This window comes from Deltaproteobacteria bacterium (genome assembly GCA_021737785.1).
Lineage (GTDB): Bacteria > Desulfobacterota > DSM-4660 > Desulfatiglandales > Desulfatiglandaceae > AUK324.
In genome coordinates this window covers 1-100,520 of sequence record JAIPDI010000014.1, presented here as the reverse complement: position 1 = coordinate 100,520, position 100,520 = coordinate 1, and the positions used below count along the sequence as shown (strand labels likewise).

Sequence of the window (100,520 nt, the reverse complement as noted above, 5' to 3'; positions counted from 1 at the left end):
TCTCCAAAAATCTCTTCCGCGAAAAGGATCTCCTCGCCGCAATCAACCAAATCTTCGACAACTATGATGTCTATCGCGAGAAAGCTAAAGCCCTTGCCGCGCGATTGAACGCTCAACCGAAAGCCGACGGGGCACTCACCGCGGCCCGGCGCATCGCGGAACTGCTGTCGGCGTAAAGGTAAACAGTTAAATTGGGGGGCAGGCGTAACAGTTTAGCCCTTTTATATAGGAGGGGTGGTCTCTGAGGTCAAGATGAATTGTGGTATAAGGCGGCCAAAGAGGTTTTGGTATCTGATGTGAGAAGGATTTGAAGAAATTTCCTTGGGTTGATGTTCTGCCTTCTGGCTGTTTGAACCAAGCTGGGTAAAACGCTATATGGGAGCGGAACGCTGGAAAGAAAGTAAGTTACGTGGCATAGGGACATCCTTAAGATATTAAGATTTACAGGGTAATCAGAAAATGATAGATGGGAAATTATGCCAAGATTAGCGCGATTAGACGCGCCCGGAGTATTACATGGTGTCAGGACGGGGACATCCTCTTGAAAACTTTAATTAAAATTGGGTATATTTCATACGGTGCTTGCCAAAAAGCTGGAGATGAGATTAGCCGGCTCGAAAAGAGGTAAATGCTGAAGTGCTTTTATAAGGATATCTCTTCGGCGTTTCGCAGAACGATATAGTCATCTATATTCAGTTAAATGCGGGTGAAGTAATGTTCGAAATATTCTCTCAAACAGATAAGAAGACAATTTATGCGTCTCCGGACAGCACAATACTAGAGGCCATGCTCAAAGCCAAAATCAATCATATTTATGTATGTGGTGGCAATGCCCGGTGTACAACCTGCCGAGTCCATATCATGGACGGATTGGGGAATTGCCGGCCCAGAAATGAAAAAGAAGAGGAGTTGGCCGCGAAAATAGGATTTCCCCAGAATATTCGATTAGCTTGCCAAACCAAAATAAGTGGAAACATTACTATTATGCGCCCGGTTGTTGATGACTTGGATATCGAAATCATCTTAAAGCAATTTGGTAATGCGCCTGGCACCAGACTTGGAATCGCTAAGGATCTGGCGATCCTATTTACCGATATCGTAAACTATACCCAATTTGCTGAGACCTTTCCTGCGTATGACGTCGTCCATGTTCTGAATCGCTACTATCAAACGATGAACGAGATTATTGTGCAACATAAAGGTGTTATCAGCGATGTGGCGGGAGACGGAATCTTGGCGTTGTTTGGGGTAATAGAAGATAGCGAAAACCCTGTATTGGATGCCATCAATGCAGTTCGTGCTATGAACGCGGCTTTGACAGCGTTTAACGGGTATCTCGATCAAATGTATAGTTGGTCTTTTGGGATCAGGGCAGGAATAAACTTTGGAAAAGTCATTATAGGCAATTTTGATACGGGCATGATGCATAAAATTTCGGCTATCGGAGACGCAGTTAATTTGGCAAGTCGGATAGAAACTGCGAATAAGGATTTCGGTACACAACTGCTGATCTCGCAACGGGCCAATGAGGAAATAAAAGGGGTGGTGGATACACATAGAAAGTATCGCGCCACATTAAAAGGCAAGTCCGGTGAATATGTCCTCTATGAGGTTGAAATCTAAATTAGGGAAAATCAAAAAGAGGGGGAAAGAATGGGGGACGATTATGATTTTAAGGGGGAAGGAATGGAAATGACTATGATTTTATGCCTTTAATTAGTAAAGGAGCAAGTCTAAGGCTGACTCATATTTTGTTGGAAAGAAGGATTATGTTCAGACCGCTGAGAATAGGATGTCCGGTAGCCTGGTAGCATGTAATGAACAGGGGCAGACGGGGGGAGTCTGTTTTCCGAAAGAATGAGGATTATCTCCGCTTTATCTGTCCCTGCGGGAAGGATAAATTTGAGGAGATTGGAAGGGAATTCAATATTCCCCGAGGCAGTTCGGTCAACAGTGTTGTAGTTAAAATCTTTGTTTGCAACTTCTACGCAATTTGCGGAAAATGTTTGGTGAACCGCCAAGGCGCCCCGGTTGAACACCCCTGAGGGGCCCCCGGTTCAACGGGGCAGGCGAAAGGACACCAAGAAGTCTTGATAAGTTCGTTCTGATCCTGGAAGAAAGACCCCAGTGAAATCCGCTTCGCTGTCATTTGCATGAATTTCACGACGCAGGTTCAGGATCAGAACAGACCAAGCCCTGCCGGGCGGTAGTCCGTTATTCGGTAATAGCTTTTAGACAAAAAAAAGCTTTGTATCTTGGTGACTCTATGTGAAATTTGTTTGGTTGCGGCAATCAGGCCGCCTTAGGATGAGGGGGAAGAGATCCGGGGATGGACAATTGAGAGACTGTGTCGAGGAGATCAAAACCGTCTTGCAGATGCGTCAAGAGCAGCCTTGACCCTTTTAGCTGACCACTGCTGAGCTCGGCGGTGGGTTTACCCATGGAGAAATCATAAAATGTTATCTGCTAAAATATTGACAGAAATTATTCATGAAAATGTAAAACTAAATCTGGTCGAACCGAATATTTATTCTGTCTATTCATCAGGCCACATGCTTGGCTCCTATGACAAATTTGGCGCAGCCATGATCTATAACGTTGTGGCATGCAATCGGTTTTATAACTGGCTAATGTGGGGGTACTCCACAAGAGATTATGTCACCCTATGTAAAGAATCCCTTGCTTTGTCGTCTGAGGGTTGGGTTCTGGACCTGGCATGCGGTTCCTTGGCATTTACTGCTGAAATTTATGCAAATTGCTCGAATCGTCCTTTAGTGTTTCTGGATCAATCACTAAAGTTGTTGCGAAAAGGTAAATCTCGAATTGAAAGACTAAATGGAAATATACCTGAAAACATGTTTTTTTTGCACGGGGATGCACTTCAATTGCCTTTCAAAGCAAATGTTTTCAATACCATTATATCACTAAATCTTCTGCATTGTGTTGATGACGTAAGAGCTGTGCTAAGAGAATTGAAACGTACATTAGCAGATGGCGGAAATTCAGCAATAACCACGCTGGTACAGAGCAGCCGTTGGAGCACCCGCTATTTAAATGCGCTTTCCGGATCAGGAGCGCTCATTTCCCGAAGCGCAGATGAACTATTGGCCGTATTTGATGAAATGGAAATTCAAACAACCCATAAGATTAAGGGGAACTTGGCCTTTATCAAGTATGGATGATCAGTTTAGTTACGAACAAAACCCGACCAGACGCTTGCAGCCGGCGCAAAAAGCCGCGCGGCTGAAGGCCGCGATGTTGGAAGGAATGAAGCGTTGAAAATATTAGGTCTTAATGGAAGCGCGCGGCAGGGCGGAACAGTGGCTTCACTTCTCAGATTGGTGACGGAACCGCTATCTGTAGAGCATGAAATCGAGTGGATTGATGTATGTAAATTAAATATGAAATTTTGTACAGCATGCATGGCCTGCAGAGATAAAGGGAGATGCGTATTGCCTGAAGACGATGCGCATATCATGGCAAACAAAATTAAAGATGCCGATGCTCTAGTCGTCGGTACACCAACGCACTGGGGAAACATGTGCGCTCCGCTAAAACTGCTTTTCGATCGGAACGTCCCGGTGTTCATGGGTGAAAGCCCGAAAGGTATGCCTGTTCCGAGGCAGAAAGGAAAGCGTGCTTTGGTGGTTACTGCATGCACGACACCTTGGCCTTTCAACTTTATTCTTCCTGAGAGCAGAGGAGCCATTCGAGCGGTCAGAGAGGTTCTGCATTACGGGGGCTACAAGATTGTGGGAACAATAACGAAACCAGGGACCAAGAAGTCAAAGGAGGTTTCATCCTTTTTAGAGACAAAAGCGCGCCGTTTAGCGAAGAAGCTTGTAAAGAGATGACCAACAACCGCATCAACCGGACTCCGCTTCGCTCCGCCGGGTAAGCGAGAAGGGGTCAACTTTATGGAGATGTGACACCTTGACCACTTGACCGCACAGGCGACGCGGTACCTGGCCGCCTGACGCCTGCTGTTGACTCTCAGAAGCAACTTGTGAGGAACAGAATCATGGATTACGATAAAGACAAGGTTGATGAATACACGTTGGCCCTATTGCTACTTGTTTCCCATGATCGGGAGGAAGGGTATGGTGCCCGGGCTTGGAAAGGATTTGATTGGGAGACCATGAATCGTTTGCATGAAAAGGGCTATATTTCAAACCCGGTGAGCAAGCGAAATCAGTTATAATGACAGAGGAAGGGTATAAAAAGGCTACGGAGCTTTTCGAGACGTTTTTCGGTACCAAAATGAATCGCGTCTGAGGATGGGGAAGCAGGTTCTTAGGCTAATGAAAAAGGGGTCAAATTTACCCTTGGCTCATTACATCGCCGGAAAACCAGTCGATCAACTGCCTGGCAATGCTTATTCTGGGAGGGATGGAAGGCAGAAGATCCGCTGAAAACCAGCCCGCGTCGGCAATCTCGGAACCGTCGATCCGCATTTCTCCCCCGGCGTATTCGGCTGTGAAGGCAATCATGAGAGAATCAGGGAAAGGCCACGGTTGGCTGCCGAAATAGCGAACATTTTTGACCTCGATTCCCACCTCTTCCCGGACTTCTCGCTTTACGCACTCCTCCAGGGTTTCACCGGGTTCCACAAATCCCGCAAGGACGCTATAGAATTTTCCTGGAAATCGCTTTGAGTGGGCAAGGAGAATCAGATCTCCCTTTCGCACGGCCACGATCATGGCCGGGGAAAGCCTCGGGTAGTTGATCAGACCGCATCGGGGGCAGATCCTGGCCCGTTCGTCGGCCTTCTTTTCGGTGGTGTTCCCGCATCTGCCGCAGTAACGATGGTTCCGGCTCCAGTGTACCAGTTGGTTCGCAACGCCCGCGGCCCGGATCATATCCTCTTCAAAAGAGGAGAAGAGTTCCCTAAGCCCTATGAATCCGAAGGTATCGGAACGTAAGGTTGCATCCTCCACTTCTCCGAGATAACATTGTCGGTCGTCCAATGAGCCAAAAAACTGTTCCTTCAACAGGGGCAGGTTCAATTCTTCCAGGTCCGGTGACCGGAGAATGGCATAACTGTCTTTATTACATCTTACCAGAAGGCGCTGATGATGAAACAAAAACCACAGCGCCGTCTTGGTCTCTTTGGATGGCGGTTCGATGTTTAATACAAACGGCATGTCATATCCTTGCTTTCGGCGAATTCAGCGCCCATCGCGATGAAAATCATTTTCCGGGCGTTTCCACTGCCTCCCATGGGTCTTCCTGGCCCGGCAGTGTACCCGAAGCCGAACAGGCTATCAACCCAAAAAAGTCCGTGGGCTGCGGGACATCCATAAGAAACTAAATAACTTAACAGATATGGAATAAAGGGGTCTACGCTTGGCCCATTTTCTGCGCTGGTGTAAAGAAGGATTATGACCAGACCGCTGAGAATGGAATATCCGGGTGCTTGGTACCGTGTAGCGAACAGGCGGCAGACGGGGGGAGTCTGTTTTCCGAAAGAATGAGGATTATCTATAGGTTATTGTCACTGCTGGGAGACAATTTGGAGAAGATCGGCAGGAAATTCAATATTCGCCGATTCAGTTCGGTCAGCAGTGTTCTTAGAGAGGATGAGAGGCAAGATACCCGGGGATCGCCAATTGGGAAACTGTGTCGAGGATATCAAAACCGTCTTGCAGATGAGGCAAGCGTGCCGCTGACCTCTTTAGCTGGCTGCTGCTGAGCCCGGCGTTTGGTTTGCCCATCATGATCTGCTTGACTGATTTCCTGCTTTTCTATAAACGAAGCCCCTCTTCACCAGGAATTGTTCAAAAAAAAGGGGTAGATAGACTCACGCATATGGAGAATGGGACGCTGTGTGGCTTTTAAGTCGGTTCTAAGAAAGTTGATGTTAATACCAAACAGCGTACCTGAAATCGACTAGGCTCCTCTGCTCCCGATATTTGTAGAAGTTTTCGGGGCGAAGGTCAAGCCTTCGGCTTAATAACCACGGCCTCGCCATCCAAAACTAGACTTCCATCTCGCTTCCTACAAGTGGTCTTCAGACGCAGTCTTCCCTTCTCGAGTATCTCGATAATCTCAGCTCGAGCAGTAATTACATCGCCTACCCTTACTGGAGACAAAAAATGCAAAGTTTGAGACAGATAAATTGTTCCTGGTCCTGGGAGCTTCATCGCCATTAGCCCTGATACAAAACATGCTGAAATCATTCCATGTGCTATAGGTCCTTTGAACCTACTCCTCTTGGCATACACTGGATCAAAGTGGATTGGGTTGAAATCACCACTCACTGCGCAATACAGAGAGAGATCAGAGTGAGTGATCTCTTTAGAACTCTCCTCAGCCATTCCCACTCGGTATTTCCCCATATTCGATCTCACCGAATTAGTCATTGGCAACCACGGCTCCTTTGGCATCATTTCGGATCAGGAAGAACACTTGCCATATCCCCGGTCAAAATCCTCAATTATAATTTAATGATCTCCTACATGTCTAACATGCCATTTCTTTCCCACTTTTGAACAATAATTGAAGAGTTTTTGACTCGATCTCGAAAATCACTTCAGCATTTTATCTGTATTGTACCTGTGTAGTAGTGTCTGTACCTAGCCCTCAGAGATATTTAGTCATTATTGATGATATGCGTCTAAGACGGAATCCAGCAGTTTTGATCCTTCTCCGAAATAATCTCTATAACTTGTTCTCCACAGGCTATGTCAGATTTTGGAGGTGTATTTATTCGATAGTGTCCACTTCCAACTGTTAATCCAGCATAATGGCCCTTGAAGGGCAGCTCCTTGACGCCGTCTGCAAAAGTGAATTTGCCATCCTGCTCGCCCCAGGCTGAGTTAAGCTGAGTGCGAACCATTTCTGAACACAGATCCCGTGGCCTCCTTGTTGTTGTAATACCGGTTCAGTATCCGCAACGATCACATACCTTTCTGTTGACAAGCAAGGCTCTTCCCTTATTGCCGTAGGTAAAACATCTTTATATAAGCAATTAATTCCAAATTATCCTGAGGTTGATAGGTAAGTCGGCGAAGGCACTAAGTATTGCAGCCTCTATCTCTTGTCTATTTGTTACTTTCTTACCCAGATTAATGACGACGTTGGCATCGGTCTTTCCAGTTTGGAGAGTGTTCGTAGTGACTTCCGTAACAGTCCGCATATCTATGTATTCGGAAAGAAGCTGACGAATCTTTTCCTGTACCGCCAATTCGCGGAGGCGGGGTTTGAATATTTTGCCGACAGTTGTCGTTGGCAGCTCCGTCACTTCAAAGATCTTTTTAGGTTTGGCGGGCGGTTCGGTGATATGTTCGGCCATATATTTTTCGAACTTCACAATATCAAGGTCTTTCCCGGGCGCTCTAACAACAAAAAGAATTGGCACCTCCCCAGCATACTGATCAGGCATACCCACAGCAGCACTCATAGTTACCGATGGATGGGCATTAGCAATTTCTTCAATAGCGGCCGGATCAATATTGTGACCACTACGAATAATAAGATCTTTCTCCCGACCAGTTAAAAACAGCCTATTCTCAGCATTCATGTATCCTAAATCGCCGGTTACCAACCAGCCATCTTCTAACAAAGCCCCGGCATTTTGCTGCGGGTCTTTGTATCCCGGAAATACTTGTGGCCCGCGAACCAACACGGCTCCTATCTCTCCGACATCGCACTTCGCCACAATTTCTTTTTCAATTGCCTTCTGTCTGGCAATCATGAGATCAGAAAAAGGAATCCTTAAGCCGGCCGATCCAAGAATCCTTTTCCCCATGAAAGGGTTACTTGAGATCATTGCCCCCGTCTCCGTCATCCCGTATTGTTCATAAAGAGTCCCGTTTATCTTCTTTTCAAACCGTTCACCGACAGGTACCGGGCATAGGGCGCCACCCGTAAACCCCATTCGCACTGAAGAAATATCAGCATCTCCAACCGGAACATCGGAAATGGCAACAATTGCCGTTGGTACGCCACCGACGATTGTCGCTTTATACCGGGCAGCAATCCGCCAATAGTTGCCAACTATATCCAGGTTTCTTAAGCCATAGGGTGACAAAATTACTTCGTGTGCACCAGCGGCCATTCCGGACAAACCCAGTGATATCGTCCCTCCGACATGAAACATCGGTAAACAATTCAAGATCACATCCGTTTCATCGATACCCCACATTTGCGCAAACGCCCAGGCACCATGTATCTGGTTCCTATGGGTCAATTGCACAAGTTTTGGAGTCCCTGTCGTACCACCGGTGTGAAATAACGCGGCAACCGTATTTCTGCCAATTTCCCTGGAAAAAGTTAAGCGGTCAGTGGGATATTTCTTGACTGTTTCATCAAAGTCATACATCCTGCCATCTTTTACCGGGACACCGCCGAGAACGAATATTTTCTCGATCATATCCGCTTGGGCTATAACTGCCTGGGCCTTTCTCCAAATGTTTGCATCTGTATTTGGACCGGGAACGACGAGGATTTCCGCATTTTCCGCGCGCAACAAGTCGACAATTACATCGGGGCTAAGAAGATAGTTGATGCTGCTCACAATACCTGCCGTCTGAGAACCCCAAATCGTGGACGGGATTTGGTCATAAGTCGGCGAAATAATGGCGACAACACCGTCATTCCGCGTGATCATATCGTACATCATGTTAGCCACACGTGTAATTTCGTGTAATAGTCCTAAATTGCTGCGGCTGTGGGCGGCATAATCTAAATTTCCTGAAGGTAGAACCGTTAAACCTGGTCTGTCAGGAAATAGTGTGGCAGTGGCAGTGAAAAGATCATAGACACTCTTCGCTGTGACCAATTCGTCATAGCGTTGCTTTTCAAGGGATTCGATATCCTTAAGGTCTCTTATTGGTATAGTGTACTTCGTTGTTCTCATCCTAACCCCTCGAACTCAACTATTTTATATTGACATAACCGAAAAGCCCATTTTTAATGCACTGCTGCATACATTATCATTGTCTCAGTTGCGTCAGCAGCGTTGAATTCCTCAACGATACGCCCTTGACGGGCAACAAGAATTCGGTCCGATAAATGCAGAATTTCAGGCAAATACGAGGAAATGACTACAATCGGAAGGCCATCATCTGCAAGTTTGTTAATAATTTGGTGAATTTCAGTTATCGCTCCCACATCTACGCCACGAGTAGGTTCATCGAAAAAGATCAGCTTCGGACGTTGAGCTAGCGCCTTCGCAATCACCACTTTCTGCTGATTTCCGCCAGACAATTCTATAACTCGAGCATTACTATCCGTTGCCTTGATGTTGAGTGTTTTAGTCCAATGTTCTGCCAATTTACGCATTTCACTCATATTGACGACGAACTTCTTTGTCAGGCCGGCTGTCATTGCAGCTATATAGATGTTTCTTGCAATGGACATTGTCTCAAAAAAACCCTCGCTCTTTCTATCTTCGGTTACATATATAATCCCGTCCTTAACGGCTGGTTTCGGAACTTTGTACCGGACGGATCTACCTTCTAATTTTACTTCTCCACCGTGAACGAGGTCTCTCTTTACAACGCCGGAAATAATTTTTGCAGTCTCGGTTCTGCCGGAACCTACCAGACCGAAAATTCCGGTAATTTGGCCAGCGAAGACTGAAAATGAGGTGTTCCGAACAATATTCTGCATCGACAAATTTTGAACGCTTAACACCTTGCGACCAGCTTTTCTTCTTTTCCTACCTTTTGCGCTGACATCATAAAGTTCGCCACCAAGCGGCCGACCTACCATGGCTTGAACTATTCTATCTCTACTAAAATTAGAAGCGGCATCGGTTACTACTATTTCACCATCACGAAGCACTGTAATACGATCTGCTGATTGCAATGCTTCCTCAAGCACGTGTGTTATGAATATTGTTGCAACACCTGCTTCTCGTAAGCGATTCAGTAAGGAAAAAAAATGATGTTTTTCTTCTGGCGTCAATGGAGCAGTTGGTTCATCAAAAATGATTATGCGGGCATTATAATACACAGCCCTAGCGATCTCGACCATCTGCTTTTGCGCTGCGCCAAGCCTCGCTACGGCTACCGAAGGATCAACTGAAAAATTGAGAGATTGAAGAAATTGCTGCGCAGCTATGTAAATCGTCCGAAGCCGATTAAAAGCTTTTTCCTTTCCCAGAAAGAGATTTTGGGCAACGGTTAGCGACGGCACAAGACTTGTCTCCTGAAACACCATTGCGATGCCGTGCGCTACACCGTCTCTCGGATGATTGATCTTAATGGATTTTCCATCGAGGACAATTTTTCCCTTTGTCGGAGTAACGGCTCCTGCCAGTATTTTAGTTAATGTTGACTTACCAGCGCCGTTTTCGCCAACCAAGGCATGGATTTCCTTTTCTTTTAAGTCAAAATCCACATTCTTGAGGACCTGAACTCCCTTGTATTCCTTGGCAATATTCCGCATTTGGAGAATTACCGCCATAATACTTATTCCTTCTCGATTCGGGCGAGTGGAAATGATGCCACCATACCGTCGCCTTTAACAGCCATCAACAACCGGCCGTTATGTTCTATGCAACTTGTGATACCATGCCTTGACCCGTCTGCTCTGCTGTGTAGACTGCCGACCGGCTGGAAATCACTGTCTAACCGGATAATCATACCGTAAGATCTGGCAGGGGACCATGGTTTCATTATTCCCAATTGCTTAACGCCGCCAGATTGCAGCGGTTCAAGAAACGATTTATTACTACGCAAAGTCGGAGCCACCCAGAATTGAGGAGCAATTTGGCGCATCATTAATTTACGGTATCTATTTTCGCGGAGAATAAACTCAATCAATTGACAGCGCGGAGCAAATACAGTCAGCCAAATGCCGTCCCTTTTAGCTGGAGCTATCCGAGAGACATAGCCGGGCAAGTGCCCCAGCACCTCCTCCGGCGGCTTGCTCCCATCTAAAAAGATTCTGAGGAGCCGGCTCCGCCAACTTTCGGAAACAATAAACAGTTTGCCATTACAGTAAATGCCATATGGAAATGCCAGGCCGCCATAGATCTTTGTCTGCTTACCAGTGGATATTTCGACACGCCATACCGATCCTGATGAATTCTTCTCCATAAGATCTTTCTTCCATTCATTGTAATTGTTTATAGAAGATCCATGGGTGACGAATAAGTTGCTACCGGAATCGGCATACATCGCTGTGGGACATGTGGCCCCTTCACTTGGTTCAATGATCTTGCCATTGTTTGGACCATTGACTACGGCAATCCGGCCATCAATTAATCCAACAGCCAGTCCTCCATTTGGTAATCCCGTCATACAGGATATCTCGGCATCGAACCGGGCGACCTCTTTATTGCCGTTATCGACTTCCAAGACTTTAAAATGGGTGCTGACAACCGGCACACCGTTCATCAGCGCAAGAGAATCCGGAGCATCGACGATCAATAATTTGGCAGTTTCCTCCAGTAACTCATTGGGCCTTAACGCCCCATCCAATGGAGGAACGGTAATCGAAAACTCTCCTCGACCTAAATACTTATTTATCATCCTAATCATGAACGGTTTCCCCAATATGATTTCATTCCCGTCCAAGAGGTATCCGCTCCCGGAATACGGATCCGACCAATGCGATTGTTATGAAGCCCGCCGAGATATAAGTACCCCCGATGCTCGCGCATTGACGTGACCATCGGATGATTCTCTCCGCGATCCCAAAATGATTCGAGCACTTTACCGCGATTGTTGAACTTTATCACACAACCTGTGTTAATGTTCGGGAACAACCATTCATCACCGGCTACTCTTCGCGACATTCGCTTACGGAAACCGGGCAGTTCCATCGCCAGATCAAGTGACGGTGTTCTCATACCGACAAGCGCCAGCCAGTAGTTACCGTCGGAGGCTCGATTGATATTATCAGGATAGCCGGGTATATTTGGCAAAATACTTTCAACCTTTCCGGCCTTCGGGCCGTTTAGCCAAAAGCGGCTGACACGGCATCCCCATGTTTCCGCAAAGAAAAATGAATTATTATCATGAGCCATACATATACCATTCGGAAACACAAGGTTCCTAATAAGCGTTTTCGTTCTCTTTGTGGAAGGATCATAGCAAAGAATGCGGCCGTTTCCCCTGCTCTCCAGACAATCCACTGGCCAATCGTTCATTTCATAACGCTTTGTTGCTTCGCTGAAGAATACCCTTCCATCAGGCGCCACATCCAAATCATCGGCAAGACTCAAACGGGAATCGTCGATTATCGACCAAGGGGTCCGGTTGGTTTCATCCGTCAATTTGGCTATTTGTCTGTCTTTACCGATGCTGTACAGTCCCATCCCGCCGATGCAAACCAAAATATTGCCATTTCTATCAAATGCCAGCCCCAAGGGCCTGCCGCCGCAATGAGCAAATATCTCGTGTTGTTTATAATCGGGGGCCTTGAAACGAATAATATCCCCTATTCTGTTACCTGTAAAAAGGTCGTCATTCTCGTCGAGGATAATGTCTTCCGGTCCATCGATTTCGCCAAGTCCTATCAACTCGACATCCTGGAGACGATTATTCGCTGCATAGGGGGATGCCGATCCTACCTCCACGCTTGGAGCCTCAGGAAGAGGGAAAAAGGTTGGAGAAACATAGACTTTAGTTAATATCTTATAACGGTTTTTAACAAACCTAATGTCAACAATTACTGCAAATAGAAGCATTATCCCCAGAAATACTTGAGTGCCACCACTCTGCAGTCCAAGGCGAATCAAGCCGTTAGTTAGAAGAAGGACTGTAACGGCGCCCATAACTGCCTTTGCCGCCGAACCTCTGCCTCCGCCTAAACTGTTCCCGCCGACCACGGCAGCAGTAAGCACCATGAGTTCAAGTCCCACGCCTGTGTCGGAACCTACGCTACATAGCCTCGTTGCATACATGAAGCCTGCCAGAGCGACCAAAATGCCTGATGCAACGTAAGTCAGACAAATGTCACGTTTGACCGAAATTCCAACGTTATAGGCTGAGCGACGTGCGCCGCCTATCGCCATAATACGCCAGCCGGGCTTCATACGGCTAATAACTAAATGTACGCCGACACCGACAATCACAAGCGCCCAAAAACTAGCAGGAATTTCCAGGAAAGTCCCTGCTCCGAGGGCATCCCATACGGGCGAGTCCGGAAATTTAACCGCGATGTCGGTAGCATAACGCAAATACAATAAGTCTACTATTGACCTGAGGATGACGAGAGTGACAAGCGTTGTAAGGAAAGCGCGAAGCCGCATATAGCCAATCAATAAACCATTGACCAGGCCGACGAGCGCCCCGATCAAGAGAGACATTAAAAACACGAGGCCTATCGGCAAACCCGCAAGAGATGTTAGTCCTAGTGCGGATATATTTACTAACGCGAATGTGGAAGCAACGCTAAGATCAATGCCGCCAGAAACCATGACAACCATCATGGCAATTACTATTATGCCAAACTCACCTAATTGCCGAGCGGTGTCGACAAGACTGCCTGTCGTAAAAAAGTCGGGGATGATTGTACCTAATGTTGTAACAACAGCAATTAAGACCAGAAAAGGAATGAAATTATCAACCCAACGCTTCGTCAGGACCTCACCTATAAGATGCACCGGGAGGAAATCATAGCGAAACCTCATCAATCTATCGTAAAAAACCATTGTGAAACCCTCTAAAGAATTAAGATCTCTTAAGCCGGGCCATTAAGGCCCGGCTCCAGGTTAACAACTTATTCCTTTTTTAATTCAGCAGGATCCCAGCAAGAATCAGCTTTAATGGTTTGTTTATTAATCAGGTGCAATGGTGAAAGTATAGAAACTTTGTATTGTCCTGGCTTTACTTTAGACTGTAGCAAGTATGAAATCAAAGCAAAAATATCACGGCCTTGGCCAGGAACATCATAGGAGATAACTTCGTCAAAGGTCCCATTCATGACGTTGGCACAGGAAAACTCGGCGCCGCCACCTGATGTATTCAAATATACCGGCTTATCCCGCTTTGCCCGTTTATTAAATTCCTGGACTGCTGCAGCCGTACCTGTGTCCATTACGTCCCACATTCCAATAATCCCACAAATATCAGGATTTGCTTGGAGAATTGTTGCTGTGATGTTTCGGGCTTTTGTCGCATCCCAGTCCGCAGCTTGGTCCGCAACGATTTTTATTTCTGGATGTTTAGACAAAACATTCTCGATACCTTTCCTAGCAAAGCCACTGGCTCCCGAAGTGATAACACCCTGCACTATGGCTACCTTACCGCTTGTGCCCGAGCCTTCCCCGCAGAACTTGACAATTCGCTCTGCCTGCATTTCACCGATCCGTGTGTAGTCAGCACCTACGAATCCGGAACTTCCCATTCGCGATCGCATGTTAACCGAGATTACATAAATACCAGCCTGTTCAGCTCTCTGGATTAGCTTGGCGTAAGAATTCACATCAGGATTATGAACAACGATTACATCAGGTTTCTCCGTGATCAAGGAGGTAATAGCCTGAGCCCCGGCATCGATATTCCAATTTGGATCTCGTATCGAAAAAACCATTCCCACGTCGGTTGCAAGGCTCTTCAGTGTAGCGGCCCAACCTTCCGTCAGGTCAAAGCCCATGGCACAGGGAACAAATACAATCTTTTTTCCCTTGAGTGCTTGATAATAATCGAGACGCGCAGGATCATCAACCCCCGCTGCCAAAGCGTTGTTAACCATCGCTGCCCCAATAACGACTGAAATTAGTGAGTATACAAGTACCCTTCTCATTCTCATTTGCCTACCTCCTTTTGTTGTTTTGGTTGCTATTCTGTTAACTGAATTGGTCTCCCCTACGAGCAAACGCCTACTCTATTATCCCGAAGTACCGATCGGTTTTACTGCTCTCCCTTTCCAACAAAAGGTGATTTTAGGCACTTTCCTATATTAGTTATAAAAATAAGGAACCCTGTCATAAATGAGCTAGATATCTCCCTGCTGCTCGGTTTGCTCATCGCGGGGATTCATTAAGCTGTCTATGATGATGGCAATCAGCAGAATGCAGCTTTTAATAACATTTTGCAGGGTGTATTGAATATCCATGATGGTCATGCCATTCCAGAGAATTCCGATCAGGAGCGTTCCGACAACAACATTGCGAATGCCACCTCGCCCTCCCGAAAGACTTATACCACCAATCACAACAACCAGAAGCACGTCATATATTAATGTGCCGGTAACCTGGCGTGTATTGACGGAAGCCACGGTCACGGCGGAAATAATTCCCGAAATGTAAGAAATAAGAGCAGACAACGTGTACTGTAAAACAATTATTGGGCGAACCGGTATTCCGAGTATACGAGATGCCTCAAGGTTATCACCGATCGAGTAGATTTGTTGACCTGGCCTCGTGAATTTCAGGAAAAGAGCCGTTAACGCCAGGACCACCATAAAAAATATCACCGGCATGGGTATAATGCCGAAAACATATTTAGTTCCCATCCAGGCAATTGTTGAACCATTCGCCGGCATATAAACAACTTCGAAATCAATTAATTTGAGCCGTACGATCCCAAAAACAAAGATTCCCATTGCCAGCGTGCAGAAGATCGCCGGGATTTCGGCGTAAGCAATTATCAAGCCATTTACCAAGCCGACCAAAAGCGCAAAACCCAGCCCAATAATCAGAGCGACCTCGATAGGAAAACCGTTACCGGCAAGATAAAAGGCCCAGGCAGTAGACATCGCCATAGTGGAAACGATCGAAAGATCAATCCCGCGACCAACAACGACAACGGCCATTGCTGTGGCGAGAATTCCCAGTGCGGAGACATTTCGGACAAGTGTAAACAAATTGTCGGCTACAAAAAAGCGCTCAAGGGTAACGGAGAATACGATAAAAAGCGCCGCCGCAATCCCAATCACAATTTTGTCCTGGGTGAGATGATGAAGAAAGGATACTTTCATTCTACGTCCCTGTCAAACCTGAATGATAGAACTTTGGTGGATGATATTTCCAGTCCCTTTGGGGAGTAAATTTCCCCCCTTTGGCTAGACAAGAGAACGGGCTACTTAAGCTCCAAAAGTCTTAGCTGGCTGTGCTGAGAGGAGCCCTTGCGAAGCTCAGGCAAGGCCAGAGCCTCTATGTACCCTTGAAATCAGGTTTACGTTTCTGAAGAAATGCTAACATCCCTTCCTTTTGGTCTTGAGTCGCGAAAAGCATACAAAAAAGATCCTGCTCCATCTGCAATCCATCCTTAAGGGATGAGTTCAATCCTTTCCGCATCGCTGTCTTTGCGGCGCGCAGAGCTAGAGGTGGCAGCTCAAGCAACTTAAAGGCAAATTGTCGTGCTTCATCCTGTAAATGATCAGTGGGCACAACCTTGTCGACAAGTCCCAGATTGGCGGCTTCTTGTGAACCAATTCTTTCTCCCAAAAATATGAGTCGATAAGCAGGGCCGAGACCGATGAGCCGAGGCAACCGCTGTGTGCCGCCACCTCCCGGTATTATCCCTAAGGTAATCTCAGGAAGACCGAGTGTAGCAGTATCTTCCGCTATTCGAAAATCACAGCAGAGGGACATTTCAAATCCTCCGCCCAGAGCGTAGCCGGAGATCGCTGCAATTGTCGGTTTTGGTAGATCAGCGAGGCGCTCTTGAACTCGCATTGTAAGGTCAGTCAGGCCGTAGGCGAGCGCCATATCTCCCTTTGCCATATACTCAATATCGGCCCCTGCCACAAACGCCTTCTTGTCGCCTATAAGTACAACCACACCAACGGAGCGATCTTCCTCGCACCATGCTACGGCAGACTCAAGATCCCTGAGAAGATCTGGATTGAGGGCGTTCAGCTTTTCTGGCCTGTTAAATCTGACCCACGCAATCCTGCCTTCCTGCTTACACACAACATACTTGAGATTGGAAACCATGTGTCTCTCGCGACTTTTGGTCTACACTTTTATAATACACGCATCTGACTGCGCTAAACCGCCGCAAATCGCTCCCAATGCGTAACCTCCTCCTCGGCGCCTTAGTTCGTACATCAGATTCATAATAATTCTAGCGCCACTTGCCGTGTTAGGATGGCCGATGGCTATAGCGCTTCCATTTATATTGGTCTTTCCACGAATCGCTCCTGCCTTTCTCTTATCTCCCCCGGCAAGAATAAGGGTACTAACCAAAGGAACAGCTGCAAATGCCTCGTTGATCTCTATTATGTTAATGTTGTCAAGGGCGATGTTAGCTCGTTCGAGTGCTCTAAGAGAAGAAAGAGCTGGTGCTTCCGGCATTCGATGTGGGCTTATTGCTATCGATGACATTGAAACAATTTCAGCTAGGGGCGGCAAACCCAGCTCATTTGCTTTTGATTTCGTCATAAACAGGATTGCAGAAGCTCCATCATTCAACCCGGGGGCATTCCCTGCTGTAACCCCTTGGCAACCATAGATGGCTGGAAGCTTTGCAAGCTTTTCAAGAGCGGCGTCTGGTCTATATTGCTCATCAATGTTCAAAACAAGTGATTCTCCATCCTTTTGATGGATGTTTAATTCCATGATTTCATCACTGAACTTTCCAGCCTTCCAGGCCAGGCCATAGTTCTGATGACTCCTCAATGCCCATTCATCCTGTTCTTCTCGTGAAATGCCATATTCCATGGCCACATTATCCGTATCGACCGACACCGGATTAAAATCCTTGTAACCCAATGCGAAAAGGGGATCCTCCATGGTCACATCACCTAGACGGAAGCCTTTCCATCGCAAACCTCTAACGATAAGAGGTTCCTGACTGAACGAAGTCGCCCCACCACCTATTGCAGAGTTAATCTCCCCCGCGACCATGGCGCGGCAGCCATAATGCACTGCTGACATAGCTGATACACATGCCTTGTCAATAGCAACAGATGGGGTCTCAGGTGGAATTCCTGCTTTAATTAGCGTCTGTCGGGCGGCAACCGGAGTGTAAACATCCTTACAGACCGAAGTATCTCCAACACCCCAGTAGACTTCATCTACAGCGGTTCCTGATAAATCCACACGGTCCAAAATGTCTCTCATGGGAAGGGCCCCGAGTTCAAAGAAATCGTATTCTCTCAGCGAACCGCAATATCTGCCAAAAGGAGTACGAGCGGCACTAACGATAACGATGTCCTTATACATCGTGGCTCCTTCCTCTGCCTTATTCGGCGCAGGGCGTCTTGTTTTCATTGAGCTTGGCCCTGTCCTTCTTTTGTGACTCTGAGATCTTCTCCTCAGACCTCAACATTCGGGTAATGTAATACATGAGAAGATCAATCGACCTCTCCTTGCTGTACTCGCGCAGGCTCCAGCGGCGCAGTGAAAGGAAAGAGATGAGGTAGACGATGAGATTTGCAAGAAACCGGGTGTCTTGGATCTTGTACAACCCTTCTTCATTGGCTTCATCAAGCAGACGCTTGAACATGTCGATATAGCGAGTTTCCAAGGCGAGGATCGACCGCATCATCTCCTTACTGAGCGAACCCGACTCCCTGTACAGCAGGATAATCTCATCCTGAAACTCGAAAGTCTTTTCTACGGCATTCCGGATGATGGTGTTCAGTTCTCCAGACTTGATCTCAAATTCATCTTCCTGTAGATCGAATAAACCATGATAGACGTTATTGATCATGTTCTGGTGAACGAGGTACAGAATGTCCTCCTTCGTCCGGATATAATCGTACAGGTTCCCCATGCTGAAGGAGGTGGCCTTTGCGATATCGCGGATGCTGGTGCGGTGGTATCCCTTTTCCACAAAGACCTTCGTGGATTCGTCGATGAGTTGCTTTCGCCTTCGTTCAACGAGATCTTTGTTCTTGATTTGCGTGGAGACCTCGACCGGTTTCTGTGTCCTCTTTTTCTTGCTGGTCCTGGGCGCGGCCATAGGGACTCCTTTCGGATAGCGGGTGCTTTCGGAAGTACGAGCGAACGCTCGCTATTATACGTTTTGCGAAGCCGCTGTCAAGAAAATTTTTTGCCTGTCGCGAAGTTTTTGGTCTTCCCCAACCGCCACGGTTTCTGGCAGGCCAAGGCTTCATCCATCCCAGTGTCCATCCATAATAATTTAACCTTCTGGAATACCAATAAAAAAGCGCATTTTAAGGTAGACGAATCGCCTCGGAGTGAGTTTCTTTGTATTGGGCAAGAAAGCGCCTGACGCTGGAGTAACTTCCCTCAAAACCATGTTTGTGAACGAGGGCCTGGTAGATGGTGGTTCCCTGAATGCAGTCTTTCACCCATTGAGTCACTTCATCGGCGTAGGGTTCAACCAGTGATACTTGCAGGCGGTCCTCTTTACGACCTTGGATGACACTGGCAAGGTCCGCCGAGTCTGGCAGCGGTGTTTCAGGATCAAGCCAGCCATGCGCCAAGGCCAGTTGACGGAGTTGTGCGGACTTTTTACGTCCCATGAGCCCGGATCGGGCGATGGACCGGTCGGTGTCACCCGACCGCATACGGGACAGAACGTGACGATACTGGTGCATCTCGAACCTCCTAAAGGACATAAGGCCACCTCCTGGGATTAAAGTTTTCCAGGAGGATAGCTCAGTTCATAAGGAATGTCCGAGACCCACGTTACGGCCGGATCAACTTATACGAAGAGGATATCAGGGTAGTGGCGCCATAACCCCGATCTTCAATTGGCCCCATAGTGCGATCATGGAATGGCTCCATGGTGGCGATCATTAACACCCGGCATGTCTAACGGTCTCAATGCGTTCCGACGCCGGATCTGCCCCAACGCACCCTGGCCCGATCAGACGCGGAACCTCGGGTCTGGATGGTGGCGAGCCAGCCGACAGGACCGCCCTTGTTTTTAAAGACACTCTTTGGTCGAGGCGAGAAACATCATCCGCGTTTCGACGACGAAGATTGTTGTAAACTCATTCTGCCCTGTGAAGCCTTTGCAACGGCCGCACGGCCATAGCCTGTCCCTATGAACGAACCTATTTGATAAGAAGTGCGGTTCTTACAATCTACATTGCATGGAATGAAGGATGGAATGGTAATCCCAAGTGAATGGGCGATGATTCCCAGAGTGACAAAGAGACCGGATGTTTCCGAATTCGCTCTTCTTTCAGGCTATTGCGTTAACTTTAAGACAGTTACAGCCTTACCAAGGGTGGACAGATAAAATATCCTTCGTCGCTTTTCCGCGACATGGGCAGCAGCTTTGCTGAATTGGAAACTAGCGGTATCCACAATCACATAATTGATGGAAATAGCTCCAAATTTCAAAACGCCTGGCGCCATTGAAAAATCCCATCACCATGAATCGAAAAAAACCTAAAATTTGCTTGACGTGTTTCGAGAAAGGCTGTATTTTGTTGTTCATTAGAAAACATCTCCCTGATATATTCTGACGCAATGGACATAAACAATATAAATAGAGACAATAAAACGGATGGATCGATTTCCATATAGTTTCCAAAAAGGCAACATGTTTCATTATCGCAGGATCGAAAAGGGGAGGAGGCCAAAAGATTCCGAACTGAGAGAAAGATCACTCAGGGACAATTTGGCCGGACGGTCTTTTCCGAGGGCTGTCTCACCAAGGTGAAAAAGTCGGACAAACCGCAGCCAGTCTCCGCTCCCGGAAATATTGCCCGTGACCTCAATGTTACCGTTTCCGACATCCTTCTGAATCGACTGGCCCTCACCTTGCTATCCCGGTCGGTCAGTTGAAAGCAAGAAAAAAAGATGAATGAAATTTTCGTTTTTTTCCTTCATGGATTGGCTTATGCAGGCCTTCTCTTCTTGGTTTCCGCCGGCCTCACGATGATTTTCGGGATGATGAACGTCCTGAATTTCGCCCACGCCGCCATGTACATGTTGGGGGCCTATTTCTCTTATACGGTACTGAGGGTCACAGGCCATTTTTGGCTTTCCCTCGTCCTGTGCCCCGTTATTCTTTTCATAATCGGCGCACTGGTGGAACGGTTCCTGATGCGCCGAGTCCATATTCACGGACACTTGCACGAACTGCTCCTCACATTCGGTTTGGCCTACATCATCACTGAAATCGTTAAATGGGTTTGGGGCAACTATCCTCTGGCCGTCAACCTGGAGGGATTTCTTGCTCAAAGCATAAATATTTTCGGGATTCTCTATCCGGTTTACAGAATCTTCATCTTTTTTTGCGCCGTGCTGGTAGGGCTGTCAATGGCGCTCATTCTTTATAAGACGCGCCTGGGCGTCACGCTTCGGGCATCAGTGAACGATGGTGAAATGGTGGAGGCTCTGGGCATAAACGTCCCCCTCGTCCTGACAGGCGTTTTTGCTTTCGGCACCGCTCTCTCAGGCTTTGCGGGCGTCATCGCCGGTCCGCTCCTTTCAACATACCCCGGAATGGCCCAGGAAATCCTGGTTGACGCCTTTGTGGTCATCGTGGTGGGCGGCTTCGGCAGCCTGGGGGGCGCTGTTGTCGCCTCGCTTCTCATAGGTGAATTGCAGTCTTTCGGGGTGCTGCTCTTCCCCAAGCTTTCGCTGGCCCTCGTTTATCTGCTCATGGCGATCGTCCTCATTGTCAAACCCTCAGGACTGTTTGGTGAAAAACAATGATCTCGCGGAAAAAAGGCACATACCCCTATATCGCCGTTCTCTTCCTGCTGGGTCTCCTGGCGCCGCTTGTCCTCAGGGAATATCACGTGTATATGCTGACGGAGATCATTATCTTTGCCCTCTACGCCGTCAGTTACAATCTCCTGCTGGGTTACGCCGGCCTTTTATCCTTCGGCCACGCCATGTTTTTCGGAACAGGCGCCTTCACCGTGGCGGTATCTTTGATCCACATCCCCGCCCTTCCCGTCTGGGGCGCGATTCTGATAGCGATCCTGGCCACCACGCTGGTGGGCTTTGTGACCGGAGGTTTTCTTCTCCGGCATAAAGGGGCCTACTTCGCACTGCTCACCCTGGCTTTTAACGCGCTTTTTTACGCCGTGGCCACAAAGTGGAGTTCCGTTACCGGGGGCGACGACGGTCTCAGCGTCACGCGGCCGGATATTCACCTGGGATTCACTACAATCAACACCGCGGGAATTGTCAATTTTTATTACGTTACGCTCGTCGTCATCGGAGCTGCCATTGTGTTCTGCTGGTATCTGACCCGGACGGCCATGGGACAGACGGTTCTCCTGATGCGCGAAAACGAAGAGCGCATGAAATTTTTAGGTTACGACACGAACATCAGTCGCCTCATCCTGTTCACGTTCACAGGGGCTGTAGCCGGCCTGGCGGGCGCTTTCTACACTCTCCAGTTTCAGTTTGTCTCCATCTCCGCCATCAGCGTAGAGATGACGACTGCGGCCCTCCTCATGGCCTTCGTGGGGGGGACAGGGACGTTCTGGGGGCCTATCCTGGGAGCTTTTGTCTACATTATTCTTCAGAGTTACCTGAGCGACCTCACCGACCGCTGGCCGCTCTTCATGGGGCTTATTTTTGTTTTTATGGTCCTGGTAATCCCGGGAGGACTTTCTCAAATCATACAACGGATCCAGGGACTTTTTTCCGGCAAAGGCAGCAGCGAGTCTTCATCCGGGCCTGAGACGGAGGAAGTTTCACCATGAGCGGGTATCTCCAGATCAACGGTCTTCATAAGGATTTTTCGGGCCTGGCCGTTCTCAGCGGCGTGAAACTGATCGTCAAGGAGAAGGAACGGCACGCCGTCATCGGTCCCAACGGAGCCGGCAAAACCACCCTGTTCAATGTCATCAGCGGGAATTTTCGGCCGTCATCTGGCTCCATTCTTTTCAAGGGAGAAGAGATTTCCAGAAAACCCGCCTACGCCCTCAACCGGCTTGGCATTTCCCGCTCTTTTCAAGTCACCAATGTCTTTCAGGAATTGAGCGTCTTTGAAAATATCCGATCCGGTGTCCGCTCCCGGTCCGGTCTCAGATATCATTTTTTTAGAAAACCCGACAACAATGTGCAAATCAACGAAAGAACGGCGGCAATAGTCAAAGAGTTGGGACTCGAAGAGGTGATGCACATGCCGGCGAGCGCCCTATCCTACGGACACCAGCGGGCCTTGGAGATCGCCATTACCCTTTCCACCGATCCGGATCTGATCTTGCTGGATGAGCCTACGGCCGGAATGACGCGTGAGGAAACCGCTCAGGCCATCCAAATGATCGACCGCGTGACCGCCGGGCGGACCTTAATCATCATCGAGCACGATATGGATGTGGTCTTTTCTCTTGCCGACACAATCTCAGTGCTTCACTACGGCAAGATCCTTGTATCCGACACTCCCGACGCAATCCGCGCCGATCAGCGGGTGAAAGACGCCTACCTGGGGGAAGACGACTCATGATCAAGGTTTCCGACATTCACAGTTATTATGGGAAGAGTCACGTTCTGCACGGCGTCTCGTTCGAGTTGCGGAAAGAGGAACTGGTCTGCCTCCTTGGGAGAAACGGCGTCGGGAAATCGACGACATTGAAGAGCATCATGGGAATGGTTCGGCCCGCCTCCGGCAGCATCCTCTTCGAAGGACAGGAGTTGGTGGGCAAACGACCGCACCAGATCGCCCGGCTCGGCATAGGCTATGTCCCCGAAGAGCGTCGCATATTCCGCAGCCTTACGGTCCATGAAAACCTGCTCATCGGAATGAAGAAGGAGACCGACGGCGGATCTGAGAAGGCGCCATGGACGGTGGCGCGTGTATATGAAATCTTCCCGAACCTCGGGAAACGTGCAAACTACAAAGGGTTTCATCTTTCGGGCGGAGAGCACCAGATGCTCACCGTAGCCCGTACCCTGATGGGCAATCCAAAGCTGATTCTGGTCGATGAACCCACGGAAGGGTTGGCGCCTCTTATCGTAAAAAAGGTGCTCGATATGCTTGCAACCATCCGCGAATCCGGGGTGACGGTCTTCATGGTGGAGCAAAATTTCAAGGCCGCCATAAAGGTGGCAAGGCGATTCTACATCATGAGTAAAGGGCAAATGGTTTTCGAGGGCGATATGGCGGCCTTAATGGCTGCCGAGGGCGTAAGACGGAATTACCTGGAAGTGTAAGTCGTTTGTTTATTAACCAACAGAAGGAGGCAAAAATGAAAAAGGGAATGTGGTGTATGGCAGGGTTGGCATTTTTTCCGATGTTCTTGGCAATTATGTCGCCGGTTGCGGCCCCAGCAGCGGATACCATCAAACTCGCGGTGATGGAGCCTCTGTCCGGGACGTTCAAAGACATCGGGGACCGCTACTTGGAAGGCGTCGAGTACGCCGTGAAGGTCATCAACGACAAGGGTGGGTTTTTCGGCAAAAAGGTCGAAGTCGTACCGGTGGACTCGGAACTCAAGCCGGATGTCGCCACCCGAAAAGCTCAGGCCCTGATCCTCAAGGATAAAGTAAAATTCTTCTGCGGCGGAACGGGCAGTTCAGTCGGATCGGCCATGTCCATGCTGGCCAACAGGCAGAACGCGATAATGTTCACCTACGGCATGGACGCCGCCAGCATGACCGGTGAGAAGTGCAACAAGAACTTCTTCCGGCCAGGCGGCAGCACCGATGGACGCTCCTTTGCCGCGGCTCAATTGGTCTTTCAAAAAGGCTACAAAAAGATCGGCATCATTGCCCAGGATTATTCCTTTGGCCACGAAGCCGTCGCAGCCTTCAAGAAAAAACTTCTCCAACTCGATCCGAAGGCTGAAGTCATCGCCGAAATCTATCATCCTATCGGAACGAAAGACTTCGCGCCCTATGTAAGCCAGCTGGTTGCAGCAAAGCCTGACGTCGTCTTCACCTCGAATTGGGGAAACGACTTGAATCTTCTCATCAAACAGGGAAAACCCATGGGGCTCAAAGCCAAGCTGGTCTGCTATTATATCAATGACGATGTACTGATTGGATCTCTTGGCGATGACAACCTGGTTCTGGGCGACATAGGGGTGGAAATCTATATGCTTTCGATCCCCCTCGAAAAGAACAAGGAATTTGTTGAAGGTTTTCATAAGGCCATGGGACATTACCCTTCCGGGCTTCGCGGAAAGGCTTACATTGCCACCATGTTCTGGGCTGAAGCCGTCAAAAAGGCCGGGTCAACGGATGTGGATAAGATCATCGAGGCATGGGAAGGCCTGACCTACGACGGTCCGGCGGGAACCTGGACGATGAGGGCCTGCGATCATCAGGCGCAAGTTCCTTACTGGACAGCCGAAATAGTCAAGGACAACCCCTTCTTCAAGCACGCGTTCGTCAGTCCCGCGAAAGAGATTCCCGCCAAAGATGTGGAAGTGCCCTGCGCGGAGACGGGCTGCGATATGAAATAGACCTGAGATTTACAACGATGGCGGGTCATGGCGCAAAAAGGATGCGCCATGACCCGCCCATCCGTGGATTGAGGTGTGCCTCGCGTTTAAAAACATTTCCGCGAGTGGAATCCTTCCGAATGACCTCCGGAAAAAATTGAAGCATTCTGAGGAACTCGTATCATGACGACTCTTATCACCGGGGGAGCCGGATTTATCGGCTCCTACCTTGCCCGCCTATTGATCGATTCAGGCGAGCAGCCTGTCATCTTCGACATTGCGCCCGTGCAGGGCCCCCTGCAGGAATTAAAAGATTCATTCCTCTTCGAGCAGGGCTCCTTGTCTCACCTTTCCGTTTTGATGGACTGTATTGAAAAGCACAACGTTGGGCGCATTTTTCATCTCGGTGGAATGCTCTCTCTTCCTTCCGAGAATAACCACTGCGCCGCTTTCGATGCGAATGTCGTCGGCGCCTACAACGTTCTGGAAGCGGCTCGCATAAAGAAGATCCCACAGGTCCTCTACGGGAGCACAATTGCTACGTACAGCAAGGACATTCTCTCAGACGAGATAGATGACCGCACGCTTCAGCGGCCCTCCAGCTTCTATGGGGTCTCCAAGACCTTCGGGGAACTCCTTGGCCGTTTTTACCACCGCAAATTCGGACTGGATTTTCGGGGATTGCGGCTTCCTTCCATTGTGGGCCCCGGCGCCCGGACGGCTCACATGTCCATCTTCAATGCATGGGCCATAGAATATCCACTCAAGGGACTTCCTTACGTCCTGGAGTGCGAACCGGAGTCCCGTTGCGCGGCTCTGTACTTCAAGGACGCCGCCAGGCTCCTTTTGGATCTTTCCGCGGCTGCTCCCGAAAAGATTCAAACGCGGGTTTACAATGTGGCAGGCATCACACCCCCTTATTCCGCACGCAGGCTGGTGGAAATCGTCGAGGAGCGCGTACCCGGCGCCCGCCTCTCGTTTCAGCCGAATCCGGTCGTGGTGGATCTGCTGCGTGAACTGGCCACCCTTAGAATTAACGACGAGCGCGCGCGGTCCGAGTGGGGCTTGAAAATAAATTATCCGCTTGAGGAAATGGTAGAGGATTTTATTTTGGAATTTGGAAACTACCATAACGACAACAAAGAGAAAAATGAAGAGGAATAAATCAGGATGAACAAGAGAATAATTACCGCTGCGTTGACAGGCGCGGTCCATACTCCGAGCATGTCCCCCTACCTGCCGGTCACTCCCAAGCAGTTGGCCGATGAAGCCGTTCGAGTCCATGAAGCCGGCGCTGCTGTGGCTCATGTGCACGTCAGAGATCCCGAGACGGGAATGCCCAATGCCGATCAAGACATTTACCGGGAGATCGCTGAGGACGTGAAACGTCGCTGCGACATCATCCTGTGCTTTACCACGGGAGGAAAGCTGGGCGAACCCATAGAAAACCGTGCCCGAGTCGCATCGACCCTCAAGCCGGAATTGACGTCTCTCAACGCCGGATCCCTTAATTTCGCTCTCTTTCATGTCACAGGCAGTATCTCTCAGTGGAAATACGACTGGGAAAAGCCTTACCTCGATGCGACGGAAGATTTTATTTTTCCGAACACCTTCAAAACCATGCGCCAATTCCTGGAAATCATTTATGCCAACGGGGCAAGGCCCGAGTTCGAGATTTATGATGTCGGCATGATCAACAACCTGGCTTTCCTCTTAGAGGAAGACATTGCCAAAAGGCCGGTATATCTGCAGTTCGTCCTGGGCATCCTCGGCGGCATTCCCGCCACCCTGGAAAACCTCATCTTTCTGGTAAATACGGCGCGAAGGCAGATCGGGGACTTTCAATTCTCGGTCTGCGCCGCCGGCCGTCATCAGATACCCATGTGCACGGGTTCTCTCATCCTGGGGGGATATGCCCGCGTGGGGCTTGAGGATAGCCTTTACGTGTCGAAAGGGGTCTTGGCCCGAAGCAGCGCCGAGCAGGTGACGAAAATTGCAGCCATTGCGAGAGAGATGGGACTGGAATTGGCCTCTCCCGATGAAGCCAGAAAGATTTTGGGCTTGAAAGGGCTTGACCAGGTTAATTTTTAGTCTGGAAGAATTTGATGCCCTTGGCAGCCTGTGTATCGTAGATTCATCTCTTTCAACAGTCGCCGCTTAGGCTTGGGCAGCCCCCTGGCAATGACTCCTGAGCATTTTGACGGCTTTCCTCTTACCGTCGCTGTAGTCCAGGAATTTTCACTCTCATATCTCCGTATCTTTAAGATAACTGCGCGAAAAAAATAAGGAAAGTCCATCCAAATAGCCCTTGACAAAAGTTTACGAATATGCAACAAAGTCGCTGAATTGCATTCTTCCAATGGTTTAACATGCCGTTTCTAACGTTATTTTAATTATATTGATTAATCGTGCACACAATTATGAATAAAACATCTCTATTCGTTGAATCAGAAATCGGTAAGAGAATCAAGGCTTCTCGAATCAGCAAGAAATTCACTCTCGAACAGCTGGCTAACCAAACCGGCTTTACAAAAGGCTACCTTTCGAGAATAGAGAAATCCGAAAAATCCCCTCCACTTGCCACACTGGGAATCATCGCCCGTGTCCTTGGGATTACAATCTCATTCCTTGTGGGGGAAGAGGAACAGGAAACCTCCATCTCCATTGTGAGAAAAGGGGAAAGGCCTTTAATCCCCAGGAAAGGCACTGCTTTCGAGTATGCTTATGAGGCCGTTGCCCATACCTTCCCAAATAAAAAGATGGAACCCTTTATCCTGACCCTTCCGCTCAACCCGAAGAAGAAAACGATTACCCAACACGAAGGCGAAGAAATCCTTTTTGTTCTTGAAGGAACGATGAAGTTTCTCCACGGAAACCAGGAATTCATCCTCGAAGAGGGTGATTGCATCTATTTCGATTCCAGTTTCCCCCATTTCGGGGAATCCGTTGGAAATAAGGAAGCTAAGTGTTTTATGGTCATTTATACCCCACCTGCGGAAGGATGATGTCTTAAGTCATAAAGTTTCAAGACATCGACCATATTTGGGATTGTGGGACGTTCTTCACATTTACATATTTTGCTTGCTGAGTGGGAACAGTTTTATGATCTTATATAAAGTGGAAATGTGAAGAACGTCCTGTTCACACTTAGCGGAAAACCGTTTGTCAGTTACCGTACCGGACCCCAATATTTTGCGCCGCAATATCTATTGACGCACCAGGCCCTTTCGGCTATATATTTTACCATACATCAATAGTTGAGAGTAAATTTAAACCAATAAAAGGTAAAGGAGGTCATTTAATGGAAAGGAAGATTTGGAATCGACATAAAGCCCTGTATTGTTCGATAGCTATTTTGATCTCATTGTTCTTTTTTTCTCAAACCGCATTTTCTGCCGACGAAGAATGTAGGTATTGTGGCATGAAGAGAGCGGATTACGGCCATTCATGGGTTATTATCGAGCATGGCGATGGCTCTAAGGAAGGACTTTGCTCTGTTCATTGTGCCGCCATTGACATGGCGTTACATATTGATAAAACGGTTAATAAAATTACCGTGGGTGATTACAACACCAAGAAGCAAATCGATGCCGATAGGGCTTTCTGGGTAATTGGCGGAGACAAGATGGGTGTCATGACGGCGAGAGCAAAATGGGCTTTCGAAACCAGGGCGGCGGCCGACAATTTTATGAGAGAGCATGGCGGAAGATCAGCAACGTTTGATGAAATTATGAAGGCCGCATTTGAAGATATGTATGAGGATACATTGATGATTCAAAAGAAAAGACAAATGATGAAGATGAAAAAGCAAGAAAAATAATTTACTCGAAACTCTCAACCCAGGAGGTAGAACCATTTATTGGCTCTACCTTTTTAATCCCGGCGACTGGTGGGGCGAAGCCAGGCTTCTGCCCGATTGTGTCCTTATCTGAGATTTAACTGTCATACTGCAAGGCGTAGATAACGGCTATGAAACGACAATAGTGCGGGTTCCTGGTTAATCGAACAATGCCAAAATCATTCTCGAATTGGGCAGGGCATTTCAGCAACGGGTATGGCAAGCGCAGCTTTTCGCCGATCCGGAGACGATTGAGTTTCTATCGACCGAGGACATCATTTTTACAACGTGGAGAGAGCTGAGGCAAAGACTGCCATAAATGTGTTGACCCGGGCCATCCGGCGCTGCAACAGAAATTCAACCATCGGGTCTTGGGGCATCAAAAAGGTTGACTCAGCCGCGACCGAAGGCGTCCGCGATCCGGATGGCCTCTATGATCCCCTCAGACGTCAGCTTGACTCTCACGTTATGGAGGTAGCTGTCTTTATTGTCGAATACCGGGCGAATGGCGGTACCCAGCTCGCTGTCGGTGACGCCCTCAAGACCGATCTGCGCCAGTGTGGTCGGCAGGCCGACGGACCTGCAAAATGCGGTCACCTCGCCTATCAGGTGCTGCGGCCTCGCCTCGAGAAATAGCCCGGCCAGGGTCCCGAAGGCCACCTTTTCGCCGTGATAATACGCGTGCGTGCCTTTCAGATTGCAGAGACAGTCATGAATGCCGTGTGCGGTTGAGAGACCCCCGGATTCAAAGCCAAGCCCGCTGAGGAGGGTATTGGCTTCCACAATGTATTCAAGGGCCGGGCTGACCAGATTGTTTTCACAGGCGATTTTGGCATCTGCACCGTAGGTCAAAAGGGTCTGATAGCACGCGTGGGCCAGGGACATGATGGCCCTGAGATTAAACCCTCCGCACACGTTTCGGAAATAGGAGCGATCACAGGTATCCGCTTCAAACCAGGTTGCGAGGGCGTCCCCCATTCCGGAAACCAGGAACCTGACCGGGGCTTCGGCAATGACCCTGGTATCCACCAAAACATAATCGGGGTTTCTTGTGGAGAAATAGTCCACAATGGCGCCTTCGTCATTGTAGACAACACAAGCGCTTGCAGTAGGCGCATCCGTTGCGGCAATGGTAGGCGCCGCGATATATCTGGTCCCCAATTTGGCAGCAACCACCCTCGCCGTGTCGATCGCCTTCCCACCCCCCATGCCGATGATGAAATCATAGCCGCCATCCTCTGCTATCTTGAATACCCTGTTGATCTCATCCCAGGTGCACGCGCCGCCGAATTTTTCGATTGCGATATGGCATATCCCCTTCCACGCAGGGAGGTTCTCCGGAATGATTTTGCCCACAGCCGCATTGGTGGCGAGAATAAAGACCCTTTTGTTGACAATTTCTTGAATCCCCCCGAGATTCCGGAGGATATCCTTTCCCTGCAAATAGCAGCCTGGAAAAACGGCCTTTCGTATCATGCGTGACGCTCCTTTTTCCTTTTTGCGGTTTTCCTGCCGGCCTCCGGCACCAAAATGGGTGTCGTTGGGATACGCATTTTCAACCTGCCCGGGCCCGAATCCCTATGCAGTCATTATGACCGGCATGGTCTCCTCCTTGTCTCGACCAGGCACAAGACGCTCGTCAGATATTATTATAAAGGTAATTTAGCGCAATTCGCCGATCAGGTAAAGGACATGGCAGAGTCCCCCTCCTGGACTCTGCCTTTATAATTTTGATATGCACCAATGTACAACGAATCCATTGCCTGCCTGGGGCGTGGAAGGCGAGCGAGCTTAACCCTACAACGAATGTTACCGAGATCACCCTATTTTGCATCCTGTCATGCCGGACGTGATCCCGCAAGTACGGGATCTTCGACCGGTATCCAGGACCCCTTATATAAGCACCGAACCAAAAATAAGCCATCTTGCATCTCCCTCTGGCTGGATTCCGGCCTTCGCCGGAATGACGGAGTAGCAAGTGGCGTTGTAGATTAAAAATGGTCAGATGTCCATGCAGCCAGGAGATCCCCGGCGCCCTGTTGCAAGGTCCTTCAATGCGGAAGCATCGAATTGAACTCATGATGCCGTGGCTTGATTTCGATTGACAATCAGGCGGATTCCTGGATATCTCTCTGCGGAAAGGAGTTATGATCTTAGACGAAATTTCTGGGAGTATACGGGTTAACCATCAGAAGAGGATCAGAAACGAGGGGAGACCGGGAAAGGGGATCCGTGGCCCTGTGAGTGGTGCCTGTAACAGGGACAGGGAGAAAAATGGAGTATATGGCTGAAAGGCTGCAGTTTCCAGGAAACGAGGTAGATTTTTATAGAGGCGGATGAGAAAGAGAAGGAACCGAATGGCAAGGAACAACGTCAAACACAGGATGCTGCAATCGCGAATGACAGTGACATGGGAGACAGATCATGCTCGAGACGCCGCCGGCATGATCAGAGAGATCAGGCCTGTGGAGGAGTTGCTGAACGAGATCGTCGTATCGGCCCAGGAGCAAATCCGATTGCTGGGGCGTTACACCGCCTGATGTGAATATGGGCAGCGGTAATGGACCGTTGCTCCCGTTTATGGAGCCGCAGGAAGACTACCCTATTTTTAAGACGCTATCATGGATTTAAAACAGATTGTAAGCGAAGAAAAAGCCCGTATCATCGATGTGCGCCGGGACCTGCACCGCATCCCTGAAATCGGCTTTCAAGTGGAAAAGACGTCGGCCTATGTGGCCCGGTGCCTGAAGGCGGAAGGGCTTTCGGTGCAAACAGGGATTGCCCGGTCAGGCGTGGTGGGCCTCATGGAGACCGGGTCCCCCGGCCCCTGTCTCATGATCCGCGCGGACATGGACGCTCTCCCTGTCAGGGAAGAGACAGGACTTCCGTTTACCTCGACCCATGAAAACGCCATGCACGCGTGCGGGCACGACGGTCACATGGCCATGGCCTTGGGCGCGGCAAGAATCCTCAACAGGTTCAAGCATACGCTCAAAGGGCGCGTCAAATTCCTGTTTCAGCCGGCTGAGGAAGGTCCCGGGGGGGCTAAGCCCATGATCGATGCGGGTGTGATGGAAGATCCCAGGGTCGACTATGCTGTGGGCTGCCACCTGTGGCCCAACCTGCCCCAGGGGACCATCGGCGTCAGGGCCGGTCCCCTCATGGCGGCCATGGACCGTTTTGAGATCATTATCAAGGGGAAGGGGGGCCATGGGGCCATGCCCCATCAATGCGTGGATGCCCTGGATACGGGCGTTCAGGTGATCAATGCCCTCCACCGGATCGTGAGCCGGCAGATGGATCCTTTGATGCCGACCGTGGTCACGGTGGGGAGTTTTCATGCAGGTACGGCCTTTAACGTGATCCCCGCCAGTGCCGAGATATGGGGCACCACCCGGACCTTTGACCGGAAGATATGGAAATCATGGCAGGGCCGCATTGAAACCATTGTCAGGGGGGTGTGCCGGTCCATGGGCGCGGATTATGAATTGACCTATGGCCCGGGGATCCCGCCCCTTATCAATGACCCATCCATGGCCCGGGTGGTTCGGGAATGTGCCGGGAATGTGGTGGGGCCGCAACAGGTGGTGGAACCGGAACCGACCATGGGCGGCGAGGACATGGCCTTTTACCTGGAACAATCAAAGGGGTGTTTTTTCTTTATGGGTACGGGGTATGAGGGGTGCGCGCCTTTGCACAGTCCCCGGTTTGATTTTAACGAAGATGTTTTGCCCTTGGGTGTGGAGATGTTTTGTTGGATCGCGCTGCGACTTCTGAGCTGAAACGGTCTCCTGGTTGCCGAATGCCGGGCGAGGCTTATGCGGACAGTGGAACCGGGGGTAAACGGGGGAGGGGATGAGTCATGAAGAAGATTTGGGGCCTTGTCCTGGCAATTGTCTTAATAGGGGCCGCGGCGGGTCTTGCACAAGAGGAACGAGCAGTCCCGGATGCCCGGCAAATACAGGAGATGCTGGGTGATTTTGAGGCCTACGCCCGCAGGGAAATGACGGCGTGGCACATCCCGGGCATGGCCGTGGCCATCGTGCAGAACGATGCGGTCATCTTCGCAAAAGGGTTTGGGGTCAAGGAGGAGGGCCGCAGTGATCCGGTAACGTCTCAGACGGTCTTTCAGATCGGCTCCACCACCAAGGCCTTTACCGCGGCCCTGGTGGCCATGCTGGTGGATGAAGGGAAGGCGGAATGGAAGGATCGGGTCATCGATCATGTGCCGGATTTCAGGATGTACGATCCCTGGGTCACCCGGGAATTCATGATCGAGGACCTGCTGGCCCAGCACAGCGGTCTGCCGGCGTATTCGGGCGATGCCCAGGCCTTTTTCGGATTCGACCGAAAGCACATCAAGGGGTCGTTGGCGTTCATCAAGCCGGTGAGCAGTTTCCGTTCGGAATTTGCCTATGTGAATCACCTGTTTCTGGTGGCCGCGGAGGTGGTGGAGAACGCCACAGGGAGATCATGGGAAGAGAGCATCCGGGAGCGGATCTTCCTTCCCCTTAAGATGTCCCACAGCTCGTACGACAGGCATGGGCTCATGGAGGGAGAGGATGTGGCCACGGGCCATAACACGCAAGGGGGGAGGGTGACCCCAGTCCCCAAAGACCTCAACTGGCCGTATATGTATGGCCCTGCCGGCGGCATCAATTCCAATGTCATGGATATGACCCAGTGGCTGCGTCTCCACTTAAATGACGGGATGGTGGACGGGGTGCGCCTGGTGAGCGAGAAGAACATGAACTTTATGCACTCGCCCAAGACCGTCGCCCGGTACGATGCCAAGAAGGAGCGGGGCGCCTATTACTGCCAGTCGTGGATCTTTGTGGATGACAGGCCGTACCCCTATGTCTGGCACAACGGCGGGACCACCGGATACCATTCCATGGTGGCCTTCTGGCCCGGACCCAGGATCGGCATGGTCGTCCTGACCAATGAGGCCTCCAACCAGCTTGCCGAGGCCCTGCCCCAGTACTTTGCCGATCTCTATTTCGGAAACCCCAAGAAGGATCACAGCCGGGAAGCCCTGGATGCCTTCAACCAGGCCAGGGCCGGGGCCGTTGCGGAGGCGCCCGGGCGGCCGGCCGCGGTGAGCCCGGCCCTGGCCCTTCATCGCTATGCCGGGGTCTACAGAAATGCGGTATATGAGGATGCGACGGTGACCGCCGAAAACGGGTCGCTGACGGTCCTGCTGGGACCGGCGCGTTTCGCGTTGTCGCTTGCCCATTGGGACAGGGATGTCTTTGTGTATTCGGTTCCCCTGTTTGGAGACGATTCCGATGGGTTTGTCCGGTTTGCGCAGGCGGCAGATGGTTCCATAACCCAGATGACCATCGATCTGCTGGAAGACGATGGCTGCGGCGTGTTTGAGCGGAATGACGCTTCGTGAGGGCTGCGAAGGAAGAATGCGGACTATGTTCTTATGCCTTTCTCCGAGTGAGGGCTTCAAGAGCCCATAAGTTTCTAAATTGACAGCGATATTTGAACGAGATAAACTCACAAGTTATGCCAAGTTACCAAGACTTGATGCACCTGGTTGGGTTGCATCATTTAATGATCAGGGAAGTGATCGCTCCGGCCAACAGTTTTCAGAATAAATGATATTCAAACTTGGAAAATTAGGGGAGGTACCACCAACCTCCGCCAACTCCATAAGATTGCCTTAATTTCCACCTTGACAAAGTTAACCCGCGTGTTAACATGACAAAAGATGCGAAAAATACTGTTCTATAAGACAGCATCAGGTCAAAATCCCATTGAAGATTTTCTTGATAGCCTTTCTTCGAAGCAGGCGCGGAAAGTAACCTGGATTTTGAAGCTCTTAGAAGATCTTGAGCGAGTGCCATCAACTTATTTCAAGAAAATGGTAAATACTCAAGATCTCTGGGAAGTTAGGGCTGTCGTAGGGCGAAATATTTTTCGCCTGATCGGTTTTTTTGATGGTCCTAATTTGGTTGTTTTGACTCATGCCTTTCAAAAGAAGACTCAAAAGACACCTAAGCAAGCCATCAAAATTGCTGAAGAGAGGAAAAGGGAATATTTCAGGAGGAAAAGAAATGAGTGATCTTAATAAATATATAGAAAAAAGAAGGTCTATGGATGCAAAGTTCGCAGAGAACTTTGAATCAGGATACGAGCAATTCAAGATCGGCGTAATATTGAAACAGGCGCGTGAAGAGGCGGGTTTTACACAAGAACAACTCGCTGTAAAATTGAATACTAAAAAATCCGCTATCTCAAGAATTGAAAATCATGCAGAAGATATAAAACTCTCTACTTTGGAAAAATTCGTCAATGCTCTTGGAAAAGAATTACGTCTTGAAGTTGGATAACGCGAACATCACAATGCACCTATCAGCTTCAGCCTGCGGCTTCCGCTGAAAGGTGATTGTGGTCGCTAACTGCCCGAGGGCTGCGTGGCTGCGGGACATCCCTTACGTTTCTAAGTTTACAGCGATATTTGAACGAGATAAACACATAGGGTATGCCTGGATTACCAAGACGTGACGCACCTGGTGGGTTACATCACTTAATGATCAGGGAAGTGATCGCTTCGGCAAACAGCTTTCAGGGTAATAGATATGAAAGTTAAGGGTACGTCCCACCAGCCACGGCGATGGGCACACAATCGTTGGAACATAAGACGAAATCGGCTATGATCCGTCCCCAGAAGTTGGAAAATTCACCTCACCCTACCGATCTGCATAGAAAATAACCAGTTACGTAAAGGAGGCAATCTATCATCTTGAAAACCATTAAGTTTGCGATAAAGGGTTTGGTGTGTTTATTGGGAGTCTTTTTAATAGCGTCATGCGATGGGTCAGACGGTCAAAACAAAGATTCCAACCACTCGCCAATTGTCCAGGACCTGGTGAGTGTTTTCGACTCAGATCCTGGCCTCCGTGAGCAGGTCATTGACGTGTTGAATCAACAAGAACAAGGCTCCTTCTGGTACGGGAAGACCATACAGAATATGTACGATTTTTTTGATGAATGGCTTGTTTTTGAACCGACACCGGCAGATGCCAGAACGTATATGGATGCCTTCTATGAATTTACAGATTCGACGGCTGGCCGGGCTGCTGTTCTGGAAGCGCCTTTCAGGAATTGGGTGTATGAGTTTATGATGGCAAGAGGGCAATTCATGGACAGTAAAGCCTCCGCCCGTGTGATCCCCTATTGGACAAGCAACCCTGAAGTGAACATTGAGGATTACGTCATCCCGGCAACTGGGTTCCAAAGCTTCAATGATTTTTTCACGCGCAACCTCAAGGAGGGCGTGAGACCCATTGCTGCGCCGGGAGAGAATGCCATTCTCATATCTCCAGCCGATTCGACTGTCATAAAGATAGCCGATTCGTTGACAGGGGAAAGCAGGATTGAGGCAAAAGGCGATAGCCTGCATGTCGATGAACTGCTCGGAGGAGATGAGCTGGCTGAAGCCTTTATTGGCGGCAAGGCGATTTTGTGTATGCTGGGAACTACCGATTACCACCGCTTCCACTCTCCGGTGACAGGCGATATCATCTCTGAAGCCCAGCTTGCGGGGCTGTATTATGGAATGACCGGCGGCTGGGTTGATTATTTCTTTGAACATCGCCGTGGCTACTTTATATTTGACACGGATGACTTTGGCTTGGTGGGGATGGTCAGCGTGGGGATGTTTACGATCAGTTCGATTGAATTCATCCGACAGGCAGGTGATGTTGTTGAGAAAGGAGATGAATTGGGCCATTTTGCTTACGGTGGTTCCGCCATCATCCTTTTGTTCGAGCCGGATCGTGTGGAGTTTTCCATCCCCCTTGATAAAGGATCGGTGTATGTTCATATGGGGGAAATGATCGGCGCTTCAATAGTTGAGCCATGAAAGTTGCTCGATCACCATGAACTTCGGACGTTGATCATCTCTCAGTATTTCATGGAGAGGGGTAAAGGCGCATGGAGGACTTCGCTTTTCAGGACCAGCGCAAAAAGGTTCGCCGCCATGCTCGAAAACTCCCTCTTGAGGGTCTGTCCGACAAGCTCTGCCTGGTCATTCTGGACATTCTTCATCAGGGCCGCGCAAAATACACCGCCATCAAGGCAGCCCTGAGCCGGAACGATCCCTTCGACGCCCTTCTCTCCATCGGGCTTAACACCTATCACGACAGAATCGCCACCCTGCGGGCCGGCATTCTGGACCTGGAACGAAAAGGGATCGTGGGAAAACGGGTGTACAGCAATGATGTGGGTGACTTTATTCCGGCGGTTGAGGCGTGAGCGCAGTGTAAGGGGACATCTTCTTTAAAAGTTTAATTGAAATTGGGTATATCTCATACGGCACTTGCCAAAAAGCTGGAGATGAGTTTGGCCAACATTGGATTTTCAGTGGAGAGGGGAGAGTCCATCGCAAGAACCGTCAATTATTCGCTTGATGCGTGAGTTACTCAATTTCAAAAGAGTGCCTCGCTGCCGCTGCCGCAGTTTTGCGTGGGTTTAGAATTTGTATTTGGCGCTGAACTGTATCCGTGTGGCGGCGCCTCTCGCGCCGCCCCTGTTCTTCCGCTGACCCCAAAGGAATTCACCGCCAATGTCCATCTGCTTGACCGGACTCCAGATCAGGTTTCCCGCCAGGTAGAGTGACCGGCTCAGCGCGCTGCCGGACTCAGCGTCCTGGTTGCCCACGTCCACCCACCCGAATACCGCATTGGAGCGAAGACCCTCCATCCACCAGTGCTGGACGGCGCCAAACCCGGAGAACACCGGGAGCAGCTTCAGTTCAGCGCCTTCAAGGACGCCGTCATTGACACCATCCTCATTCATATAGCTCCCGATTCCCCTGCCGTAGACCAGTTGAAATTTGAGGTTATCCTTTTTTCCTAAAATCGGAAGGTTGATCCTGCTCGACAGAGATGCTCCCCAGCCGAATTCACTCCTCATCCCGCTGCCGGATGCCTCCCCGCAGACATCACGGAAGAGGATCGCCGGTTTGAGGTGGCCCCAGGCACCAAGGTAATTGAGGGCGAGAACGCCGTCCGGCCACCGGGTCCCGCTGTTTCCATTTTCGATGCTGCTGTCAGGATTTTCGATCGCCGCCCAGAAAGCGAGCCGGTTGTCGAAGTCGCGTGCCCATCGCACCAAAGGCTTCCGGGTCTGCTGAGATCCGTTAGGACCCTGGAAGTCGAGGGTCTCGGGTAAACCCGGGACATCGTCCCATGTGGACCAGGACTGCCCGACACGTAGCGACCCCCCGAGGAAAAAGTCATCCAACTGGCCGAAGGCCTGGCGCAGTCTCAGTTTGGGCGACGTTGAATCCGTGTTGCCGAAAAAGTCCGCGGAGATAAAGGTGGACAACCTCCCGATCCCCGTGGGCGTGGCGGACCCTATTACAAAGCGGGAGTCATTGGCTGTGAAGGTTGTCCGGCTGCCGGGCACGTCTGACGGTTTGCCGTCCACAACGATGGCTGAGGTGATAAATTCGGTCGGGCTCGCGATGCCATCGAAGTCGTGGATGACAGAGCCCTTGGCAAAACCCGAAACCGTCACCACCGTCTCGGTTTTCGGGACCTCGAAGTGCATGAATTTCTGATCCAGCATCCGATCCTCTTCACGGCCCGGGTCGATGGCCTCCACTTTGCGAAGGGCCATGTCCGCTTCCCGTTTCGCACCCTCGGCCTCCTCTCTGGTTGCCTCCACCACTTCTTTTCCCTTATTCAGGATCTCCCGGGTGGCCGAACTCTCTCTGGTCAATTGATCCATGCGGGCCTGCAGGGCAGCCAAGGCCTTGGCCTGTGCCTCGATCTGTTGCTGTTGCGCCTCGATAATGCGCTCCAGTCTGTTCACTGCGTCATCATCCCCGGCCAGGGCCACGCCCCAGAAGCCCTTCACACATATGAGGATAAACGCCATACCCAAAACCAATATCCGTCGTTCTTGAATCCTCATGATCACTCCTCCCATCTGCGAGCCTGTTTTTGAGTGAACCCTAACCCTCTTCTAATTTTTATTGATTGATATTCATTGATTCTATATGTTAGTTAAAATTACATGTTGTTAGTATATTTCTATCCTGGTAGGCAAGCAGAAATGGATCGACCCACAACAGAAAGAGATGTGGGCGGCGGGGAAGACCTGGAGAAACTCGCGGCCGTTCTCGGGGGCGAGCTTGACACCTTCAAGGCCCGGTTACTGTTGATGCCGGCCCACGGACTTCTCAGCGGATATGCTCAAGTCCCACCTCAAATACTGACATTGGAGTCGGTCACGGGTTCAACGCTACCCGCCAAATGCGATAAAGGGTATCTGTGGAATTATTCCAACACAGGAGGGCAATTGACATGGGCATATCGGAAATCGAAAAAGGTTACGAGGCACTGAGTCCCTTTGAGCTCAAAAACAAGCTGATTGCCATGGCAAAGGGCAACCGGGAGAAGATGATGCTCAATGCCGGGCGGGGCAACCCCAACTGGGTGGCGACCGAGCCCCGTGAGGCCTTCTTCCTCCTGGGTGCTTTTGCCATCGAGGAAGGGCGCCGGGTCCTGAGCCGGCCCGGGCTGGCCGGGGCCCCTGACTCAAAGGGGATGGGGGAACGCTTCCAGGAGTTCTGCCGCTTCCACGCCGAGCAGCGGGGGGCCCAGTTTTTGGCGGACAGCTACCAATATGCCACAGAGAAGATCGGACTGGACGGAGACGCCTTTATGGGCGAGATGGTGGACGGCATCCTGGGCGACCATTATCCTACGCCGGACCGTATCCTCGAAAACATCGAAAAGATCATCCGGGCCTATCTCGACGTCACCATGTGCGACAACACGCCCCCTGAAGGGACCATGGACCTCTTTGCGGTTGAAGGGGGGACCGCGGCCATGACCTATATTTTCAACACGCTCAAAGAAAATGGTCTGATCAGCCCCGGGGATAAAATCGCGCTCGGCACCCCCATCTTCACCCCCTACCTGGAGATCCCCATCCTCAACGACTACGAACTGGTTGTCATCGAGGTCAAGCAGGACGAGGAGAACAACTGGCAATACCCGGACGCGGAGCTGGAAAAACTCACAGACCCCCATATCAAGGCCTTTTTTCTGGTCAATCCCTCCAATCCTGCATCGGTGAGCGTCGACAGCGCATCGTTAAACAAGATCGCAGAACTGGTCAACTCCAGGAGAAAGGACCTGATCATCCTCACGGACGATGTCTACGGCACCTTTGTCAACGGGTTCAAGTCGCTGGTCGCCATCGCCCCCAGGAACACCATTCTGGTCTACTCATACTCCAAGTATTTCGGCGCCACCGGATGGCGGGTGGGCGTGATCGGGATCTACCGGGACAATGTCATGGACCCGATGATCGCCGCGCTCCCCGAGCAGAAGCGCAAGGCCCTCCACCAGCGCTACGCGCCGATCATCACCGACCCGGACAGCCTGAAGCTGATCGACCGGCTGGTGGCCGACAGCCGGGCGGTGGCCCTCAACCATACCGCCGGTCTCTCCACCCCCCAGCAGGTTATGATGGCGCTCTTTTCCTTCCAGGAACTCCTCGATTCCGACAGCCATCTATACCGTAAGGAGGCCCAGGACCTGGTCCGGGAACGGTTCGAGACCCTTTACGCAGGGCTGGGCGCCCCGGCCCCGGAACTCCCCTGCTATGCGCGCTACTACACCACCATCGATATCCCCAAACTGGCCAGGGAACGCCACGGGGAAGCATTTGCCAAGTGGCTTGAGACCTCCCATGAGCCGATCGACTTTGTCTGGAGACTGGCTCAAGAGAAAGAGATCGTTCTCATGGACGGCGGCGGTTTCGACGCCCCGGAGATGTCCATCCGGGTCTCCCTGGCCAACCTTTTCAAGGACGAGTACGACAAGATCGGAAAGGGGATCAGCGAACTCCTGGAAGATTACCGGAAGGAATGGGAATCTGATCAATAGCCTCACGGAGGTGGTGTCATGCAGACCCTGATTCATGATGTGTTCCAGCTCTGCCGTGAAAATCCGTCGATCCTTCTCTTTGCATCCCTCGCGGCCGGCTATGCCCTCGGGAAGGTCAAATTCGGGACCTTTTCGCTCGGTTCCACCACCAGCGTCCTGATCGTGGCGATTGTTTTGGGGGCCTTGATCCTTCGCAATACCCATCTTGATCTGGGCCTGATCAAGACCATCTCCTTCGGGCTTTTTATCTTTGCCATCGGTTACAAAGTCGGCCCCGATTTCATCGGGGGGCTGAAGCGCGGGGGAGTGAAATATGTGACCATTTCCGTTTTCTTCTGCGTCGCGGCCCTGATCGCGGCAATCGTCCTGGCCAGGCTCTTCGGCCTCAACAGCGGCTACAGCGGGGGGCTTTTGGCCGGGGCACTGACCCAGTCTTCGGTCATCGGGACCGCCAGCGGGGCCATCCAGAAGCTGACTGCCGGGAGGGTCAGCGAGGTCCTGGATCTCAAGTCCGATATCGCGGTTGCCTATGCCGTCACCTATGTCTTCGGGACCGCGGGCCTGATCATCCTCCTGAAAGTCCTTTCCGGCCTCTGGCGCATCAACCTCCCCGAAGCGGCAAAGAGGGCGGAGGCCGAACTCGGTTCCCTGGATCAGACCGAATCGGTGGAGGCCTTTCACTGGTCAAACCTGGTGGTTCCCAGGGCCTACCGGGTTGACAAAAAGGAGGCCATCGGAAAAACGGTCCAGGAGGTCGAAGCCCTGTTCCCGAAAAGGATAGCGGTTGACCGGATCAAGAAAGGGGACCAGGTTATCGATGAGTTTAACCGGGACCTCAGGTTGGATAAAGGAGATATTGTCGTTCTCACCGGGTTCCGGTCACGGGTCTTCAACGCCTGGGAGATCATCGGCCCGGAGGTCGACGACAAGGTGGTTCAGGAAATGGTCGGAGAGATCCTCGGCATCTGCGTGACCAATAAGGCCCTGGACGGAAAATCCATCAGCGAGATCTTCACGGGTCTGGGGCACGGCTGCTTTATCCGCAGCGTGACCCGTCAGGGCCATGAACTTCCCCTCGCCCCGAAGCTCAAGGTGCACAGGGGGGATATCCTCACCGTGATCGGCGCGCGCAAGGATGTGGAGACCCTGGCGGCGGCTGTCGGCTTTCCTGAACGCCGGACCCAGATTACCGATCTGGTCACGGTGGGAATGGGCATCATCGTCGGGACCCTGGTCGGCCTGCTGGCCATCAATGTCGGGGGCGTCCCCATCACCCTCGGCGTCGGCGGGGGCGTTTTGGTTTCAGGGATCTTCTTCGGGTGGCTCCGGTCGGTCAGACCCACCTGGGGGCAGATCCCCACCCCGGCCCAGTGGATCTTTACCGACCTCGGGCTGAATCTTTTTATTGCCTGCGTCGGAATCTCGGCCGGTCCCGAGGCCCTTGCGGCCCTTAAACAGGCGGGCATTACCATCTTTATCGCCGGGGTGTGTTTGACCTGCATTCCCCATGTCCTGACCTGGATCTTTGGACTCTACGTGCTCAAGCTCAACCCCGTCCTTCTCTTGGGGGCGATGACCGGGGCCGGTACCTGTACCGCAGCCCTGAATTCGGTTAAAGAGGATTCCAAAAGCGCGGTTGCGGTCATCGGATATACGGTTCCCTATGCCATTGGGAACGTCCTGCTTACCGTCTGGGGGGCCCTGATCGTGAGCATGGTATAACGCCCTGCCCGAGATCCACATTGCTGAGGCCGAGGTGCAGTCCGGCTGGCTCGTTGATTATTTAGTTGACATGATTCCGGACTGAAAGCAATATGTTGGCCGGGCATCTGATTTTCAGTCGGGCAAGGGCATAAGCTACCGAATTTTATAAAAGCGTCCCGCCGGCCCGCACAGACGGCTTTAGTGCTTTTCATCCAGACCAAAGCACAATCTCCTGATCAGGTTGGCGGCGATTCTGTAGGTGCGGTCAATGTCGGAGAAAGGGCCCGGACCTGCCCTTCGCGGGTTGAATTCGGTCAGATCCATGCCGATGAGGTCTGTTCCCTTTGAAAGGATGTCCCGAAGAAGCCTCGCCATGCCGTAGATCTGCTGTTCATTCAATCCCTGCCAATTTCTGAAACGGACCCCGTCAAGGGCGTTTCCGGCCCCGACATCCATGTCGATCGAGACATAGAGATGGGGGGTCTTAATCCGTCCCAGGATATCGCGAACCTTGGAAGGACTGCTGATGAGGTCCTTTTTGGTAATGAGCGTCACCCCCTGCCGTTTCAATCCTGAATAGAGCCCGACATATTTTTTGATCCGCGCATCCTTGATTCGGAAGGAGCGTTTGGGCGGGTAATCGCTGATGCCGATAATGTAGAGATTGGACGGGGTGATCAGACCGGATTCCAATACATGCCGGATAAACGACGAGGCATTGTATGACCCGGGGCGGTTTTTCAGGAAGGGGTCGGACGGGTCGTACACCGACTGGGGATTGGTCTCCATGTCGTACTGGATGGCGCCGGACACGAGGGCCGCAGGGAGCGCGTCCGTGTGGCTGTCCAGGATGACCAGGCTGGTGTCTTCCGGCCGGTATTGCCCCATCAGTTGTTTTAAAACGCCCCCGGTCAGGGAGTGGTCGACGGCCAGCATGCATGGCGTATGGGGATATACCTCGGCCACCACATGTTCCGCCAGCATCTCCGCAAAGGTACGGCATCCGTTATTGTCAATGAAGGCGATGAAATTTTCGGCCGTCAGTTTCCCCTTTTCCGTTGGGGGGGGAACGGGCCGGAGCCATTCGGGGACGTCCAACGACCCGATTTCCTCCCAGAGCCGCGGATCCACCTCATTGCGGATGAAATCCATGACAAAGGGGTAGGGGTCATCTCCTGCCTGCCCGGGGGCCATGCAGGAAAGCTTTTCCCGGACAGATTCATCTCTCTCGTCGCTGTCCAGGGGGCATCCGAAAAAGACCACCTTTTTCCCGTTGAAGTCTTGCAAGGCGTTCCTTTATCTACTTTGTGCCTAAACGAAAACCCCGTTCAGGCGCAATTGAATATTCAAGAATTGAAAATTGAAAATTGATGCATTCGTAAAAAGTCGTCACCCCGTTGAATCCCGCCGAATGGCGGGACGGGGTCCAGAGTTTTCATAAGCGCTTGAGAACACTGGATTCCGGCTCCCGGTCGAAGATCCCGTACTTGCGGGAATCGGAGCCCGGGACAAGCTTCGCCGGAATGACGGAAAGAGACCATCAAAATTGATGGAACAAAATTTACATGAACAGAACCTCTTCGACATACGGGAAGGCCGAATTGCGGTATCCGTTCGCACATGCCGGCAGCAGGCTAATCCTCCTGAAGTGCTTTCAGGTCCCCGTAAAAGTCCAGGGCCTCGGGGTTGCTCAGGGCGTCCTTGTTCAGGACGGGCTTACCTTCGATGACCTTCTTGACCGCCAGTTCCACCTTTTTCATGTTCAGGGTATAGGGGACAGCCGGGGTTTCAATGATCTTGGCAGGCACGTGCCTGGGCGAGGCGTTTTGTCTCAGGGTGGTCCGGATCCTGTTCTTGAGTTCGTCCGTCAATGCATGGCCTTCAGCCATCTTGACAAAGAGGATCACCCGGACATCGCCCTTCCACTCCTGACCCACCACAAGGCTGTCGTCGATTTCATCCATCCCTTCCACCTGCCGGTAGATTTCCGCGGTCCCGATTCGGACACCGCCGGGATTCAACGTGGCATCCGAACGGCCATAGATGACCACCCCCCCCCGATCATTGATCTCTATGAAATCCCCGTGTCTCCAGATATTGGGGTATACGTCAAAATAGGCGGCATGATATTTTTTGCCGTCCGGGTCATCCCAGAAATAGATGGGCATGGATGGGGACGGGGCCGTACAGACCAGTTCCCCCTGCTGATTGATGACCGGTTGCCCGTTTTCGTCAAATGCCTCCACCTTCATGGCCAGGCACCTGCACTGGAGTTCGCCCGCATAGACCGGACCCATGGGATTGCCTGCGGCAAAGCAGCCGTTGATGTCGGATCCCCCGGAGATGGAGGCCAGTTGGAGGTCCTGTTTCACCTCGCTGTAGATGTATTCAAATCCTTCCACCGAGAGGGGGGAGCCTGTTGAGAGGACGGCCTTCAGAGGGGAGAGGTCGTATGTTTTGCCGGGGGTCACGCCTTCGTTCTGGATGGCGGCAATATAGCCGGCGCTGGTCCCGAAGATGGTGACTTTTTCATCCTGCGCCATTTTCCAGAGGGCCCCCGGATCCGGATGGAAGGGATTGCCGTCAAAAAGGACCAGGGTGGCGCCGACGCTCAGAGAACTGGTGAGCCAGTTCCACATCATCCATCCGCAGGTGGTGAAGTAGAAGATGGTGTCATCCCGCTTCAGGTCGGTGTGGAGCATGAGTTCCTTCATGTGATGCAACAGGATGCCCCCTGCGCTCTGGACCATGCACTTGGGAAGTCCTGTGGTGCCGGAGGTGAACATGATATACAGGGGATGATCGGCAGGGAGCTGCCTGAATTCGATCTCCGGGGGTGTGTCGCCCTTGGATTTGAACGCGTTGTAGGCCACGGCCCTGTCCAGCCGGCCGATGTCGGGATCCTCTTCTGTATAGGGGACGACGATCACCTTTTCAATGGAGGGGATCTCCTTCAGAATATCGGAAACCCGTCCGAGGGAATCGAATTTCTTTCCTTTAAATGAATATCCGTTGGCCGTGAAGAGGACCTTCGGTTTGATCTGACCGAAGCGGTCCAGCACGCCCTTGATACCGAAATCGGGGGAACAGGAAGACCATGTGGCCCCCAGGCTGGTGGCAGCAAGCATGGCGATGACGGTCTGGGGCATATTGGGCATGAAGCCTGCCACGCGATCTCCCGGCTGGACCCCGGCCTCCTTCAGAGGTGCCGCAACCCGTGCCACCTCATCATAGAGTTCTTTATAGGTCATCCGGATGGGGGCCTGGTCTTCGCCTTTAAAGATAAGCGCCACACGATCGTCGCGATAACGGAGGAGGTTTTCCGCGAAATTGAGTTCCGCCCCCTGAAACCATCTGGCCCCGGGCATCTTTGTGACATCGTTCACCACCCGGGTATAGGGCCTGGACGCCTTGATGCCGGCGAATTCCCACATGGACGCCCAGAAATCGGGGATGTTGTCGATGGACCACTGGTAGAGCGGGGCATATTCGGCAAAATCCTTTTGGTACCTTTCATTGACGAACATCATGAACCGATACATGTTGGTACTTCGGATCCTCTCCTTTGACGGCTGCCACAACAGTTTGGCCATAATCCCTTCCTCCTCTTTCTGTTAAATAACAACGAGTGCCGGGTGTAAAGGTAAATTGATTTCGAACTTCACACGCCACACCTGAAATTGCTTTGTCTCAGTCGCGCATTTCTCTGCTCATGGCCTGCAGGCCAAGAAAGAGCGCCTGGGTCCCCGAGCGACCGTGTCCCTGGGCCTTGACTGCGATGTAGAGTTGTTGAACCAGTGCCAGTCCCGGAAGCGCAAGGCCGACAGCCGCGGATTCTTCCAGGGCGATGGCCATATCCTTGATAAAGTGCTCCACAAAAAATCCGGGTCCGTAATCGCCTCGAACAATGCGCGGCCCCAGGTTGCTGATGGACCATGACCCGGCCGCGCCCTTTTCCACGATGTCGATGACCTGCTGCATGTCAAGCCCCTGCCTGGAGGCATAGAGGAGGGCCTCACAGGCCCCTATCATATTTCCGGCGACGAGAATCTGGTTGCACGCCTTGGTGTGCTGTCCGCTCCCCGGCCCTCCCATGTAGGAGATGGTGGGTCCCATGAGCTGAAACAGGGGGAGCACCTTTAGAAAGGTCTCCTTTTTGCCGCCGACCATGATGGCCAGTTTTGCATCTCTCGCGCCGATATCGCCCCCTGAAACCGGGGCGTCCAGGGCTTCGATCCCCTTTTTCTCGGCCGCGTCGAAGATGGTCGCGGCCAGGCTGGGCTGACTGCTGGTCATGTCCACCACGATGCGGCATGCGGGGTCCCGGCTGAGGATCCCCTTCTCGCCCAGATAGACCTCCCGGACATCCTCGGGGAAACCGACGATGGTGAAGACGATGTCCGCATTCGCGGCCGCCTCTGCCGGCGAATCAACCCACTGAGCCCCTTTTTCAATGAGCACTTCCGCCTTTTGCCGCGTCCGGCTGAAGACCGAAAGGGTATGACCCGCCTTCTGAAGATGCCCGGCCATGGAGGTCCCCATGACGCCTGTGCCGATCCAACCGATATTCATTGTCTTGTCCTCCATCTGTGACGGCCTTCCCTCAGGGTTGCAGCCCGACAGGAGATGACTGCCTCCTGAACACGGGATGGCGTCGCCCGTCTGATACCCGCCGAAGCAGTTTACTCGGAAGCCATATGAACCGCATGCTGGGGGAACGGAATCTCAATGCCATGTTCGTCAAAGGACTCTTTGATGGCGCGGGTCAGGTCCCACCGGACGCCCCAGTAGTCTTCCTTCTTGACCCAAGGTCGGACCACCAGATTGACGCTGGAATCCGCCAGCTCGTTTACAGCAATCTGGGCCGGCGGATCAGACAGGATCCTTGTCTCTTTTTTGATCAGCTCCTGCAAGACCTCAACGGCCTTCCCGATGGAGGAGCTGTAGCCGATTCCCACAACGAGATCGATGCGACGCGTATCGTAGGCCGAAAAGTTCTTAATCACATTTCCGAAGAGTTTTCCGTTGGGCACCATGATCTTGACATTGTCCACAGTGGCCAGGATGGTGTTGAAGAGTTCGATATCCTTGACGGTTCCGGCGACCCCCGCGCCGTCGATATAGTCTCCGGTTTTAAAGGGACGCAGGACAAGGATCAATACGCCTGCTGCAAAATTGCCGAGGGAGCCCTGCAGGGCGAAGCCCACTGCAAAGCCGGCCGCGCCGATAACAGCCACGAACGAAGCGGTCTGAATCCCGAATTTGGCCAGTGCCGCCAGGACTGCAAAGGTCAGTATAAGAAAATAGGTCAGGTTCTCGACAAATGAGATGACCGCGCTGTCGGTTTTGGATCTGGTCAGTACCCTGTGGATGAGTTTTCGTCCGATTCCCGCAGCAATGCGCCCAAGTATCAGAATAATGATGGCGCCGATCACCTGCATTCCGTACGTCGTCAGGAAAACAGTGATGTGGTCTACAGTTTCCGACATGTCTCGCTCCTTTCAATCAATGTCTCGCTTCCACATAAAATGGGGGCAGGTAGGTTTTTTCCGAAGAACTATACCCACATACACCTTAGGTTTCAAGCAAAAAGAAACCGTCCGCTGTCGCCTGCCCTCCCCTTAATGTTTGACACCTACTTCTAATTTTTCTATAGTTGGTGACTTGCTTGGGGGGGCGCTGGGAAGAGGCGTGGTTTCCCCTGCGTGACAGGTCTATTTCCCACGATTGGTGGGGTACCCGTTTCAAGAAAGGAGACAATAAGAATGAAATGCCCACATTGTGAGAAGGAGATCCCGGGTGTTCCCTGCCCGAGATGCGGGGAAACCGTCTTTGAGACCGCCAATTATTGCATGGCATGCGGGACGCCTTTAAAGGAAGATCTGCAACGGGTTTCACAGCACGAAGAGGTTATGGACGAGGACGGCGAGCCTGATTTTGAAGACAGGGTGTTGTGTCCTGACGGAACCTGTACGGGAATCATCATAGACGGAAAGTGCACTGAGTGCGGCAGGATTGTGGGGGATGATGGTGAATTTGTCGCACAGGAGACAGGTCCTGTGATGGAAGAGAAACCGTCCGATGACGACGCAGACACAGAGAAGGTTGAGTAAAGGGTACCCAATGTACGAACTCAAGATAACCGACCAGTTTGCCGCCGCACACCAGTTACAGGGGATTGAAGGCGGATGTGAGAACCTCCACGGGCATAACTGGAAGATCGAGGTAACCGTTGCCGGCAGCAAATTGGGCGACGACGGTCTGTTGATAGACTTCAGGGAGATAAAACAGGGGACCAAGAATATCCTTGATGCTCTGGACCACAAATTTTTAAATGATCTGGAACCCTTCAAGACGATGGAGCCGTCCTCGGAAAATATCGCCCGCCACATTTTTGAATCCCTTTCCCGGGACCTGAATTCCGAGCATGTCAAGATCAGCAGGGTCACGGCCTGGGAGTCGGATACGGCCTGTGCGACTTACTGGAGGGATTGAGGGATTTGGGGAATTATAAATGAAAACAGTTTGCCAATTCCTGAATTCCTGAATTCGGAATTTCTGAGTCCTCAATAGGTGTCGATGAAAATAACCGCTTTTATACCCGCAAGATATGCGTCATCCCGTTTCCCCGGCAAACCCCTGGCCTTGATCGCGGGCAAACCGATGATCCAGCATACCTACGAACGGGCACGATCGTGCCCGGAACTTTCGGCGGTCTATGTGGCAACCGATGACGAGCGGATCGCGGACTGCGTCCGTCAATTCGGGGGGAATGCCCTGATGACCTCTCCCACCCATTGTTCCGGGACGGACCGCATTGCCGAAGCCGCCCTGAAGGTGGGGCTTGAAGAAGGGGATCTGGTGGTGAACATCCAGGGGGATCAACCCTCTTTTCAGCCGTCGGTGGTTACCGACCTGGTCAGGCCCCTGATAGAAGATACGACCCTGCCGATGAGTACGTTGAAATATCGAATAACGCACACCCGGGAGATTCAGAATCCCAATCATGTCAAGGTGGTCACCGACAGAGACGGATTTGCCATATATTTTTCCCGCTGCCCCATCCCGTATTGTCGCGACGGCGTCCCTGCCGGTGTTCATTTCAAGCACCTCGGCGTTTACTGCTTCCGAATGGCGTTCTTGATCCGATTTACTTCCCTCGACCCGGGGGTTCTTGAATCCCTGGAGAAGCTGGAGCAATTGCGGGCATTGGAGCACGGCTACAGAATCAAAGTCCCTGAGACCCTGGTCGACTCCGTGGAAGTGGATATCCCCGAAGACGTGAAGGCCATTGAGGCCCTCCTCGGCGGATGAACAATTTTACAAGACCTCAAGTGAGTCCGTAATCGTGCTTCCCCATAAAGTCTGGAAACTGATTCCCGCTTCCCCTGCTGCCAATCAACTTGCCCATGAGGCCGGCCTGACCGCCCTCCAGGCCCAGCTCCTCATCAACCGGGGCATCACGGAGAAGGCTTCAGCCGCATCGTTTCTGTCCCCGGGCCTTTCCCAGATGGCGGATCCCATGCTCATGAAGGGGATGGAAAAAGGCGTGGAAGCTATTCTGGCGGCCATTAAAAACCGGGATAAGATCACCATCTATGGCGATTACGATGCGGACGGGCTCACGGCAACGGCCCTCCTGCGCAACTTTTTTTCTGATCTCGGCGTCCCTGCGGATTCTTATGTGCCTAACCGGTTGGAGGAGGGGTACGGACTTCATGGCGGGGCCATTCGAACCCTCCACAGTCGCGGGACAGGACTGATCATCACCGTCGACTGCGGTATCTCCGGTGAAAAGGAGATCGCCCTGGCAAAGCAACTGCACCTCAAGGTGGTGGTAACGGATCACCATCAGGCGCCCCCAACGTCCCGCCCCGACTGTCCGGTCATCGACCCGCACCAGCCGGACTGCGCCTTCCCGTTCAAGCACCTTGCAGGGGTGGGGCTGGCCTTTTTCCTGGCTGTTGCCGTAAGGGGTGCCTTGAGGAGAAGGGGATGGTTTAACGGACGGACCGAGCCCGATCTGAGGGAATATCTTGATCTGGTGGCCCTGGGGACGACCGCGGATCGGGTTCCCCTGACCGGGCAGAACAGGATGCTGGTCGCATGCGGTCTGCGGCGCATGGGTGATTCCAGATGGCCCGGAATAAGGGCCATGATGGATGCGACAGGCGTGAACCGTTCCGCGGTCACTGCTGATGATCTGGCGTTCAGGCTGGGACCGCGTCTTAATGCCCCCGGAAGAATGGGGGATTCCGACGCCGGGCTCGCCATATTGACGGTGGGCGAAGATGAAGCCGCCGGAATCCAGGCCCGGATGCTGAATGTCGCCAATATGCGGCGACAGGGCCTTGAACAGAGCATCCTCGATCGGATCGAGGAGATGATTCGGCGCGACCCCCTGATCGTTGATCGCAGAACCCTTCTTTTGTGGGGGGAGAACTGGCATCAGGGTGTTTTGGGGATTGTGGCCTCGAGGCTGGTGGATCGATATCATCGTCCCTCACTGGTGGTGGGTACGAGGGACGGCGTCGCGTCCGGGTCCGGCAGGAGTATCGACGGATTTAATCTCTACAGGGCCTTGAATCGCCTGTCTCCGCTGTTTGACAGATTCGGAGGACATGCCCATGCGGCCGGATTCAGACTGAATGAAGGAAACCTCGAGGACCTGAAAAGAGATTTGGAAGAGATTGCCGGGGGCGAACTGTCGGAGCAGGACATGGTCCCGGTGATCCCTGTGGATGCCTCTCTATTTTTGAAAGACATAAGCCGGCAGACGATTCACGATATCGCCACCCTTTCCCCGTTCGGAGAGCAGAACCCCGAGCCGGTCTTCCTGGCCCGATCCCTCGATGTCCTGGGCGCACGGGTGGTGGGGGAGCGCCATCTCAAGGTCCGGCTGCGGCAGGGAGACACCATTCACGAGAGCATCGGTTTCGGACTGGGCCGCTATCATACCCTTCTGGGGGAGCGCGTGGACGTCCTTTTCACGCCGGAGTTAAACCGATGGCAGGGGTCGGAGACGATCCAGCTCAAGATCGTTGACCTGAGGCGTGCCACCAGGGCTAATCCTTGAAGATCCGCGCGGCCAGATCGATATCTTCAGGGCAGAATATGAAGAGTGCCCGGTGATCGCCGGGAAGCGCGGACCCATACACATAATTGATATTGATCCCTTCCTCGCCGAATTTTTTGGCCATTTCAGCCAGACTGCCGGGCTGGTTGTCGATCTCCAGGGCGATGACCGGCATTAGGTCGAAGACGTATTCGCCCTTGGACAGGAGGTCGACCGCCTTGTCCGTGTTGCCCACCAGGAGCCGGATGAGCGCATGGTCAGCAGAGTCCTTCTGCATGGAGCCATAGCTCGCTGCCGGCGCCACCCGCTTGAGCGATTTTCCCCTCGCCTTGAACAGGGCCTGCACATACTCGGAGGCATCCTGGATGGTCAATGCATCGATGTTGATCCCGGCCTCCGCCAGCATGGCGGTCAACTTACCAAGTTCGCCGGGGGCATTCTTGAGAAAGAGGGATATCTCGGTCCTTACCATTATCGGTCTCCTGAATGATTAGAGAACGTCATGAAAACGTCTGAAACAAAAATCAGCTTACCTGACTACCCCCTCATCCCTGTAGCTCTTGAAAAACCTCAAAAAGTCCGAGTCGGTTGACAGAATAAGAGAGGTATCTTTATCCATGGTCTTTTCGTAGACGCCGAGGGATTTCACAAATGAATAGAATTCCGGACTCTTGTCGTATGCCTGGGCATAGATGGTGGTGGCCTCGGCATCGGCCTTGCCCATCTTTTCCTGGGCGATCCGGTATGCCTCGGATGTGATCCGTTTCAGCTCCTTATCCCGGTTTCCCTCTATGCTCCGGGCCTCACCCTCGCCCTCTGACCGGAACTTCTGGGCCATCTGGTTTCTTTCGGCGATCATCCTCGAATACACCGATTTGCGCACCTGCTCCACGTAATTGAGCCTTTTAATCTGCACGTCCACCAATTCAATCCCGAAATCCACGAGCTTGGGCTGGGCCTGGGCCATAATCCCCCGGGTAATCTCTTGTCTCCCGGTGGTGACCTTTGCCAGGAGTTCCTCTTGCATGGCATCTTCAACCTCCACATCCAGCTTATCCAATACCCGGTTGCTGTTCCGGACGGTTTCAATGAGGGAATAGGAGGTGACGAAATTTCGGACGGCCGGGTCGATGATGTCATCCAGGCGGGCCAGGGCGCCGGTCATATTGTTGACGGTCTGAAAGAATTTCAACGGATCGACGATCTTCCAGCGCGCAAAGGCGTCCACATAGAGGAAGGTCTTGTCCAAGGTGGGGACCTGGCCCTCGTCGCCATCCCATGCAAGGAGGTTCTTGGGAAAGAAGTTGGCATTCTGGATAACCGGGATCTTGAAATTGAGACCGGGATCTGTTTTCGGCTCGCCGATCACCTTGCCGAACTGGGTAATGATGACCTGTTCGGTCTCATCGATGACATATGCCGACGAGAAGACGGCGATCAGAATAATAATAATCGGGATGATCAAGAGTTTTAATTTCATTTGGTGCCTCCTTCCGATTTCCCGAGGTTGAGCAGGGGGAGAAAATTCTTTTGATCCGCATCCACAACATATTTGCTCCCCAGTCTTGGCAGGATGTTCTCCATGGCCTCCAGATAGAGACGCCGGCGGGTGACGTCTTCCGCCTGGGCATAGGCCTCATACAGGTCCAGGAACCGGGCCGCATCCCCCTGGGCGCGGTTCACCCGGTCGAGGGCATATCCTTCGGCCGCCTTGATGGTCTTTTCCGCATTTCCTTTGGCAGCGGGAATCACCTTGTTATATGCCTCTTTGGCCTGATAGATCAGTCTCTCTTTTTCCTGAACCGCCTGGTTCACCTCATTAAACGACGGCTGAACCGGTTCAGGGACATTGGTGCGCTTCATCTCCACGGTGACCAGCTGGATGCCGGTTTCGGCCTCGTCCAGGTATCTCTGCAACAGTTCCTTGGCCTTAATGGCCAGCTCTTCACGTTTGCTGATGACCTCGTTGATGCTGCTGTCGCCGACCACCAGGCGCATGCTGGCCTCGGTCAGGTCCCTGAATGTGGACCGGATGTTTCTGACTTTAAAGAGATAATTGAAGGGATCTTTGATGCGATATTGAACGATCCAGGGGACCACGGCCACGTTCAGGTCGCCCGTCAACATAAGGGCCTCGTTTTCATAGGAGGCGTCGGAGGTATACCGCGTCCGAACGCCGGGTTCGAGGGTCCGGAACCCGAATTCCTCCTTGAATACATACTTGACCTTAACCTTGGTGACTTTTTCAATCCCCCGCGGCAGCTTGAAATTGAGACCCGGCTGCGTGGTCCGGGTGTACTTGCCGAACCTCTGTATAATCCCGACCTCATCCACGGCTACCGTATAGAAACTACTCGATCCGAGAAAGATCAGAATGATGGCAACAACAATAATCCATGTGCCGCCGGGGAGTTTCTTTCTGGCCCCTTTGATTTTTTCAAATACGTCCTCGATGCTCGGAGGAGTGCCGGGGGGGCCTCCGCCTCCTGACGGCTTTTTTCTCTGCTCCTGCAGTTTATCCCAGTCCCAGGCCATAGAATTTCTCCTTGTCATTTTCGGTGGCGCCCTTTCCCCGTAAGAGGATTCCAAGGGAAAGAACAATAAATATACCCTATAAGGATATAGGGAAAAGCGACTGAGGTCAAGGAATAATGACCTTTTATCATGAATCGCGAACCGCTTGACTTATGGACTGGGCTTCGTTAGGGTGTGAGCGGTGAAAGAGAAAAGAGATCAGGTGTCGGACCGTAATTTAACATCCGGTATCCAGTAACCGGTAAAATAAGGGCATCATTCAATTTGGCTGTGTTTTCCTTGGCATTCAGAAGCATTTTGTTTATTGTGCTGTTGAGCGGCGGTGTGGGTCTCGGGCCGGCCCTGTGCAGCGATACCCCGATCTCCGGGCCGGACCGGATTGAATCATCAGGTCCGGATGAGAAAGCTGAATCCAAATTCAGCATCGGGGCCTGGTTTGCCTCATCTGTGTGGTCCCATATCTCCGCGGTGGATGGCCAGCGTTGTCCCAGTGAACCCACGTGCTCTTCCTATAGTGCCCAGGCCTTCAGGAAACACGGTTTTTTTGTGGGATGGGTGATGATGGTGGACCGTCTCATCCACGAGGCGGATGAGGGTCGTCATTCTCCCCTCGTAAGACGTGACGGGGAGTTAAAGATCTTCGATCCGGTCACAGACAATGATTTTTGGTGGTATGGCAGCGATGATGAGGTCCATGACTAAAAGCGTAGTTTGCCTCCTCGGGGGATTGAGCATCCTTCTGTTATGCCTTTCTCCGGCCTTTTCCGAGCAACTGACGATCGACAGTGACGAGCAGTTCGCCTTTGCCAGGGAACATATGGAAAAGGGCCAATACCAACGGGCGATCGTGGAATTTGATCGGTTCATCTATTTTTTTCCCCAGGAACGTCGCGTTTCCCTGGCGCAGCATCTGATCGGTGTCTGCTATCTCAAGGACGGCCAATACAGGGAGGCCCGGGAGGTCTTCTCCCGCACCTTCAGAGACGCGCCCGATAGCCCCTTTGCCGGAAAGGCCCTCTTCTTGACCGGGGAATCCTATTACCAGGAGGGGATGTTCGATCGGGCCGCGGGTTTTTTCGGAGAAGTATTGAATGTCGACCCCCCTTCTCAGTTGGAAAATGCAGCCCATTACCGTCTGGGATGGATCCGAATGCAGGAAAACCGGTGGCAGGAGGCATCCGAAGACTTCCGGAAGGTGGGGATGGGAGACCCCCTTTATCCTAACGCGGCCCGGCTTTCCGTCGAGAGCCTCAAGGGGGAATTGCTCCCTCAAAAAGATCCGGTAGTTGCCGGCGTAATGGCAGGCGTCCTCCCGGGGCTGGGTCATGTATATGTATCCCGGTACAAAGATGCCATGGTCGCATTCCTCTTGAACGGGCTGTTTATCTGGGCCACGATAGAATCTTTTCATCAGGATCATGACGTATTGGGGGGGATCCTGGCCTTTTTTGAAGCAGGCTGGTATGCAGGGAATATCTACAGCGCGGTAAATGTTACCCACAAATGGAACAGGAAGGTAAGGGATGATTTCAGGAAAGGCCTTTTGGACGGCTTTGATCTTCGCCTTCTTACCTCCAAGAAAGGGCCGGCTGGGCTGGCGTTCACATTTCGGTTTTAGTCCCTACCTATAAGGGTTTTAATTTTCGCCCGATTCAGACCTCCCGGCTGGCGTGGACAATCTATTCTATCGGAAAGCGCCGAGGATCTTCTCAAAAGACGCCAGCAGGGGGATCATCTCTTCCGACCTGACGGATCTGTCTGTATGTCCCAGTATCCCATACCCCTCGGCCGTGTCATCCACCTCTTGTTTTGGAAGATCGGTAATGAGGATCACAGAGGTCATGGGGGAAGCCATCACGATTTCCTTCATGATGTGAAATGGGGAATCGCTGTCCGCAGCCTCGCCCGCAACCACCAGCGAGACGTCCCTCTCCTTCAGAAGCCGGATGGCGTCCGTGCTTTTGGATAACAGGGTGATCCTGTAGTGCCTGTGCTTCAATATCTCTTGTACCGCCTCTGCTACCTTCTCATCTTTCTCCACGATCAGCGCATGGATCTCTCTTGGGGTGTTCATTATCTATTGTCTCCCATTTTGTTCAATCCCTCAATTCCTGAATCCCTGAATCCCTCAATTCCTGAATCCCTGATTTTCTCAATCCGCCCGCCCCCTCTGCCACAGGTACAGAACGATCCCTGTCGCCATGGCGGCGTTGAGGGATTCCACCCTGTTTTTCATCGGGATGGCAAGGGCCTGCGCACTGCTCAGACCGCCAGGGATCCCGGGACCTTCAAGCCCCGGGACCAGGCAGAAGCGTGGGGGAAAACAATATGCCGACACATCCTCTCCCTTTGGGGAGAGGGTAATGACGGGCACCCCCCGGGGGGCCAGCTCACTGAGTCGCGGCCCTTCCACCATCGGCACCCTGAAGACATTGCCCCCTGCGGCCCGGATTGCCTTGGGGTGGAACGGATGGGCGGCCTCCTTCAGAATGACCACCCGCGACACGCCGAATGCCGCGGCCGCCCGGATCGCCGCTCCCACATTGGCAGGGTCCTGAAATGGGATGCAGAGTGTGCAGCCGGGGGGCCAGACCTCTTCCATGAGCAAGGCAAATGGAGAGAACCGGACCACCAGCAGCGGCCGGCCCGTGTCGAAGAGGTCTATCTGACGAAAAAGCTCATCTGCCAGGCGATACCCGGGGATAGGGTCGACAGGGGCCGTCACCGGCGAGCGCTGTTTCTCTGAAAAGATCCATGCCTCGCATCGATCCGGGAAGTCCCGCGCCACCTCATGGACCTGTCTCGGACCCGCGACAAGGGCCATGCCGTATTTCTTGATGCCCCGCGCGGTCTTGAGTCTCAGAAGGCGCTTATATACCCGGCTGTTGGGGCTCAATATGTCGATGATTCTCATCTCTGCTCGGGCAGGCGGGGACCCTACATGTCCTTCAGCAACTCTCGAATGTCTTCGCCTGAAAGGTCCTTTCTTCCATAAAAATAGATGAGAAGGTCGCGGAATCTCCGGACAAGGCCGATGTCTTTCACGGCATCTTCCATGGACAGTTTGTCCCTAATGTCATAAAAGGCCTTCAGCCCCAGAAAGAGCCGGCGGCTGTGGGCATCGGGATCCATTCGATATTGGTCGATCTGCGATGCCGTCTCAAGGAGGGCCAGAAGAGGCCCCTTATACCCGTCCATGATCCTGTAATTATAATAAAAGACCTCCCTCCTGGACTGGTGGTCCCTTGGGGCGAATCTCTCTATGACGTCGATGAGCCTGTCGAAGCCGTCCTTATCCTTTTCTCTTTTCTTGACCTTTTTTACCGGAGAAAAGATGTTGAAACTCATGGGGAGGCACCTCCCTTCTTTTTCAGCATACCGATCAGTTGAAACACAAAAAATCCGACACCGGCAACCAGGATGATGGTCGCCCCGGACGTCAGATCAAAGGCATAGGAGAGGGACAATCCGCCCAATGTGAAAATGATGCCGAGGATTGACGAAATCACCATCATTTCGCCCAACGACCTGGTAAAGTTCTCCGCAATGTAGGGGGGGATGGTCAAGAGGGCGATCACCAGGATCAGGCCGACCACCTGGATGGTCATGACCACTGAAAAGGCGGTCATGCCGAGGAGGGCAAAATAGAGCGGCCGGACAGGAATGCCCACCACAAAGGCGAATTCTTCGTCATAGGACATGGCGATGAACTCTTTATAAAAAACAATGACCATGAAGAGGATGGCCGCATTCAGGAGGATCATCATCCAGATGTCGGATGCCGGTACAGTGAGGATGCTTCCAAAGAGGTAACTCATCAGGTCCACGTGATACCCCGGCGTCAGGTCGATGAGGATGACCCCTATGGCCATCCCCACGGCCCAGAGGACCCCGATGACGGTGTCCGACCGGTGCCGGGCCTTGAAACTGACCACGCCCATGATCATGGAGACCCCCACGGCAAAGAGGGCGGCCCCCCAGAATGGGGTAAACCCGAGGAAAAAGGCCAGCCCGATCCCGCCGAAAGCGGCATGAGCAATCCCTCCGGAGATGAAGACGATCCGGTTGACCACCACCAGGCTGCCGATAATGCCGCACGATACGCTGACAAGGAGGCCCGCGAACAGGGCATTTCGCATGAAATCGAGCTGGAGGGCCTCCCACATCGCCTTATTCCTCGGTATGGATGGGGAGTACCCGATGGGGGACGCCATGGGCGATCAGGTCCACGGGGCAGTGATAGGCCATATCGAGCATCTCCGGGGTAATTTTTCCTTCTTCGTGAAACATCAGGGTCCTGTTGACACAGGCCACCGATTTTATATGCCTGGATATCACCCCGACATCGTGGGTAATGGTTACAATGGTGACTTTTCGGTTCAGTTCTCTCAGGAACTCGAAGAGGTCCGTCTCAAAATCCGGGTCCACGCTGGCCGTCGGTTCATCCAGGAAAAGGATTTCCGGATCCGTGGCCAGGGCCCTGGCGATAAATACCCTCTGCCTCTGCCCGCCGGAGAGACTGCCGATCAGTGCATGCCGGTAATCCCATATCCCGGTATGTTTAAGTGCGGCTTCCACCTTGGACCGGTCATCACGGGAATACCGCCTCCCGATGCGTGATCGGGACAGCCTCCCCATCATGGCCACGTCCATGACCGATATGGGAAAGGTGGTGTTGAAATCGGTGTTCTGGGGGACGTATCCGACCCGGTATTTGGCATCGGGCGGCGATTCTCCGAGAACCTTGATCTCCCCGCTGTCAGGTCTCAAGAGCCCCAGCAAGAGTTTAAGGAGGGTGGTCTTCCCTCCGCCGTTGGGTCCGAGGATTGCCAGAAAATCGCCCTGTTTCAATGTCAGGGAGACATCTTTCAGGATCGGGGTCTTATCATAGGAGAACCAGACCCGTTTCATATCAATGGCAGGAACGTTCATAGGGGAAATGCCTAAAAGTGTCTAAAGTGAGCTAAAGTGTATAAAGTTTGGGATCACGAGGCTTCAGACTTCAACCGTATGGGTTCCCGCGCTGATCTCGATGCTGAAATCAGCGGCCGTGGGCGGGTGGGCGGGGACGGCTGCGGAAATCATATGCACCCGCTTGCGGCATGCCATCGGTCCCGGATCACGCATCGAGGGTCTCCAGAAATGAGAGGTTCTCTTTCAGTTTGGAAAGCCTGGAGGCAAGACCCTCTGCCTTGGCCTTTACCTCGACCACGATCTCCTCCGGCGCTTTTTCCAAGAATCCTTTATTGGATAATTTCTTTTGAGAGACCTCCATCTCCTTTTGTGTCTTGCTGATCTCCTTTTTCACCCGCCGTTCCTCTTCTTTGAAGTCGATCAGGCCCTTTAAAATCACATGAACCGAGGTCTGTTCGAATACCGCTGTGGCCGATTTGTCCGGTTTGGGAAGCCCGGCGCCGATGACCGCCTCATCGACCTTGGCCAGGGATTGGATATGGGATAAATTTCCGACCAGGATGTCTTCATCGCTCTTATTCCCGGTGTCAATGACGATATGGACATTTTTCGAGGGAGGGATATTCATCTCTCCACGGATATTGCGTATCCCCGCGATAACCCCCATGAGAAGATCCATCTCATTCAGAGCGGCCTCATCTCTCGGGAACTCGGCGGAATCTGGAAATCGGGCCGTCATGATGCTCCCGTCGGTCCCGGGAAGCCGTTGCCATATCTCTTCCGTTACAAACGGCATGAAAGGATGGAGGAGCTTCAAGGCGGCCATGAGCGTCTTCAGGACCACGGCCCTTGCCGTCTCCTTGACCGGCCCGTCCTCTCCATAGAGGGCCTCTTTGGCCATCTCCAGATACCAGTCGCAGAACTCATGCCAGACAAACTGATAAGAAAGCCCGGCCGCCTCGTTGAACTGATATGCCTCGATAAACCCGCCGACCTTGTCGCTGACCTCCCCGACCCGGGTCAGGATCCAGCGGTCGGCAAGTGTATAGGCCGTCGGATCGGCGCTCGGCATCTTCCCCTGGTCCAGGGTCATCAGGGCGAATCGGGCGGCATTCCATATCTTATTGACAAAGTGACGATACCCGAGGATCCGCTCTTCCGATAGTTTGATGTCCCTCCCCTGAGCTGCCAGGGCCGCCAGTGTAAAGCGGAAGGCATCGGTGCCGAACTGGTCCATGACCGCAAGGGGATCGATCACATTCCCCTTGGACTTGCTCATCTTCTTTCCTTCCGCATCCCTGACCAGGGCATGGATATACACATCCTTGAAAGGAACATCTGCCATGAAATGGATCCCCATCATCATCATTCGGGCCACCCAGAAGAAGAGGATGTCGAACCCGGTCACCAGGGCGGAGGTGGGATAAAAGGTCTTGAGTTCGGGGGTGGCGTCGGGCCAGCCCAGGGTGGAGAACGGCCAGAGGGCCGAGCTGAACCAGGTATCGAGGACGTCCGTTTCCTGAATCAGGTCATCGCTGTCGCATGAATTGCAGCCCATCGGGGCCTCTTTGGCCACCTGCACCGCGCCGCAGGCCCGGCAGTACCACGCCGGGATACGGTGCCCCCACCAGATCTGTCTCGAAACGCACCAGTCCCTGATGTTGTCCATCCATTCAAAATAGACCCCCTCCCAGTTGGCGGGAAATATCCGGGTCTTTCCGGCCCGGACCGCATCGCTGGCGGCCTTGCCGAGGGAAGCGGTCCTCACAAACCACTGTTTTGAAAGGAGGGGTTCGATCATGGTTTTACAGCGATAGCAGTGTCCGATGGCATTCTGGTAGGGTTCGATCTTTTCTAAAAGCCCGTTTTCTTCGAGATCCTCCACGATCCGTTCGCGGCATTCAAACCGGTCCATTCCCTGGTAGGGGCCTGCCAGCGCATTCATGACGCCGTTTTCGTCGATCACCTTGATCCGGTCAAGCTGGTGGGCATTTCCGATTTCAAAGTCATTGGGATCATGGGCAGGCGTAATCTTCAATGCCCCGGTTCCGAATGTCGCGTCCACATATCGGTCAAAGATAACTGGGATCGGCTTGTTCAGGATCGGCAGGAGGACATGGGCGTCGGCCAGATCCCTGTATCGGTCGTCATCGGGGTTGACGGCCACGGCGGTGTCGCCCAACAGGGTCTCGGGGCGGGTCGTGGCCACGGTGAGATGACCCTTTCCGTTTTGAAACGGATAGCGAACATAGTAGAGGCGGCTTTCCGTGTCCTGATGTTCCACCTCGAGATCGGCCAGGGCCGTATGGCATCGGGGACACCAGTTGATGATGTAGTCCCCGCGGTAGATCAGTCCTTCTTCGTAGAGGCGTACGAACACCTCCCGAACCGCCCTGGAGAGCCCTTCATCCATGGTGAATCGCTCTCTGCTCCAGTCGCAGCAGCAGCCCAATCGCTTCAATTGGTTGATGATCAGCCCGCCGTATTTTTCCCGCCACTCCCAGACCAGATCAATGAACTTTTCCCTTCCCACCGCATGCCGGTCCGTGCCTCGGGCCGCCAGATCTCTCTCCACAACGTTTTGGGTGGCGATCCCCGCGTGATCGGTGCCGGGTTGCCACAATACGTTATGCCCTTTCATCTTCTTGAAACGACAGAGAATATCCTGCAGGGTGTTGTTCAGGGCGTGGCCCATGTGGAGGGTCCCCGTGACATTCGGGGGCGGGATCACAATACAATAGGGCGGCTTTTCAGAAACGGCCTCTCCCTTGAAAAGGCCGTTGGTTTCCCAGTATGCATACCACTTCCGTTCAACCGCTTCCGGTTCGTAACTCTTGGCAATCTGTTCCTTCTTCATCTATCAGAGACTCCTCACGCAATAATAGAATTCAGGGGCTTAGCCCCAATCGGGATGTGGGCACTTTTTAATGGCGGAATAATGGGGTAAGGGGAATATTTGATTATTATGGGGCTTAAAACGACATTGTCGGAATCACAGCAGCGGCTATTCCGGTTTTGACTCAAGGCTCTGCCTGAGGCTTTCAATGGCTTCCTTAATCACCCTTTCCGCGACCTCGGCCACGGTTTCCCTCACCACCCGCTCGACAACCTCTGTGACCGTCTCGATGATGAGGGACTCAAGCCTTTCCTTGGACACAGGGAATGATCCTTCATCCCTGGGCTCGGGCCCGGAAGTTTCGTCTTCCATTTCCCCCACCAGCCTTCCCATCGGCAGGTCCAGGCCTTCCTCGGGTATCTCCTCCAGGTCCTCCTCAGAGATGGCAGTTACCTCTTCTTCTGTGGATTCATCAAAACTTTCAGCTGCTTCAAAATCAAAATCAGGCGATTCAAAGGGGTCGTGAAAGGCAACCGGTTCACTCGCATGCGATTCAAATGCCTTCTCGTCCGTTTCATCGAGGGGGAGGGAAAATCCATCCAGGGCTTCATCTTCTCTGCCCAAAAAATCTTCTCCTTTTCCAGGCCGGTTTTCCAGGTCAAACAGGAGGGAAAGATCATCCGTATCGGTATCCGGGGGGAGGTCTCCCTTCCTCACCACATCCACAAGTTCTATGATGTCATGATCATTGTCCCGGTTGTCCCTATTCTCCGGCGATACTCCGGAATGATCGTCCGGGAAATCTTTCTGAAAACCTTCTTCAGGTTCAAACCGTTCCTGGTCTCTACGCATGTTGGCACCCCATAGGACTGACGAAAGAGAGCGTCGAGAAATTATCATCTCACAGGAGGACCGGATACCATACAGGGCCTGAATTTGTCAAGGCTTTTCAAGGTATCTTTCAAATTGTCATTTAATAGGATAGCTATAATCCCATTGAAATGTATTTGGAAATAATAAGATATATTTTAAACTAAAGCGGATAACCGCAACCAAAACGGCTGTGTGCTGTCCCGTCATTCCGGCATGCCCTCAGCCGGAATGACAAAGGCCAAGCGTGAGTGGAAGAACGGCCATATTTTTCTTGTTTTTTGTGACAGAAGACCAGGCACTGATTTTGATGGTCCCGCAAAAACTCGAAAATACCCCTTTTCAGTCATTCCGGAGAAGCTTGTCCCGGACTCCGATCCCCGCACAAGTACGGGATCTTCGACCGGGAGCCGGAAATCGGTAATCTCAAGCACTTATGAAACCCGTGGACCCCGTCCCGCCATTCGGCGGGATTCAACAGGGTGACGTTTTTTACGAATGCATCAATTTTAGTCAAACTTCTCCGGGAATCTGAAGCTTGTGAAAAGAGGTAAGGACGGGGATATTTTGAAGCACATTCTCAGATTTTTCTTTTAAATTGCGGCCGAGTATGTAAGATAGTAGGGTGTTCGCCTTTTGGCACGGCAAGAGACCCCCCAACCAGGATCTTAATCTCACAGTCCGGAGGGAAAAATGAAGGTACTCCTTTATATCATTGCGCTTCTGTGGATTGCCTCGGGCACCTTTGTGGTAGTTTTTACTCAAAAGGCCAGGGATTTTTTCAAGAGGATATTTTTGACCGAAAAGGTCAAGCGTCTCTCTGTCCTTCCGTTTGCCCTCGGCATAGCCCTGATTGCCGGGGCCTTCTGGTACACGGAGATTTTCTGGTTCGCCTTTATCCTGGGCCTGTTAGGGATCTCCAAAGGGGTCTATTTCTACATGGCGCCCCCTGACCAGAGCAAGGCCCTGATGGATTGGTGGTTTTTCAAGGCAAGATCTGAGACGGTCCGGCTGATGGGGCTGGTCCTGTTTGTCCTCGGGATCGCGCTCTTTTCCTATCTCAGGTGACCCGCCACCTTTTCTGCGTCATAATGTGTCCGGCCCGCGGACATCTTGTGCCCGGATCCCCTCTTTTGGATACAAGTTAAAGGGATCTTCAAATTCCGGTTGGAACGATCATCTTGCATGTTTTCCGAAGAGATTCGGATCTGCCCATTTTTAAGGAGAACGCGCCATGAGTATGCTCAAAGACCTCATCAGAGAAGCACCGGTCCATGAACGAAGACTGGAGTTGCGCACATACCCTCTGGATAACGGACAGCTGATCGTCGAAGGCTGGCTGAAGGACGATCGCCTGATTCAGGGGTATCACTGGAATGGAAAACCGCGGGAGCCCGGTGCGGTTCACCGGATGTGCGTTCGCATGCTGATCGGCGGCTGGCCCGTGACCATCCTGGACGCCGAAGCCGAGATGCCCCAGACGCCCCATGAACTCTGTCCCCGCACCCTGGACAGCGTGGAAAAGATTGTCGGTCTGCAGATCGTTTCAGGCTATAGCGAAAAGGTGAGCCATCTCATCGGCGGCGTCCGGGGCTGCAACCACATGACGCACCTCATTGTGGTGATGGGGACCGCCGCGCTTCACGGGTACTGGACCCATTATTCCAGAGACCGTCATCCCATCCCCCGTTCCCTGGAGGAATTTCTGGGACTCTCCAGCCTCATCAACAGCTGCATGCTCTGGGGGGAGGACGGCCCCATCATGCAGGAAATCAAGGAGGTCCTGGCGGACCATTCCGGTGAAGCGGATCAGGACCCCAACGCCTGACGGTCTGAGCCAAACGCTTCAGTGGTCGCTTCACCCCTGGCATATGCCTCGTGCCAGTCTTCGGCCACAGGGAATCTGAGGTAAAGGGATTCCCGTCTTGCCTCCATCAGGCTTCTCTCTCTGCCCATAAAATCGGCTGCGCACAGGACCTTTCTCCCGGCGGATATGGATAGCCGGTCCAGCCAGGCCATCCCTTCCATGGATCTCAAGAGGTGGTGATCGAGGATCAGGACGTCCACACCCCGGGCCAGCCTTAAGGCGTTTTCCCAGGCCCTGTCGAACTGTTCTTTCGTGAGTGTGGAGAGATAAAGGGGCGGGCCCCCGGCAAGGACGATGTCCGGTTGCCAGTCGAGGATTCGGGAGACGGTCTGATCATGAAGGAGTTGGATATCGGGCGCATGGACAAACCATTGTTCTTCCTCGACCAGGGTCATTATCACGGATTCATCCGTCGTCTCCGGGTCACCGTGGGGCACCGCGGTGGAAAAGCTTAGGGGACCGCATTGGATGCTTTCTGCATCTAAAAAGTCGAGACCCAGGACCGCCTTCAACGATGCCTCCCGTGCCGCCTCACGGGGGGAGAGGTGGGCCAGACGTTTTCGCCAGATGCGGACATTCTGATTCAGCCCCACCAGGTCTCCGGCCTTGAGCTGATACGGGTTGGCATCCACAAGGGGGACATGATCCCCGTGAAAATGGCTCAGGACGATATCCGTGGCCCGCTCCCACAGGTCGATCACGCGTCGCCGGACCTGTTCCGCTACCGCCACCTGCATGGGATGGGGGAGCCGTTTATGCCGCATGTATCCCAGGGCGAAGCCCGGATCAATCAAGATACGGCGTCCCGCGGCCATTACATAACACCCCAGACCCCTGACGCCCAACGACTCTGCCGTGAGGATGTCGATGTCCATAAAGCACGTCCTGTGTTCCGTGTTCCCGCCCTTGTATACCCGATGATGAGCGTTGTCCACCTGAATTCGAATGAATAAATGATATTCTTCCGGGCGCATTTTGAGAATTCATCCCTGAGAATCCGAACCCCAACGGTAAGAAGAAGGTGAGAACGTGAGAGCGTAAGAAGGTCGGCCTGCGACCTCCATTTTTAAACCCGCTCGGAACCGGTTTTGTCAGTAAACTGAGAGTCTCTGCCGGGCCGGTATATTTAGTACATGGTCTTCGGTCATGAAAAACAAGAAAATATGGCCATCCTTCCTTTGCACGCTTAGTCTTCCGTCATTCCGGCACGATTCCAGCCGGAATCCAGAATACGGAGGACTGGATTCCGGCTAAGGGCATGCCGGAATGACGGGACAGCACACAACCGTTTGGTTGCGGTTATCCGCTTTTAGGGGGTTGACATTAAAACAATCGTTTGATACAAACGTTTGTATCAAATAAAGGAAAGAGACTACCGAGCCTATGGACGGCATTGACAACTGCACGGATTCAAAAGACCGGATATTGGATGAGGCAGAGGCCCTGTTCGCGGAAAAGGGGTTTCACGCCGTTACGGTCAGGGAGATCACCCAGGCCGCACACTGCAATCTGGCGGCTGTTAATTATCATTTCGGCAATAAGCAGAACCTGTATGTAGAGGTGTTCAAGACCCGCTGGATGCCCAGGGCCAGACGGGTCCAGGCATGCTTTAAGGAGGTCCTCTCGGCCCAGCATGGGAGGTCCCTCGCCGGCATTGTCCATGCCCTGGCCGAGGCCTTTCTCAAAGGGCCTCTGACCGATGAGGAGCGATTGCGTCATTCCCAGCTCATGATCCGCGAAATGGCCAAACCGGGCCTTGCCACCGATATGCTGGTAGATGAGGTGATCACCCCTTTTTTTGGAGAACTGGTTGTGTTGTTGGGGCCCTATCTGCCCGAGAATGCGGACAGGGAGTCCGTGATGCTTGACATCGTGAGCATCTTCGCCATGGTGATCTATTTCAATTTTGCCAGACTCCCGGTCATGCGGGTCACAGGAGAGGAATATGACGACACCTTCAAGGAAAGACTGGTGGAACATATCGTTCGATTCTGCCTTACAGGACTCGATATGAGCGATCAGGGGGGGGCGTGATGACCCGGCGGTTTTCCGGTCTTCTCCTCATGACGGCTTCCATCTGTCTGGCATCTGCCGGATGCATCAAGATGGGCCCTGATTTCGAGCGACCGGACCCCCGGGTGAGGGAACCCCAATCGTTTCAATATGCCCCTGAACAGGGGGATGCCTCGGCATCTGAAGATCGCTGGTGGGAGGTCTTCCACGATCCTGTCCTGAACCGGATCGTCGAGGAAGCCCTGAACCACAACCTGGACCTCCGGCAGGCATCGGCCAGGATACTGGAGCTGAAATATCAGGTCATTCAGACACGGGCGGATCGATTCCCCGCCCTCGGGGTTCAGGCCCAGGCACAGCGACAGCATCAATCCTCGGCCCGGGTGGGGCCCGGAATATCCATCGGCGGAACCACGGACAGCTACAATCTCTCCGTGCCGGCCTCTTTTGAGTTGGACCTCTGGGGGAAGTTCGCCAGGGCCCAGGAGGCATCCCAGGCAAGTCTCCTGCAAGGCGAGGAATCGCGACACACCCTGGCCCAGAGCGTCGTGGCCGAGGCCGCCACCCTCTATCTGAAGATCGAATCCCTGGAGCGAAGGATCCAGATTACCGAGGAGAGCCTCAAGAATTACCAAGAGAGCGTCACCTTTGTGGAGAGGCGGTACAAGCGGGGCCTCACCTCGATCCTCGATTTGAGACAGGCCCGCCGCACCCTGGCCCAGGCCCAGGCCAACCTACCGCTCCTGATGCAGGAATTGGGGGCTACCCAGCAGTCCCTGGCCGTGCTGCTGGGAAGATATCCCCGGACGCGGCCCCCGAGAGCCCAGCCCGATGATTACTACCGAAAGCTGGCGCCGGTGCCCCCTGGCCTCCCCAGCGAACTCCTGATGCGCAGGCCGGACATCCGGTCGGCCGAGGCCCGACTGAAATCCCTTAATGCCCTGGTGGGGGTCAGCAAGGCCAGCCGGTTTCCCAGCATTACGCTCACAGGAAGTTACGGCTATGCCTCCAGCGCCCTGGGCAGCATGTTTCAGCCGGACACGGCCTGGAGCCTGGCCGGAATGCTGGTTCAGCCCTTGTTTGATGCGGGAAGGCTGAAGGCCGGGCAGCGGGCCGCCGAGGCCCGGTATGCCCAAGGGGTTGCCGAATATGAAAAGACCATTCTAAGGGCGTTTTCCGAGGTGGAAAACGCCTTGCTTACCCGGAAAGAGCAGGTGGAGCGACGGGAGGAGGTCATGCGATTCCTGGTGGAGGCCCGGGCGACCCAGCGGGTGGCCGAGGCCCGGTATATCCGGGGGCTGGTGGACTATCTGACCGTGCTCAACGCCCAGCAGACCCGGTTTAAAGCGGAAGATGATCTGGTCCTGGCGGATTTTGCCATCCTCAGCAATCGTGTGACCCTTCATCGTGTCCTGGGAGGGGGGTGGGGGGAACTCCCCCCTGTCCAGGGAAAAGAGACCGACGGGCCTGGGTCGTACACGATCTGGTAGGGTGATGAGATTTGAGATTTAAAATTTGAAATTTGAGATTGAGATTTGAGATTTGAAACTGGATGCCGGATACCAATACCGGATGCCCGGTCACTCAACAAACCCCAACGAGCTCAATTAACACAATTAACCCAAATACATTGATTAGAAAGCCGTATGATGAGCAAGACAAAAAAAAGAATTATGCAGGCTGTTCTGGCCGTGGGCGTCATCGCATTGGGTGCCCTGGGGATGATCAAGCTCACGGAAAGCAAGCCCCAGATCCAGAAACAGAAGGCGGCCGCCCCGTTGGTGGTGGTCCGGACCATGGAGGTCAGAACCGCTTCCCGGAATGTCGTCGTCAAGGGGGAAGGGACGGTCAGGCCGCTGCAGGAGATCGATCTGGTGCCGCAGGTGGACGGCAAGGTCATCGATATCGCCCCCTCGCTTATTAACGGCGGTCAGTTCAAAAAAGGGGAGGTCCTGTTACGGATTGAACCCGAAGACTACCGCCTGGCCGTCACCCTTGCCCGATCCAAGGTAATGAACGCGGAAAGTCTCCTCCGTATGGCAGAGGAGGAGTCGGAGGCGGCCAGGGAGGAGTGGTTCCAGTTGTATATGGATGATTCCGAGGAGGGGAGGGAACCGCCGGCACTGGTGCTCAAACAACCGCAGCTGGCCGCGGCCAGGGCAAAACTGGCGGCGGATAAGGCCGATCTGAGGAAGGCCATGCTCAACCTGGAGCGGACACAGATCCAGGCGCCCTTTGACGGAAGGGTGGAAACCGAGAACGTAGATCTGGGTCAGTATGTGAGACCCGGAGAAAGATTGGCCACGATCTTTTCAACGGATGCCGCAGAGATCGCAGTGCCCCTGGACAATGAGAGCCTCAGGTGGTTTCACGTTCCAGGCTTTACCCAGGGTCAGGGCCCCGGGGCCCGTGCAATGATCCGGGCCCGGATCGCTGGAAAAGAGGGTTCCTGGGAGGGGAGGGTGGTCAGGGCCGAGGGGAAACTGGATGAACAAACCCGAATGGTCCGGGTGGTGGTACGGGTCGACCGGCCCTATGCCGCCAGACCGCCTCTGGCCATGGGCCTGTTTGTCAGTGTTGAGATCCTGGGACATGAGATCCCCGATCTGACCATTATTCCCCGCAGCGCCCTTCGAGAGGGGCAGGTGGTCTGGGTGGTGGATCCGGATGGACGACTCCACTATCGCAAGGTGGAAGTCGCCAGGATCGATGGCGACCATGTCCAGATCAGCTCCGGACTCCGCACCGGAGACCAGGTGGTGGTTTCCCATCTCAAAATGGTCACCGACGGCATGGAGGTGCGATCCATCCCAATGAAGGAGACAGAGCCGTCATGAAAGGGATACTTGGCTGGTTCGCCGGAAATCATGTGGCCGCCAATCTCCTCATGATCTTCTTCGTGTTGGCCGGGGCGGTCACGGGCCTGACCATGAAGATCGAGGTCTTCCCCGAGTTCACCCTGGATCGCATTGTGGTGACGACCGAGTATCTGGGGGCCTCTCCGGCCGAGGTGGAAGAGGCCATTATCCGTCGCATCGAAGAACGGGTGGCCGGCCTGGCCGGGATCAAGCGGATCGATTCCACGGCAAGGGAAGGGTCTGGTACGGTGACCATCGAGGTCATGGAAGGCTGGGACCTCAAGAAACTCCTGGACGAGGTCAAGGCGGAGGTGGACAGCATCACCACCTTTCCCAACGAGGCGGAAAAGCCCATTGTAAGGGAGCTGACGCGCCGGACCCAGGTGATCAGCCTTGCGGTTTACGGAGATGCCTCGGAGTCGACCATTAAGAACCTTGCAGAGGAGATCAAGAACGAGATTACCGATCTCCCCGGGATTACGCAGGCGGATCTGTTCGGCGTGAGAACCGGCGAAATCCATATCGAGATTTCCGAAAAGACCCTGAGGAGGTATGGCCTCACGCTGGGCAAGGTGGCGGAGGCAGTCAGGAGAGGAAGCCTGGATCTTCCGGCAGGCAGGATCAAGACCGGCGCGGGGGAGATCCTCATTCGGACCAAAGGGCGTCGCTACTATGCGGCGGAATACCGGGATATTCCGGTTCTCACCCAGGCCGACGGGACCAAGGTGACATTGGGACAGATCGCGGACCTTAAAGACGGATTTCAGGATGTGGATCTCTTTGCCAGGTTTCAGGGCAAGCCGTCCGCGGTTATCCAGGTCTACCGGGTGGCGGACCAGAATGCCCTCGATGTGGCAGCCACCGTCAAACAATATGCTGAAGCCCTCAAGCCCACCCTCCCGGCGGGGATCGATATCGGCATCTATCAGGACATGTCCATCATGCTCAAGAGCCGTATCGAACTCTTGCTGAAGAATATGGCCTTCGGTCTGATCCTGGTGAGCATCCTCCTGGGGATGTTTTTAGATCTTCGACTCGCCTTTTGGGTGACCCTGGGTATTCCCATTTCGTTCCTGTCAGGATTGTGGCTCCTCCCGCAGTTCAACATCTCCATCAACATGATTTCCCTGTTCGCCTTTATCATGGTGCTCGGCATCGTGGTGGATGACGCCATCATCGTGGGGGAGAATATCTTTCGCAGGCATGAAGAGGGGGAAGGTCCGCTCCAGAGCGCGGTGAACGGGGCGGTGGAGGTGGGGCGGCCGGTGATTTTTTCGGTGTTGACCACCGTGGTGGCATTCTGGCCCCTCCTCATGGGGACGGGCAGCATGGGAAAGGTGATGCAAAACCTCCCCATCGTGGTCATCCTGGTCCTCATGGGGTCTCTGGTGGAATCCCTGTTGATCCTGCCGGCCCATCTCAACCGGAGCAGGGAGCGGTCGGTAAGACGACGCCGGAACCCCAAAAAAGAAAAGCTGGTGTCCAGGGGCCTCAAGTGGGTCATTCAAAAACCTTATGCGAGGCTGGTGGAGCTCTGCGTGCGATGGCGGTATGCCACCGTTGCCATAGGGATCAGCGTTCTCCTCCTGTCCTTAGGTGTGTGGCAGGGCGGCTGGATCAAGTTCACCTTTTTCCCCAAGGTGGAAAGCGACGTGCTGGTCAGTACCCTGACCATGCCCGCAGGGACCCCGGTCTCCCAGACCGTCGCGGTGGTCGATCGCCTGGAACAGGCTGCGAAGGAGGCCCTGGCCGAAATGGACAAGAAGCGTCCCGAGGGGGCGCCCCCGCTGTTTGAATACAGTGTTTCCATCGTGGGCCTTCACACCGGGGGACACGGACCCAGCGCCGGGTCTCCCGAGTTTGGGGGGAACCTGGCCCAGATCTTTGTTCAGTTGTTGGAAGGTGAAAAACGGGATGTGAGCGCCATGAAACTGGTCAAGCTGTGGCGGGAGCGGGTGGGAGCCATCCCCGAGGCCGAATCGATCACCTTCAGCAGCGAGCTCTTCAGCGCCGGCAATCCGGTGGAAGTCCATTTGTCGCTGGACGATCATGATCTTCTCCTGGCCGCTGCCGAGGATCTCAAGGCGGAACTGGCCAACTATCCGGGCATATTTGATATCAGCGACAGCTTCCTCCCGGGCAAGGAGGAGATGCAGTTGAAACTCAAGCCTGCGGCCCGCAGTCTGGGCCTGACCCTCAATGACCTTGCCCAGCAGGTCCGGCACGCCTTTTACGGGGCCGAGGCCCTGAGGCTTCAGCGCGACCAGGATGAGGTAAAGGTCCTGGTGCGGTATCCTGAAGAGGAACGCAAGTCCCTGGGCCATGTGAAGGAGATGCGCATCCGGACCGCCGGCGGCAAGGAGGTGCCTTTCAGCCAGGTGGCCGAGGTGGCCATGAAGCACGGCTATGCCTCCATCCAGAGGGCCCAGCGTCTCCGCGTGGTCAAGGTGACCGCGGATGTGGATGAGTCCGTTGCCAATGCCAACGAGGTGAGAGGCGACGTGGAGGCCCGGGTCCTCCCGGACCTCAAAAATAAATATCCGGGACTCAGGTATACGATTGAAGGGGAGGGTAAGGAACAGGCGGAATCCCTGTCCGATGTGATCCAGGGGTTTGCCGTGGCCCTCTTCGGCATCTACGCCCTCCTGGCGATTCCCTTCAGATCCTTTTCACAACCCTTTATCGTCATGGCGGCCATCCCCTTCGGCATTGTGGGGGCCATTGCGGGGCATCTCATCATGGGGCTTAATCTCAGTTTGTTGAGCCTGTTTGGAATGGTGGGACTGGCCGGGGTGGTGGTCAACGACTCCCTTGTCCTGATACACGCCACCAACCGGATACGGGAGGGAGGGACCGGCGCCCGGGATGCGGTGACCCGGGCCGGGGCACTCCGCTTTAGGGCCATTATCCTCACCTCGCTGACCACCTTTGCAGGACTGATGCCCATGATTCTGGAAAAGAGCCTTCAGGCCCAGTTCCTGATTCCGATGGCGGTGAGCCTCGGATTCGGGGTCCTTTTTGCCACCGGGATCACCCTCCTCCTGGTCCCCTGCGGCTACGTGATCCTTGAGGATGTGCACAACCTGCTGAACGTGAAGAGGCCGGGGGATCCGGACAGCGGGTCCCTGGAATCCTGAAATTTTGGCCATCTCAATGCGGTGCAAAAACTTCCATACCGTTGTCAAAGGGCTTTTGAAGGAAAGTCGAATGGCGAGGGTCTCGAAAATAGTCGGTCACGCCTTGCGCCGTTCTCGGGCCCATACCCTGTACGGTGATCAAATCCGCCTGCGGGTTGAAAAGATCCGGCGCCGAAGTGGACCGCGTCACCGTCAACACGCATTAATGCCCATTATGGGGCGAACCTGGGGCCATATGGGAATCTGGGCCGCCATCAGGAATGGGGTGGGGTGACGATCCGTGAGAATGTTGCGTCGCTTCAGGGGTGGACGGGGCTTCCGGGATGGTGATGTGGTCCCGCTCCAGTTCCCGGGGTGTGGCCTTTCGGGCACTGGTTCCCTCGGGGAAGCGGTAATGTCCGGGATCTTCATATCCTGGGGCGTGTTTCCGGACCTTTAAAACGGTTGCCATCCCCCCCATGACCCCCTGCCCGAACTGCCCTTTATACCCGAGCATGGGGATGGCGTTTTCAGGGACAGGCATGTTCATGGATTGGAGGGCCATCATTCCGGTCTTGCCCATGGTCATATAGCCGGGGAGGAGTTCCTGGATTTTTTCATCCACCCCACGGGAATCAACGCCGATCATATTGGGAAATTCGTGGCCCATCTGATTCATGGTGTGATGGGTCATGTGGCAGTGCATGATCCAGTCCCCGGGGTTATCGGCCGTAAATTCCACCACCCGTACGCTCCCTACCGGAACCAGGACCGTGGTTTCAGGGCGTTGTGCCGATAAGGGCACCTGCCCCCCGTCGGTTTCCACCACCCTAAACGCGTAACCGTGGAGATGGATGGGATGGTGATCCATGGCCGAGAGATTCCCCAAGCGGATACGCACCCGGTCTCCCAATTGGGCCACCAGGGGGTAGGTGTCGGGAAAGACCTTTCCGTTGAAGGTGATGATGTTAAAATCGGTCATGACCTGGGGATCCGGACGGCTTGTCCCGCCTTCGACGGCCCATTCATGGAGCATAAGCACAAAATCCCTGTCCGGGGGCGGGCGGTCCGGATGTCGAGGATGGACCACAATCATGCCGGTGAGACCCAGGCCCTCCTGGGTCATGGCATCCAGGTGAGAATGGTACATGAACGTTCCTGCGTGGGGAAAGACAAAGGAGTAGAGGAATGTCTCCCCCGGCATTATCCCGGGCTGGGTCAGGCCGAACACGCCGTCCTGGCCGCATGGGAGGATTACGCCGTGCCAGTGTACGGCGGTCTTGGCAGGGAGCCGATTGGAGACATAGATGCGAACCCGGTCTCCTTCCACCAGCTCGATCACGGGGCCCGGCGTCGTGCCGTTGAACCCCCACGCGTGGATCGTCAGTCCTTGAGCCACCTCATGGATAACAGGTTCGGCCACCAGGTGGAAGACCTTGTATCCATCCACGACCTTGAAAGGGAGCGCAGATCCGTTGGGAACAAAGACGGATCGATAATCCCGTCCGGGAATGCCCGGTGCATATTCTGCGGTTTCCGCGGCCTTCCAGGGGAGATCGGGAACCTTCCCGGCGTTTTCTTCAGCTTCCGCAAGAGATGCAAAAAGGCACAGCCAGACTACCATGAGACCCGTCCCCATCCACAGGGAACAGCATGTCAATGTGTTTGCGCGTCCGGGCTTTCGATTCTGCATTAGTGACCCCCTTGGCCCATGGATCCGCCTGACACAGGGAGGATCATCCTCATGTCCGTCGAATGCGGAGGGAGCTTCCCGGCCAATAGCTCCTCCATGTCACTTTGGGCCATCCAGTAGGTTTTCAGTGCGTCAATATAGCCCAATGATGCCCGGATCTCCATCCGCTTGATCATGAGGAGGTCAAACACCCCCAGAAACATGCCGTTGTAGCGGCGTTGGGCCTGTTGGGTAATGGCTTGTCTAAGGGGCAAGAAGGATTTTTCATAATAAAGGGCCTGTTCCCGGGCCACTTCCAGCCGGCGGAAGGCCTCGCGGGCCTGCGAGCGCACCTCCACGGATAATGCGGTAAATTCCTCCCAGTGTCGCTCCACAATGGCCCGGGCCTTGCTCCGTTTGGCATGGCCCGGGTCAAAGATCGGCAATTGGAGGGCAAAGGCCGGTCCTCCGAACCACATGCCGTCTTCTTCCCGTTCAAACGCAGCCCCCATCTCAAATTCAGGAAGGATGGAGGTCACATTGGTGATTCCCAGCTCCCGTGCGCCGGCCGTCAATCGGCTCTTTGCAAGGGCCATATCCAGGCTGGCCTCCACGGCCCGCTTTTCCACTTCTTGAAGGTCCGGATAATCCATCGGGACCGCGGGCAGATCCGCCTTCACTGTCCAGGCAATGTCTTCTCCCCAGAGACCCATCAGGCGATTCAATCGCTCACGGCTTTCGAAAACAGCAAGGGAGGCCGAGGACAAGGCAAGCCGGTCCTCTTCCGCCAGGGATCTTCGGGAGAGGAGTTCCAGACGTGTCATGTTGCCGGCATCCCGCAACCGTTCTGCCATTTCATGTGCCGCCTCTGAGGACAAGAGGACGCGCTCGAGGAGACGGTAGGCCTGCTGATGGGCCTGTACCATCACATAAGCCCTTCGGATGTCAAAGAGGTGCGCCAGGACCAGGCCTGCAATCCGGTGATGGGCGCGCGCCAGTTGGGCCTCGGCAAGCGCCTGCCGAAGGGGGATGAGAAACAGGCTGAGGATGTTGGTGACGGCCTCCAGCTCCAGCTTGTAGAGGTTGGAAGAACTCCCCAGATACGCAAAGCCCACATGGGGATTGTCCAGCAGTTGTGATTGCACCACCCCTGCCTGGGCCACGCCAAGCTCCTGGTAGAGGCCCTGTATGCGGCGGTTGTTCGCCAGACCGATGGCGATGGCCTCTTCCAGGGTGAGGTCATCTCTTAACATGGACCGGATTCGTTGAGACGCATGCCTCCTGGCCTCGAGGGACCGTTGCCACTCGATTTCCGTACCGGTGCGGGCCTTGATCTCCTCTTTTAATCCGGCAAAGGGTTTTTTCGGATCAGTGGTGGCGCACCCGCTGAATAAAAACACCATGGCCGCGGACACTATGCCTATGAGGATTGACGTCCTAATGTTCATGGGGTGCTCCGCGCTTTTTCTGCTTCATGTCCTCTTCGTGGGGATGAGATGGGCCTTCGGAGCTGTCTGAGGGGTCTTTTTTTCCCGTAGGCATCCGGTCCGTGGTATCAGTCGATTGGATCAAGGGAGGGGGAGAGGGAAGATGATAGATATAATCCGCTGCCGGTCCTGGAGGGGAGAGACTCGCCTGCGGATTGGCCGGGTGGTCCTCGGGGATCTTCACGTCTATGGGCGGTGCGCATGCCGTCATGCACGCACAGAAAGCCATACAAATGAACAATCGCATGATGCATTCCCTCTCATGGGCAATAATAAATTATACGCTATATCACCGATCAGGTCAATCAATAGAGCGGAACCTTTTGCCGCATCGGGGCGATGCGGGTTTCAGCAGGTGTCGGTCATGCCCTCCTTTACAGGCGCTTTATTGTCCACCGCATAAAGCCGGGTGTGGGCCTTTATCCCTTTCAGGGGCACGGTAAACGATCGAGAGGTCTTTATGTCCATCTCTCCGGAAATACGCTGGTAGACCGATTCAGAAACCACCACTTCTCCTCCTTCGGCCTTTGATTGGATCCTCTGGGTCATATTCACGGCCGAGCCCACGATCCCGTACTTGGCCCGGGTTTCCGAGCCCACGTTGCCCACCACCACTTCTCCCGCATTAATCCCAATACCCGTGAGAACTTCGGGGAATCCTTCCTGTTTCATCTCCGTATTAAACCTTCTCATGGCATCCTGCATGTCAAATGCACATGTCACACTCTTGCGGATCACCGGTTCAACAGGCCCTTCCAGGGGATCAAAAAAGACCAGGATGCTGTCCCCGAAGAAATCCACAATGATTCCATTGTGTTTCTGAATGACCTGAATCAACCGAGAAAAATACCGGTTCAGAAAATGGATGATGCTATCGGGCCTCATGGCTTCGGCCATGGGTGTAAATCCCCGGATATCCGACATAAGGATGGCCACTTCCCGTTTGTCGCCGCCCAGCCTTGACGCGGCCGGGATTTTCATCAGCTTTTGGGCGATCTCCTGATCCACGTACCGCCCGAATGTGTTGGCAACAAAATCCCTTTCTTTCAAGCCTTCCACCATGGTGTTGAAGCTTCGGGTCAATTGTCCAATCTCGTCTGCGCTGTGTACGGGGATGGGTTGTCCATAATCCCCCCTGGCCACCCTTGTGGAGGCATCGGAGATCTCGGCAAACGAATGGACCATCCTTCCCACCACCCAGTGGATCAGTAACAGGATGACGCATACGGTACAGAGCACTCCCACAAAAAAATAGGCGCGGAGCCGGACGATGGGCGACAGGACCTCCTTGCCCGGGGCAAACAGGACAATGATCCAGGGCGCATTCTGGAGATTGTAATACCCGGCCACCCGATCCGGCGGGTGTCCGCGCCCCAGAAACGTACCATAAGGGTTTTTCTGAATTTCCCTGAGCAAGGCCGTCTCAAAGGGGTCCTGGGTTCCCCCAAGCTCCATTCGTCCTTCCATCAGGGCCTCGGTGTGAGCGATGTATCTGCCGGAGTTTTCTATGAGGCATGCCTGATCGGTCTGCCACCAGGCCAGGCCTTTGATTCCCGCAAGGAGATAATCAAAGTTCAGGGAAATCGTCAGTCTGCCCAGATCGTTTCCGGACTCGTCCTTGATGCCGGATATGAGATCCACCGTGTCCTCCCCGATAGCGGCATCGTAGCGGGGAGACGTCACCTCCAGACCCCTGGCCCCTTGAGAACCCATCACTCCGGACCCACCCATGGCCCGTCTGCCCCCGTGCATGGGCATGGTCTGCAAGGCATTGCCCGCCTCATTCCATGTCAATTCAACCTGGGCCACGCCTTTCATGTCCCTGAGCTGGGTGAGAACCCAATCCTCAATCATCGGCCCGCCACGGCTTTCAGATGCCTCATGGAACATCTGAATCCAGTTGATGACCCGATCCAGCCTCATATCGATCTGATGGGCCGCCCGCTCAAGTTTGGCGATGGAGGCGTCTCTCCACTGGTCTAAAAGGGTTTCTTTCATGTACATAAACCCGAAAAACCCGATAAGGAACAGGAGCAGGCCCACCGGCAGGAGGAGAAGGAGCCCAATGCGTTGTCGAAGGCTTTTGATTTTCATGGTGTTTTCATCTGTTGCGCGCTGAAATTCAACGTCGGCCATTCATGGTTTTGATCCCGACCTGTGAGGTCAGGCCGTGGGGAAAAAAAAGACCCCCGCTCCCCATATTATCCGAGTGTTCGCAATGGTGAGGTCTAGCTGCACAGGTCCTAAGCGCCGTCGGCCTCAGCTCTGCAGCCACTGGGGCACGTGCTAATGAATCCGGATGGTGCGGGGGATCTTGTATGGAGATATATGGTGCCGGCACCAGTCGAAGAAAGACCTCTCGGACATGGTCCGTCCAGGTTTCAAATGGATGTCGCCGGCTACGATCTCGCCATACCGATGATGCCATTCCCCCCGGATGCGGGCGGACGCAATATCCGGATGGTTTCCAAGGAGTCTTTCGATCTCCCTCGGATATGCCTTCAACCCGAAGACATTGATCATATCCTTTTTGAGGCCGGTTATGGTCAGATAACTTTCGTCATCGAGACGCCCAAGGTCGCCGGTTTTGAACCAGCCGTCCACAAAGGACTTTTGGGTATGCTCCGGCCGGCCGAGATATCCGGAAAAGAGATTTGAGCCCTTCACCAAAACTTCCCCCTCATCTCCCGGGGGGACTTCCTCCCCGCCATCGGACACGATCTTCACCTGACAGCAGGAGAGGGGAGGACCCACGGTTCCGAACTTGGGCGGCCTGTCGAGGCCGTTCCAGGTCACCACCGGGGAGGCCTCTGTCAGACCATAGCCCTCGCTGATGATCAATCCGAGTTTCTCTTCGTACAGATCCAGGAGTTTTTTCGAAATCCCTATGCCGCCGCTGGTCAGATTTCGAATCCCGGCCAGGAACCCGGGTTTCTCGGATAAGGGCTTCAGCAATCCGTGAAATATGGCGGGCACCGAGATGATCTGGGTGGGTCTGTAGCGGGCCATGAGGTCCACCACCGTCCTTCCCCGAATGGAAGTCCCCAATAAGAGACAGGTGACAGCGCCGACCAGGGGGACCAGAAAGCCGTTGGTGAACCCATAAGAATGAAACAGGGGGAGGAGGGAGAACAGGATCTCTGAGTCGGCGCCGCTTTCCCGGAAGGATTGTCGGGCAAAGGCAATACTGTCGTAATAAAGAGACCCGTGGGTCAGTTGCGCCCCTAATGGATATCCCTCCATGGCGGCGGTGAATACAATCATGGCAGTCTCGTCCGCTGCCATTTTTTCGCAACGGCACAGGGGCTCGGAAAGGGCAATCTCTTCCACAACCGGGGTAGAGGGGACCTTTTCATCAAGTGTAATGAGGGAAGGGGAGGGGGCTTCCCTGACAAGTTCGCAGGCCTTCAGGATGGTCGGAATCATGACGGCATTGCACACCACAAGCCGGGGTCGCGTCTCAGAGAGGATGTGGGCCAGTTCATACGGCCCCATTCGCGGGTTCACCGGGACGAGGACCGCGCCAAGCCGGAAGACCGCCAGAGACACGAGGGCATAGCCCAACGGGGCAAGGGAAGAAAGGATCACCCGGTCCTTTCGTTGCACCCCGAACCTTCTCAGTCCACAGGCCAGGCGACAGACCTTGTCGTGGTATTCGGCAAAGGTCAGCATCTTCTCAGGCGTACCGATCCCGTCTCTTTCGGGGTTTTGTTCCCTGCATACATCGAGCAACATGCTGAGATTGCCGGGGAAAGGTCTTGAACTCTCTATTGATCCTTCACGTTTCATAACCACATATCTTACCCAAAACGAGCTATGCCCGCAACCCAATAATGGCCGGGTTACAGGTTCAGGGTTTCAGTGCTTTGCTTATGTCAGCGAGAAGGTAAGGCCAACGGTCAATTCATTTGGTAAGCGGAGTCATGATCTGGGTAGAGTAAGACTTCTTTCCGGGATATACTTTTCGCCTCATGCGGCCCGTGCCCACATTGACCTTCAGGCCTTTTTCCTGTCTGTGAAGAAGCTCTTTAACAAGGGCTAACGGCCGCAACCAAGGCCGGGGTCCCGCTCAGCGGGATCCAGAGTCAAGGTTTCGGTGGGGGCTGTTGTTTGTGTTTTTCCTGAAACCGGCAGGTCTGAAATCTGGAAGCCCAGAGTTAAAAGGTGAGTACCTTATCGGCCTCCATTGAGAGCTCATAAAGATCATCCATCCAACCGATGGGGCAACTGGCGGATCCCACAAGACCGTGGGATTTCATGCAGACCCCTCAGACATAGAAATCGCCTTCGAATTTCTCCATCTGACCCATGACATTGAATTCCTCACTCCCGCTCTTCTCGTAGGTTACCCCTTTGCCCAGCATGAACACACTCACCTCGTCGCCCTTTTCAACGCCCACATTGGCCAGCCGCATGGCATTGTAGATGGTTTCTCCATCGTCGGTCGTGATGATAAACAGGACTTTCATACTATTTGTTCCTCCTCTTTATATGACGTTTCATCAGGATGGCATGCTATTCTGCCGGAATCGCGCCCGCCGCTCCCTGACATTGAAGATCTCGTGAGAAGTCGGGTCTCCCACAGAGGACACAGGAGAGACATGGGGTTTAGGCCTTTCATATGGATTTGCCACCTGTGTCCGATCGTGCATGCAGCACATCTATCTTTCCCTCTCTACTGAGTTTTGAAAGCAGGAAATTGGCCCCCTTAGAAGAGACCTTCAGTCTACGGGCCAGTTCCGTGGTATCCCGGGCATGACCGTCATTGACGGCCAGGATAGCCTCGGCCTCCAGCTCTTCCAGCCAGTCCTCGAAAAGGACCAGCAGCTCCGGCTCTGCGATGGCGGTGAGTTGTGTGGACCGGGCCACCTTATCCACCAGGCTTTGACACATCTCCGTCGGGTCGACACCTTCGCCCATGCATTCAGCCAGTCACAAGTGAACCATGCTGGAAACCTTATCCGTGCCGGGCGCCCCAAAAAGTTTGGACAAAAAATCCATTTTTGTTTCATCATCCAGACTGGAAAATAGTTCCTGCAGGATGGCGCTGATTTCTGAAAGGGCCTCTTCCGGAGCCATATCAGCCAGTATTTTTCGGATTTCCACCATGTCGTTTGGTTCACCTCCGTTTGTTCAAAACATCTTTCGGCCGGATATCAGATCGTTTGCCACCTGAATCAACATCTCGACGATTTGTAAGATTCGTTGATCCGCCAGCTCGTAATAAATAAACGGACCCTGCCGCTCAACAGTGACCAGGAGGGAGTGTTTGAGTTCCTTCAGATGGTGTGATACCAGCGGCTGGGACAGGCCCAGTTCTTCCACAATGGCCGAGACCGACTTCTGTTCGCCGCTGATACAATGGAGTATCCGGAGACGATTTACGTCCGAAAGACTTTTGGCCAAAAAGGCCACTTGCTGAAGTTGCTCAGGTTCCACCTCGGATTCCTCACACGATAAAGCACGATATAAATGTATGTTTATGTAATAATCCCGACTGTGTCAACAGAAAATTCCAGCCTGCAGCAATACTCATTATGAAGTGGACCTGGAGTCGAAATGCTGTGTGAGTGGCATCTTGCCATCCCGCCCGTAGGCGGGACTGGTCGCAGATCCCGTCTTTAGCGGGGAAAGCCGCTCCCACAAGGGAAATTTTCCAAAATAAGAATTGCCGTCGAGCATGTTTCAATGCGCTTTGCCTGATTGAGAGAAGATTCCAGGAAACTTGACGGGAGGGGCCGAGATCACCCGCGATAAGATCATGGGGAGAAGGAAGAAGTTGGAAAAAGCCCGGGAATAGATGGACAGGCCACCCTGAGTGAAGGGAGGGGCCCCAGGCCGATTTCCCTGCCTGAAGGCCCCATCTGATAGTTACGGCTAACTCCCCATTATCCCTTGATAATCCTCGGGAGCATCATGTGGTGATGGGGGCAGATGGATGTCGGATTCTGATAGGCGCAGCCTGCAAAAACCACCAGGTAGTCCCTTATTCGCGGAAAAGACACGATCTCGTCCACATACCCCCTCTTGGCGCAGTAGATGGGCCGTGAGTTGTCGTAATACTCCTTTGCCAGGGCGTTCATCTTGTCGATGACCGGCCCGAGAGGCCGTCCCGCATCCTTTTCCTTGACCAGCCGCCTGGCGAATGAGGCCGCGGCCGCGGTCTCGCCGTGCATGACGTAGATCTCCGTGGTGGGGGTTCCTAATGTAAAGGCGTTATGATTATTGGCCGTGGGGCCTCCCATAATATAGTGGGCCGCCGCGGTCCCCTTCCTCAAAATGATACATATCTGGGGCACATCTGTCTGCTCGATGGAGTATATGAGGGACTGGCCCAAACCCAGGAGTTCCGCCTTCTCCGCAATATCCCCCACATCGATGCCCGAAGTATCCTGAAACCATACGATCGGGACCCGGTCCCGGCCGCAGAGGGTGACGAATTCATTCATCTTGATGAGACCCTGGCGGTACAGCTTGCCGCCGACACCCGGATAGGGGGCGTATTCAGGATATTTGGCCCCTAAGAATCCCTGACGGTTCCCGATAAATCCCATAAGGAACCCATTGATCTTGGCCAGGCCGGTATAGACCTCGGGACCGTAGCCGGGCCTGAACTCCATGTGCTCGCTGTTGTCAAAGAGACGGGCAAGCATCTCATCGAAGTTGTAGCTCCGCTTCTGGTTGAAGGCGACGATATGATTGATATCCTCCCCTGAGAATTTGGGCGCCTTGGGCTCGGCCACCCGGAAGAAGTCGGGGTGGTAGGCCGGGACCATGTCCATGTATTTTTTCAGGGCATCCAGGACCCCTTCTTCCGTATCATAGACCTCTTTGAAGAAGCCGGTCTCATTGTAGTGGATGGGAACGCTGCCCGGCGGCACCTCTTTGAAATGGCGTGTCGCCTCGATCAACTGCTCGGCCCCGTCTTCATCAAAAGATCCCTTGGGACTCATCCCGCTCACGATCCCGCCGCCGCCCACGGCGATATTGGCATCCTTATGCGCCAGAAGAATGGTGGGGCTGATCCCCTGATACCCGCCGCCGGCCGGGTTGGTGCCATAGATGCCGGCCAGTACCGGCACCCCCACCTTTTCCAGTTCGGCATGACGGAAGAAGGTGGTGCCGTTTCCCCGCCGGTTTGCATAAACCTCCTGCTGCTCCGGCAGTTTAACGCCGCTGCAGTTGACGATCCACACCAGGGGGACATGAAGCCGTTTGGCCATGTCCGTCACCCGCAGTTGATTGTCGGCCTGTCCGCTGATCCAGGCCCCTGCCATCACCTTGTTGTCAAAACCGATGACCACGGCCCATTTGCCGTTGATCTTGGCCAGTCCGTCAATAACGCCGGTGGTGCCCTCCTCGTTAAACTGCGGGTTATACAGGGTATGGAGCGGGCACCAGGTCCCGGGATCGATGAGATATTCGATCCGCTCCCACACGGTCAGCTGGCCGCGTTTCTTTATGATTTCGGCCGGAATTCCGGCGTTTTTCACCGCCTCCACGGCCTCGCCTACCGCCTCTTCCACCTTTTTGATTTCAAGGACATTTTCCTCGGAATCGGTCTTCTGTTTATCTGTAAGGGGTTTCCCCAAAGGTGTCATCTTTTCAAAATAGGGTCTCATCTATTCCTCCAATACCCGGGTAAATCCGGGAAGTGCCTAAAGTGAGCGAAGTGACTAAAGTTCTTATAGTGCAATGGCCAATTCCGGAATTCCTCAATTCCTCAATCCCTGAATCTCTATTTCCCTACCGGTTGGCCTTTCGGATGCCCAACTGGTCCAGGGCGATAATCCACTTGCAGATATTGGCGGAACCCTCCACCATGTAGTAAGGGGGCGCGTCCCGGTAGAATCTGGCCACCGGGTATTCCGTGGAATAGCCGTAGGCGCCCATGATACGCATGGCCATCTGGGTGGCCTTGGCCGCGATCTCACCCGCCAGATACTTGGCATGGGCCACCTCCAGGGTGTTTCCCAGATTGCCCTGATCCTTTTGCCATGCCGCCTTGTACACCATCAGCCGCGCCGCCTCGATTTCGGAGGCCACCTGGGCGATCATGTCCTGGTTCATCTGGAACTTGCCGATGGATTGCCCGAACTGTTCCCTCTCCTGGCAGTAGGCGGTCACCGTGTCGAGGCACGCCTGGGCAAGACCGACGCCCCCGGCCGCGGCCGAAAGCCGTGACTGGTTCAGGGAACCGAAGACGATTTTGGACCCGTCCCCGGGCTTTCCCAGGATATTTTCCTTGGGCACCTTTGTGTCTTCGAGATAGATCTCCCCGGTGGGCGTGGACCGGGTGCCCAGCTTGTCCAAGTCGGTGGTCGTCACCCCGTTGAAATTCTTGGGCTCCACCACAAAGGCGGAAAGCCCCTTTCCCCTGGCCTCCCTGTCCGTGTAGGCATAGTAGATAATGACGTCCGCTGCGCTGGCGTTGGATATCCAGGTCTTGGAGCCGTTCAAAAGCCAGTGATCCCCCTTGTCCTGGGCCGTGGACTTCAGGGCCATGACATCCGAACCGGCATTGGGTTCGGTGATGCCGAATCCGCCCACGTATTCAGCGGTCACCAGCTTGGGAATATATCTTTCTTTCAGTTCGTCCGTTCCGTACCTGAAAATGGTAAAGGCGCAGCCAAGGGCCTGCATATTGATCTGCACCCTTACGGAGCTGGATGCCTTGGCCATCTCTTCGGTGAGGATCATGGCCGCCAGCCAGCCCATTTCATTTCCGCCGTATTGCTCCGGGATGACGGTGCCGAAAAATCCCAGCTCGCCCATCGGTTTGATCACTTCCTCATAGGGGTAATAGTGGGCCTCATCCCATTCATCCGCGTGGGGCGCGATCTTTTCAGCGGCAAAATCGCGCGCCATATCGCGGAGCATCTGCAGCTCTTCACTCAAGCCAAATTCCATCGGTGTAACCTCCTTCAATTTATGAAAATGACATTCATCTCAACAGGATACCAACTGAAAACGCTAAAGCCATAATATATATCGCATGAGACCCTGAATGGCAACAACTTTATTCACATTGTAGCTACATTTTAACTATATGGCAGACCGTTCAGTGGGGAGGGCGGAGGGGAAGGGCATGAGAGGGTGAGAAGGTGAGAGGGTGCGAAAAAGAAGGTGGGGCCGTAAAGGGAACGGAAAGTCGGAGGAAGAATGGGGATGGCCTTTTTTTGATTTTACTCATTGACATTTATTTAATAACGGCTTACAAAGACGGGGATCGAAACTTACCTATGGATTCGAAGATAAACGGAGGAGGTTAATGAATGGAACCGCTAACCATCAATCGTAAAGAGAGCAAGCTGCGGGTTGCCCCGGAATGGGCCGACGTCTGCTTCGCCTGCGGCACCTGCGCGGGAGGCTGTCCCGTAACCGGCGTGGACGGCATGGACCCGAGGAAGGCTGTTCGCATGGCGGCGCTGGGTCTCGACCAGGAGCTGATCGATTCACGGTTCCCGTGGATCTGCACCCTGTGCGGCCGCTGCGAATATGCCTGTCCCCAGGGCGTGGAGATCCTGAAGATGATGCGCCGCGCAAGGACCCTCAGAGAGCGGGACAAGGTCCCCGGACCGATCCACAAGGGCGTGGTCATGTGCCTGGAGAGGGGGAACAATCTCGGGATTCCCAAAGACGATTTCCTCTTTCTGCTGGCCGATTTGTCCAAGGAGATGTCTGAGGACGAAGGATTCCCCGGTTTCTATGCCCCGGTGGATCAGAAGGGTGCCAATATACTGGTGACCGTCAATTCCAAAGAACCTTTTGGGGAACCCGATGACATGAAGTTCTGGTGGCGCATCTTCTACGCCGCCAGGGAGAGCTGGACCACCACCTCGACGAATTGGGAAGGGGTCAACTGGGGCCTTTTTTCCGGCGATGATGAGTCCATGAGGGAAATCACCGGCAGGATTGTCAAACATCTGGAGGAATTGGAGTGCAAGACGCTACTCCTGCCCGAGTGAGGCCACGCCTACTATGCGACTAGGCTTAGTCTGCAAACGTGGTTCCCAGAGGTTTTTGAGAAATACAGAGTGGTTTCAGTGCATGAGCTGCTGAAAGAATACATCGAGACCGGAAGGATCAAGGTCGATAAATCCATCCATGAGGAGCTGACCACGGTACACGATCCCTGCAACTACGGTCGAAAAAGCATGAAGGCCTTTGGAGAGGCCTTTTTCGAAGAACCGAGGTGGGTCACCCAGCAGTGTTGTGAAAATTACGTGGAGATGCACCCCAACCGGATGAACAATTTCTGCTGCGGGGCCGGGGGTGGGGCCTGGGCTATGCCCTATGATGCTGAGAGGATATACTACGGCCGGGTCAAGGCCAAACAGATCATGGACACCGGGGCCAAGATGGTCATCGCCCCCTGTCACAACTGCCGGGACCAGATTATGAAGGCGCTTACCAAAGAATATGGTCTTGGAATCGAGACCAAGTATCTTTGGGAACTGGTGGCGGATTCCCTGATCATCGAACCGTGGACCGAGGAAGAGATCCAGAAGGCCAATGAGCTGAGAGACGCCCAGTACGAAAGGGACGAGATCGATCTGGACGAAGAAATGTAGGCGTATTCCTGAAGGATAATCCTATTGCAATAGAAAAGCCCCCTGTGAAAACAGGGGGCTTTTTCGTTTGGCTTTTCTGAGTTGACCTTCTCCCGGTGTTCTGTCATAAAAACCCAAGAACATCCCTACCTCAGTTCATTGACTCACACGGAGCCACAAAGAACACAAAGAAAGGGCTTTCTCCGTTTCTTTACAAAAAAATCCTTTGTGTGCGTCTTTGTTTACCCCGTAGCTTCGGAAAATGGTACTGGGGTGTGAGATATTGGGGTTGCTGGTATCCGCTTTAGATTACTTTAGGCACTTCTCTCAGGTGCCCATCTCCCATGAGGAGAGGTACCGTTCCTGCTCTTCTGTGAGCGTGTCGATCTCGATCCCCATGGATTTAAGCTTGAGTCGCGCGATCTCCTCGTCGATCTCCGCAGGGACCGGGTAGACCTTTTTCTTGAGATCGGCGTGGCTTTTGGCCATATATTCCGCTGACAGGGCCTGGTTGGCAAAGCTCATGTCCATGACGCTGGAGGGGTGTCCTTCTGCGGCGGCCAGGTTGATAAGCCGTCCTTCCCCCAGCAGATAGACCCTGCGACCGTTTTTGAGGCTGAATTCCTCCACAAACTCCCTGACGGGACGCCTGGTCTGTGAGGCATCGGCGAGCCCCTTGAGATCCAGTTCCACATCAAAGTGGCCCGAGTTGGAGACCATGGCCCCGTCTTTCATGACCAAGAAATGCTCGGCCCGGATGACGTTCATGTCCCCTGTCAGGGTGCAGAAAAAGTCTCCCAGCGGCGCTGCCCGGGCAATGGGCATGACCTGGAACCCGTCCATAACCGCCTCCAAGGCCCGAAGAGGACTCACTTCACACACGATCACATGGGCTCCGTGACCCTTGGCCCGAGTGGCCACGCCCCGTCCGCACCAGCCATAGCCGCTGACCACGAAGACCGCGCCGGCAATGAGCCGGTTGGTGGCCCGGATAATCCCGTCCACGGTGCTCTGGCCGGTCCCGTAACGGTTGTCAAAGAGGTGTTTGGTGTCGGCATCGTTGACGGAGATGATGGGGAACTGGAGCACCCCGTCCTTTTCCATGCTCCTGAGCCGGATGACGCCGGTGGTGGTCTCTTCGGTGCCGCCGATGACGTTCGAAAGAAATCGTTCCCGGTCTGCCTCAGACAGACCCCTTCCCCACTCACTGACAGAGGACTCCAGATCGCCCCATTTTTTCAGGGCAATGAAATGGAGCGAACTGACCAGGTCGGCGCCGTCATCCATGGTCAGGTGGGGCTCGTGTTTGAGGGCTGAAAGGATATGACTGTAATAGGTCCCATGATCCTCTCCCTTGATGGCAAACACCGGGATCTCGTCATCTGCCACCAGGGAAGCGGCCACGTCGTCCTGGGTTGAAAGGGGATTGGACGCGCACACCACCACGTCGGCCCCCCCGGCCTTCAGGGTCTTGGCAAGGGCTGCGGTTTCCGTTGTGACATGGAGACAGGCGGAAAGCCTGAGCCCCTTGAGGGGTTTTTCCTCTTGAAAACGTTCTCTGATGATCTTGAGGACCGACATGCTCATCCCGGCCCATTCAATCCTCAGGCGGCCCTTTGCTGCCAGCCCGATGTCCTTGATATCATAATCCATTTCAGTTAACCTCTCTTTTTGATGTTATGGGTCTGTTCAATAAGTCTCATTATGGAAAAATCACCTTGTGGGAGCGGGTTCCCCCGCTAAAGACGGGATCTGAGACAAGCCGCGAAAACTCGTGGCAAGATGCCACCCACACAGGATCTTGACTCCAAGCCCAGCGTATAATGAGAATTGCGGGTGTCTGTCCGTATTTCGGCCCTTACAATCCTTGCGAGCCGGCCGACGATCTATTTTACCGCTTTCTTGAGGGCCTCGATCGCGTCTGTTTTTTCCCAGGTAAATTCGGATTTCTCCCGGCCGAAGTGACCGTAGTTGCAGGTCTTGGCATAGATCGGTCTGAGAAGGTCGAGCCGTTCGATAATCGCCGCCGGCCTCAGGTCAAACTCCTTTTTGACGATCTCCGTCAACTCACTGCTGGGAAGGACGCCCGTACTGTAGGCGCCGACCATCACCGAAACGGGTTGGGCCCGTCCAATGGTGTATGCCACCTGGATTTCGCACCTTTCCGCCAATCCTGCGGCCACAATATTCTTCGCGATATACCGGCACATATAGGAGGCGCTCCGGTCCACCTTGGAGGGATCTTTTCCGGAAAAAGCCCCGCCGCCGTGATACCCGAATCCGCCATAGGTGTCCATAATAATCTTCCGTCCGGTGAGGCCGCAATCTCCCATGGGACCTCCTACCACAAACCGGCCCGTTGTGTTGATAAAATATTCGGTCTGTTTATCCAGCATCTCAGGAGGGATCACCTCCTGGATGACCTGTTCAATGATGGCCTCGCGAAGGGTATCGTAATCCACATCAGGGTTATGCTGGGCCGCGATAACCACCGAATGAATTCTGGAAGGACTTCCCTCTTTATATTCAACAGTGACCTGGGATTTGCCGTCCGGCCTCAGCCAGGGAAGTTGGCCGGATTTTCGCACGTGGGCCAGTCTCCTGGTCAGACCATGGGCAAGGTAGATCGGCATCGGCATCAGTGTCTTGGTTTCAGTGCATGCGTACCCGAACATGAGACCCTGATCGCCCGCCCCCTGCTCCTTGAAAAGACCTGTCCCGTTCACTCCCATGGCAATATCCGGGGACTGCTTGTCAATGGTGGAGAGCACCGCGCATGTTTCCCAGTCAAACCCCATGGAGGAATTTCTGTAACCGATGTCCCTGATGGTATTTCTCACGACCTCCGGCATATCCACGTAAGCGGATGTGGTGATCTCGCCTGAGATCATGGCCATGCCGGTGGTCACCAGGGTCTCACACGCCACCCTCGCCTTGAGGTCTTGTTCCAAGATGGCATCCAGAATGCTGTCGGAGATCCGGTCGGCAACCTTATCGGGATGGCCTTCGGTGACCGACTCGGAGGTGAATAAAAAGTTGGATGGTTTCATTTGGTATCTCCTTTCATGTATGTATACATACAACGTTGGGTGTTGATGCGTCCCTGTTCGGCCGAGGGTCCATGCTGAATAGGGTGCGTGTTAAGCGCCGGTCACCCGAAGCCATAGACAGGTCTTTTTTTCGAATGCCGCTTATCGGTTTGAAGCCTTTCGAAGCAGGCAGTTATCGATAAGCCGGGTCTTACCCACCCTAACGGCCAGGGCCAGGAGGACTTCTTCTTGGAGGACATCCACATCGTCCAGGGTGACCGGATCGCAGAGGGCAACATAATCGATATCGGTAAAGGGATGGCCCAGGATGAGAGACCTGACCGCATCAGCAACGGCCTTCGCCCTGTTCTCGCCGCCTTGGAATAAATCCCGGGCCAGATCGATTGATTCTTTCAGGCAGAGGGCAGACGCCCGTTCTTCCTGGCTTAGATAGGTGTTTCTGGAACTCATGGCCAAACCATCCGGTTCGCGCACTGTGGGAACACCCAGGATCCGGATGTCCATATTGAGGTCCATGACCATCCGACTGATGATTGCCAGCTGCTGATAGTCCTTCTGCCCGAAAACCGCCAGATGGGGTTTGGTGATATTGAACAGCTTGGCAACGACCGTGGCAACCCCGTCAAAATGGCCGGGTCTGGAAAGGCCGCAGAGGTGCTGTGGGAGATTTTCGACCTGGACCCGGGTCTGGAAATGATCCGGATATATCTCTTCAACCGATGGCATGAAGACGATGTCGACTCCAGAGTCACGGGCCTTTTGAAGGTCGCCCTCCGTATCCCTCGGATATTTGTCGAGGTCCTCGGCCGGCCCGAACTGGGTCGGGTTGACAAAGATGCTGATGATCAGTTCATCCGCGTGGTACTTCCCTGCCCGCATTAATTCCAGGTGGCCCTCATGGAGAAACCCCATGGTCGGCACCAGGGCGATGGTCCGCCCTGCGCCGCGCAATGCATCGGATCTCTCCTGCATTTCTCGAACGGTTGTTATCACTTCCATGACCAGGCCTCGGGAAGGGCGCCATACAGCCCCCTGTTACAGCAAAATCAAATTTTATATCAATCCGTTTCAGGCTTGTCAACCTCAAGGATCGACGCAAGCCTCAGGAACTCATCCATGGTAAGGGTCTCTGCCCGTCTTGCGGGGTCGATGCCGCAGCCCGTTATCTGTTTTAAGAGGACACGCGGGTCCCGGCCGGGGAGATATCCCTTAAGAGAATTCAGCAGGGTCTTCCTCCTGTGGGCAAAGGCCCATCTTACCGTTTTCCTGAAATCGTCTTCGCCGACCCCGTGACTGGGATATGGTTGCTCAAAATCGAGTTCGATGACCATTGAATCGACCTTTGGAACGGGATGGAAGGTATTCCTCGGCACCTCAAGCAGACGCGTGGGCCGGGCATGGTAGCGAATCAGGAGGGTCATGGCCCCATAATTCTTGGTGCATGGGGAGGCGGTCAGCCGTTCGGCAACCTCTCGCTGAAACATGAGCACCGCCCGTGACAGCCGGTCACGATGATGTATCAGTTTCTTCAGTACGGGAGAAGAGATGTTGTACGGCAGATTGCCGATCACCTGGATCTTTTCCGAAGGCGGGAGGGGGATCGCGTCAAAATCGAATCTCAAGATATCCTGACAGACAAGATTTACATTGGTAATGCCCGAGGCGGAGAGCCTTTTTCGAAGAAAATCCGTCAGGCGGATGTCCTTTTCCACGGCCACGATGCTGGAAACGGCCCTGGAAAGGGGGAGGGTGAGGGCCCCCTGTCCGGGACCTATTTCCAGGACCACGTCGGACGATCGGAAGCCTGCTGAAGAGATGATTTTGTCGGGGATGACTGCATTAATAAGAAAATGCTGGCCCAGCCGCTTGTCGGGCTGAAGAGATCTCTCCCGGCTCAATAATCTGTGACGCGCCAATTTTTCCTGCCCTTCCTCGATTCGCGCCAGGCCTTTATCTTTTTAAAGATAAAGAGGAGAATGAAGTAGGAGGGGATTGCGGTGACGATTCCCATGATCAGACCGCCTGTGAGAAAGGAGCCAATCATGAGTCCCCCGGCCGCCAAGATTTTCTCTGCGATCACCATAGCGTCCTCACCCAGGCGGACAGATGCCATGATGGAAGAAAACCTCCCCATCTGCTGTCCCTCTATGCCCAATACATACGCCCCCAGTTTTTGGCTGTAATAGTATAGAAAATACCAGTTCAGCGGGTTGCTGATCCAGGTGCCGAGGGCCGCGGTGATTTTGCTCCCCTTAAACACAAGGGCCAGGGCCACAGCCAGGGCCATCTGAACCGGCATAATCGGCATCATGCCGGCGAAGATGCCGAAGCTCATCCCAAGGGCCAGTTCATGGGGTTCTCCCCTTAGACGGATGAATCTGAGATAATAATATCGGATCTGCCTTTTGAGTTCCAAAGTGGTAATCTATTCCTTACACATGGAGATGAAAAAATGAGCGGTCACGGGTTCAAAGATTCCCCCCCTTGCGCGGGATTTGAGTTTCAATCCGGGAGAGGGAGGTTGTCTATCGAAAACTTGGATCTCACATCTGCGGACATGTCGGCGGTCTCCCCTCGAAGCAGCCGATGATAGCCGGCCGCTGCAATCATGGCGCCGTTGTCGGTGCAGTATTCAGGCCTCGGAAAATAGACCCGAACCCCTTCCTCTGCCGCGGCTTCGGACACCCTCTCCCTGAGCGTTTGGTTGCATGCGACGCCTCCTGCCATGACAACCGATGGGGCGTTGGTCCGCCTCCTCGCTGCCATTAGTTTGTGAACCAGCACGTCCACCACCGATTCCTGGAACGAGGCTGCAATGTCGGCAAGGGTTGTTCCCTGATCGTGCGTTTCCCCATCTTCGTGCCATTTTTTCATATACAGGGCAACCGCTGTTTTGAGGCCGCTGAAACTGAAGTCAAGGGAGTCTTTTTCCATATACGCCCTGGGAAACAGAACCCTGTCGCAGACCCCGTTTCCGGCCATTCGTTCTATGGCCACCCCGCCCGGATAGCCGAGACCGGAGATCTTGGCGACCTTGTCGAATGCCTCGCCCGCGGCATCATCCAGGGTCTGGCCCATCAGCACATAGCGGCCAAATCCCTCCACATGATATAAACTGGTATGTCCGCCCGAGACCGTCAGGGCGACAAAGGGAAACGGGGGAGGGGTCTCTTCCAGGAAGATGGAGAGGATGTGTCCTTCCAGGTGGTTGACTGCTGCCAGTGGGATATTTAGGACATACGCCAGTCCTTTGGCATAATAAAGACCTACGAGAAGTGCTCCCACCAGTCCCGGCCCGACCGTTACCGCAACGCCGTCCAGGTCGTCCAATTGAATACCGGCCTTCGACAGGGCCTCCTCAACCACGGGCATGATGTTCCGGGTATGTTCCCGGGAGGCCAGTTCAGGGACGACACCCCCGTGGGGATGGTGGACCTCCACCTGAGAATGGACCACATTGGAGAGGACCGATTTTCCGTCGATCACCACGCCGGCAGATGTATCATCACAGGAGGTATCGATGCCTAGGATGATCATGGAAAAAAGTCGCAAGAACGTCGAACGTCGAACGTCGACCATCGAACGTGGAACGAAAAACAAATATGGCGTGCAGTCGCTTTGCTCATTTGGGTCCCTTCAGTCGTTTTTGCGTCTGTCCTGCGCAAAATTAGATCCGGACACTGTCCTTTTCATCCCGGTTATTTGTTTTCCACGTCCAGACCAAAGGCCCTGTGGAGGACCCGCACCGCCAATTCCGTGTACTTCTCTTCAATAACACAGGATATCTTTATCTCGGAGGTGCTGATCATCATGATATTGATATTCTCCTGGGCCAGGGTCGCAAACATCTTTTTGGCGACCCCGGCGTGCGTCCGCATCCCCACGCCGATAATGGAGACCTTGGCAATATCTTCATCACCCAAGACCCGTTCTGCGCCGATTCCCGCGGCCACCTCGCTGACCAGCTTCATGGTCTTGTAGAAGTCGGTCTTGGGAACGGTAAACGTCAGGTCGGTCATCCCGTCCTGGCTCGTATTCTGAACGATCATGTCCACTACGATGCCGGCCTTGAAAACAGGATCAAATATCCGGGAGGCGATCCCCGGCTGATCCGGCACCTTGCGGATGGTCACCCGTGCCTCATTCTTGTTGTAGGCAACCCCCGATACCGCGACCCTCTCCATATCCTTTGTCTCCGCAACCACCATGGTACCCCTTTCATCGGTAAATGTTGATCTCACATGAATCGGCACGCCGAATTTTTTTGCAAATTCAACCGATCGGATTTCAAGGACCTTGGCCCCCAGGCTGGCCATCTCCAGCATCTCTTCGTAGGCGATGAAATCCATTTTTTTGGCCTTCGGGCAGACGTTGGGATCTGTGGTATAAACGCCGTCGACATCCGTATAGATCTCGCAGACATCCGCTTTCAAGGCTGCGGCCAGGGCAACGGCCGTGGTGTCGGACCCGCCTCGTCCCAGCGTGGTAATGTCTCCATGATCATCGATACCCTGGAACCCCGCCACCGTTATGATCCTGCCGTCTTCCAGGTCCCGGGCAATCCGTTCCGTTTTAATATCGTGGATCCGCGCCTTCCCGAACAGATCATCGGTGCGGATCGCCACCTGGAACCCGAGGAGGGAACGCGCATCATGGCCCATCGATTTTACAGCCATTGCAAAGAGGGCCACACTCACCTGCTCCCCTGTGGACATGAGGACATCCAACTCCCTCGGATCCGGGTCCTCGGTCAATTCGTGGGCCAGCCGGATGAGCCCGTCGGTTTGACCGGCCATGGCCGACAGGACCACCACCATCTGGTTGCCCTCCTCGGCGACCCGGATCACCCTCTCGGCGACCGCACGGATTTTTTCAATGCTGCCCACCGAGGTTCCGCCGTACTTCTGAACAATGAGTGCCATAATCGCTCTTATCTTACCTCCTTTTTCACCGCTCTCAGAATGCTCACCGCCTCCGGATGGTGTCCGGAAAGCGTAATTTCGCGGGAGTGCTCGTCCAGAATTTTAATCCGGACCTTCAAATGTCTTTCGGGGAGGATTTCGGGCCAGCGATCGGCCCACTCCATCACTGAAACACCGTTTCCATGCAGATATTCATCAAGACCGGCATTCAAGAAATCAGCGGCCGTTTCCAGGCGATAGACATCCATATGAAACAGCATACACCTGCCCTCATACGCGTTCATGAGGGCAAAGGTGGGACTGGTGACCACCTGGTCAGGCGAAACCCCCAGCCCCAAGGCCAGCCCCTTGGTAAACCACGTTTTTCCACTCCCCAGGTCCCCGGCAAGGGCGATCACATCTCCCTCTTGCAGGTGTGCGCCCAATCGCCGGCCCAGGCAGACGGTCTCCTCACCGGAAGATGTCCGGCAGGTGACGGAATCCCCATTCACCCCGCAATCGTCCTTATCAGGTCTGCCTTGCCGATAATCCCGACCAGGCGATTTCCATCCATGACCGGGATGGTGTAGATCTTCTTCTGGGTCATGAGGGTGGCGATTTCATCGATAGGGGCCTTTTCATCTACGGTGACGGGCTTCTTGGTGTATAGATCTGCGACCGTGGCGGCGCTGACCCGTTGGAACTCTTTTTCGATATTCTTCGGGTTTTCAAGATAGATAACCGCATCGAAGAGGGTCACCACGGTAGGGATGTGGAGTTTCCTGTCTTTGCGGATCAGGTCGCTTTCACAGATGATCCCGATAAGCGACCCGTCGTCGACGACTACGGGGACCCCGTTGATGTGGTTGTTGTAAAGGATCCCCGCCAACTCTTTCAGGGAGGTCTCCTTTTTGACGGTAATCACCTCTGTCGTCATAATATCGCTGGCATTTAACATCTCATGCCCCCCTTTCCATCACCACCATGGCAATGCCGTAATCCCCATCGTCTGAAAGACTCAGGTGAATGCCGGTTATCCCTTTCTCCCGGCAGGTCTCCGCGGCCACCCCGAAAAGCCTCAGGCCGGGTTTTCCCGAAGGATCGTTGAACACCTCGATATCCCGCCAGCGGATCCCCCTTCGCATACCCAGGCCCAAGGCCTTTGAGAACGCCTCCTTGGCAGCGAACCGAAGCGCGAAGGCGGCGTGGGGAGCGGGTCGTCGGCGGCAGATTCGGGCCTCCTGGTCTGTAAATACCCGTTTGATAAATCTGTCTCCCCAGGTGAGAAGCACCTTCTCCATCCTCCGGATGCTCACCAGATCTACGCCGGTTCCATAAATCATGCTAATAATACTTGACCAGATCGATCATCTTCCGGACCGCCTGTTCAAAACCGATCAGGACCGCCATGGCCACGATGCTGTGTCCGATGCTGTATTCCTGGATATGGGACAGGTCCTTGAATCGTTTTACATTTACATAATCAAGCCCGTGCCCGGCGCTGATGTCGAGGTTCAGGGTTGCGGCCGATTCAACGGCCCGGGCAATTCGGCCAAACTGTTCCACGGCCTCCGGTTCGGATCGCGCCTCTGAATAGTGACCTGTGTGGACCTCTATAATATCCGCCCCGCACTGGTGGGCCGCCTTGATCTGCTCAGGATCGGGATCAATAAAAAAGCTGACCCGGATGCCCGCCCCCTTGAGACGTCGGACCATATTGTTGTAATGACCCGGCCGGGCCCTGACGTCAAGTCCCCCTTCGGTGGTAAGCTCCTCCCTCTTCTCGGGGACCAGGGTGACCAGATCCGGCTTGACATCCAGTGCGATATCCACGATCTCCTCGACAGCGGCCATCTCCATGTTCAGCCGGGTCTTCACTGTCTCCCGCAGGAGTCTCAGGTCCCTGTCGTTGATGTGCCGCCGGTCTTCCCTGAGATGGCAGATGATGCCCTCGGCGCCTGCCAGTTCAGCCAGACCTGCCGCAAGGACCGGGTCAGGCGCGTCGCCTCCCCTGGCCTGGCGCACCGTGGCGACATGATCCACATTCACCGCTAACCGTGCCATTCTTATTTCCCTCCCCCTACTAATGCCATCAACCGTTCCTCTTCTTTCTCCATGAGAACCGCCTGCTCCTCGGAACCGATGTGGTCATGGCCTAAAAGGTGCAGAATCCCGTGGATGAGCAGCCGGTCGATCGTCTGTTCCAAAGACTCCCCGTATTCCCCCGCCTCTCTTTGCGCGGTATCCACGGATATGACCACGTCCCCTAACAATTCTGTTATAAAATCATATGGTTGGCCCGATGTACCGGGATCCGCCATGGGGAACGCCAGGACATTTGTCGGCCCGGTTCTCCCCATATATTGAAGATTGAGCTCTGATATGCGGCGGTCATCGGTGAAGAGGACGCTCAGTTCCTTGTCATGACAACCCAAGTCGCTTAAGACCTTCGCCAACTTGGCCTTGATCTCCCTTTTTTTCAATCCGGGAAGTTCCCGGTGAGACTGAATCCGTATCTCCATTTTTTCCCTTTTTGGGGACCGATTCCCTTGGTTCCGCGGCGGCTTCACGGTCGCGGACCGCCACGATTCTTGTAGCGGGTTCAGGGTATTCAACGCGATGGTGGAAAATTCCGCTGAGGGTCTTGTTGAAGCTCTTGGCGATCTCGTGAAGATCCTTCAGGGTCAGTTCACATTCATCCAACTGACCATCGGAAAAAATCTTATTGACCATCTTCTGGACCATCCCCTGGATCCGTGCCGGGGTGGGATCCACCAGCGTCTTGGATGCCGCCTCCACAACGTCCGCAAGCATGACCAGCCCGGCCTCTTTGGTCTGGGGCTTGGGTCCTGGATACCGGAAATCCGCCTCTTCCACCAGAAGACATTTTCCGCCTTTTTTTTCGGCCTGTTCCCTGGCCTTTTCGTAGAAATAGGTGATCAGGGACGTGCCGTGGTGCTGTCTGATAATATCGATGATCTCCTTTCCCAATCGATACTGCCTTGCCAATTCGACGCCGTCCTTGACATGGGAGATGAGAATCAGACTGCTCATGGAAGGGGCCAGCTTTTCATGCTTGTTCATCCGGCCTCCCTGATTTTCGATAAAATAGAGGGGCTTCTTTATCTTTCCGATATCATGATAATAGGCAGCCACCTTTGCAAGGAGGGGATTGGCATTGACTGCCCTGGCGGATGCCTCCACCATGTTGCTCACGATCACGCTGTGATGATAGGTACCCGGGGCCTGGACCATGAGTTCCCGCAACAGCGGCTGGTCCAGATTCGCCAGTTCGAGGAGTTTAATATCCGTGGTGTAGCTGAAAGTCATTTCTATCAACGGAAGGATCCCCGTGGCCACCACCCCCACCAAAACGCCTCCAAGAAGGGCTGAACAGAATGCAACAAGCGCCTCAAGGGAAAAGAATGACCCGTATAACCCCTCGATGGAAAGGGCCAGAATTATGTTGGCCACACCGACCTTGAGCCCGGCCCTGATAAAGACCCCCCTTTCCCGATATTGTCTCACGCCGTATGCCGCAACCAGGGACCCTACAAAAAAATAGACAAAAAATTCCATCCGTCCATCTATCACCAGGCAGGCAAGGGCCGAGATAATGAGAGAAAAACTGGCGGCTACGCCGATGCCATGGAAGATCGATATGAGCATGGCGCCGCTGGCCACCGGAACGGCAAAGAGCAAGGCCTTGGGAGAAAAGAAACTGTATCCTCTGGCGATTTCAAAGGCCACAAAATTGAATGCAATTACCACCAAGAAGACGAGCAGAAGGGTTGTCCCTTGAAATACCAGGTCCTTTTCCTCTGGACCGGAAGATCGACGGCTGAGGAGGCCCGCCATGTACATGGACGAGAGGAGACATGCAATGAGGATGGCCATGGCAGGCACTCTCCCCAACATCTCCTTCTGTTTCAATAACTTATATTGTTCGCTCAGCTTGATCAGGTGTTCAGGGGTAATCCGTTCGCCTTCCCGGATCAACATCTCGCCCTTTTTCACCTTGAAATAGAAGGGCTTGACCGACTCTCGCGCATGCTCCTTTCTCAAGGCGGTTTCCCGATTATTAAAAGTGAGGTTGGGTTTTATCAGACTGGTGGCGAGTCTCATTACTGTCTGGGCCAGTTCTCTCGGTGTGATATCCCGGGTGAGAACCTTCCCCCGGCTTTCGATAAATTCCCCGGCCGACTTGAGGTCGTGGAATCGGTTAAGATCCGTAACAGTGGTCTCTTTCCCATCGTGGATGTCATGCAGGACAATCCCTTTGGCGCTCTGTTTCACCAGCATCTGGTTATCGCCGACGATCCCGGTTTGAAAGAGATTGGTGGTCAATGTGGCAAGCGCCTTTTCCGCCTCCGAAGGGAAGTCGGTTTTCATTAAAATATCGATCGACTTTTCGTCAAAAGGGATATCAAGAATCTCGAAAAACCGGCTTTTAAAGGCTTTCGTAGTCTCCAGATGATCAGAGAGCGCCTTTTCCGATGCAAGGGACCCGCTGTCATAGGCGTAGGAAAGTTCGATGGATTTGGCCAGATATTCCCTTCCGGACTCAAAGGCCTTGTTTATCTTGGCTGCCATATCCGTTCCGGTGGGATCAAAATCGTAGACAGGGAGCACCTCCCGGAATGCCTCTTGCCGGTTCTTGTCCGTCAGTTCCAGGTTTTCGACGAGAAAATCCCGGGATGCCTTGATATCGCGACCGGCCACATCCCCTAATTCGTATGCCTTGGGTGGCGTCAGAACACTGGGAAACAGGAGAATGGATATGATGACGCTCAGACTCAGCAGGATATACCAGCGCTTGGCCTCGGATCGAACCCACATGCTCCCCCCCCTGGCGCCGTGCCCCTTTGTCGTCCCACGGGACGCGTCCGTTTCCTTTTTCCTTGACGGTTTTCTCTTATTCACGGGCGTCAATATGGATCTGTCAATTTTCTTTGTTGGCATAATCAGGCGACTTCCCTTGAACTCTGTCTGCGGTTTTCCATCTTTTCATAAGCGTCGATGATTTCCTGGACCAGCCGATGCCTGACGACATCTTCCCTCGAAAAGTAGACAAACTGGATTCCCCGTATCCCTTTGAGAGTCTCTTTCGCCTCTATGAGCCCGGAGGTCTTTCCTTTAGGAAGGTCTGTCTGGGTGACATCCCCTGTGATGACCGCCTTTGAGCTGAAACCAAGGCGGGTCAGGAACATCTTCATCTGCTCGGAGGTGGCATTCTGGGCCTCGTCCAGGATCACGAAAGAATCGTTCAGGGTCCTCCCTCTCATAAAGGCGAGAGGCGCAACCTCTATCACTCCCTGTTCCAGGAGTCGCGACGCATTTTCAAAGGACATCATGTCGTGAAGGGCGTCGTACAGCGGCCGGAGATAAGGGTTTACCTTTTCAGAAAGGTCTCCTGGAAGAAACCCGAGGTGCTCCCCTGCCTCCACGGCGGGCCGTGCCAAGACAACCCTGTTGATCTCCTTCTTGATCAGAGAGGACACCGCCATGGCCATGGCCAGGTAAGTCTTTCCTGTCCCTGCCGGACCAATTCCAAAAACGATGTCGAACTTACGGATACTGTCAATGTAGTTCTTCTGGTTGATCGTCTTTGGAGAGATGGTTTTCTTTTTGGAGGAGATGGAGATTTCCTCCTTGAATATGGTTTTAAGATCGGCCGAGCGATCCCCGCTCACAATCCTGACCGCATATTCAACATCACTGGGATAGAGAGGGTAATCAGACTCCAGGAGCCCGTAGAGCTGTTTCAAAATCGCGTCCACAAGGTCGACTTCCCAATCTTTCCCCCTGATGCGTATCACATTTCCCCGGAGGTTCAAAGAAACCCCAGTCCGTTCTTCCAGCAATTGGAGGTGGGCGTTGTGTTCTCCGCATAGACTTCGCAGCAATTCATGGTTCGGGAAGGTCACCTCCCTGCTGATAATTGAATCATCCGTAACAGGTGTTTTATCCAATTAAAAATCCTTCAATTTAAATATGATGGTCTCGTAAAAAGTAAAAGTTAATTAAACGATTGAAATAATTGTAAATAGACTCATTTTTAGCTTGCTTTTTGCCCTACATTTTGGTATAGAAATAGACCAGTTGTTAACCCATTGTAGGTGAAAAGCATGAT

Annotated in this window: 88 protein-coding genes and 1 pseudogene; 36 read left to right on the top strand and 53 right to left on the bottom strand. The window is 53.4% G+C overall.

The window, feature by feature from the left end; translation table 11 throughout:
- The first annotated feature begins 714 nt into the window (after positions 1–714).
- The 4 genes and pseudogenes from K9N21_09110 to K9N21_09095 all read left to right on the top strand — a co-directional run bounded on the left by K9N21_09110 (position 715) and on the right by K9N21_09095 (position 4,275).
- On the top strand, positions 715–1,623 hold the full coding sequence (locus tag K9N21_09110) for an adenylate/guanylate cyclase domain-containing protein (GenBank protein ID MCF8144064.1): 909 nt from the start codon (positions 715–717) through the stop codon (positions 1,621–1,623).
- 833 nt (positions 1,624–2,456) lie between these two features.
- On the top strand, positions 2,457–3,182 hold the full coding sequence (locus K9N21_09105; GenBank protein ID MCF8144063.1) for a class I SAM-dependent methyltransferase: 726 nt from the start codon (positions 2,457–2,459) through the stop codon (positions 3,180–3,182).
- 93 nt (positions 3,183–3,275) lie between these two features.
- Complete coding sequence (locus K9N21_09100) at positions 3,276–3,854, top strand: flavodoxin family protein (GenBank protein MCF8144062.1); 579 nt, start codon at positions 3,276–3,278, stop codon at positions 3,852–3,854.
- Between the two features lie 167 nt (positions 3,855–4,021).
- Positions 4,022–4,275: pseudogene (locus tag K9N21_09095) on the top strand (DUF6429 family protein).
- A gap of 44 nt (positions 4,276–4,319) precedes the next feature.
- On the opposite strand, the gene nudC reads toward K9N21_09095, so the two are convergent.
- From nudC to K9N21_09035, 12 genes are all read right to left on the bottom strand, one after another.
- Positions 4,320–5,144, bottom strand: coding sequence for an NAD(+) diphosphatase (gene nudC / locus K9N21_09090; GenBank protein ID MCF8144061.1), 825 nt, complete (start codon positions 5,142–5,144; stop codon positions 4,320–4,322).
- 792 nt (positions 5,145–5,936) lie between these two features.
- Positions 5,937–6,338, bottom strand: a complete 402-nt coding sequence (locus K9N21_09085) for a MaoC family dehydratase (GenBank protein MCF8144060.1) — start codon at positions 6,336–6,338, stop codon at positions 5,937–5,939.
- 632 nt (positions 6,339–6,970) lie between these two features.
- On the bottom strand, positions 6,971–8,860 hold the full coding sequence (locus K9N21_09080; protein MCF8144059.1) for an AMP-binding protein: 1,890 nt from the start codon (positions 8,858–8,860) through the stop codon (positions 6,971–6,973).
- Positions 8,861–8,913: 53 nt separating this feature from the next.
- Entirely contained in the window at positions 8,914–10,413 is a 1,500-nt protein-coding gene (locus K9N21_09075) for a sugar ABC transporter ATP-binding protein (protein MCF8144058.1), read from the bottom strand.
- A 5-nt stretch (positions 10,414–10,418) separates the two neighbouring features.
- On the bottom strand, positions 10,419–11,492 hold the full coding sequence (locus K9N21_09070; protein ID MCF8144057.1) for a hypothetical protein: 1,074 nt from the start codon (positions 11,490–11,492) through the stop codon (positions 10,419–10,421).
- A complete protein-coding gene (locus K9N21_09065; GenBank protein ID MCF8144056.1) occupies positions 11,489–13,609 on the bottom strand; it encodes an SMP-30/gluconolactonase/LRE family protein in 2,121 nt (706 codons plus the stop codon). The genes K9N21_09070 and K9N21_09065 overlap by 4 nt, the downstream gene beginning before the upstream one ends.
- 68 nt (positions 13,610–13,677) lie before the next feature.
- On the bottom strand, positions 13,678–14,709 hold the full coding sequence (locus K9N21_09060) for a sugar ABC transporter substrate-binding protein (protein MCF8144055.1): 1,032 nt from the start codon (positions 14,707–14,709) through the stop codon (positions 13,678–13,680).
- Between the two features lie 186 nt (positions 14,710–14,895).
- Entirely contained in the window at positions 14,896–15,879 is a 984-nt protein-coding gene (locus K9N21_09055; protein ID MCF8144054.1) for an ABC transporter permease, read from the bottom strand.
- 175 nt (positions 15,880–16,054) lie between these two features.
- Complete coding sequence (locus K9N21_09050) at positions 16,055–16,840, bottom strand: enoyl-CoA hydratase/isomerase family protein (protein ID MCF8144053.1); 786 nt, start codon at positions 16,838–16,840, stop codon at positions 16,055–16,057.
- Between the two features lie 21 nt (positions 16,841–16,861).
- A complete protein-coding gene (locus K9N21_09045; protein MCF8144052.1) occupies positions 16,862–18,070 on the bottom strand; it encodes a thiolase family protein in 1,209 nt (402 codons plus the stop codon).
- 19 nt (positions 18,071–18,089) lie between these two features.
- The gene (locus tag K9N21_09040; GenBank protein ID MCF8144051.1) at positions 18,090–18,812 is read right to left on the bottom strand and encodes a TetR/AcrR family transcriptional regulator; all 723 of its coding nucleotides are present in this window, start codon (positions 18,810–18,812) and stop codon (positions 18,090–18,092) included.
- 214 nt (positions 18,813–19,026) lie between these two features.
- Complete coding sequence (locus tag K9N21_09035) at positions 19,027–19,434, bottom strand: hypothetical protein (GenBank protein MCF8144050.1); 408 nt, start codon at positions 19,432–19,434, stop codon at positions 19,027–19,029.
- A gap of 1,195 nt (positions 19,435–20,629) precedes the next feature.
- Here K9N21_09035 and K9N21_09030 point away from each other — a divergent pair.
- From K9N21_09030 to K9N21_08990, 9 genes are all read left to right on the top strand, one after another.
- Positions 20,630–21,490 carry a branched-chain amino acid ABC transporter permease gene (locus K9N21_09030; GenBank protein ID MCF8144049.1) on the top strand — a complete coding sequence of 287 codons (861 nt, stop codon included), beginning with the start codon at positions 20,630–20,632 and terminating at the stop codon, positions 21,488–21,490.
- A complete protein-coding gene (locus K9N21_09025) occupies positions 21,487–22,494 on the top strand; it encodes a branched-chain amino acid ABC transporter permease (protein MCF8144048.1) in 1,008 nt (335 codons plus the stop codon). The genes K9N21_09030 and K9N21_09025 overlap by 4 nt, the downstream gene beginning before the upstream one ends.
- Entirely contained in the window at positions 22,491–23,240 is a 750-nt protein-coding gene (locus K9N21_09020; protein ID MCF8144047.1) for an ABC transporter ATP-binding protein, read from the top strand. Before K9N21_09025 ends, K9N21_09020 begins: the two co-directional genes overlap by 4 nt.
- Entirely contained in the window at positions 23,237–23,947 is a 711-nt protein-coding gene (locus tag K9N21_09015; GenBank protein ID MCF8144046.1) for an ABC transporter ATP-binding protein, read from the top strand. Before K9N21_09020 ends, K9N21_09015 begins: the two co-directional genes overlap by 4 nt.
- 35 nt (positions 23,948–23,982) lie before the next feature.
- Entirely contained in the window at positions 23,983–25,200 is a 1,218-nt protein-coding gene (locus K9N21_09010; GenBank protein ID MCF8144045.1) for an ABC transporter substrate-binding protein, read from the top strand.
- A gap of 162 nt (positions 25,201–25,362) precedes the next feature.
- Positions 25,363–26,343: an NAD-dependent epimerase/dehydratase family protein gene (locus K9N21_09005; GenBank protein MCF8144044.1), complete on the top strand. Its 981-nt coding sequence runs from the start codon at positions 25,363–25,365 to the stop codon at positions 26,341–26,343.
- 6 nt (positions 26,344–26,349) lie between these two features.
- Positions 26,350–27,270: a 3-keto-5-aminohexanoate cleavage protein gene (locus tag K9N21_09000; GenBank protein MCF8144043.1), complete on the top strand. Its 921-nt coding sequence runs from the start codon at positions 26,350–26,352 to the stop codon at positions 27,268–27,270.
- A gap of 329 nt (positions 27,271–27,599) precedes the next feature.
- Positions 27,600–28,184: an XRE family transcriptional regulator gene (locus tag K9N21_08995; protein ID MCF8144042.1), complete on the top strand. Its 585-nt coding sequence runs from the start codon at positions 27,600–27,602 to the stop codon at positions 28,182–28,184.
- A gap of 296 nt (positions 28,185–28,480) precedes the next feature.
- Positions 28,481–28,999 carry a nitrous oxide reductase accessory protein NosL gene (locus K9N21_08990; protein ID MCF8144041.1) on the top strand — a complete coding sequence of 173 codons (519 nt, stop codon included), beginning with the start codon at positions 28,481–28,483 and terminating at the stop codon, positions 28,997–28,999.
- Positions 29,000–29,410: 411 nt separating this feature from the next.
- Here the strand turns inward: K9N21_08990 and K9N21_08985 are convergent, their stop codons facing one another.
- Positions 29,411–30,493 carry a glycerol dehydrogenase gene (locus tag K9N21_08985; GenBank protein ID MCF8144040.1) on the bottom strand — a complete coding sequence of 361 codons (1,083 nt, stop codon included), beginning with the start codon at positions 30,491–30,493 and terminating at the stop codon, positions 29,411–29,413.
- A gap of 881 nt (positions 30,494–31,374) precedes the next feature.
- Between K9N21_08985 and K9N21_08980 the strand changes: the two genes are divergently transcribed.
- From K9N21_08980 to K9N21_08950, 7 genes are all read left to right on the top strand, one after another.
- Positions 31,375–31,557 carry a hypothetical protein gene (locus tag K9N21_08980; protein MCF8144039.1) on the top strand — a complete coding sequence of 61 codons (183 nt, stop codon included), beginning with the start codon at positions 31,375–31,377 and terminating at the stop codon, positions 31,555–31,557.
- An 81-nt stretch (positions 31,558–31,638) separates the two neighbouring features.
- Entirely contained in the window at positions 31,639–32,799 is a 1,161-nt protein-coding gene (locus K9N21_08975; GenBank protein ID MCF8144038.1) for an amidohydrolase, read from the top strand.
- Between the two features lie 80 nt (positions 32,800–32,879).
- The gene (locus tag K9N21_08970) at positions 32,880–34,415 is read left to right on the top strand and encodes a serine hydrolase (GenBank protein ID MCF8144037.1); all 1,536 of its coding nucleotides are present in this window, start codon (positions 32,880–32,882) and stop codon (positions 34,413–34,415) included.
- A 321-nt stretch (positions 34,416–34,736) separates the two neighbouring features.
- Positions 34,737–35,090 (top strand): type II toxin-antitoxin system RelE/ParE family toxin, encoded by a 354-nt coding sequence (locus K9N21_08965; GenBank protein ID MCF8144036.1) that lies wholly within the window; start codon positions 34,737–34,739, stop codon positions 35,088–35,090.
- Positions 35,083–35,358: a helix-turn-helix transcriptional regulator gene (locus K9N21_08960; protein MCF8144035.1), complete on the top strand. Its 276-nt coding sequence runs from the start codon at positions 35,083–35,085 to the stop codon at positions 35,356–35,358. The genes K9N21_08965 and K9N21_08960 overlap by 8 nt, the downstream gene beginning before the upstream one ends.
- 413 nt (positions 35,359–35,771) lie before the next feature.
- On the top strand, positions 35,772–36,893 hold the full coding sequence (locus K9N21_08955) for a phosphatidylserine decarboxylase (GenBank protein MCF8144034.1): 1,122 nt from the start codon (positions 35,772–35,774) through the stop codon (positions 36,891–36,893).
- Between the two features lie 71 nt (positions 36,894–36,964).
- Positions 36,965–37,285, top strand: a complete 321-nt coding sequence (locus K9N21_08950; protein MCF8144033.1) for a hypothetical protein — start codon at positions 36,965–36,967, stop codon at positions 37,283–37,285.
- Between the two features lie 216 nt (positions 37,286–37,501).
- On the opposite strand, the gene K9N21_08945 is transcribed toward K9N21_08950, so the two are convergent.
- Positions 37,502–38,950 carry a porin gene (locus tag K9N21_08945; GenBank protein MCF8144032.1) on the bottom strand — a complete coding sequence of 483 codons (1,449 nt, stop codon included), beginning with the start codon at positions 38,948–38,950 and terminating at the stop codon, positions 37,502–37,504.
- 141 nt (positions 38,951–39,091) lie between these two features.
- Here K9N21_08945 and K9N21_08940 point away from each other — a divergent pair, with 141 nt between their 5' ends.
- The 3 genes from K9N21_08940 to aspT are packed head-to-tail and all read left to right on the top strand — an operon-like array spanning position 39,092 to position 42,657.
- The gene (locus K9N21_08940; GenBank protein ID MCF8144031.1) at positions 39,092–39,382 is read left to right on the top strand and encodes a hypothetical protein; all 291 of its coding nucleotides are present in this window, start codon (positions 39,092–39,094) and stop codon (positions 39,380–39,382) included.
- Positions 39,343–40,935 carry a bifunctional aspartate transaminase/aspartate 4-decarboxylase gene (locus K9N21_08935; GenBank protein ID MCF8144030.1) on the top strand — a complete coding sequence of 531 codons (1,593 nt, stop codon included), beginning with the start codon at positions 39,343–39,345 and terminating at the stop codon, positions 40,933–40,935. The genes K9N21_08940 and K9N21_08935 overlap by 40 nt, the downstream gene beginning before the upstream one ends.
- Before the next feature lie 18 nt (positions 40,936–40,953).
- Entirely contained in the window at positions 40,954–42,657 is a 1,704-nt protein-coding gene (gene aspT, locus K9N21_08930; GenBank protein MCF8144029.1) for an aspartate-alanine antiporter, read from the top strand.
- Positions 42,658–42,837: 180 nt separating this feature from the next.
- On the opposite strand, the gene K9N21_08925 is transcribed toward aspT, so the two are convergent.
- The 4 genes from K9N21_08925 to K9N21_08910 all read right to left on the bottom strand — a co-directional run bounded on the left by K9N21_08925 (position 42,838) and on the right by K9N21_08910 (position 48,128).
- Entirely contained in the window at positions 42,838–43,926 is a 1,089-nt protein-coding gene (locus K9N21_08925; GenBank protein MCF8144028.1) for an arginase family protein, read from the bottom strand.
- Between the two features lie 347 nt (positions 43,927–44,273).
- Complete coding sequence (locus tag K9N21_08920; GenBank protein MCF8144027.1) at positions 44,274–46,232, bottom strand: acetoacetate--CoA ligase; 1,959 nt, start codon at positions 46,230–46,232, stop codon at positions 44,274–44,276.
- A gap of 97 nt (positions 46,233–46,329) precedes the next feature.
- Entirely contained in the window at positions 46,330–47,211 is an 882-nt protein-coding gene (locus K9N21_08915; GenBank protein ID MCF8144026.1) for an NAD(P)-dependent oxidoreductase, read from the bottom strand.
- Between the two features lie 110 nt (positions 47,212–47,321).
- On the bottom strand, positions 47,322–48,128 hold the full coding sequence (locus K9N21_08910) for a mechanosensitive ion channel (GenBank protein ID MCF8144025.1): 807 nt from the start codon (positions 48,126–48,128) through the stop codon (positions 47,322–47,324).
- A gap of 276 nt (positions 48,129–48,404) precedes the next feature.
- Here K9N21_08910 and K9N21_08905 point away from each other — a divergent pair, with 276 nt between their 5' ends.
- From K9N21_08905 to recJ, 4 genes are all read left to right on the top strand, one after another.
- Positions 48,405–48,752: a zinc ribbon domain-containing protein gene (locus tag K9N21_08905; GenBank protein MCF8144024.1), complete on the top strand. Its 348-nt coding sequence runs from the start codon at positions 48,405–48,407 to the stop codon at positions 48,750–48,752.
- A 10-nt stretch (positions 48,753–48,762) separates the two neighbouring features.
- The gene (queD, locus tag K9N21_08900) at positions 48,763–49,134 is read left to right on the top strand and encodes a 6-carboxytetrahydropterin synthase QueD (protein ID MCF8144023.1); all 372 of its coding nucleotides are present in this window, start codon (positions 48,763–48,765) and stop codon (positions 49,132–49,134) included.
- Between the two features lie 84 nt (positions 49,135–49,218).
- Positions 49,219–49,953 (top strand): 3-deoxy-manno-octulosonate cytidylyltransferase, encoded by a 735-nt coding sequence (kdsB, locus tag K9N21_08895; GenBank protein MCF8144022.1) that lies wholly within the window; start codon positions 49,219–49,221, stop codon positions 49,951–49,953.
- A 34-nt stretch (positions 49,954–49,987) separates the two neighbouring features.
- The gene (recJ, locus tag K9N21_08890; GenBank protein MCF8144021.1) at positions 49,988–51,715 is read left to right on the top strand and encodes a single-stranded-DNA-specific exonuclease RecJ; all 1,728 of its coding nucleotides are present in this window, start codon (positions 49,988–49,990) and stop codon (positions 51,713–51,715) included.
- Here the strand turns inward: recJ and K9N21_08885 are convergent.
- The 3 genes from K9N21_08885 to hflK are packed head-to-tail and all read right to left on the bottom strand — an operon-like array spanning position 51,705 to position 54,250.
- Positions 51,705–52,187 (bottom strand): amino acid-binding protein, encoded by a 483-nt coding sequence (locus tag K9N21_08885; GenBank protein ID MCF8144020.1) that lies wholly within the window; start codon positions 52,185–52,187, stop codon positions 51,705–51,707. The genes recJ and K9N21_08885 overlap by 11 nt on opposite strands.
- 57 nt (positions 52,188–52,244) lie before the next feature.
- Positions 52,245–53,195 (bottom strand): protease modulator HflC, encoded by a 951-nt coding sequence (gene hflC / locus K9N21_08880; protein MCF8144019.1) that lies wholly within the window; start codon positions 53,193–53,195, stop codon positions 52,245–52,247.
- The gene (gene hflK, locus K9N21_08875; protein MCF8144018.1) at positions 53,192–54,250 is read right to left on the bottom strand and encodes an FtsH protease activity modulator HflK; all 1,059 of its coding nucleotides are present in this window, start codon (positions 54,248–54,250) and stop codon (positions 53,192–53,194) included. Before hflK ends, hflC begins: the two co-directional genes overlap by 4 nt.
- A 423-nt stretch (positions 54,251–54,673) precedes the next feature.
- Here hflK and yidD point away from each other — a divergent pair, with 423 nt between their 5' ends.
- Positions 54,674–54,952, top strand: coding sequence for a membrane protein insertion efficiency factor YidD (gene yidD / locus K9N21_08870; GenBank protein MCF8144017.1), 279 nt, complete (start codon positions 54,674–54,676; stop codon positions 54,950–54,952).
- Entirely contained in the window at positions 54,945–55,868 is a 924-nt protein-coding gene (locus K9N21_08865) for a tetratricopeptide repeat protein (GenBank protein ID MCF8144016.1), read from the top strand. The genes yidD and K9N21_08865 overlap by 8 nt, the downstream gene beginning before the upstream one ends.
- Before the next feature lie 66 nt (positions 55,869–55,934).
- On the opposite strand, the gene K9N21_08860 is transcribed toward K9N21_08865, so the two are convergent.
- From K9N21_08860 to K9N21_08830, 7 genes are all read right to left on the bottom strand, one after another.
- Positions 55,935–56,324, bottom strand: a complete 390-nt coding sequence (locus K9N21_08860) for a hypothetical protein (protein MCF8144015.1) — start codon at positions 56,322–56,324, stop codon at positions 55,935–55,937.
- Between the two features lie 78 nt (positions 56,325–56,402).
- Complete coding sequence (locus K9N21_08855; protein MCF8144014.1) at positions 56,403–57,164, bottom strand: RNA methyltransferase; 762 nt, start codon at positions 57,162–57,164, stop codon at positions 56,403–56,405.
- A 23-nt stretch (positions 57,165–57,187) separates the two neighbouring features.
- Positions 57,188–57,598: a hypothetical protein gene (locus K9N21_08850; protein ID MCF8144013.1), complete on the bottom strand. Its 411-nt coding sequence runs from the start codon at positions 57,596–57,598 to the stop codon at positions 57,188–57,190.
- A complete protein-coding gene (locus K9N21_08845; GenBank protein MCF8144012.1) occupies positions 57,595–58,416 on the bottom strand; it encodes a metal ABC transporter permease in 822 nt (273 codons plus the stop codon). The genes K9N21_08850 and K9N21_08845 overlap by 4 nt, the downstream gene beginning before the upstream one ends.
- Positions 58,417–58,420: 4 nt before the next feature.
- Positions 58,421–59,182 (bottom strand): ABC transporter ATP-binding protein, encoded by a 762-nt coding sequence (locus K9N21_08840; GenBank protein ID MCF8144011.1) that lies wholly within the window; start codon positions 59,180–59,182, stop codon positions 58,421–58,423.
- A gap of 187 nt (positions 59,183–59,369) precedes the next feature.
- Positions 59,370–62,021, bottom strand: a complete 2,652-nt coding sequence (locus K9N21_08835) for a valine--tRNA ligase (protein MCF8144010.1) — start codon at positions 62,019–62,021, stop codon at positions 59,370–59,372.
- A gap of 147 nt (positions 62,022–62,168) precedes the next feature.
- Positions 62,169–62,852, bottom strand: coding sequence for a hypothetical protein (locus K9N21_08830; protein ID MCF8144009.1), 684 nt, complete (start codon positions 62,850–62,852; stop codon positions 62,169–62,171).
- A 711-nt stretch (positions 62,853–63,563) separates the two neighbouring features.
- On the opposite strand from K9N21_08830, the gene K9N21_08825 reads away from it, so the two are divergent.
- Both K9N21_08825 and K9N21_08820 read left to right on the top strand, forming a co-directional pair.
- Positions 63,564–63,938 (top strand): hypothetical protein, encoded by a 375-nt coding sequence (locus tag K9N21_08825; GenBank protein MCF8144008.1) that lies wholly within the window; start codon positions 63,564–63,566, stop codon positions 63,936–63,938.
- Between the two features lie 166 nt (positions 63,939–64,104).
- Positions 64,105–64,698 carry a DUF2889 domain-containing protein gene (locus K9N21_08820; protein ID MCF8144007.1) on the top strand — a complete coding sequence of 198 codons (594 nt, stop codon included), beginning with the start codon at positions 64,105–64,107 and terminating at the stop codon, positions 64,696–64,698.
- Here the strand turns inward: K9N21_08820 and K9N21_08815 are convergent.
- The gene (locus K9N21_08815; GenBank protein ID MCF8144006.1) at positions 64,680–65,612 is read right to left on the bottom strand and encodes a hypothetical protein; all 933 of its coding nucleotides are present in this window, start codon (positions 65,610–65,612) and stop codon (positions 64,680–64,682) included. The genes K9N21_08820 and K9N21_08815 overlap by 19 nt on opposite strands.
- Before the next feature lie 508 nt (positions 65,613–66,120).
- On the opposite strand from K9N21_08815, the gene K9N21_08810 reads away from it, so the two are divergent.
- The 4 genes from K9N21_08810 to K9N21_08795 all read left to right on the top strand — a co-directional run bounded on the left by K9N21_08810 (position 66,121) and on the right by K9N21_08795 (position 72,745).
- A complete protein-coding gene (locus K9N21_08810; GenBank protein MCF8144005.1) occupies positions 66,121–66,771 on the top strand; it encodes a CerR family C-terminal domain-containing protein in 651 nt (216 codons plus the stop codon).
- A complete protein-coding gene (locus K9N21_08805) occupies positions 66,771–68,240 on the top strand; it encodes an efflux transporter outer membrane subunit (GenBank protein ID MCF8144004.1) in 1,470 nt (489 codons plus the stop codon). The genes K9N21_08810 and K9N21_08805 overlap by 1 nt, the downstream gene beginning before the upstream one ends.
- Before the next feature lie 156 nt (positions 68,241–68,396).
- Positions 68,397–69,587, top strand: coding sequence for an efflux RND transporter periplasmic adaptor subunit (locus K9N21_08800; protein ID MCF8144003.1), 1,191 nt, complete (start codon positions 68,397–68,399; stop codon positions 69,585–69,587).
- The gene (locus K9N21_08795; GenBank protein ID MCF8144002.1) at positions 69,584–72,745 is read left to right on the top strand and encodes an efflux RND transporter permease subunit; all 3,162 of its coding nucleotides are present in this window, start codon (positions 69,584–69,586) and stop codon (positions 72,743–72,745) included. Before K9N21_08800 ends, K9N21_08795 begins: the two co-directional genes overlap by 4 nt.
- Positions 72,746–72,947: 202 nt before the next feature.
- Here the strand turns inward: K9N21_08795 and K9N21_08790 are convergent, their stop codons facing one another.
- The 10 genes from K9N21_08790 to K9N21_08745 form a co-directional block, all read right to left on the bottom strand.
- On the bottom strand, positions 72,948–74,363 hold the full coding sequence (locus tag K9N21_08790) for a copper oxidase (GenBank protein MCF8144001.1): 1,416 nt from the start codon (positions 74,361–74,363) through the stop codon (positions 72,948–72,950).
- A gap of 53 nt (positions 74,364–74,416) precedes the next feature.
- Positions 74,417–75,844, bottom strand: a complete 1,428-nt coding sequence (locus tag K9N21_08785) for a TolC family protein (GenBank protein MCF8144000.1) — start codon at positions 75,842–75,844, stop codon at positions 74,417–74,419.
- Positions 75,845–76,231: 387 nt separating this feature from the next.
- A complete protein-coding gene (locus tag K9N21_08780; GenBank protein MCF8143999.1) occupies positions 76,232–77,977 on the bottom strand; it encodes a HAMP domain-containing protein in 1,746 nt (581 codons plus the stop codon).
- Positions 77,978–78,169: 192 nt separating this feature from the next.
- Positions 78,170–79,672: an AMP-binding protein gene (locus K9N21_08775; protein MCF8143998.1), complete on the bottom strand. Its 1,503-nt coding sequence runs from the start codon at positions 79,670–79,672 to the stop codon at positions 78,170–78,172.
- Between the two features lie 479 nt (positions 79,673–80,151).
- Positions 80,152–80,352 (bottom strand): DsrE family protein, encoded by a 201-nt coding sequence (locus K9N21_08770; protein MCF8143997.1) that lies wholly within the window; start codon positions 80,350–80,352, stop codon positions 80,152–80,154.
- Between the two features lie 148 nt (positions 80,353–80,500).
- Positions 80,501–80,803 carry a hypothetical protein gene (locus K9N21_08765; protein ID MCF8143996.1) on the bottom strand — a complete coding sequence of 101 codons (303 nt, stop codon included), beginning with the start codon at positions 80,801–80,803 and terminating at the stop codon, positions 80,501–80,503.
- Between the two features lie 12 nt (positions 80,804–80,815).
- Entirely contained in the window at positions 80,816–80,992 is a 177-nt protein-coding gene (locus K9N21_08760; GenBank protein ID MCF8143995.1) for a hypothetical protein, read from the bottom strand.
- A 24-nt stretch (positions 80,993–81,016) separates the two neighbouring features.
- The gene (locus K9N21_08755; protein MCF8143994.1) at positions 81,017–81,361 is read right to left on the bottom strand and encodes a metalloregulator ArsR/SmtB family transcription factor; all 345 of its coding nucleotides are present in this window, start codon (positions 81,359–81,361) and stop codon (positions 81,017–81,019) included.
- Positions 81,362–81,771: 410 nt separating this feature from the next.
- Positions 81,772–83,505: a glutaconyl-CoA decarboxylase subunit alpha gene (locus K9N21_08750; GenBank protein ID MCF8143993.1), complete on the bottom strand. Its 1,734-nt coding sequence runs from the start codon at positions 83,503–83,505 to the stop codon at positions 81,772–81,774.
- A 124-nt stretch (positions 83,506–83,629) separates the two neighbouring features.
- A complete protein-coding gene (locus K9N21_08745) occupies positions 83,630–84,793 on the bottom strand; it encodes an acyl-CoA dehydrogenase family protein (GenBank protein MCF8143992.1) in 1,164 nt (387 codons plus the stop codon).
- Positions 84,794–85,158: 365 nt separating this feature from the next.
- Between K9N21_08745 and K9N21_08740 the strand changes: the two genes are divergently transcribed.
- Complete coding sequence (locus tag K9N21_08740; GenBank protein MCF8143991.1) at positions 85,159–86,457, top strand: (Fe-S)-binding protein; 1,299 nt, start codon at positions 85,159–85,161, stop codon at positions 86,455–86,457.
- A gap of 306 nt (positions 86,458–86,763) precedes the next feature.
- Here K9N21_08740 and ahcY read toward each other — a convergent pair whose 3' ends face one another.
- The 14 genes from ahcY to K9N21_08670 all read right to left on the bottom strand — a co-directional run bounded on the left by ahcY (position 86,764) and on the right by K9N21_08670 (position 100,329).
- Positions 86,764–88,089, bottom strand: a complete 1,326-nt coding sequence (gene ahcY, locus K9N21_08735) for an adenosylhomocysteinase (protein MCF8143990.1) — start codon at positions 88,087–88,089, stop codon at positions 86,764–86,766.
- 233 nt (positions 88,090–88,322) lie between these two features.
- Positions 88,323–89,486 (bottom strand): methionine adenosyltransferase, encoded by a 1,164-nt coding sequence (metK, locus tag K9N21_08730; protein MCF8143989.1) that lies wholly within the window; start codon positions 89,484–89,486, stop codon positions 88,323–88,325.
- Positions 89,487–89,627: 141 nt separating this feature from the next.
- Complete coding sequence (panC, locus tag K9N21_08725; protein MCF8143988.1) at positions 89,628–90,485, bottom strand: pantoate--beta-alanine ligase; 858 nt, start codon at positions 90,483–90,485, stop codon at positions 89,628–89,630.
- A 59-nt stretch (positions 90,486–90,544) separates the two neighbouring features.
- Positions 90,545–91,402, bottom strand: coding sequence for a 16S rRNA (adenine(1518)-N(6)/adenine(1519)-N(6))-dimethyltransferase RsmA (gene rsmA, locus K9N21_08720; protein ID MCF8143987.1), 858 nt, complete (start codon positions 91,400–91,402; stop codon positions 90,545–90,547).
- Positions 91,381–91,902: a DUF2062 domain-containing protein gene (locus K9N21_08715; protein ID MCF8143986.1), complete on the bottom strand. Its 522-nt coding sequence runs from the start codon at positions 91,900–91,902 to the stop codon at positions 91,381–91,383. Before K9N21_08715 ends, rsmA begins: the two co-directional genes overlap by 22 nt.
- Before the next feature lie 86 nt (positions 91,903–91,988).
- Entirely contained in the window at positions 91,989–93,023 is a 1,035-nt protein-coding gene (tsaD, locus tag K9N21_08710) for a tRNA (adenosine(37)-N6)-threonylcarbamoyltransferase complex transferase subunit TsaD (protein ID MCF8143985.1), read from the bottom strand.
- A gap of 161 nt (positions 93,024–93,184) precedes the next feature.
- The gene (locus K9N21_08705; GenBank protein MCF8143984.1) at positions 93,185–94,408 is read right to left on the bottom strand and encodes an aspartate kinase; all 1,224 of its coding nucleotides are present in this window, start codon (positions 94,406–94,408) and stop codon (positions 93,185–93,187) included.
- Positions 94,409–94,416: 8 nt separating this feature from the next.
- Positions 94,417–94,899, bottom strand: coding sequence for a tRNA (adenosine(37)-N6)-threonylcarbamoyltransferase complex ATPase subunit type 1 TsaE (gene tsaE / locus K9N21_08700; protein MCF8143983.1), 483 nt, complete (start codon positions 94,897–94,899; stop codon positions 94,417–94,419).
- Positions 94,896–95,345, bottom strand: a complete 450-nt coding sequence (locus K9N21_08695; GenBank protein MCF8143982.1) for a CBS domain-containing protein — start codon at positions 95,343–95,345, stop codon at positions 94,896–94,898. The genes tsaE and K9N21_08695 overlap by 4 nt, the downstream gene beginning before the upstream one ends.
- A 1-nt stretch (position 95,346) precedes the next feature.
- Positions 95,347–95,730: a holo-ACP synthase gene (gene acpS / locus K9N21_08690; protein ID MCF8143981.1), complete on the bottom strand. Its 384-nt coding sequence runs from the start codon at positions 95,728–95,730 to the stop codon at positions 95,347–95,349.
- A 1-nt stretch (position 95,731) separates the two neighbouring features.
- On the bottom strand, positions 95,732–96,451 hold the full coding sequence (locus K9N21_08685) for a pyridoxine 5'-phosphate synthase (GenBank protein ID MCF8143980.1): 720 nt from the start codon (positions 96,449–96,451) through the stop codon (positions 95,732–95,734).
- Between the two features lie 2 nt (positions 96,452–96,453).
- Positions 96,454–96,909, bottom strand: coding sequence for an rRNA maturation RNase YbeY (ybeY, locus tag K9N21_08680; GenBank protein MCF8143979.1), 456 nt, complete (start codon positions 96,907–96,909; stop codon positions 96,454–96,456).
- Positions 96,809–99,349 carry an HDIG domain-containing protein gene (locus K9N21_08675; protein ID MCF8143978.1) on the bottom strand — a complete coding sequence of 847 codons (2,541 nt, stop codon included), beginning with the start codon at positions 99,347–99,349 and terminating at the stop codon, positions 96,809–96,811. The genes ybeY and K9N21_08675 overlap by 101 nt, the downstream gene beginning before the upstream one ends.
- Positions 99,350–99,351: 2 nt before the next feature.
- Entirely contained in the window at positions 99,352–100,329 is a 978-nt protein-coding gene (locus K9N21_08670; GenBank protein ID MCF8143977.1) for a PhoH family protein, read from the bottom strand.
- Positions 100,330–100,520: the final 191 nt, after the last annotated feature.

Bases quoted from the DNA above. Each gene is read 5' to 3' on its own strand.
- K9N21_09110 (MCF8144064.1), top strand. From the start codon at position 715: ATGTTCGAAATATTCTCTCAAACAGATAAGAAGACAATTTATGCGTCT.
- K9N21_09105 (MCF8144063.1), top strand. From the start codon at position 2,457: ATGTTATCTGCTAAAATATTGACAGAAATTATTCATGAAAATGTAAAA.
- nudC (MCF8144061.1), bottom strand. From the start codon at position 5,144: ATGCCGTTTGTATTAAACATCGAACCGCCATCCAAAGAGACCAAGACG.
- K9N21_09085 (MCF8144060.1), bottom strand. From the start codon at position 6,338: ATGGGGAAATACCGAGTGGGAATGGCTGAGGAGAGTTCTAAAGAGATC.
- K9N21_09080 (MCF8144059.1), bottom strand. From the start codon at position 8,860: ATGAGAACAACGAAGTACACTATACCAATAAGAGACCTTAAGGATATC.
- K9N21_09075 (MCF8144058.1), bottom strand. From the start codon at position 10,413: ATGGCGGTAATTCTCCAAATGCGGAATATTGCCAAGGAATACAAGGGA.
- K9N21_09070 (MCF8144057.1), bottom strand. From the start codon at position 11,492: ATGATTAGGATGATAAATAAGTATTTAGGTCGAGGAGAGTTTTCGATT.
- K9N21_09065 (MCF8144056.1), bottom strand. From the start codon at position 13,609: ATGGTTTTTTACGATAGATTGATGAGGTTTCGCTATGATTTCCTCCCG.
- K9N21_09060 (MCF8144055.1), bottom strand. From the start codon at position 14,709: ATGAGAATGAGAAGGGTACTTGTATACTCACTAATTTCAGTCGTTATT.
- K9N21_09055 (MCF8144054.1), bottom strand. From the start codon at position 15,879: ATGAAAGTATCCTTTCTTCATCATCTCACCCAGGACAAAATTGTGATT.
- K9N21_09050 (MCF8144053.1), bottom strand. From the start codon at position 16,840: ATGGTTTCCAATCTCAAGTATGTTGTGTGTAAGCAGGAAGGCAGGATT.
- K9N21_09045 (MCF8144052.1), bottom strand. From the start codon at position 18,070: ATGTATAAGGACATCGTTATCGTTAGTGCCGCTCGTACTCCTTTTGGC.
- K9N21_09040 (MCF8144051.1), bottom strand. From the start codon at position 18,812: ATGGCCGCGCCCAGGACCAGCAAGAAAAAGAGGACACAGAAACCGGTC.
- K9N21_09035 (MCF8144050.1), bottom strand. From the start codon at position 19,434: ATGTCCTTTAGGAGGTTCGAGATGCACCAGTATCGTCACGTTCTGTCC.
- K9N21_09030 (MCF8144049.1), top strand. From the start codon at position 20,630: ATGAATGAAATTTTCGTTTTTTTCCTTCATGGATTGGCTTATGCAGGC.
- K9N21_09025 (MCF8144048.1), top strand. From the start codon at position 21,487: ATGATCTCGCGGAAAAAAGGCACATACCCCTATATCGCCGTTCTCTTC.
- K9N21_09020 (MCF8144047.1), top strand. From the start codon at position 22,491: ATGAGCGGGTATCTCCAGATCAACGGTCTTCATAAGGATTTTTCGGGC.
- K9N21_09015 (MCF8144046.1), top strand. From the start codon at position 23,237: ATGATCAAGGTTTCCGACATTCACAGTTATTATGGGAAGAGTCACGTT.
- K9N21_09010 (MCF8144045.1), top strand. From the start codon at position 23,983: ATGAAAAAGGGAATGTGGTGTATGGCAGGGTTGGCATTTTTTCCGATG.
- K9N21_09005 (MCF8144044.1), top strand. From the start codon at position 25,363: ATGACGACTCTTATCACCGGGGGAGCCGGATTTATCGGCTCCTACCTT.
- K9N21_09000 (MCF8144043.1), top strand. From the start codon at position 26,350: ATGAACAAGAGAATAATTACCGCTGCGTTGACAGGCGCGGTCCATACT.
- K9N21_08995 (MCF8144042.1), top strand. From the start codon at position 27,600: ATGAATAAAACATCTCTATTCGTTGAATCAGAAATCGGTAAGAGAATC.
- K9N21_08990 (MCF8144041.1), top strand. From the start codon at position 28,481: ATGGAAAGGAAGATTTGGAATCGACATAAAGCCCTGTATTGTTCGATA.
- K9N21_08985 (MCF8144040.1), bottom strand. From the start codon at position 30,493: ATGATACGAAAGGCCGTTTTTCCAGGCTGCTATTTGCAGGGAAAGGAT.
- K9N21_08980 (MCF8144039.1), top strand. From the start codon at position 31,375: ATGGCAAGGAACAACGTCAAACACAGGATGCTGCAATCGCGAATGACA.
- K9N21_08975 (MCF8144038.1), top strand. From the start codon at position 31,639: ATGGATTTAAAACAGATTGTAAGCGAAGAAAAAGCCCGTATCATCGAT.
- K9N21_08970 (MCF8144037.1), top strand. From the start codon at position 32,880: ATGAAGAAGATTTGGGGCCTTGTCCTGGCAATTGTCTTAATAGGGGCC.
- K9N21_08965 (MCF8144036.1), top strand. From the start codon at position 34,737: ATGCGAAAAATACTGTTCTATAAGACAGCATCAGGTCAAAATCCCATT.
- K9N21_08960 (MCF8144035.1), top strand. From the start codon at position 35,083: ATGAGTGATCTTAATAAATATATAGAAAAAAGAAGGTCTATGGATGCA.
- K9N21_08950 (MCF8144033.1), top strand. From the start codon at position 36,965: ATGGAGGACTTCGCTTTTCAGGACCAGCGCAAAAAGGTTCGCCGCCAT.
- K9N21_08945 (MCF8144032.1), bottom strand. From the start codon at position 38,950: ATGAGGATTCAAGAACGACGGATATTGGTTTTGGGTATGGCGTTTATC.
- K9N21_08940 (MCF8144031.1), top strand. From the start codon at position 39,092: ATGGATCGACCCACAACAGAAAGAGATGTGGGCGGCGGGGAAGACCTG.
- K9N21_08935 (MCF8144030.1), top strand. From the start codon at position 39,343: ATGGGCATATCGGAAATCGAAAAAGGTTACGAGGCACTGAGTCCCTTT.
- aspT (MCF8144029.1), top strand. From the start codon at position 40,954: ATGCAGACCCTGATTCATGATGTGTTCCAGCTCTGCCGTGAAAATCCG.
- K9N21_08920 (MCF8144027.1), bottom strand. From the start codon at position 46,232: ATGGCCAAACTGTTGTGGCAGCCGTCAAAGGAGAGGATCCGAAGTACC.
- K9N21_08915 (MCF8144026.1), bottom strand. From the start codon at position 47,211: ATGAATATCGGTTGGATCGGCACAGGCGTCATGGGGACCTCCATGGCC.
- K9N21_08910 (MCF8144025.1), bottom strand. From the start codon at position 48,128: ATGTCGGAAACTGTAGACCACATCACTGTTTTCCTGACGACGTACGGA.
- K9N21_08905 (MCF8144024.1), top strand. From the start codon at position 48,405: ATGAAATGCCCACATTGTGAGAAGGAGATCCCGGGTGTTCCCTGCCCG.
- queD (MCF8144023.1), top strand. From the start codon at position 48,763: ATGTACGAACTCAAGATAACCGACCAGTTTGCCGCCGCACACCAGTTA.
- kdsB (MCF8144022.1), top strand. From the start codon at position 49,219: ATGAAAATAACCGCTTTTATACCCGCAAGATATGCGTCATCCCGTTTC.
- K9N21_08885 (MCF8144020.1), bottom strand. From the start codon at position 52,187: ATGGTAAGGACCGAGATATCCCTCTTTCTCAAGAATGCCCCCGGCGAA.
- hflC (MCF8144019.1), bottom strand. From the start codon at position 53,195: ATGAAATTAAAACTCTTGATCATCCCGATTATTATTATTCTGATCGCC.
- hflK (MCF8144018.1), bottom strand. From the start codon at position 54,250: ATGGCCTGGGACTGGGATAAACTGCAGGAGCAGAGAAAAAAGCCGTCA.
- K9N21_08865 (MCF8144016.1), top strand. From the start codon at position 54,945: ATGACTAAAAGCGTAGTTTGCCTCCTCGGGGGATTGAGCATCCTTCTG.
- K9N21_08860 (MCF8144015.1), bottom strand. From the start codon at position 56,324: ATGAACACCCCAAGAGAGATCCATGCGCTGATCGTGGAGAAAGATGAG.
- K9N21_08855 (MCF8144014.1), bottom strand. From the start codon at position 57,164: ATGAGAATCATCGACATATTGAGCCCCAACAGCCGGGTATATAAGCGC.
- K9N21_08850 (MCF8144013.1), bottom strand. From the start codon at position 57,598: ATGAGTTTCAACATCTTTTCTCCGGTAAAAAAGGTCAAGAAAAGAGAA.
- K9N21_08845 (MCF8144012.1), bottom strand. From the start codon at position 58,416: ATGTGGGAGGCCCTCCAGCTCGATTTCATGCGAAATGCCCTGTTCGCG.
- K9N21_08840 (MCF8144011.1), bottom strand. From the start codon at position 59,182: ATGAACGTTCCTGCCATTGATATGAAACGGGTCTGGTTCTCCTATGAT.
- K9N21_08835 (MCF8144010.1), bottom strand. From the start codon at position 62,021: ATGAAGAAGGAACAGATTGCCAAGAGTTACGAACCGGAAGCGGTTGAA.
- K9N21_08830 (MCF8144009.1), bottom strand. From the start codon at position 62,852: ATGCGTAGAGACCAGGAACGGTTTGAACCTGAAGAAGGTTTTCAGAAA.
- K9N21_08825 (MCF8144008.1), top strand. From the start codon at position 63,564: ATGAAGGTACTCCTTTATATCATTGCGCTTCTGTGGATTGCCTCGGGC.
- K9N21_08820 (MCF8144007.1), top strand. From the start codon at position 64,105: ATGAGTATGCTCAAAGACCTCATCAGAGAAGCACCGGTCCATGAACGA.
- K9N21_08815 (MCF8144006.1), bottom strand. From the start codon at position 65,612: ATGGACATCGACATCCTCACGGCAGAGTCGTTGGGCGTCAGGGGTCTG.
- K9N21_08810 (MCF8144005.1), top strand. From the start codon at position 66,121: ATGGACGGCATTGACAACTGCACGGATTCAAAAGACCGGATATTGGAT.
- K9N21_08805 (MCF8144004.1), top strand. From the start codon at position 66,771: ATGACCCGGCGGTTTTCCGGTCTTCTCCTCATGACGGCTTCCATCTGT.
- K9N21_08800 (MCF8144003.1), top strand. From the start codon at position 68,397: ATGATGAGCAAGACAAAAAAAAGAATTATGCAGGCTGTTCTGGCCGTG.
- K9N21_08795 (MCF8144002.1), top strand. From the start codon at position 69,584: ATGAAAGGGATACTTGGCTGGTTCGCCGGAAATCATGTGGCCGCCAAT.
- K9N21_08790 (MCF8144001.1), bottom strand. From the start codon at position 74,363: ATGGGGACGGGTCTCATGGTAGTCTGGCTGTGCCTTTTTGCATCTCTT.
- K9N21_08785 (MCF8144000.1), bottom strand. From the start codon at position 75,844: ATGAACATTAGGACGTCAATCCTCATAGGCATAGTGTCCGCGGCCATG.
- K9N21_08780 (MCF8143999.1), bottom strand. From the start codon at position 77,977: ATGAAAATCAAAAGCCTTCGACAACGCATTGGGCTCCTTCTCCTCCTG.
- K9N21_08775 (MCF8143998.1), bottom strand. From the start codon at position 79,672: ATGAAACGTGAAGGATCAATAGAGAGTTCAAGACCTTTCCCCGGCAAT.
- K9N21_08770 (MCF8143997.1), bottom strand. From the start codon at position 80,352: ATGAAAGTCCTGTTTATCATCACGACCGACGATGGAGAAACCATCTAC.
- K9N21_08765 (MCF8143996.1), bottom strand. From the start codon at position 80,803: ATGGGCGAAGGTGTCGACCCGACGGAGATGTGTCAAAGCCTGGTGGAT.
- K9N21_08760 (MCF8143995.1), bottom strand. From the start codon at position 80,992: ATGGTGGAAATCCGAAAAATACTGGCTGATATGGCTCCGGAAGAGGCC.
- K9N21_08750 (MCF8143993.1), bottom strand. From the start codon at position 83,505: ATGAGACCCTATTTTGAAAAGATGACACCTTTGGGGAAACCCCTTACA.
- K9N21_08745 (MCF8143992.1), bottom strand. From the start codon at position 84,793: ATGGAATTTGGCTTGAGTGAAGAGCTGCAGATGCTCCGCGATATGGCG.
- ahcY (MCF8143990.1), bottom strand. From the start codon at position 88,089: ATGGATTATGATATCAAGGACATCGGGCTGGCAGCAAAGGGCCGCCTG.
- metK (MCF8143989.1), bottom strand. From the start codon at position 89,486: ATGAAACCATCCAACTTTTTATTCACCTCCGAGTCGGTCACCGAAGGC.
- panC (MCF8143988.1), bottom strand. From the start codon at position 90,485: ATGGAAGTGATAACAACCGTTCGAGAAATGCAGGAGAGATCCGATGCA.
- tsaD (MCF8143985.1), bottom strand. From the start codon at position 93,023: ATGATCATCCTAGGCATCGATACCTCCTGTGATGATACATCTGCCGGC.
- K9N21_08705 (MCF8143984.1), bottom strand. From the start codon at position 94,408: ATGGCACTCATTGTTCAGAAGTACGGCGGAACCTCGGTGGGCAGCATT.
- K9N21_08695 (MCF8143982.1), bottom strand. From the start codon at position 95,345: ATGTTAAATGCCAGCGATATTATGACGACAGAGGTGATTACCGTCAAA.
- acpS (MCF8143981.1), bottom strand. From the start codon at position 95,730: ATGATTTATGGAACCGGCGTAGATCTGGTGAGCATCCGGAGGATGGAG.
- K9N21_08685 (MCF8143980.1), bottom strand. From the start codon at position 96,451: ATGGCACGGTTAGCGGTGAATGTGGATCATGTCGCCACGGTGCGCCAG.
- ybeY (MCF8143979.1), bottom strand. From the start codon at position 96,909: ATGGAGATACGGATTCAGTCTCACCGGGAACTTCCCGGATTGAAAAAA.
- K9N21_08675 (MCF8143978.1), bottom strand. From the start codon at position 99,349: ATGCCAACAAAGAAAATTGACAGATCCATATTGACGCCCGTGAATAAG.